A 115,343-nucleotide genomic window follows, 5' to 3' on the forward strand; every position below is an offset into this window, starting at 1 on the left:
CTTGATAATAGGATAGAGCTGGCCGATTCCATCCTCTATAACACAATTGTTTACTATATACCAAAATTTAATTTATCGCATTAGCGAGAAACTGTAAAAATGCAAATGGCCCCCTCATAATAGTCGATTACCGCCACAAGCCTAGTCCAATAATACTGTAATTTAGCCGCTAAATATTATCAAATTGTCATTTTTTAAGTTACAGCTATTTTGCCCATGTACAGCATTTAAGTCGACTTTGAGTAAGTCGACTTAAATACGAGATGTATTTACTTTAAATAACGATTCCCTCGATCAAAAGGACTACAGCAATGTGAATTATGCCAGGCTTAGGCGTCTACGCGAGCCAATACTTCCGCTTGCAAACGGTTCAATCTGGCTTTGGCATCGTCATTCGACTCGCCGCATACTGCGAAATAGCATTTGATCTTCGGCTCTGTCCCGGATGGGCGCAGGCAGAACCATGAGCCATCCTCAAGCATGAATTTCAGTACATTTTCCTTAGGCAGACCGTCCAGACCGAGCGAATAGTCGAGCATTTCCTTCACTGGGGTGCCAGCGATTTGCTGCGGAGGATTGCTGCGGAAAGCATCCATAAGTGCGCTGATCTTGGCAACCCCGTCTTTCCCTTTCAATGTGCGTGATGCCAATGCTTCACGATAATATCCGAACTTGGCATACAGCTCCTCTAGCACATCGATCAATGTCTTGCCTTGCTGCTTATAATAAGCGGCCGCTTCACAGATCAAGGTCGAGGCAACCACCGCATCCTTATCGCGCGCATAATTGCCAGCCAAATATCCGTAGCTTTCCTCATAGCCGAACAGGTAAGTAAATTCGCCGGTCTCATCGAACTGATTCATTTTCTCACCGATATATTTAAATCCAGTCAGCGTATTGAACACGGTCGCGCCATAGTGACGGGCAATCGTCGCGCCCATCTCACTGGTGACGATCGTCTTCACCACTGCCCCATTATCCGGGAAGTTGCCTGCTTCCTTCATTTGGCTTAACACATAATGGACAAGAATCGCACCGGATTGGTTCCCGGTCAGAATCTCATATTCTCCGCTCGCCGAACGAACGACCGCACCCATCCGGTCCGCATCCGGGTCCGTGCCGATCAGAATGTCCGCTCCCACTTGCTTGCCAAGCTCAATCGCCATCGCGAACGCTTCGCGTTCCTCCGGATTCGGAGATTTAACGGTGCTGAAATTACCATCCGGCAATTCCTGCTCCTTCACGATATGAACCTGGGTGAAGCCCAGTTTGTCCAGCGCACGACGCACCGGAAGGTTCCCTGTCCCATGCAGCGGAGTATAGACCACGACCAGATCCTTGGCAGCCCCGGAAGTCATAAGCTCACGATTCACACTCGTTGCCGCAACCGTCTCGGCAAAGGCTTCATCCTCCGCTTCCCCAAGCCAGATGAGTAGTCCCTGCTGCTCTGCTTCTTCACGGCTAAGACGCTTGATCTCACCAAAAGAGGTTACTTCACGAATATTGGCAATCACCTGCTCGGCCTCATGCGGCACCAATTGCCCACCGAAGGCGTTATATACTTTATATCCGTTATATTCCGGCGGATTATGGCTCGCAGTAACCACAATCCCGCCAGTTGCCGCTTCCTCACGCACCGTGTAAGATAGCTGCGGCGTCGGACGAAGTGAAGGGAACAGCTTGGCTGCGATTCCATTGCCGGCAAGTACCAGAGCAGCCTCCAGAGCAAACTCAGGTGAGAAATGGCGACAGTCATGGGCAATGACCACAGAAGGACGGCCTTCTTGCCCCCCATGCGCCTGCAAAATATATTGAGCAAACCCCTGAGTAGCACGAGCGACCGTGTAACGATTCATCCGGTTACTACCCGCTCCGATGACCCCGCGTAATCCACCCGTCCCAAACTCCAGATCACGATAGAAGCGATCCTCCAATTCTGCCGGATTACTCTCAAGCTGCCGCAGCTCCTGCTTCGTAGCCTCATCGATGGCAGGGTCCTGGAGCCAGCTGTCCAGTTTTTGTCTCACATTCAAGCTAAGTTCAGCCATGATCACAAACTCCTCCTATACAATTCTAAGTCCATTCACCAAATCTAATGGATAGACAGGTCTCTCTACAGTAAAAAATCACACATTACAAACTGCTGCTTAAGATAAAGCGAACATAATAACGCCTTCAGCTACGACCTTGTCGTCAACCTTGGCTACGGCCTTCCCCTTACCGATCGAGCCCTTCAAGCGAATAATCTCCACCTCAAGGCGCAGCGTATCGCCAGGCACCACCTGACCACGAAAGCGGAATTCATCCAGTCCGGCCAGGAATCCGATCTTCCCGCGATTGCTCTCCAAGTGTAAAATAGCCACAGCCCCTACCTGAGCCAGTGCCTCAGTAATTAGCACGCCCGGCATAACCGGATATTCCGGGAAATGACCTGTAAAAAACGGTTCATTGACGGTCACATTCTTGATCCCGACAGCCCGTTTACCCTCCTCTAATTCTATGATCCGATCCACCAGCAGGAACGGCGGACGATGCGGAATAATCTCCTGAATTTGTTTAACATCCATCATATGTATTCTCCTTTCCAGATTTAAATTACTCGTATTTAGTATAAAAACAGCTAAACTCGATCACACTTTAATTATCCTTAAGCGTCTGCAGAAGCGAAAGGTTAAGATAAGGGGCTAATCTCATGTGGCGATAGCTGCATCAGATATAGCCCTTTCTCATTTTACTTATACCAAGCATATCGTACTTAACAGTTAACCTTTAGCTCTTAACTCTTAGTCCCCCATCATTATACATTCTCCTTATACAAAAAGAAAACTCCCGTCTCCGGGAGCTATCTCACTCAAAATATGGAAATTAAATGGTCTGCTAAGGAGCAAAGACCAAATCGAAGACATGACGCCAGGTGCTCCAGTCAAGTACATCGTGGATATCCTGCTTGCCAAGCACTACATATCCGGCGATTGCCCCGCCGATCAATGCAGCCGCCAGGAACAACAGAATCAACACGATCCGAAGCAGAACGCCCCACCATGGACGTTTCTTAACAACTTCCGGGTTATTCTTTTCTGCCATGAAGCTCTCCACCTACCCGCGTAAGTTATTAGCCAAATTCATCATGGTATCGCTCGAGGTCAAGGCACGGGCTGATAACTGATAAGCTCTTTGAACCTGCATCAATTCCGCCATTTCATTGGTCAAATTCACATTGGAGCCTTCCACGGCTCCCTGACGAATCCGGGCCTGCTGGTTCATCGGAAGTCCGAAAGTATCCGCCAGCACATCGTCCTCCTGAGCTCCAGGAGCCAACACGAATAAATTCCCGTCCCGCTTCTGAAGCGCATCCGCGCGCAGCGGCGTATATAGTTGAATCTGACCTGCATCTACAGCAGCGCCAGAGGCGGCGACCGCCGTAATATGTCCCTGCTCATCAATCTGCAGCTTGGAGTGGGCTGGAACGACAATCCGTTCCCCTTCTGTATTCAACAGATAATGGCCATCATTCGTAACAAGCCAAGCAGATTCCGCATCATTAGGGTCAGGCTGAACCATGAAGTTGCCCGCCCGGGTATAGGCCTTGGTATTCCCTGCCGTCATGACCGAGAACAGGGCGTTCCCCTCAATCGCCAAATCTGTCGGACGATCCGTCAGCTTGATAGGACCTTGTTCAAAATTAACCGCAGCCCCCACCATTGCCGAACCGAATCCGAGATTGAAGCCACTAGGCGAGACACGTCCGGGCAGCTTCATCCCTTGCGCCTGCTGTTGAACCCGGGTCAACGTATCTTCAAACACCGCTTCCTTGCGTTTATATCCAACCGTGTTGATATTGGCCATATTGTCAGCGAGCAGATCGAGACGCTGCTGAATGCCGCTCATGGATACCATGGCGCTGATCATGGAGTTGTTCATGTAGCACCTCCTATATTTAAGCCATTCACCATATACTAATAAAGGTTAATCAAATTGTCCACTTTTGATCACATACCAGAGTCTTATACCTTGCCAACCTCGTTCACTGCTTTGTCCAGAGTCTTGTCGTAGAATTGTACGATCTTCTGGTTAGATTCATAGGCCCGCTGTGCGGCCATCAGATCTACCATCGCTTGCGCGGGGTCCACATTGGATACCTCAAGACAGCCTTGGCGCACCTCTGCTCCCTCGCGATTCGTCAGTTGGCGGATATTAGCGTCCGCTCCAGATACTTCACGATATACGCCATTGCCATCCCGAACCAACTCCTGAGGACGATCCGCAACCGAGATGCCCAGATTGGCTACTACCTCGCGAGTACCTACTTCATTATAATAGTAGAGTCTCCCCACGCTGTCGCTCTGCAGAGCATCGAGGGATACCCCTGCGGGCAATACAACCGGATTGTGATTCATATCGAGCACCCGATATCCTTGAGAGGTTAACAACGCTCCGTCGGCATCCACCTTGAAGCTTCCGTCTCTTGTATAGCGAAGCTGATCATTATTGTCCATCACAGTGAAGAAGGCTTCCGGGCGGTAAAATACTTCACCATTATCATCCACATACCTACCTGATGCATCAAATGGAATCAATTCGCCTGTATTCGGATGGTTCAGGCCAATATTGGACAGAAGCGCGAAGTCCGACTTCTTGCCTGTCTCTTTCAAATCCCCTTGAACAAAGGAAGGCAGACTTTCCTCAGCGAATACCCCGGTAGCTAGCTTCCCGATCCTGCGACTGTTCCCGGACTGCTTGTCTCCAATAATCGAAACTAACATTTCCGGAAAAGTATGCGAGACCGAGCTTACCTGCTTGTACCCCGGAGTATTGATATTCGAAATATTCTGGGTAACCGTATCATGACGCCGCTGCTCGGTTATCATGCCCGATGCAGCCGTATATAATCCTCTTAACATGGACACGCCTCCAAATTCAAACTTTGCTGCTCCGGCTGTAGAGCACTCTTACGCCTTACGCCAGATCAACACCGATATTCACACATAATGAATATATCGGTCGATTAGAATCTTTTCTTAATGGCCTTGTCCAAATTATCGAGCATAATCCCCGTACCTTTAACTACGCAATGCATCGGATCTTCAGCAATCAATACGGGCACATGAAGCTCCTCGGCCAATAGCTCGTCCAATCCGTGCAGCAATGCGCCGCCGCCCGTCAGAATTACGCCGCGGTCGATAATATCCGCTGACAGCTCAGGTGGAGTACGTTCAAGCACCGATTTGGCCCCAGCTACGATCGTAGCGACCGAATCGAACAGCGCTTCCTGAATTTCCTTCGAAGTGACCGTGACCGTTAACGGCAATCCAGATACCATGTCTCTGCCGCGAATGTCCATCTCGGCGATGCGACCGGAAGGATGCACCGTCCCTACGCCAATCTTGATATCCTCTGCCGTACGCTCACCGATCAGGAGCTTGTACTTTCCTTTAATATATTTAATAATGGCGGAATCAAACTTGTCGCCGGCAATCTTGATAGACGAGGACGTAACGATATCCCCCATCGAGAGTACCGCTACATCCGTCGTCCCGCCGCCGATATCGACAACCATGTTACCGCTCGGTTCGAATATGTCCATACCTGCTCCGATCGCTGCGGCCTTCGGTTCCTGTTCCATGAACACTTCCTTGGCGCCGCTTCGCTCAGCAGCTTCACGAATCGATTTCTGCTCCACCGAAGTAATATTCGTCGGAGCGCAGATCAAAATCCGGGGATGGCTGTACCAGCTCTTGCCCCCCACACGATCGATGAAATACTTCATCATCGTCTCTGTAACTTCAAAGTCAGCAATTACGCCATCACGCAGAGGCCTGATCGCAACGATATTTCCTGGCGTACGTCCAACCATTCGTCTTGCGTCCTCACCTACGGCAAGTACACGCTTGGCGTCGTTATCAATGGCTACTACAGACGGTTCGTCAAGAACCACTCCTTTTCCTTTGACATGAATCAGTACATTCGCTGTACCCAAATCAATACCAATATCCTTGCTCATCATTACGATGCTCCCCCAAAGCGTTTTTTGTTGACATTTAAAGGGACGGTCTATATGCAACGAGACACCGTTCTCTAATGTCGGCGAACAATTTGTACAGTATAGACTGCCCAGGCTGGGAAGTCAGTTAGTCACAGCAATAAAATACAAGATCCGACAGAAATGACAGTGTATCCCCCTGCCGTGATCCTGTAGAGACCAACCTGACCCCCTGGCTCAGGGCAATCTGATATGCAAAACATGGCAAATTCGTCCCCATATTTCCTGGTGCAGTCAATCGACAGAACGGTGCCTAATTCCGTGAAAATTCGGGTCCAATGGATAAAAATCCACATTGTTATACCATATTTAAAAATACCATACTTTGGGGGAGGTGTTCAATGATAATCCTAAAGTCCCATTGCAATCGCCGCGGAATGCCTGTAAATCAACGTGCTGAGCCAATTACCTCCCGTTTGTTCTGACCTTTTTTCTTATACTTGATCTTAGTCGCCTCGCCTCCACGGAGATGTCTGATCGACTTATGGTATTCGAGAATGTGCTTCACCTGATCTGCTAAATCCGGATTGATCTCCGGCAGACGCTCAGTTAAATCCTTGTGCACCGTGCTTTTCGATACGCCGAATTCTTTCGCTATGGTCCGTACCGTATGCCGAGTTTCCACGATGCAGCGACCAATTTTAATCGTCCGTTCTTTGATGTAATCGTGCACGCTCCCGCCTCCCTACTCGAGATAGTTTGGTACATTATATGAGGGGCGTGCCCATATATTCTTTGTTTCCAAGCCTGACAAGCCTAAGCGAGACCAAATATTTTAAATAAGCCTGTAAAATAAACAAAAAAAAGGACCCCATCCCATCCACTCGATTATGGATTTGGGGTCTCTTCGTCTGAACTTGGGCCATTCTCCGTATCACTGAACTACCGAGCGAAATTATACGGACAAGCCACTATTCAAATATTCAGGACTCTCGAATTATTATTCGTCCTTAGGCAGGACATGCGCCGGATTCACCGGCTCGTCATTCTCATACACTGCGAAATGAACATGGTTGCCGAGATCCTTCTCCAACTCATTACGTCCAGATACGCCGAGCACATCGCCTTGCTTCACTTCAGCGTTCATCTCTACCTTCACATCGGACAGGCTCTCATACACCGTCTTCAAGTTGTTAGCATGTGTAATCTCTACGACATACCCGACTAACGGAGCTTCCTCAGCCCGCGTAACCTTACCGCTCATCGCTGCTTTGACTTCAAATGGCTGATCATCCTTGCGCGCCAGGTCAATCCCGGTATTCGCTCTGAACGTATCATTGTACTGAACGAGCGCCGCTTGGTGTTCCTCAGCACTTCCATCCTTATCATAGAACGGCTTGACGACGGAAACATCGGCTACATTAGCAACAGGCCACGCGAAATCTTCAGCGGAAGCGACGGTCTCAGCAGCTTGTTCATCCTGCTTCCCATCTGTTTTCCCCGCTGTTCCCTGACTGTCTTCAATAGATTGCGAGACACTGGCAGGGGCGTCCTTCGGCTTTTGGCTGGCATCCTGATAGACCCACACTAACGTTAGTATAATTGCCACTGCCGCCATGTAAATTGCTGGGAATACCCATCTTTTAGATAAAACTCTCTTCCACGTGGATACCGGTGCTACCGGCTCTCCCATTGTAATTTTAGGAGATTCCTCATGGTTCTTCTTTTTGTTATTTTGTTCACTCATTGCCTCATCACCTCAATAATCATTGTTACCGAGGCAAATGCTTTTATACTTGGCTATACTAATTTTTTTTGTAAAATAAGAGCCTTGCCAGATTTAGCTCTCAATTAGCTTTCAATCTACTGCTCTTCTACGGTCGCTGTGGCTCTCTCCGGCGGGCTTTGTAGCGCTCTATGGAACTCTTTATAGTTCTCTATGGCACTCTGCAACTCTCTATAGAAACTCTGTAGCGTTCTATAAAGCTCTTGTAACTCTCTGTAGCACTCTGTAGCTTCCCTTTATAGCCCTCTACAGCCCTAGCTCATCTCTCATAGCCTCACGCTTGCAAAAAAAGTATAGTATATAGGAAGCAACCTTTGTATTTGATCGTGTTATTGTACGATCTGGTAACGCGAGCGGCCATCTACTAGAAAAGCCTGCGATTATGCAGGAATTTTCTCAACTCCAGCCTGATTCCAACCAAAAGGGAGAAAAAGCCTGCACATTTGCAGGAATTCCCTAGGAACAGGTGGTTTTGTTCGCAAAAGCCTGCAGTTTTGCAGGCTTTTAGTTTTCGGTAATTTCCACAGTTAGTTTGCGGCGGCATTTCACAGGTAGTTTTGCTTTATTAGTTTGTGTAGCTAGGTTCACAGTCTGTCTGCGCGATATTTGTCTATTTCGCGGCTGTGTGTCCACGGTTAACTTATGTGTTTATTTACTTAGTCTGTTTAGTGACGTCTGTTGGGCGATACCCAGGTCAGTGAGAACTTGCTGTGACTTATCATTTCTTTTGCTGCCCCAAAATATCGGAAATTTGACCGAATGATATTCCAGTATAGTAGTGTCTGAGAATTTGCGTCGTCGTGTAGCCCCGCTTGGCCATTCCGTTGGCGCCCCATTGGCTCATTCCTACCCCGTGCCCAGAGCCGTAAGTCGTGATCTTCACCTTCGAACCATCCAGCTCTATCGTGAATTGGCTGGAGCGCAGATCCAGCTTCTCGCGGACTTCGCGGCCGCTATAGGTGTTATCGCCGATGCGAATATCCTTCACCCGGCCTCCCGCTGTCACAGACAGCACTTTGAATAGCTTCGCCGCTGGCGTCCCCGTGCTTGCAGCTTGCTCGGAACTTCCCAGCGTACTGTTACCTGCGGCAGTTTCCGTGCCTAATCCGTTCCCAGAACTCGCCCTCTTGCCCGCACCAGTTTCCTTATCTGGACTTATCCCCTTACCAGTCCCCGTCCCTTTGCCGCTTCCATCATTTGCGCCGATTGCCGGGAGCGCCGGGGCCTGCTGTCCCAATTTCGCGAACACCTCCTTCAGGCTTATCTGCTCCGTAACTATATTCTTAGGATTAAGCCCCAGCTCCCAAGGGCTGGAGACGCTGCGAAGATAAGGTACCGCACTCGACCAGTAATCCTCTGAATTCTCGGTGTAGCCGCCGCTGGAGGAGAAGAAGGAAGCCGTGATCGGCTGACCTTGATAGGTCATTATAATGCCGCGCGTCTGATCTACAGCCTGTTGCAGCCTCTTAAGCTGCTTGCCTCTTCCGCTGGTCTTCCATTCTTCCAGGGCACTGCTAGACACATAGGCCTGATGTGAGACGGTATCGTTCACATCAGCCACGCCACCGGGGACTCCGCTAGTGTCCCCGGCGGCCAGGCGGCGGGCGATAAAGGTACGTGCCGCTATCGCCTGCGCCTTGAGGGCCGCGAGCTCGAAGTCAGCCGGCATTTCGGCGGCCAGCACGCCGGTGACGTATTCCTCGAGCGGCAGCGTCTCCACCTCGCCCGTGTGCGTCAAGTACACGCGCACGGGCAACTGTTCGGGATCGGCCGCAGCCTGGCGGCCCGATCCCTCTGCCCGGCCGCCGGCCTGGCCCGCGGCCGGCGAATGCACCGCCGCCGCAGTGCGGGCGGCGTCCTGCGCCTGCGGCGCCCCGTGCTGTACGAGCAGCACGGGCAGCAGCACCGCTAGCGCGCCTACGGCTGCGAGCGCGGCCAGGGGGCCGAACCTTCCTCCCCGGCCCCCCTTCATTTTCCCCGCCGAATTCCACCGCAACTTCGGGCGCCTCTCCACTTTCCCCCTCGGGGAGTCAGAGATAGACGGGTTCAAGCTCCTTCCTTTATATAGATCTTGGTGATCCTCTCTATTCCATGATTCTTCTTGACCACCTCTGGCTTCTTCTTTATTAGCCGGATTAGGCTGCTCTCCTCCGCTTGATGTCCTGAATCTCAAGGTGCTCCATCCTTCATTCTTCAAATCTACGACCTCCATCCGCGTTCTCGCCAGCCGCCCGCAATAACGATGAGCGCTAAACGGCATACATCCTGCTTGTAAATCCGACTTCCTATCAACCTTGCGATCACTTATCCTCTCTACTACTTTTTATGCAAAAAGTAGGCGGCACATACCATAAATCTATGGAATTCATCTTCGAACCGAAGATTCACCCAACTCTCTGAGGTTCATTTCCCGATAATAGGACAGGGGTCTAAGGAAACTACAGAACGCTATTCCTACGAAAATAGGCCCTCTCGAAATCTAACGAAACTCCAGATCGTTATTGGAAACAAATGCAGTCCTTAGAGGATGAATTTAGCCGAATAGCGATATCCCGTTTCGTTGCAATTTCCAAAGGGCCTTTCGGGTGCAAATAGCGATACCATGTTTCGTTAGAGCAGCAGGAGACAGCATAAACAGGACCGGCGTCTCTCCTACCCAAACACACCAAAAAGAGCCGTCCAGTTCCCGCATTTATCCGGGATCAGACGACTCTATGACAACAAACATTACATTTCCTTCGCACGGTAATCGAAGGGATCGATCTGCTTCAGCAGGCTCATTTCGCGTTCGGTCGGCAGTGGTGTGTAGCGAATCTCATCATAACGCAGCGGGAAGCCCGTGTTCGCGGCCACTTCTTCCAGCGAAGAGGTCGGATGGATGGAGTCCAGATACAGGCTGCCATTCTTAAATTCGAATACACACAGATTCGTAACGATCTTCCACAGATTGCCTCTTGTCGTCACGAAATCCACCTTCTCCACAAAAGTACGCTTATCATGCTTCGTACGCCAGATAATCGCCCGCTTCGCCGTAGGGATCAACACCGCGCTGCCTGCCCCGCCGGGCAGACGCACCTTCGGCTTATGATAATCGCCGATAACTGAGGCATTGACGTTACCGGTAACGTCGAACTGCACCCCGCCGAGAAAAGCGACATCCAGCCCGCCGCGCATAGACAGATCGAATACATGCTCCAGCGGGAAATAAGCCTCGCCGCTCGCCAGCAGCTCGGCACCTGCCGAAGAGTAGGACGGCTTCTTGATCGAAGCCGGATTAACGCCGCCGGGAATGTTCAGATGAACGAGGTTCGGGGCATGCATATGTCGGGCCAGCATCATCGCCACCATCGGCATTTGCGACGATACGCCATGGAACACGCGATCTTCATCCCTCAATAGCCTTGCCATGGCACACACCATAATATCGCATACCCTTGGTTCAGCGCCTTTGCTCATGAGATTCATATTCATCTTAGTCCACCTGCCTTAAAACCTCTATCCTTCAGCTCATATTCCTGCAAATAGATGTCCATCTCCTCGGCTTTGAGCTTCTTGAACCGCTCGATCGCCTTCCAATCGGCATCATAGGCCTTCTCCACCGAGCAAGGCGCCGCGCCTCTCGGGGCGTGCACCACGGCGCTGACCAGGAAGCCAGGAATATCGACCAGATCGGGACGCATCCTGATTTTGCTGCGAGGCACGATCTTCTCCGTCGTTACAATGACCTTACGTGCTGCGCGACTCATTAGCGCATCCTCAAATTTCGGCCCATAGATGACCGCATTGCCCTGTTCATCCGCCTCTTGCACATGAACGACGGCAACATCCGGAACAATTGCCTTAACGACCGTTATAGGCTCACCACTGAACGGGTCCTGAATGACGCGAAAATAATCCGCCACCTGTAACAGATCCCCAGCCTTAAGCCCGGCGACTGGCATGAATGGCGCTCCCGCTGCCGCCGCCCGCAAGGCGCAGATCACCGTATAACAGGCATGCTCATTCCCGATTACTCTGCCGCCTTCTACTGCCTTGCGATAATGCATCGCCAGACCGAATTCCGTCTCATAGCTGACGAATCCAGCATCGACAGATTCCACACAACCGACCGCGCACAGAAGGTCGATATCATGCGCCCCCGCCGTCTTTACGATGCGGAGGTTCTTCCGTCTCTGACGGGCCAATTCCCGTACCATCGCCATCGGTGCGCGATGCAGTACATTACCGCCGAAGGAAATGCGGTCGCCGTCCCGGACTAACCCTGCCGCTTCTTCCAAACTCATTATTTTCGAACTCATCCGCTTCTCCCTCCTGGCTACTTCGCTGCATTACATGCAATATGAACGGCATCCCACACCCCCGCAAAAGGCGGAGCATAACAGAGATCGACCATACCCAGCTCGCGTGTCGTCATCCCGGCGTGAATAGCGACCGCAAAGATGTCAATCCGCAGCACGACTCCCTTCTCGCCGATGCCTTGAGCCCCCAGCAGAACCTGGGTTCGCTTATCATAAATCAGCTTGAAGCGAATCGGTGTCGGATCTGGATAATATCTCGGGTGATCTCCAGAGGTAACGAACACGGTACTGTAATCGATGCCCAATCTACGCGCATCCGCTTCCGACATCCCTGTCCGGCCCAGCTCCAGCCCCAGCACCTTGATCGCAGCGCTGCCCAACGTGCCGATAAATTTCTCATGCTTGCCGAGCATATTGCTACCCGCGAGCCGTCCGCATTTATTCGCCGTCGTCCCGAGCGGGATGAAGGTATTCTCCTCCATCACCCGGCTATATACTTCAGCACAGTCGCCTGCGGAATAGATATCCTCGACACTAGTACGCATCTCGCGGTCGATAATGACAGCCCCGTTGCGGGCCAGCGCAACGCCTGAGCCCTGCAGGAAGCCGGTATTCGGCCTGACGCCGATCGCCAGAATGACGAGATCCGCCGCATAGAGGGCCTTATCTGTCTGCACGCCTTGTACTTTTCCGTCGCCCGTAATCGCCTCGACCTTCTCACCAAGATTCAACCGAACGCCATGCTGGAGCAGCTCCTCAGTTGCTATATCCGTGATTTCCTGGTCAAAAGTCTTCAAAATGCGCTCCCCAAGCTCGATCACTCGTACCCGTTTGCCAAGCTCGACCATCGCCTCCGCTACCTCGATCCCGATATAACCAGCGCCGACGATGACTACATCCTGAACATCTGGCCTGGCCACGATCTGCTGCATGGCGATGCCATCCTCCAGCGTCTTCAGCATCAGAACCCCGTCCAGCTCCTTACCTGGCAGATTCGGCACGAGCGGCCGGGTCCCCGTAGCAATCATCAGCTTATCGTAGGATTCCATGAATACCCGATTGCGTTCGAGGTCCTTGACCATAATCTGCTTGCTGCCCGAAATCACCTTGAGCACCTCATGCCGCATATTCGTCCTAATCCCCGCCTCCTCAAATTTCTCACGCGGACGGGCGATCATTTTGGTATAATCATCATTTACACCTGACACATAGTACGGTAAACCGCAGGCTCCATAGGATAAAAAACTACCCTTCTCATACACAACGACTTCCACACTCTGATCCATTCGCTTAAGCTTTGAAGCCGCGGACATGCCTGCCGCTACTCCCCCGACGACAACTATCTTCATGATGACTTCCCCTCTTTCTGCTTGGAGAGGATCTCCGCTTCTGCTTGCTGAAGCGCCTCCTCAACCGTCAACTCTGCCTGAAAGGCCCTACTTATTTTATCGTATAATACGCCTAATACTTCACCAGCATTGTCCAGCGCTGGAAGAGGCTGCGCGCAGTTCTCTATCATATTAAGATGAGCGGAATACCAATCACATCTTGTTGAGTCTATATCATAGGTGGAGCGTCTCTGTCACTTCGGCTCCCCTCCTTCTTTATGGCTGTTCAGACAAATCGATGATCGGCTCGTTATCGACAATCCCGACGACCAATGCGTCGATCGGAGCGTTCTTCGTTAACGCATGCTGATTGCCCTCCCCAAAAGACACGATCACCTGCTGCCCTATACCAGCGCCCATGACATCAGCTGCGACGATAACCTCTTGGTTATCCGTATATTGAGGACGAATAAGCAGTAATTTATAGCCCTGGAGCGTATCATATTTACGGGAAGATACCACATTGCCTACGACTCTACCAATAATCATCCCTTTGTCCTCACTTTACTATTTAATAATCTCCAGCATATCCCCTGTCTTCAGCCCAAAGGCATTACCGTCATCGGTATCAATATGCATGTCCAGCGCAAAATCATCTCTAACGCGGATCATCACCTCATCCATAAGTCCGCCCCTTTGCCCTTCGATCTTCACTTGCACCTTCTGTCCGTTCTGAACACCGAAGGCTGCTGCATCATCAGGGGTCATATGAATATGGCGCTCGGCTATAATACATCCCTGTTCAATAACGACAGTCCCCTTGGGACCGATAAGTGTAATACCCGGTGTGCCAGGGTGTACGCCGGATTGTCTGACCGGAGGATCGACACCGAGCCTCCGGGCATCGCTAGGCGCTACTTCCACCTGCGTATCCTTGCGCAACGGCCCGAGAATGCGAACCTTCTCGATTCGTCCCTTCGGACCGACCAATGTGACTTGCTCATTAGCTGCAAACTGTCCAGGTTGGGAAATATCCTTGAATATAGTCAGCTCATAGCCCGGCCCGAACAGGATATCCAGATGCTCGCGATTCACATGCACATGTCTGGCTGATACGCCGACCGGCACATGCCTGCCCGGCTCCGCGATGGGAGCCAAGCCGGCCTTGTCAAGTTCCTCCATGACAAGCTTCGTAATCGTCTCTGTCAGTCCAACCGTAATCGATTGTGTCATAGGATCACCACTTCTTAGTTCATGCTAGGGAGAAGCTTCACAACATCTCCATGCGGTCTCGGGATAACATGTACGGCGATGAGTTCGCCAATTCTCTGCGCGGCTTCAGATCCAACCTCTACCGCCGCCTTGACTGCACCCACCTCGCCTTTTACCATCACGCTGACCAAGCCGGAGCCGATCTTCTCTGTGCCTATAATTTCAACATTCGCTGCCTTCAGCATCGCGTCAGCCGCCTCAATCGCTGCCGTTAAGCCTCTGGTCTCAATAACACCTAATGATTCGTTCATGGGGGATGCGCCTCCTCAATTTATAGAAAGATCATAGAATCGATATAGTAGTTGTAGCTGTAAAAAGTACATTTAAATTCTCATATTACAAAGAAGCTCTTCGCGGAAATGCATAATGTACATTTAAATCCACCATCTTCTGCTATATGAGCGAAACTCGCTAATTTGCCTGCAGATTCTGCAATTAAAAATGTGGTAGAGTCATTAATCGCATCTTTAGCTGTATTTGATGCAGCTAGAAACTATTTCAACATAGGCAACAGCTTCGCCACATCGCTATGTGGTCTTGGGATGACATGAGCCGCTACGAGCTCACCGATTCGTTGCGCGGCTTCGGAGCCTACCTCTGCTGCAGCCTTCACTGCACCTACATCGCCGCGTACAACTACAGTGACAAGACCGGAGCCGATCTTCTCTGTGCCTACAATTTCAACATTCGCTGCCTTCAACATCGCATCGGCCGCCTCAATCGCTGCCGTTAAGCCTCTGGTTTCGATAATCGCAATAGATTCGTTCATGGATAATTCCTCCTATTTTTAATTAACTTATTTGCGTTTCTTTGTATTTTTGCGAGGGCTGGAAGTCTTCGTCCCCTCCGTAGCATCCTCGGGCTCTACCTCCTGCTGTGCTTCCTTCTGTTGTACCGCAACCTCTTGCGTCACTGTCTCTTGCGCTTTCGGCTCGTGCACTTTCGTTCTTTGTGCCTTCGGCTCAGGCCCTCTCGCCGTCTGCTCTACCGCATCTCGCGCAACTGTCTCTTGAATCAGCGCCTCCGGAACCTCCACGGCCTCCGCTTCTTCTGCCTCACGCGTCGGGACTATGAACTTCATGATCTCGACATGTGGCTTAGGGATTACCAGACTCATCTTCAGCGGGTTACTCGGCTTCCTAGCGCATACCTCTCTGGCTGCTTCAACGGCCGCCGTCACATTGGCAATGCTGCCTGCCACGATCAAGCTGACGAGCCTTCCCCCCAGATACTTCTCGGCACCTAGCAGCTGAACATGAGACGTCTTGCACATTTCATCAACCAGCTCCAACGCCGTCGTGAAATGCTGCGCCTCTACAACGCCAATCGCCTCATAGCTCTCCATCTTCATTCTCCATTCTGTCAACCGGAATTATGGGGCGGATTCCTTCGTAAGGATTGTTAATCGCATGTACAGCGATGATCTGTCCCGTGTGTCCCGCTTCTTCCTCTCCAATCTCCAGGGCAGCCTGTACCGAAGCGACAGAGCCTTTGACCAGGACCGTGACATAGCCCGCACCCGATGGCTCGAATCCGATCACTTCAACGTAAGCGCATTTGACCATCATATCCGCAGCGCGGATCGCGGCGGTCATCCCGATCGTCTCGATCATTCCTAGAGCTTCTCTCATCTTCTCCCCCCTGCTGACAACCACGCTTATTTACGCTTCACCTTTCCCAGCGGAAGCAAGGCATGTAATTCACTGGAGCTTGAAGGGATACAGCGGATCATCACTTCATTAGGACTTACATACTCACAGGCCGCTTCATGCGCCACCTCAAGCGCGATCTGTACATCGCTGATGGGTCCGCTGAATTTCACCTGTACCATCACGGGGATGACGGCATTCTTCTCATCAGGCGGATTGTTGCAATCCATCCCGTGTATCGTAATATTCGCCGCCTTGCACGCCCTGTCCATCGCGGCAAGCGCTACACTGTAGCCCTGAACCTCCAGGAAACCTAGTGCAGAACGATCCATCTCCCATCACCTCCTGATTACCCGCAATTTATACGATTCGAAATGCGCCTTCCGCGAGGACGCAGCGTCTCTGTCTTGTAAATGTTCTTGCCGAGGTCAGCCCTTCGCCTGTCGGCCCGGCAATGGTCATCGTCGTATGTCCCTCACCCTCGAAGCCAACGCCAGCCAACGAGGATGCATTCTTCACAAAAATCGTCGTCCCGATCGCTCGGGCAAAGCGCGTCAAATGCTCCACATTGCGGGAATGCATCAATGCCGTATGGCGATTGCCATGCTCCGCCTTGACCGCCAGCTCGATCGCCTCGTCCAGATTCCGTACCCGAACGATCGGCAGTACTGGCATCATTTGCTCCAATTGGACAAAAGGATGATCGAAGTCCACTTCACAAATGAGCAGTTCTACCTCCTTGCCCGGATTCACACCGAGCTTATCCAAGAAAGTCATCGCATCCTTGCCGATCCAGTCCTTCACCGTGTGGAATACCCGCTTCGTATCGAGCGAGCACCCACGGGCTACCTGCTGCTCATTCGCTTCCAAGGCGAAGCTCATCACTTGATCTAGCTCCTGTTGATCAAGACGGTATGCGCCATGATTCATCATGTGATAAATCAGGTCATCCGCTACAGAATCAACGACGAACACTTCCTTCTCCGCGATACAGAGAATATTGTTATCGAAGGACGCCCCCTTGATAATCTCCTTGGCCGCATGCTCAATATCCGCCGTCTCATCGACAATGACGGGAGGATTGCCCGCGCCCGCGCCGATCGCCTTCTTGCCCGAGCTAAGCAGCGCCTTGACCAGCCCGGGGCCACCCGTGCCGACCAGTAGCTTCGTCTCCGGAGCCGCAACGATCTGTTCCAGCGTCTCCTTCGTCGGCTCTTTCACCATCGTGACCAGATTCTCTGGGCCACCAGCAGCAAGAATTGCCTGATTAATCATTTGTACAGCGAAGGCGCTGCATTTCTTCGAGGACGGATGAACATTGAAGACCACCGCATTGCCCGAGGCGATCATTCCGATCGAGTTATTGATGATCGTCTCTACCGGATTCGTCACAGGGGTCACAGCTCCAATGACGCCAAAAGGCCCTTGTTCCACAATCGTCAGACCGTCATCTCCCGAAAATGCTAGCGTTTTCAAATCTTCGGTCCCCGGAGTCTTGGCAGCTGTCAACTCCAGCTTGGCTAGCTTATCTGCCAGCTTGCCCAGCTTAGTCTCAGCGACGATCATCTGCGCCAATTCCTGCTTGTTCGCTAGCGTCGCTTGACGAATCGCTGAAATAATCGCCTCACGCGCCTCCAGCTTATAGTTCTGCACAAACACCGCCTGTGCCTGATAAGCCGCCTTCACCGCATCCTCAGCCCGATCAAACACTCCATGGTCTCCGCCAGCAGAAGCTGCTACTACCGGTTGTGCTGACCCAGCCTGCGGAACCGCCATCGAAGCCGCTGAGGCCGCAGAGACTGATGCTGTGTCCGACAGCTTCTTCTCGATATTGGTCATGACGCTGCTAATAATTTTCTGAACATCTGCTTCTGTCAAATTCATCGATGCTTCCCCCCTCTAATCATTAACTTCCGGTCCTGCTACTTTACTTAATGATCTAATGGAAGTCTTCTCATGACTTCCTCCGTTACCTTGGCTACGATCGTCTGAATCAATTCCTGCTTATCTGCTTCTACAACCCCCTGCCGAGGTGCTTGCGGGGCAGCCTTCCCTTGGGAACCTGTACGACAGCTCAGAGTTCCTCCCGTCTTGATCCCCATCTTCTCCCGGATCTTGATCAGCTCGGTTAGCTGGTCACAGGTCAGCTCCTGCACTTGATCGGTAATCTTCTTCGTGAGGATGACAGTCATCGCATAATGCTCCAATGATTCCATGCGGAAGTAAGCCTCCGTAATATCCCTGCCCCAGGTTAGCGCACCGTGGTTGGCCAGTAATACCGCATTATAGTCCTTGCAGTAAGGAGCGATAGAATCCGGAACCTCCTGAGTGCTTGGTGTAGCATAGGGAGCAACTGGCACATTACCGAGCAGAATGACTCCTTCTGGTGAATACGCCTGGTCCAGACCGATCCCGGCGATTGCAAAAGCGGTTGCCGCCTGCGGATGCGCATGTACTACAGCGTTTACATTTGGATTTTCCTTATAGACTCTCAAATGCATTTTGATTTCCGAGGAAGGCTTCAGCTTACCGGCCAGCACCTTGCCGCTGAGATCCACCTTCACCAGCATATCCGGTGTCATATAGCCTTTACTGACCCCCGTAGGCGTAGCCCAAATTGCATTCGTCCCGGTCTTCACGGATATATTTCCATCATTCGCCGCTACAAAGCCTTTCGCATAAACCCGTCTGCCTATTTCACAGATCATCTTCTTCGCTTCAAAATCACTTAAATATTTCTGATTATCCAGCATGTAGTCACCTCCTGAATTCTCTGGCTAGCTAAAATCACAACTTCATACATCGATTTTCCTACTTTATACACTGTTTGTCAATTATTTATTTCTGTTTATGTGTTATTTTGTTGGTTTAATAAGTTGTATTTCAAGAACTACAGGGGATAAAATGCGAATAAAAGCTAAAAATCGTCCAAATCCATATCCTATCAAACAACAAAACCCACAATTATAGTAAATTCCGTCCTCAAATATGCTATAATAACTACAAACCAAACTAAATAGGGAAGTGTGATCACTTTATGTTACCAATTGCCCGTAAGGCCAAAATAAAAGAGTTGATTATAGAAAAGAAAAACGTCACTGTTGCCGAGCTGACTGCGATGTTTAATGTTACGGAGGAATCGATCCGCCGTGATCTTAAACAATTGGAGGACGAGGGAATCCTGATTCGTATTTACGGAGGGGCGTATATATCAGACGGCGTGCAGAATGACGTGAATGTCAATCTGCGAGAGCATATCCATGTGGAGGGCAAGAAGCGGATCGCCAGCAAATGTGTGGAATTCATCAAGAACGGGGACTCCATATTCCTGGATGCCTCCACAACATCCTTGTATATTGCCAACATGATCGGAAACAAACGGATTACTGTAGTGACCAATTCGATGAAAATCGTGAATACGTTAGTGGATAGCCCCAGCGTTCATCTTGTAATCATCGGCGGCGTTGTCTCGAACAGCTCCATGTCCGCGCTCGGCCGCAATGCTGAGCAGAATATGAACAGCTATTATTTCGACCTCGCGTTCATCTCCTGCCGTACGATCAGCATGCAGCATGGAATCACCGATTCCAATGAGCAGCAGGCCGAGGTAAGAAGACTCGCCGTGGAACGCGCCAATACAGTGTATCTGGTCGCAGATCATACCAAGTTCGACCGAACTTCCTTCGCAAGTATATGCGGCTTTGAGCATATCCACAGCATCATAGTGGACAAGCCGCTCAGCCAGGAATGGCATGAGTTCCTCGAAGCCCACAATGTAGCGTTAACCGAGTGCGACGAATAGTCTGCGAGCCACTGTTTCACCACTGGTCTTCCGTAGCTCTAACGAAACTCCATATCGCAGGAATTTTCTAAGAACAGGTGGTTTCGCGCCAAATAACCTGCAGTTTTGCAGTTTTCGAGTCGGACTGAGTTCGGATAGAGGTTGGACGAACCATCCTCATCTTAAAAAAGAGCAGCCCAAAGCGCCAAAAGCGAATGGGTTGCTCTTCTTCTGATTCGTACTACTTTCCGGCCTTGAACATCTGCGGCAGACTCTCCTCAAACGGCGCGTAGGCAATACCATTCTCGGTGATAATGGCCGTGATCAGGCTATGATCCGTTACGTCGAAGCAAGGGTTGTACGTCTGCACCCCTTCCGGCGCTTGTGGCTTGGCGTAGAATTTCGTAGTAATCTCTTCCGCTGGCCTCAGCTCGATATGAATATCGTCGCCGTGCTTGCAGTTCAAGTCAACCGTAGATAGCGGCGCGCAGACATAGAACGGAACTCCATAGTGCTTGGCCAAGATGGCCACGCCCGATGTACCGATCTTATTCGCCGTATCCCCATTCTCTGCCACGCGGTCGCAGCCGACGAGCACCGCTTGAATCTTGCCTTCCTTCATCACGATGGAAGCCATATTGTCGCAGATCAGCGTGACATCGACCCCGGCCTCTTTCAGCTCCCATGCCGTAAGCCTGGCCCCTTGAAGCAGCGGGCGCGTCTCATCGGCATACACCTTGAAGTTATAACCGCGCTCCTGACCCAAGTACATCGGTGCAAGCGCAGTCCCGTACTTGGCCGTGGCTATCGTTCCAGCATTGCAGTGCGTCAACAAGCCCATGCCCGGCTTCAGCAGGGATAATGCGTATTCGCCGATATTTTTGCAAATTTGCTCATCCTCGGAACGGATCAACTCCGACTCTTCAAGCAGGGCAGCCTTCACTTCAGCTACCGATTTGCCCGCTTCCCGCTTGAACCGCGTCTCCATCCGATCCAGCGCCCAGAACAGATTGACGGCCGTCGGTCTGGAGGAAGCCAAATATTCCTTCACCTTGAGGAAATCCGCATACAGATCATCATAGGCCTCCGCCTTGGATTGCTTCGTGCCCAGATAGGCGCCATATCCCGCTGCAATCCCGATGGCAGGGGCCCCGCGAACACGCAGATGATAGATGGCCTCCCATATATCCTTCATCTCCTGCAGCTCGAGGAACACCTTCTCATTCGGAAGCAAGGTCTGATCCAGAATAATCAGCGTACTATTAGCATCGTCCAAGGTTACAGATTGAATGACAGATGATAGAATATCCTGTTGATTAGGCATGCTGTTGCACCCCCTCTTTTAGAATTTCCAGGTATTTGGCCCCTGTCGCCAACTGCTCCCTTTCCATGATGAACCGCTTGCCTACAATCAGACAGAACTTCTCGGCCTCGGCCCGCTTGACCTCATCCGCGATAGACGTCACATCCTTCACATGAGCCAGCCCCAGAGTTCTGCGAATCAGCTCAAGTCCCGCCACAGCCGCGGTATCCTTAAGCACATTGCTTAGATAGAAGGATTTGAAGCCTGGGTAATGAGCCACCCGATCCGTCGCCTTCTCATCCCACAGCTTGTTCCATTTCTCCTGGAATAAATCGATGATCGACTGGATCGTGCTCAGCAACCACGCGATATGCTTCTCCTTAGCCGCCCCTGCCCCCATCGTCATTTCCGCGTTAATATAGGCGAAGATCAGGTTAGCAATCACATTGCCGATATCATAGCCCGCTGGACCATAGAAGGCGAATTCAGGGTCGAAGATCTTGGTCGAATCCCCCTTGACGAAGATCGATCCGGTATGAAGATCCCCATGAATTAACGACTGTGCATGGGTCATAAACTCAAATTTCAGCTTAGCTGTCTCCAACAGCAAGGCCTCATCATCCCATAGATGCTCCTGAGCGAACACCCGGGTCGGCCCGAACACATCATTGCGTGGACAATCATAGAACGGCTCTGTGTAGACGAGGTCCTCCGTAATCTCACAGAGGTCCTGATTGATGAAACGTTTGACGAGATCCTTCTTCTCCTTGTGATTCATGACCACATCCGAGGTGAGCAGTAAAGTGCTAGCCAGGAAGGTCGTCATATGATCGGCAAAAAGAGGGAATTGCTTATGCTCCATAAGCGCTTCTCTCATAATGATATGATCGGACAAGTCCTCCATCACACAGCAATTCATGACACTGTCGAACTTGTAAATTTGCGGAACAGAACCGGGTGCGAGCTCATACTGAATCGCCAGGATCTCACTCTCAATCCGGTTACGGTCGGTGGAAACCTCAATATCGCTCGATATTCTGGCCACGGGGCCAGCCTGCTTCACAATAATCGACTTGCCCGACTTCGGATCCTGTACCCGGAATACGAAGTTCAGATTCCCGTCGCCAATCTCCGTACATACCAAATCCGCATCCGGATCGAACATATCCAGTTGTGTTGCGGCATAAGTAATTGCATCTGATTCCTTCATCGTGAAATAAGTGCTGAAATCTCTCATTTTCCCCCAAGCCTCCTGTAAAAAATGAATAGCCATACTGCGAGAAACGATCGTTATCCTTGTGAGTTGAATGAAGTTATCCTTTTATCCCTTGTTCTTGTAATAGGTCAGAGCCAGCGCCAGCGCGAGAACGGTCCCTTTGACAATGTCCATCGCATAATACGGAACAGACATCATGACCAGGCCATTCTGCAGGACACCGATCAGGATAGCGCCGACAAAAGTACCGATCGCGTTCGGTTTGCCCGAACCGAGGACCGACAGGCCGATAAAGGCCGCGGCTACGGCATCCATCAGATAGGGCGCGCCTGCGTTCACTTCAGCCGTCATCACCCGTGAGGCGAGAATGATCCCGCCGATCGCTGCGAACAGAGCGGACAGAAGATAAGCGGCCACGCGATATTTATTTACGGCGATCCCTGACAGCTTGGCAGCCTCTGGATTGCCGCCGATCACATACATGTAGCGTCCATGCTTCGTATAATTCAGAAAAATATGAACAATAGCCACTACGACGACCATAATGATGATGATCCACGGAACTTGTCCCAGCTTGGCGAAGAGCGGGCTAATTGTGCCTGTCGCGAAGCTGCCGTCCGGCATAACCATGTTCTCGGATACCGTCGCGCCTTTGGTATAAGTGAGGGCAATCCCCTGAACGATGAACATCATGGCGAGGGTCATTAGCATATCCGGAATTCTAAGCTTAACGATGGCAAAAGAATTCAGCATCCCAACGATCAAGCTGACGGCAATCGCTACAATGATACCCAGGACGATATTCTGGCCGTACCAGACGAACATCGAAATGACAACGGCATTTGCCAGAGAGGCCACCGAGCCGACCGACAGGTCAAAGCCGTCCACTGACAGAGAGATCGTAATTCCGATGGCGATGATCGTTACGATGGAAATCGACCTCAGAATATTGATAATATTAGAGCCTTGCAGGAAGCCATCTGACATGATTCCGAAGAATGCGATCAGGATCACAATAGTAATCAGGGTTCCGTACTTGTACAGGACATCAAAGAAATCAAATTTACGAGCGGTTTGTGTCGAGTTCCCTTTGCTCATGCTACTTGCCTCCAGTCGAGTAGAACAGAATCTCTTCTTCGTTCGTTTTGCTAGTTTCCAGCTCTTTGACAACCTGTCCGTCATAGAGCACGTACATGCGATCTGTAATCCCCAGTAGCTCCGACATTTCGCAGGATGCGTAGATCACACATTTGCCCTTCGCCGCAAGCCCGGAGATCAGTTCGAAGATGTCACGCTTTGCGCCGACGTCAACCCCCTTGGTCGGTTCATCGAAAATATAAACCTCAGCATCGCCGACCAGCCATTTGCCGATAGCGATTTTTTGCTGATTACCGCCCGAGAGATTTTTAACCTTTACCTGCTCATTCGGTGTCTTGACCCCCAGACTGGCGATCATCTGTCTCGAAATCTCCCTCTCCTTCTTAGAGTTAAGGAAGGTACGCAGGCTGGTGAATTTGCCCAAGCTGACTGCGGTTAAATTAACGGTTACGGATTCAGAGACGAGAATACCTTCCTTGCGCCGTTCCTCTGGTACCAGGGCAATCCCTGCCTTCACCGCCGCATGCGGGGTTTTATAGGTCAGCCTTTTCCCGTTCAGAGTCAACACTCCCGTCCTCACCTTGCTTAGACCGAACAACGCCTTGCACAGCTCCGTCTTCCCCGCGCCCACCAGTCCGCCGATGCCAACAACTTCGCCCTTGCGTACGTACATATTCACGTCATGCACGCTCGTTCCGTCACCGAAGTCTTTGACCTCGAAGCATTTCTCACCCAGTGTAATATTGTGCTCCGGGAACTGCTGATCCATCTTCTTGCCGAGCATATATTCAACCACCTGGTTCTGAGCCAGGTTCCCTATCTTCTCTTTAATGACGAACTCGCCGTCGCGCATGATCGTAATATCATCACAAATTTCAAACAGCTCAGGCAGACGGTGAGAAATGAAGATCACACCTACATTCGCTTGCTTCAAATCTCTGACTATTCGAAACAGCTCTTCGGTCTCGGCATGACTTAGCGGAGCTGTAGGTTCATCAAGAATCAAATATTTGCATTCCTTGGAGATCGCTCGGGCAATAAGCACCATCTGCTTCTCGGCCAAGCTCAACTCACTGGCAAGCTTCTTGGTGGAGACAGGAACATGGAGTCTGGCCAGTACTTCCTTCGATTTACGATGAATCTCCTTCCAGTTCACAAACTGCTTGCCGCCCATATCATTTACGGTCTCATCCAGCATGATATTCTCGCCGACGGTCAGATAAGGGATTAAGGCTGTATCGACCTCCTGATACACGATCTGAATGCCAAGATCCTTGGCATCCTTCGGAGAACGGATATTGACCGGTTTGCCATCTATGAAGATTTCACCTGTATAGTGGTTGTAAGCGCCGGATAGAACCTTCATCAATGTCGATTTTCCAGCTCCATTAGCGCCGATCAGCGCATGGCTTACGCCCGATTCTGTAACAAAGTCAACTTCCTTTAACGCCTTAACTCCAGGGAACTCGATCGAGATTTTTTTCATTTCGATTCTGGATCTTTTCATATCGCTCATTCTTGCCACCCTCTAGCCTATGTCGTTGTAAGGAAGCGCCCTCTGTAGGGAGAGCGCTTACAATCGGGGTATTCATTAACTCTACTTCTTATAAGCGTCCTTAAGCGCTTTCATCCAGTCTGTTGAGAAGGCATCCGTTTCGCCCCAGCCCGGAACAATCTTCGACAGATTCACCATATTGACCGGCTCCGTGGACTCTTTAAGCTTCTCTTGGGTAATCAGACTTGCTTCCATATCATAGGTTTGCGGCGTTTCCTCACCAGCAATTTTGTTAAGCAGAATGCGAACATTCACAGCGCCAATCATTTTAGGGTCAACTGCAGCGGTAGACACCCATGGGCTTTCATCCATTTGCAGCAGCTGAAGGTCACTGTTCGATACGTCGATACCATAGATTTGAATTTCATCGCGTCCAGCTTCCTTAATAGCTCGGGTGGCACCGATCGCGAAGGCATCCCATGCTGCGAAGACGGCATCAATCTCGCCCTTCTTATGTTTCGTCAGCATCGCCGAGACCGCATTTTGTGTCTGTACGGAAGTATCCCCAGCCGCTACACCGAAGCGCTCCACTTCAACGATGCCAGGATATTTCTTTAAGTATTCTTGATATACATTGTTGCGTCTTACCATTGGAGGGAAGCCATCTACCCACAGATAAATGATCTTGGCGTCCTCGCCCTTCTCCTTGATCAGGTTATCGAAAGTCAACCGAGCGAGTGCTTCATCATCCTGCGATGTTAAGGTAACCCCCGGAATATTCTTCAAGTCAGGATTCGAGTCAAAGGTAACGACAGGAATGCCCTTATCAACGATCGTCTTCACTTCGTCAACTGTAGCTGTATCATCACCATGTGAAATAATAATTCCGTCATATTTTTTGTCTACAGCTTGCAAGATCGCATCATGGAACTTTGCTGTATCACCGTTAGCTGTGAAAGTATCAACCGTAATCCCCATCGATTCGCCTTCCTGCTTGGCACCGGCCAGGAACTGTGCAGTATGATCATCCCCACCGATTTTACGGACAACCATTAATTTGATGTTATCCTTGTTCTTAATGGAATCTGGCAATCCTTCGACAACCTTCTTCTCACCCGAATTCGTAGAGGAATTAGAGGAAGCAGAACCTTCAGCCCCTTTGTTATCCCCTCCGCCAGTCGAGCAGCCTGTAGCCACCAAAACCACGGCCAGCAAACTAATGATAAGCGTTTTCATGAATTTGTATTTCACCTTTCCAGCCCCCTTGCTTTGATATAGATTCATTTGTTGTTTGTAATCAAATACTATCATGTTCTTACTGACATTGCAATCAATATTTATTGTTTTGTGTTGTATTTATTCTTGTTTTATTCATTGTTTATATTGTTTTGTGAACAAACATAATATAATTCCATATATTTCTACAATTCTATTTACCATACCGTGGAGACTCAGGGATTCATCCCAAATGATGCCTCAGCATCCATGCTCTTATTATGTAAAATCTCATCACAATCCAATGAAAAAGCAAAAAAAGAGGCCATCCCTTATTTCATCGATAGATCCACAGATCTACAGATGAAGTAAGAGATGACGCCTCTTCCTGCGCAATTCTTATATAATCATGCGATTAAGCCCATGTAGGCTGGATTTTCAAAGACGGTAATTCAGTCTGTACAGCCTGAGCCGCCTTATCAGCTTTATCAGACTCGACAGCCGCTTCCTCCTGACTGATGCGCCAAATATCAGCGCCAAGCCCGGCCAGCTTCTCCGCCAAGTTTACGTACCCACGGTCAATATGATGCGTACCGCTCACTTCCGTCGTGCCTTCTGCTACGAGACCCGCGATAATAAGAGCGGCACCCGCACGCAGGTCGGTCGCGCATACCTTCGCACCGCTGAGCTTCGCTCCACCGGATACAATGGCACTGCGTCCCTCCACTTTGATCTCCGCATTCATCAGGCGGAACTGATCGACATGCATAAATCGATTCTCAAATACGGTCTCTGTCACCACACTCGTGCCTTCAGACGCGAGCAACAGAGCCATCATTTGTGACTGCATATCTGTCGGAAAGCCTGGATAAGGCAAGGTCTTCACATCGACCGCCTTCAGCGGCCCATCGGCAATAACACGAACCCCATTCTCCTCGGCTTCTACACGAACTCCCATTTCCTCCAGCTTGGATATAATCGGTCCTAAGTGATCCGCAATGGCGCCTTCAATGAAGACGTTCCCGCCAGTAATCGCCGCCGCAACCATGAACGTTCCAGCCTCAACCCGGTCAGGAATCACGGTATGCTCAACCCCATGCAGCTTCTCTACGCCTTCAATACGGATGACACCAGTACCAGCGCCGCGAACGACTGCACCCATGCTATTTAAATAATTGGCCAGATCCACAATTTCCGGTTCCTTGGCCGCATTCTCAATTACGGTCGTACCCTCTGCCAGCGTCGCCGCCATCATAATATTCTCTGTAGCGCCTACACTTGCCACGTCCAGATAGATCTTCGCACCACGCAGCCGGCCCCCCGACTTCGCCTCGATAAAACCTTGTCCCAAATTAATCTCTGCACCCATCGCTTCAAAGCCCTTCAAATGCTGATCAATGGGTCTAGTTCCAATTGCACAGCCTCCTGGCAATGAAATCCGTGCATATCCTGTCCGGGATAACAATGGTCCCATTACGAGAAAAGACGCCCGCATTTTTCGTACCAAATCGTACGGTGCTTCACAAGAAGCGATAGTGCGCGCATCGACCGTAATGACTTCACGCTCGTATGTAACGCTCGCTCCTAACGATTCCAATACTTTATTAATCGTCATCACATCGTCTAGAGGTGGGGCATCACGAATGATGCTCTCGCCTTCCTCTCCCAACAAAGACGCTGCGATGATCGGCAGCACTGAATTTTTTGCTCCGCTCACTTTTACGTTCCCGGCCAAGACATTGCCACCGCGGACGATAAATTTACTCATCTCGGTTCCCTCCGCGTGTTCATTTTCACTATTTTCCCCGACATAAAAAATAGTATCCCGCTTAATTTCCCTAAATTTCATCATATCAAATTCAATTTAAAGCGTACAAGCTTGATTTGTGTCAATAAAAATTATCATATCAAGAATTTTCTTAGCATTCAAACCGACTAAAGGAGCATTCTTATCCCCATTGTTGACACAAAATTTTGATGTTATTCGACATTTTTCATGTCCCATCATATTCTAACATACTTGGGGCCTGTTTGGCTCCTCGTTAAAACATATATCGCAGCATCTGCGTATATCCCCAATAATCCAGAACAAAAGCAGCAACAAAACGTCCCAATACTACAGCAAGCAGTAAAAGGAGTAACTTCCCTTGCGGTCCCTTCGGATTACGGATAACGAGGTCCAGCTTGAGGTTCTGCAGCGCCCACCATGAGATAGCGATACAGGCTAGCGATACAATGATCCCTGTAAGGCCGCTGATCCCGACCGACGCTGATACGGACTCGACTGGATGCACATCATTTTCCCCCTGTCACGTTATTATATTTATGCTGTAGGCCCTTAATCGGTTAATAAGTAACTGAAGAAAGGGGCTGCTCACAGGTAAAGCCCGGCAAAATGAAATTATAGACCTCCTATATCATACTTGGCAACGAGACAATAATCCAGTATTACTTTTCGTTGTAAAGGTTTCCAGTAGAATCTATTTTGTAACCTTTGCGTTAAGTTTATGCAGTTTTGCAACCGCCCTTTTCATCAGGAAAAATACTATAATGAACTGGAGAGGGACAGCCCATAACGGGAATCATGGAAAGGATGGATTCTACTATGAAAATAGAAGTCATTGCTTACACCTTGGCAGACGCCCTGGCCGCAGCTGCAAACGGAGCGGATCGCCTGGAGGTAATTACCGCCCCTGCAGAAGGAGGCCTAACCCCAAGCATCGGTCTCGTTCAATCGATTCAGGAGCAGGTCGATATCGACATCCGCGTGATGATACGCCCGCATAGCCGCAGCTTCGTCTACTCGGAAGAGGATATCGCCGTCATGGAGCGCGATATTAGCGCCTTCCGCACGCTCGGAGTATCCGGCATTGTGCTCGGTGCCTTAACCCCACAGGGAAGCGTAGACACTGCTCTGCTCGACAGATTGCTCGCTGTCTCTGGCAGCCTGCCGATTACCTTCCACCGCGCCATCGATGAAGCGGCTGATCTGGAGCAAGCTTTGCGAACGCTTGGCCACTATCCGCAGATAACCCATACCCTGACCTCCGGCGGTCTTCCATCGGTGCTTGATGCGGCGGATATGATCCGGCGATTAGGACCCGTGGCCGAGGCACAAGGCATCACTCTGCTGCCCGGAGCTGGCTTACATATCGATGCTCTTGAAGCGTTTCTGCGCCACACAGGGGTCCACGAGTTCCACATCGGCTCCGGTGCCAGACAGGGTGGCAGTATCCTCAATCCAATCGACGTAGACAAGCTGACCGCTATACGCCGTATTGCCGATCAATTCCCGGCCTCGGAGGAATAGAGCTCATATGAGCCGCATAATCTGCGATTCTCACGGTTCTCAGGCTATGGAGCAAGCCGCTACAACGATAAATCATAGTTTTATTATTCTAACGAAACGTCAACACGCTATTTGCGAGAAAACACGGCCTTTTCGAATCTAACGAAACACCATAACGCTATTTGAGCTAAATCGAGGCTTTAATTGGCTGTTTGGGCAAAATAACGTTACCCCGTTTCGTTACAATTTTCAACTGCCCTTTTAGGCGCGAATAGCGTTACCACGTTTCGTTAGAGTTTCGTTTAGAGTAGCGCTCGAGTACCGCATGCCCTCATTAGGGCTGGCTGCACAGGTTGGGTTGTGCTGAAGTCCACATATATGACCGTGGAATTGTGTGGATGATTGTGAGTTTATGCAGTGTTCTATGTAAAGTTCGCAATTAGGCTATATGAACTAGTCGCCCAGTCTATTCGGCTATAATCCTGTTTCGCAGCCTAATTCTATCAGATGAGTTCTACAGACTTAGTTCGATAGTTCGCAATTGATTGCCTATGCTAGTCCTACTAGGAAAGGTAGTTAGCTATCTACACTAAAAAAGACCGGACATCAAGAATGATATCCGGTCTTAGATATAATTATTTGGAGCTGCTGGCGACGTTAATCCGCGTCACGGCTCTCTGCAAGGCAAGCTCAGCACGGCGCTGGTCGATCCGATCCTGGCTGCCGCGCGCCAATCGGCGTTCAGCACGCTCACGGGCTGCGATGGCCCGCTCCAGATCGATATCCTCAGGCATCTCTGCGCTTTCGGCAAGAATGATCGTCTTATTCCCTTGCACTTCAGCAAAGCCTCCGTGGACAGCGACAGCAATCGTCTTACCATTGATCTTGGCCTCGATCGGTGCAACTCGCAGCGGGGTCACGAACGGAATATGTCCGGGCAAAATACCAAGCTCCCCTTCAACTCCGCGGATGGTCAGACTGTTCACTTCTTCCGTGAACACAACATGCTCCGGTGTAACGATTTCCAGTGTAAAGGTACTCACTTTTCATCCCTCCTGTTCGTGGGACGTTCATTTCTGAAGCATCCGACGTAAGCGGTGCGATTTACAGCGTCTTCGCTTTCTCTACAGCCTCTTCAATCGTACCGACGAAGAGGAAGGCCGCTTCCGGAAGATCGTCATGCTTGCCTTCAAGGATCTCCTTAAAGCTGCGAACCGTATCAGCAACCGGAACATACTTCCCTTTCAGGCCTGTAAACTGTTCAGCTACGTTAAACGGCTGCGACAAGAAACGTTCTACCTTACGCGCCCGAGCTACGATCAGCTTGTCATCCTCGGACAATTCGTCCATACCGAGGATCGCGATAATATCCTGAAGCTCTTTGTAACGAGCGAGCAATTGCTTAACCCCTTGGGCTACATTGTAATGTTCTTCCCCTACTACTTCTGGGGAGAGCATACGTGAGCTGGATGCGAGCGGGTCCACAGCCGGGAAAATACCTTTTTCGGAAATTTTACGGTCCAGGTTGGTTGTCGCATCAAGGTGAGCAAATGTAGTGGCTGGAGCCGGGTCAGTGTAGTCATCCGCAGGAACGTAGATCGCTTGGATCGAAGTAACGGAACCTTTCTTCGTCGAAGTAATCCGTTCTTGCAATTGGCCCATTTCCGTAGCCAGCGTAGGCTGGTAACCTACCGCAGAAGGCATCCGTCCGAGCAAGGCGGATACTTCCGAACCCGCTTGTGTAAAGCGGAAGATATTATCGATGAAGAGAAGCACGTCGCGGCCCTCTTGATCGCGGAAATATTCAGCCATGGTCAGACCTGTCAGAGCAACGCGCAGACGTGCGCCTGGCGGCTCGTTCATTTGTCCGAATACCATCGCTGTCTTATTGATAACGCCGGACTCGGACATTTCCATGTACAAGTCATTACCTTCACGGGTACGTTCACCTACGCCCGCAAATACCGAAATACCGCCATGCTCTTGAGCGATATTGTGAATCAATTCCTGAATCGCAACCGTCTTACCTACACCCGCACCACCGAACAGGCCGATCTTACCGCCTTTGGCATAAGGAGCAAGCAAGTCGATTACTTTGATCCCTGTCTCCAGGATCTCGGATTGCGTCGACAAATCTTCAAACGCAGGAGGATCACGGTGAATCGGGTTTTTCAGTTCATCTTCAATTTGACCTTTATTGTCGATCGTTTCTCCAAGCACGTTGAATACCCGGCCCAGAGTAATCGAACCTACTGGTACGGAGATTGGAGCACCCAAATCGATCGCTTCAATTCCACGCACAAGGCCGTCCGTTGAAGACATGGCGATACAACGAACCAGATTGTCACCCAGGTGGCTGGATGTTTCAAGAATCAGGTCGCCTGACGCATTTTGTTCGCCTTGCTTCACAATTTTAATAGCGTTATAAATCTCCGGTAGCTGGCCGCGTTCGAATTCGATATCAACGACCGCACCCATTACGCTAACAACGCGTCCTTTGTTCATCCTTTTTGTTCCCTCCTAATAAGTTTTGCGGTACCCTGCGCAAGCTCTCCCCTACAAAAAACAGCACGCTTCACACAGGGACAACTACTTCCGCAAACTATCATCGTAACCGTAACAGGCCGTCTTCATGAACAAGACTATGATTAGCCTTGTGCATTGGCTCCGGCAACAATTTCCGTAATTTCCTGAGTGATCGCCGCTTGACGAGCGCGGTTATATGTCAGGGTAAGTTCATTAATCATCTTCGTAGCATTCTTCGTTGCGCTGCCCATCGCTGTCATCTTCGCGCCAAGCTCACTCGCTTTGCCTTCCAAAAGTGCAGCGAAGATAAGCGTCTCCGCATACTTCGGCAACAGCACACCCAACACGCGCTCTGGTGATGGCTCATATTCATAGGCTGTTGTCACTCCATCATGCTCTACACTTTCAAAAGGAAGCAGACGGTCGATCGTCGGCCTCTGAGTGATCGCGTTGATGAACTTGCTGTAGCACAGATAAACCTCATCATATTCCTCTAGTTCAAAGCCCTGAACTGCTGCATAGGCAAGAGATTTAATGTCAGCAAACCGCGGAGTATCAGACAGGTCCGTCACATCGAACACAACAGGATGTTGACGACGACCCAGATAATCACGGCCTTTACGGCCAACAACGAACAGCCCGTATTCTTCCTTGGAAGCATGCTTGCTCTTGAGGTAATCTGTCAACGCACGCAAGATATTGGCATTATAACCGCCAACAAGCCCGCCATCCGAAGTTATTACAATATAAGCAGTGCGCTTTACAGGACGAGTTACTAGCATTGGATGGGAGATTTCCTCTGAACCATCCGTACCGTTCGCAATACTGGACACAACTTCACGCAGCTTGTCAACATAAGGACGGGAGGATTGGGCTTTCTCCTGAGCTCTTCTCAGCTTGGCGGAAGCGACCATCTCCATGGCCTTCGTGATTTGCCGGGTATTCTGAACGCTCTTGATCTGGCGTTTTATTTCGCGCATCCCTTTTGCCATGATTTCACCACCTTACATAGTCACAAACCGGCAATCCGGCGAGAAGCCCGGGCCGGTTCATGAATCGATTATTTAACTATAAGAGGTTACCTTCAAAAATTCCGCTCTGGGAACACGCTTTATACGGAACCAGCAAAGCCTCTCTTGAACTTCTCGATAACTTCCTTCAGTTTCTCTTCATTATCAGCGGTCAAATCCTTCGTATCGCGGATCGATTGCAGCACTTCATCATGCTGGCTCTTCACGAAGCTAAGGAATTCAGATTCAAAGCGGCGTACATCGCCAAGATTGATATCATCCAGATAGCCCTTGACTGCTGTGTACAAGCTGATTACTTGTTCCTCAACCGCGAGCGGCTGGTGAACGCCTTGCTTCAGAATTTCCATCATACGCGAACCACGGGTCAACCGCGCTTGCGTCGATTTATCCAAATCGGAACCGAATTGGGAGAAGGCCTGAAGCTCACGGTATTGCGCCAAGTCCAGACGCAAGGTACCGGCTACCTTCTTCATCGCTTTGATCTGTGCGGAGCCACCTACCCGGGATACGGAAATACCGACGTTGATCGCCGGACGTTGACCGGAGTAGAACAGATCGGACTCCAGGAAGATCTGACCGTCCGTAATCGAGATTACGTTAGTCGGGATATATGCGGATACGTCAGATGCTTGCGTCTCGATAAATGGAAGCGCAGTGATCGATCCGCCGCCAAGCTCGTCGCTCAGCTTAGCTGCACGTTCCAGCAAACGGGAGTGCAGATAGAATACGTCACCTGGGAAGGCTTCACGGCCTGGTGGACGGCGAAGCAGCAAGGACAATTCGCGGTAAGCCGCAGCTTGCTTCGACAAGTCATCATAGATGATCAGGACATGTTCGCCCTTGTACATGAAATGCTCAGCCATAGCAACGCCCGCATAAGGAGCAATGTACAGCAGCGGTGATGGTTCCGAAGCGGAAGCCGTTACCACGATCGTGTAGTCAAGCGCTCCATAACGACGCAGGGTTTCTACTACGTTAACGACAGTAGATTGCTTCTGACCGATAGCAACGTAAATACATTTTACGCCACTGCCCTTCTGGTTAATGATCGCATCGATCGCCAGCGCAGTTTTACCAGTCTGACGGTCACCGATGATCAATTCCCGTTGACCGCGGCCAATCGGAACCATGGAGTCAATCGCTTTAATACCAGTCTGCATCGGTTCATGAACCGATTTCCGGTCGATAACGCCTGGTGCGTTATTCTCTACTGGACGGAATTCAGTCGTCTCAATCGGACCTTTACCATCTACGGGTTGTCCGAGCGGGTTCACGACACGTCCGAGCAGGGCATCGCCAACAGGAACCTGCATAATTTGTCCGGTACGTTTGACTTGATCCCCTTCGCGAATTTCGCTATATGGTCCCAAGATAACGACCCCGACATTGCTCTCCTCAAGGTTGAGTGCTAGACCAAATACGCCATTCTCAAATTCCAACAACTCATTGGACATGACGTTCTCAAGCCCATAAACGCGGGCAATACCGTCACCAACTTGAATAACTGTGCCGACTTCGGCAACTTCAATTTCCGATTTATACTGTTCGATCTGACTTTTAATCAGTGTACTGATCTCTTCAGGTCTGATACTCAAGACTTTCACCCCTATCTACAGTGCTTGTCTTCGAAAAGACTTTTCAAGCCGTTCCAGCTTGCCGGATAAACTGCCGTCATAAATCACATCGCCGACTCTGACTTTGATTCCTCCAAGCAGTCCCTTATCGATCTGGCTCTCTACGCGAATCTTCTTATTCAGCATAGCGCCGAATTCAGATTCAATAGCCCGCTGCTCCTCATCGCTAAGAGGATAGGCAGAATAGACGATCGCGTCGGCCAATCCAAGAGCTTCGCCGGTTATTTTGACATAGCTGTCCAAAATATCCGCTAAAATATCAGTTCTTTCACGTTCTACCAGCAATCTGGCCATAGAAACGACTGGCTTCGACAGCTTGCCTTCAAGCACACCTTCAAGTGCATTCCATTTCGCTTCTTTGGAAATATTTGGACTTAACAGGAATTTCTGAACGCTTTCATCATTATTTAGAGCAGAGACCAGCACTCGCAATTCTTGCTCGACTTCCATCGTCTGTCCATCTTGAATGGCAATTTCATACAGAGCCTTAGCGTATCTGCGCGCTACGACTAGTGCACGGCTCATGATTTTCTACCTACTTCTTGCAAGTATTGATTCACAAGCTTCTCTTGGTCCGTAGGACTGCTCTCAACTTCACGTTCGATCAGCTTGGAAGCGATATTTACAGAGAAAGAACCAATTTCGCCACGCAAAGCGTCCACCGCTTTGTTTCTTTCACTCTCAATATCACGAACGGCTTCATCCTTCAGACGTATCGCATCAGTTTTGGCTTGTTCCAGCAAATCGCGCGCTTGTTTGCTACTGCTCTGCTTAGATTGCTCAATGATCTCGAAAGCTTCTTGCCTTGCTTGCTTAAGAGCTTCCTTCTGCTCTTCAACGTAAGCAGTCGCTTGCTCTCTGGTTTGCCGAGCTTCTTCAAGTTGGCCTTGTACCAGTTCACGACGTTTCTCCATGACCGCGAACAGTTTACCGAAAGCGAATTTATGAAGCAGCCAATAAAGAATCCCGAACGAAAGCATGGTAATCACAATGTTTTCCCACAAGACATTCACCGATGTCACTCCTTCCATTAACAAAACTTACATTGCGTTTCATAAAATTTCCAACAAAAACGAAGGCGCGGATGGCATCGGCCCTCCCCGCCAAACCGTAGCTATTATTAAGAGAACATGATCAAGAATGCGATAACTGTTGCCGCAAGAGGCACAACTTCGACGATACCAACGCCGACAAACATTGTAGTTTGAAGCTTATTCGCAGCTTCTGGTTGACGAGCGATAGACTCCACTGTACTCTTAACGATCATACCGTTACCAAAAGCTGCCCCAAGTGCACCCAAACCTACTGCAATAGCTGCTGCGATAAAATTCATCTTTAAACTTCCTCCTCAATTTTTCAGTTAATTATTTTGTTTAAAATTATAATATACCTCTGATGGATTCACTGAAGTCAGTAGTTCCTCCAGAGTTTATTAATGTTCCTCTTCGTGAATCGTAGTCTGTCCAATGTAAACCATCGTCAATATCGTAAAGATATAGGCTTGCAGCCCACCGACGAAAATACTAAATCCTTGCCATGCTCCCAAGAATGGGATACCTAGATACTTCATCTTGATAATAACCGCAATGAGAACCTCGCCCGCGAAGATATTCGCGAACAACCGGATTGCTAGAGCGATCGGCTTGGAAAAGTTCTCAATGATATTAAGTGGCAAGAAAATCGGGAATGGTTCCAAATAGTGCTTGAGGTAATGCTTCCGATTGTATTTCAGACCTAAATAATTCATCAGAATGAACACAACGGCAGCAAGTCCGGCAGTTACAGAAATATCGGCTGTCGGCGATTTCCACCAGAGAATCTCAGCGTGTTCCCCGCCTGTCAGACCTTTGGTCGCTTCGATGACATGTCCGAAGATCATTTCAGGCTTATGAGCCTCTGTGATAAATCCCAGCGGCAGGCCAAGCAGGTTAGATACAAAAATAAAAAGTATCAGGGTCAAACCTAGTGAGAGATATTTCTTACCATGCTTCATATCCATCGTACTGCCAATGATGCTCTGGACGAATTCAACGATCCATTCCATGAAATTCTGAAATTTACCAGGATTCTCTACCGATAGGTTAGCGACAGATAGTCTGCACACAACAAAAACGATCACCATACTAACAAAGAGCATTAGTACAGCAGATAGGTCCAGGTGGAATCCTCCTAGCATAATTACGGGCGCTTCATGCATTTGTCTATTTCACCCCTTTCCCCAGATGCTGTTAAGACTTACTTCTAGCTCCGAGCACAAGGCCGACCGGAATCGTTAGCAGCTGCGGGATAAAGAACCCGATTACAGCACTTATTACCGATACCTGCTCCAGCTTGACTGCCACCATCGTAACAAGTAGAATCAAACAAACCCTGGTCAGGAAACCGAAGCTAAAGCGTTTCTTCTCTTGGCTGACTGCAAATTCAACCAAGCCATGCACTTTCATTGATAGATAGCGGGTATAGACCGTCCCACCAACAAGACCAAGGATCAAGCCAGAGATGATCGGCCTGAAATCCAGGAGAAAAGCCCAGCCAAGGAACAAAACGGATAACATCAGGAAGGTCATCCTAGTCACAACTGCGACAATTGAATTTAAGTTATCCATCCTGCTCCTCCATAAATTTATAAAATATGATTGATATGTTGGTAATTCCAAGCAAAAGACCGACGATCGATCCGATGGCAACCCAGTAATTTGGGCCATCAAATCGCTCAGCCAGCCATCTGGCGCCCAAGTAACCGATTACGATATAAACAGCAAGCATCGTACCTGCCCCGCTTATGTAAGCGGCATACATCCAAGGATTTGAATTTTTATCATGATTATCCATAATGTCAATTCCCAATTCATTTTACTGAATTTTTAGACTTTTTGTCAAACCAGATAACCTAATGCCATCACCAACAAGACGTAAAACCATACAGTATAACTGTATGCTATCTTACGCAAAAACACAATTATCTATTTTTTCCAGTTGTGAACTTTTTGTGAAACTCCTCAGGGCGCTCGCTAATTAGCCCGAAATGGTGACGAATCGCATTGACAATTCTCTTCGATGCTTGTCCGTCTCCATATGGATTAGTCGCTTTGCTCATCGAATTATAAAGTTCACTATCTGTCAGTAATGCTCTCGTACGCTCATAGACCATCTCCTCATCTGTGCCGACAAGCTCCAGAGTCCCCGCTTCGATGCCTTCCGGACGTTCCGTTGTATCGCGGAGCACAAGTACGGGAACGCCAAAAGACGGCGCTTCTTCCTGTAAACCGCCGGAATCCGTGAGGATCAAATGTGTATGTGGATAGAAATTATGCAAATCCACCACATCAAGAGGATCAATAAGTTTTATACGGGGATGGTTCCCTAAAGTTTCATATGCCGGTTCTCTTACCGCAGGACTCAAGTGTACAGGGTAGACAATCGCAATATCCTCAAATTCATCAGCAATCCGTTTTACAGCACGGAAAATGTTCATATGAGGCTGCCCCTGAGACTCGCGGCGATGAGCCGTCATCAGAATAAGCCGCTTACCTGCGGCCCATTCCAGCACAGAATTGCTATAATTCGGCTGTACTGTATATTGAAACACATCGGTAACCGTGTTGCCTGTGATATATATGCTTGACTCGGATTTATTCTCTTTTCTCAAATTACCTGCCGACCAGTCCGTTGGCGCAAAATGAAGATCGGCCAAAACCCCGGTTAACTGGCGATTCATCTCCTCTGGATAAGGCGATAATTTGTTCCAGGTACGAAGGCCAGCTTCCACATGCCCCACCTTAATTTGTTGCAGGAAAGCTGCATAGCTAGCGAGGAATGTCGTGAGTGTATCCCCATGAACCAGCACGATATCCGGCTTCGCTTCCTTCAATACTCCTTCCAGGCCCTGGAGCACTCGAATCGTAATCTCATTCAAGCTCTGATTCGGCTTCATTACATTCAGATCATAATCAGGAACAATTTTGAACACGTCCAGCACCTGATCAAGCATCTCACGATGCTGGGCAGTAACACAAACCACAGACTCAATGTCCTCAGGATGCTTGTTCAGTTCCAAAATAAGCGGAGCCATCTTGATGGCCTCCGGTCTGACTCCAAAAATCGTCATTACTTTTATTTTTGACATGTCCGTTTCCCTTTCTCATGATCACATCATGATCTACTTTGTTCCGTACAAGCGATCTCCCGCATCGCCAAGTCCAGGAATAATATACCCATGATCGTTCAGACACTCGTCCAATGCAGCTACGTAAATATCTACATCAGGATGGGCATCATGTACCGCCTTGACCCCTTCAGGTGCGGCGATCAGATTCATCATCTTGATCTGTGTGCAGCCGCGTTTCTTAAGCGCATCGATCGCAGCAATCGCGGAACCGCCAGTCGCCAGCATCGGATCGATTACGATCAGCTCGCGCTCCTGTACATCCGTAGGCAGCTTGATATAGTATTCTACAGGCATAAGCGTCTCTGGATCGCGGAAAAGACCCACATGTCCTACCTTAGCAGCAGGCAACAGCTTCAGCACGCCATCAAGCATACCAAGACCCGCACGCAGAATCGGAATCAAACCGAGCATACGTCCGGATATCACTTTGGATTCCGTCTCGGTTACAGGTGTCTGCACCTTGATCGTTTCCAGCGGAATCTCCCGTGTAATTTCATAGGCCATCAATGTAGCCACTTCGTCAACCAATTCACGAAAATCCTTCGTGTTCGTGTTCATGTCACGAATAAACGTCAATTTGTGTTGAATAAGGGGGTGATCACATACTACTAATTTTCCCATTATATCCCTCCGGTGGTTGTGTATAACAAAGAATCTCTTGCGGTGACATGCTTCTAAATTAGGATGCTCCACAAATCTTGTCTATTATATCACTTTCGCTGTCGGATTTTCACCCATACATATTCATGTTGCAAATATGTTCAAAAAAATGGCTATCCCCTATAGTCCCCTGAACCGTTTGCTTACATTCAATTTTCACAGCTCCTCTGTCAAATGTTACTCGCGGCAAAAAATATTTGCCGGTGTACCTGAAAGCAGGGGAAATTGTGTTAAAAAGAGGGCGGATGGGGGAGTTGGGAGGGGGCTAGGTGTACGCTAACGCGCCTAGCCCGGCCGGTCACATGCAGCTCACAAGACAGATCAGATACAACTCATATATAGCTCAAATGCCGGTCGAGCACCGAACTCGCGCCAGTCGAAGGAGTGGCAAAGTTTCCTGTTATTTTTCCTACGTTATCCCCGTCATTGCAGACTTAGGAGAACCGAAGCTGGGCGGCATGTCCCAACGATACTCTAACGAAACGTGGTAACGCTATTCGCGCCAAAATGAGCCGCGAAAAACTGTAACGAAACTGGGGAACCTTATTGAGGTAAAAAAGTAGCTAAAAGTCCAGATATTGCTCAAATAGCGATATGGTGTTTCGTTAGAATCGAACTAGCCCTGTTTTGGAGTAAATAGCGCTCTGTAGTTTCGTTTAGAAGTAGGAATGAGAGTCATCCCCTCTTACAAAAACAAGCCGGGAAGCATCGCTTCCCAGCTTGGCATTCTCAAGAAGACTACTTAATTAATAGGTAAGGCTTGAATATAATGGGTACTGTTCCGTCAAATTGGATACCCGGGTACGGCAACTGGCAAGAACCGCTTCGTCCTCCGGCGATTTCAAAGTGGTGGCGATAATCCGGCCGATCTCCTTCATCGCTTCCTCATCCATCCCTCTGGAGGTTGCCGCAGGTGTACCGATCCGGATGCCGCTGGTTACAAAAGGACTCGTCGGATCAAACGGAATCGCGTTCTTATTCACGGTAATTCCGATCGAATCAAGCACATGCTCCGCAACCTTACCTGTAATGTTCAAGTTGCGAGTATCGATCAGAATCAGATGGTTATCCGTACCGCCAGAGACCAGATTCAACCCCTCGGCGACCAATGTCTCAGCCAGGGCCTTCGCATTCTTAACCACATTCTCGGCATAAACCTTGAAGGAAGGCTGCAGCGCTTCACCCAGCGCAACTGCTTTGGAAGCAATGACGTGCATCAAAGGACCGCCCTGCGTACCTGGGAATACCGCTTTATCGATCGCAGCCGCCCAAGGCTTGCGGCACAGGATCAGACCACCGCGAGGCCCACGCAGCGTCTTGTGAGTCGTCGTCGTCACAAAATGGGCATGCGGCACTGGGCTAGGATGCAATCCAGCTGCAACGAGTCCGGCGATATGAGCCATGTCCACCATGAACAGGGCGCCTACATCGTTAGCGATCGCAGCGATTTTCTCGAAATCGATAATCCGCGGATAAGCACTCGCACCAGCTACAATCAGACGAGGGCGATGCTTGAAGGCCGCTTTGCGGACCTCATCGTAATCGATCAGGAAGCTATCCTCTTGCACGCCATAAGCGACGAAGTTATAGAGCAGACCAGAGGCATTGACAGGACTTCCGTGCGTCAAATGTCCGCCATGGGCCAGATTCATACCAAGTACGGTGTCGCCAGGGTTCAAGGCCGCGAGATAGACAGCCATGTTCGCCTGTGCGCCGGAATGGGGCTGCACATTGGCATGCTCAGCGCCGAATAGCTCCTTGGCACGGTCGCGGGCGATATCCTCAACGATATCGACATACTCGCAGCCGCCATAGTAACGCTTGCCTGGATAGCCTTCTGCGTATTTGTTTGTCAGAACGGAGCCCATCGCTTCCATGACCGCTTCACTGACGATATTCTCCGAAGCGATCAACTCGATATTGTTACGTTGGCGTTTCAGTTCCAGATTCATCGCTTCCAGCACAGCCGGGTCTTGCTTTCTCAATTGATCCATAAATAAATAGCCTCCTTATATTAAAAAAGAATGATTTAATCACATAGATGGGAATCCGTCTGCTCTGGCAGCTTATATACCGCCCGCTCGCCGCCGATCAGCTTAGGACGAGTCCAGGCTGCGGTAACGCGCGCCTCACCGACATAACGTCTGGTCGAACGGAAAGGAATCACGACACGGCGCAGATGCATACCGATTAAGGTCTCGCCGATATCAATCCCGCCATGGGCCTCAATACTCTCCGCCAGACAAGGAGCCTTCAGTTGCTTGTATGCATAGGCCGCCATCGATCCGCCAGCCTTGCGCACCGGGACCGCCGACACTTCCGTCAGCCGCAGACGCTCCAGAACGTCACGCTCTACTACAAGCGCCCGGTTCAAATGCTCACAGCATTGAAAAGCAACGTCAAAACCATACTTGCTGCGCACACGTTCAATTCCCGCGAATAGCTCGGCGGCAACATTCTCCGCCCCGGCAGTCCCGATCCGTTGCCCGGCAACTTCACTCGTACTGGCCCCGACCACGAGCAATTGACCCGGACCAAAATTGGCCGTTGCACAGAGCTCTTCTAAGATCTCTGCAACCTGTTGACTGACTTCTGCAATATGTTCCGTTTCCATAGTATGGCACCCCTTATCTGATTGAAGTTTCACAATCTCTTATTTTCCAAGCGCATGTCCTTATTATATACCTAAACCGGCAAAAATCGTGACGACAATCTTCGTGAGAAAGAACGGCGCCTGGACTTACGCAAAAACAGAAAACGAACCTCGAACATTCCTAAGGGTTACTAGCAAAAACGAAAAAAGAGCATGACGCTATAAAACACGTCGTGCTCTTTGCCCAGGCGACCGGCCGTATATTCCGATGCTCCAGTGTGGTTTGATCCACTATCGTCGCCAGTTACATCGGATCTTCGTTTACATGACTTTAGAATAAAGCATCCACCGGATAATTGCAACCAAATTGTCACATTATTTCCGCTTCGATCATCCGGCCTCTCCCGGTTCCTCCGAAGCAGCCTGCTCGAGCTTGCTCAGCAAGCGTTCCAATGCCGCCTTGATCTCCGCTGCCGTCGCATCGTATTCCACCCGAGAACCACCGAACGGATCAGAAATATCATAAGTCGGCATCCGTCTCATAAGCTCGGCAAGCCGCCGCTGCATCGCCTCATCCGGCTTCTTGCCCAACGCGCGATCCAGCTCAAGTTCAGCGGCAATCCTCTGCAGTTCACCCTGTGCCTCAAGTACGTCTGAATCACTCTCTGCGTACTCCTTCAGCGTATATATTTTATCGGCAGACTCAGGAAAATAATGTATCACATGGCTGCGATGACCACTGGTTAACGTAAGAATCAAATCGGCCCAATTCACCAGTTCCGCGCTGAGCGGGGTGGAGGTAATAGTATCTTCAATGCCCTGATCCCTAAGTACAGCTTCTGCGTGCATAGACATCGCCGCGCCTTGTGAAGCAGCTACTCCAGCAGAACGAACCTCAAGCTGCAGTCCCCGCTCCTCTGCCAGCTTACGAAGCATCCCTTCCGCCATAGGACTGCGGCAAGTATTTCCCGTGCAGACGAACAATATTCGCATCCTCTTTCACCTCCGTTAGCAGCTGGCTCCATAGATTATTTATCAAGGGTATAAGTTCAAGTCTCAAAAACTACCTCTATATAGAGTTCATTGTATCAAAAGATAAACATCAGACCAAACGCGAACAAAATCGATCCGCCCACCGCCTCGCCATAATCCCCCAGATTGCGGCTCACTCCGCGCCCCAGCACCAGTCCGAACAAGGACATCAGCCCACCGAACAATCCGAAGGCCAGCACGGTTAACAGCAGGTCGCTATGGAACATCCCTAACGAGACCCCAACAGAGAAGGAATCCACACTAACACTGAGAGAGAACAGGAATATGCCCGGCCAGGATCGATAATTGATAATATGATTCGCCTCGCTTCTGAGCGAGCTATATATCATATGTCCTCCGAGCAGCAGCAACAGTCCACCAGACACAAACCTAGTCAGATACCCCAACAATTCACCAACATAATGTCCCGTAAAAATCCCAAGCACCGGCATCAAAATATGAAAACAGGATACCGTCATCACAATTCGCAGTACATCCCGTCGCCTGACACCATTCACTCCAACCCCTATTCCCAGGGAAAAGGCGTCCATCCCCAGGGCAATCGCCATGAACAGGATCGTCATCCATTCTCCAAGCCGTTCCAGAGCTTCATTCACACAGGGTCACCATCCCATCGATGTGTGTGTCCAGAAAATCACTTGTACAACCATATGCGACAAGCCCTGAATTCATGACATACCTCAGCAAGCAGTCTTGGAAAAGCCATTGCTCTGCCGCTTAATCGTCGGCGAACAAATCAAGCTGCTGCGGAGGCAACTCTGTCGGCTTCATCCCGAGGATAGACATCATCTCTCTAGCATTCATAGCCGCGTCTCCGCCTGAATTATTATTGAAAATCATACAGATCTCCCGGGTACCCATCGCCTGAAGCTCGGTCAACTTGTCTCGCCACTCCAGCAACTCCTCTCTACTGTAACGATACAAATTTCGCACCTCACGCCAATTCTCAGCCCCACTCTGCGCCCAGCCTTCGGCATTGCGTCCATGCAGCCGGATGAAGGTCAGCTTCGGATCAGTAGGAACCAGCACCGTCGGTACTGTGCCGAGCCCAACCTGTGGCTCATCACATATCGTATGAATCCAGCCCTGTTCACGCATGAAGTTAAGCGTAGCCTCTCTATGCTCAGAGGAATACCAGCTCTGATGGCGAAATTCAAGCGCCAGCGGCAAGTCGCCCATCCAGCGGCGGATCGCACGCAATTGACGAACATGCTCCTGACAGCAGTCGAACCAGGGCGGAAATTGGAAGAGGATCGCCTTCAATCTTCCGGCTTCTACCACTGGACGGATCGAGTCCAGATAGGCTTGGAACATCTCCCCCGGGCTGTCATAACTCGTCCTTCCACGAGAATGGCCCGTCATCCCCTGAAAAGCCTTCAGAAAAAAAGTAAAATGATCCGGGGTCTCGGCCAGCCAGCGACGATATGTATCCGTATGAAGCACCGCATAGAAGGAGCTATCTACTTCCACGACAGGAAAATGACGGGCGTAGATCGCCAGCCTCCGGCTTGCCGGTGTCCCGGCCGGATATAAATCCTCCTGATCGCCCCAGCCGACCAGTCCGATGGTAATCATCACTCCCGCCCTCCTCTCTTACCGAAACACAGCTACTATATCAAGTAGAAAGCAGAATATAGAACAAAAGATATAGAGCCAACCCCCTCTATAGAGGAGGGTCAGACATAGATCACCTGATGACCGGCGGCTTTCAGGAGCCGGTTCATCACGGCGGAGCCGAGTCCGTCCTCGGGGCAGGACTCGGCCATAATGTAAGTGACGCCGCGATCATCGAAGCGGCGGAGCGCCGCGTACAGACGGTGCGCCGCCGTCTCCAGCGCAGCCAGGCTGCCGAGCGAGAGCACGAGGTCAGCGCGGTAAGCGGCGATGTGCTCGTCGAAGGCAAGCACGCCGGTGGTCTCACCGCGCTGGGCCGCCGCATCGAGCTCGGCCTGAATTCGGGCCGCCACCGCTTCCGGGGCGGGCCCGCTCACGATACGCATCGCACCCTGCGGTGCGTAATGCGTGTATTTCATCCCGGGCGCGCGCGGCGCCGGGATGTCTGCGCTGCCGCCGCCCGCCCGCTGCAGGGCGGCGTCCAGCCGCACGCTCGCCGCGAAGCGGGCGAGCTGCTCTGCCGTGATCCCGCCGGGGCGGAGCACGGTCACGGCCCCATCACGGCCGACCTCCACCACCGTTGACTCCAGGCCCACCCCCGTGGGCCCGCCGTCAACGATGCCATCGATACGGCCGTCCAGGTCCTCGCCGACGTGGCTCGCCAGCGTCGGGCTCGGCCGCCCGGACCGGTTGGCGCTAGGCGCCGCAACCGGGCAGCCCGCTGCAGCGATCAGCTGCAGCGCCACATCGTGGGCGGGCATGCGCACGCCCACCGTGGACAGGCCCGCCGTCACGCGCGGCGAGACGGCGCCTTCGGCCACGGGCAGCACCACGGTCAGCGGCCCGGGCCAGAACGCCTTCATCAGCCGCCTTGCCGTCTCATTCACCTCTGTCACCAATCCGTCCAATTGACCCATATCGGCAATATGGACGATCAGCGGATTGTCAGAGGGACGGCCCTTGGCGGCGAATACCGCTTCGACCGACGCTGTGTTACGCGCGTCAGCTCCCAGACCATAGACCGTCTCGGTCGGAAAAGCGACCACTCCGCCTGCGGCGAGCAGCCTCCCCGCCTCGCCGATCTGCTCCCTGGCATGCTGCAGTTCCAGCTCCTGTTCCTTTTTCCCGGATAAGTCCCCCTCCTCCGCATGTACCAGAGCGCTGACATCCCACCAGCGTGTATTTTTAGACTTGCCCTGATCTGATTGATTCATCTATTATCATCCCAAACTTTTTAATATAGCAGATATGCTCGTTAAGCTTCGTCCGCATTTTTTGCCTACCCTCTATTATAACCAAACCTACGGCTGAACTCACCCCTCCATCATGCTCATAGACACCACTCCCCTAGGCTAAACAGCAAAAACTGCCCGGATAAATCCGCGCAGTTCCCGCAGCCTCTATTCATTCACGGCCACTTGTAATTAGCCGTATCACTTAGAACCATCCCACGATCCCATTCCACAGCTTCACCAGCATATCCCATAAAAAGAAACGCACCTTCGTCTCCCCGCGATTTGCTTGCTGCGGCTCATCCGAAGCCGAAACCGAATCCGAATCCGAGGCCGAAACCGAAGCTGAAGCCTTCTGCACCTTCGGACTCTTTTCCCCCTTAGATGAATCTGCAGTCTCCTTCTTGGACTCTTCTGCCTTCCCCTTCTTTGCCAGGGCATCCCCGCTGCCAGCATCCACGAAGCATAGCGGTGGGAACAAGACACACCACCAATTCTTCCCTTTGCCTTCACCCAGCGTGATACGAAGCGCCTCATAATTGCCCGCCGGGTATACCTCGCCCCCATACATCTTCGTAGGAAAAGGAACGTTCCCCAGCTCCACCTGATAGCTATAATCCTTCCCGTTCTCAGATAGCGTCTGCTTGACCTGTGCGCCGATTTCTCCTAAACGCGACTGAATTATCTCCCTGGCCATTTCAAGGCTCTGAGGGTCCTCCAGCTCGCTGACCCATCCATTCATCTGCCCGACCACCGCATCACGGACCTTCCGTTTAATCGCCTGATCACCAACCCCATCCGAATTGGCCAATATCCGTAACCGGATCGACTCTTGCGGAATAAGCCCTTCCGCCGCAGCCGTATCCACCTTCTGCCCTTCCCAGGACATCAACAAAATCACAATACTAAAAAGAATAAGTGCAGCCGACCTTCCATTCCCCTTACTTCCACTCTTCAAACGCTTACTACTTCTATACTCGCCCTTCATAAACTTATATTCTTGGTTCCTATTTTCGGCATTCTTTCGATCCTTCCGATCCTTCCGGCTCTTCCAGCCCTTCCTACTCTCCCAATTCTGTCCCATACGACTCTCCCTTTCACATAGCCCTGATGTCTATCAGTATGGACATGCCTCGAGGAAGCTAAACCTATGAATCTATCAAAATATCAATATCACCCCACTCATTATTCGCTACCTAGCACCATAACGCATCTAAGTAAAATAGAAGCATTAGGCAGCTATCTATTGGGGGGAATGTGACCAATTAACGCTACTTAGCATTGTTACTACTTTTTGCGACTCTTCTGGACGTGGCGCAAATTGCGTGACCTTTTCCGTGAAAGTATCATTTTAACTCGCTGCTATCCTTCAGTCTCGTCAAAGCCTGCAATTATGCAGGAATTTTTCCAATATCCCGCCCCGCAATAGTAAATTCCTGCGAAAATGCAGGTATTTTCCTCGTACGAGCCTAATTCCAGCGAAAAAAGCAAAAAAGCCTGCACTTTTGCAGGCTTTCTCTCAAAATAGGTAGCTTCCGGCTATAATTCCTGCATTTTTGCAGGCTTTAAGGCTCGGAGCCGTATTAGACAAATCTATTGGCACAACCGTATCATTTACGCATTCATAATCTATCGGAAACGCAACAATCAGCGACCGACTATACCAAGCATCGGCATAAAGATGACCTAATGACAATCAACAGACACACGGACTATCGACATTACGATCACCCGTTCATCAATCATCAGACGCACCAACCATCGACTTTCCAATTACCTTTTCATCGATCACTAAACGCGCTGACTGTCGACATTACGATCATCCGTTCACCACGTCACCAAACGCAACAAGCATCGGCGTTCCAGATCGTACTATATCTGCATCATCATACGCATCATCACCGTACTCCACAGCATATTACTGTGACTTAACGGAGGTCTGCCGGGTTGCCGGGACTGTCTGCTCCTCCTCTGCCTCTTGTCCATGAAGACGGATGCTCATAGCCACGCCGATACTAGCCATATTGATGACCAGGGATGTACCGCCATAGCTGATGAATGGCAAGGTGATCCCGGTCAGCGGCATCAGGCCGATGAACATGCCGATATTCTCGAAGATCTGATAGAGGAACAGAGCGACGATCCCGACGATAATGAACGGCCCGCTTCGGTCCTTGCATTCCAGTGAAATCAGAATCAAACGATGAATGAGCACGAAGTAGAGCAGCAGCAGCACCGAGCTGCCCAGGAAGCCGAACTCCTCAGCAATGACGACGAAGATCGAATCGGAGTAAGTCAGCGGGACCCGCTCGGACTGCACAGTCGCCCCTTGCATATAGCCTTCTCCGGTCATACCGCCCGAAGCGATGGCAAGCTTGGCGTTCTTTGTATGATAGATGGCCTTATCGGTCGCTTTCTCCGGCACCAGCCAAGGGTCGATCCGCTCGATCCAGTGCTCCCGGCCGATATCCGCAAAAAATTTATGAACCTCATCATAATAAATCTTATAAGCGCTGATGCCCCCAATTACGGAAGCGGCGAAGATCGTCAGAGCGATCAGAGCATGGGAATATTTCATACCACCGATCCACAGCATTCCAGCCAGAATGACAAGATAGCTAAGCGCGTTACCAAGGTCATTCTGCGCCATTACAATCATGAATGGAACGAAGGTAATCAAGCAGATCGGTATAACATCTCTCCAAAAAGCGAGCTGCGGCTTGCGCTTACGATACAGCACATGAGCCAGGAATATAACAAGCAGCAGCTTGAAGAATTCCGCTGGCTGGAAGCTGAGCCCGCCCGGGAGCGTCATCCACCCCGTCGCGTTGTAATAGGTATTCCCGATGAACATAACGACGACGAGTAAAGCAACCCCGGCTAAATAAATGTATAAGGCATATTTCACAAGCACGCGGTAGTCTACCAAGGCCAACGCAAAAAAGACGACAAACCCAATAGCATAATAACTGGCCATCCGAAGATGGTACCCTTCATATTGCGTATTAATGGTAGCACTATACAGCACAGCAATACTGATGCCCATCAGAAGCAAGAGGATGAACACGATCGTATAATCTATTTTTTTGAATTTATTAAGCATGGACCCTGTCCCCCGTCCGCTGGATCAATCTTGTTGGACATTTCCGCAGCAATATATCTCTCTACTGCAGAAACCAATCTATCTTACCCATTGTAAAAAAAACTTCGTGCAAAGTCCATTCGCCGAGGACACCATATTCCTCCAAGCTGCACATTTCAATCCAGTAACGTAAAGAGCAGCAGATAAGTTACATTCAAGGTTCATTCAAAGCTGGATATTCCTCTTCGAAAATGCTGCCCTTCACCAGAAAAAAAAATCGGGGCCCGTCCGCCGGACACTCCACCTTCATCAAGCTCTGCCGATGACATGGCGGTCGATTCCGGCCAAATCCGGAATCGTCAATATTTCGCGCCAATGCCCGGCGGCGCGCAGCATATCGGCCACAGCCGCCGCTTGGCCCATGCCAAGCTCGAAGCCGATCAGCTTCGGCGGCTGGGGCAGCAGTGCGAGCTGCTGCATCATCACGCGATAGGGGTAGAGCCCGTCCGGCCCGCCGTCCAGCGCGCCGCGTGGCTCATAATCGCGTACCTCCGGCTGCAGCTCGGCAATCGTATCCGCCGGTATATACGGCGGATTGGACACCACGATGTCCAGCGGCTCGCCCGCGAATGGTTCAAGCAGGTTCCCCTGCTTGAACCTCACCGAGAGGCCGAGCCGCTGGACATTGTCCTGCGCCACCGCCAGCGCTTCCGGCGAGATATCACTCGCCGTCACGCGCCAGGCTGGGCGCAGATGGGCCAGCGCGGCAGCGATCGCGCCGCTGCCGGTACCGATGTCGGCGGCCTGCGGAGCGCCGCCCGGCCATAACAAATCGCCCAGTCTGGCGATTTGCTCCACCAGCAGCTCCGTCTCGGGACGGGGAATCAGCACCGCCGGCGTGACCTTGAAGGTCAAGCCGTAGAATTCCTGTTCCCCGATAATATACTGCGCTGGCTCACCGGCGGCCTTACGATTGACGGCCGCCTCCCATGCCTGTTTGCTCCCGGACGGGAACGGGTCGCGCAGAGCGAGCAGATACTTCGCCCCCTCCAGCCCTAATACATGGCGAAGCAGCAGCTCGGCGTTCGATTCCGGATCTTTTACCCCGGCCTCCGCCAAAAAAGAAGAAGCCTCTTTACGGGCTTCCAAAATTGTAAGCGCTCCAGATAGTTGATATCCGTTACGTTTCAAGGCATTATTCTCCTTTTTCCATAAGCTCGGCTTGCTCGGCAATGGTAAGGGCCGATACAATTTCATCGATCTCCCCATTCATCACTTGATCAAGCTTGTGCAGCGTTAAGCCGATCCGATGATCGGTTACCCGGCTCTGCGGGAAGTTATAAGTCCGAATCCGTTCACTGCGGTCCCCGGTTCCCACCTTGCTCTTACGCTCGCCAGCATATTTCGCTTCCTCTTCCTGGCGCATCATATCCATGATCCGCGTCCGAAGCACCTGCAATGCCTTATCTTTGTTAGAGTTCTGCGATTTGCCGTCCTGACAGGTCGCTACGATGCCCGTCGGGATATGAGTGACACGCACCGCTGATTTGGTCGTATTAACGGACTGTCCGCCAGCACCGCTGGAACAGAAAGTATCTACGCGGATATCCTTATCCAGAATCTCCACGTCTACTTCCTCAGCTTCCGGCATTACAGCTACCGTCGAAGTCGAAGTATGAATACGCCCGCCAGACTCCGTCGCCGGAATCCGCTGCACCCGATGTGCCCCGCTCTCGTATTTCATTCTGCTGTATGCCCCGCGGCCATTGATCATGAAGATGATCTCTTTGAAGCCACCCAGATCGCTCTCGTTCACATCCATGATCTCAACGCGCCAGCCTTGAGAATCGGCATACCGGGTATACATGCGATATAAATCAGCCGCGAACAGCGCAGCTTCATCACCACCGGCAGCGCCACGAATTTCCACGATTACGTTTTTATCATCATTAGGGTCCTTCGGCAGCAGCAAAATACGGATCTGTTCCTCCAGCTCTTGCATACGTGCGGAAAGCTCCTCGATTTCCATTTTGACCATGTCGCGCATCTCATCATCCAGTTTCTCCGCTTGCATCGCTTTGGCGGCATCAAGCTCCTCGATGACACGCTTATATTCGGTGTAAGCCTCATAAGCCGGCTGTAAATCCGATTGTTCCTTGGAATAATCACGAAGCTTCTTCGTATCATTAGCTACATCCGGATCACAGAGCAGCTCACTAAGCTTATCGTAACGATCAGCCAGGGATTGAAGTCGGTCCAACAAGGAAATTCACCTCTCTCAAATAGCAATATCCTTAAAAATTTAGCTATACAAACAAAATTCAGCCAATTTCAGCTGACATTTAATTATACCATAATTGACATGCCCTTGCATAGATAAGCTATGACTAAGGCTAAGCCCTCCTTAGCTTCCGTCAATATAGAATTCATACAAGCAAATAATATATAAAAAAAGCCGCAAACTCAACTGTAGAAGTCAAGAATCACGGCGACACAGCTATGAAGTTAATTTAAAAACCGTTCCGTGCCTGGAGGATGTCCCGGCTCTCCTACGGGTCTAAGTGCTACAATCTGGGCGATTAGCGTCTGCTCCAGCTGATGATTCCAGCTCCTGACGATTCCCGGCAGAAGACAGGCATCGACAATAACCCATATCGTCAATCCGATGAAGCTGATTAGAGCGATAAACCCAAATATCAGACCCGGTATATACAAATTAGTATCGTAAGTGAAAGAATCATCCATCCCTATCAGCACTAAGAATAGTATGTAGGAAATAAACATGACTATAAATAATACTAACTGAAGTATCCCGGAGACGGTTCTCTTTAAATACAAGCGATGTATGCCCAAATGCCCCATAAGCAGCATCAAGTAGGCAAATACGAGCGACTTCTCACGCTTGCGCATTTCTGAGCTAAGGACGATCAGTTCGTTCGTCGATAAATCCTGTTTACTGAACAGCATTAGATCGGATACCTCTCGGAGAGTCCTCTATTCGCTAGAATGTTGTCGATGATGCGGTTCTCCACGATAGCATTGTGTTCCTTCACCCAAGTATGTACGAGGAACGCATCCACGACCCACCAGATAAAGGTAGCGATCATACCGATCACGGTAAGCGACAGAATCAATTGTGCAACCGCCGAACCTGTCTTTCCGAAATAAAAGCGATGACCACCAAATAAACCAAGGAAATACCAGAGCACATAAGCGATAACCATGTTTTTCCCTTGATTCTTAACCTCAGATTCGAGCAGCAGAAGCTCCCTGGAATCGAGTTGGCTCTTTCTCGCTACTGCATAGTCCATACCCATAAAATCCCTCCTAAATGAAAATGTATGAAAAATCTTTCTAAGTATACTAAACAGTCGAGCCACTGCTCAACACAATTTCTGGATATTTGGGCCAATCTTCGAGAAAAATTTTGCGGGATAGAAATACCGGCTAAAAGCCACGAATCCGCCTGAATAGCGGCCTCCCGTTTCGTTACCATTTTCCGAGGCTACTTTTTGGTGCTGATAGCGCTACCAAGTTCTGTTAAAGAGTAAGTGTAAAGTGGGCTCTAAATACTGAAATGCAGACTTTTGCGTATGAAACCACCTGTTTATAGGAAATTCCCGTATAGTGTCAGGCTGTTGAGAAACATTGGCAAGCCCACCGGCGCTCTAACGAAACTCCAGATCGTTATTTCCGCAAAATCAGCACCATCTCAAATCTAACGAAACCCCAGATTGCTATTTGAGTAGAAATCCGTCATTTAGACCCCTTTTTGCCGCAATAGCGATACCGAGTTTCGTATAAATGTGAAATCGCCCCTTTTGACACAAATAGCGATCCCCAGTTTCGTTACAACTTCAGGGCAGCCACTGTTCTACGTTCCCAAGCATTACGTTGAGCAGCAACCTGCCGACGTACATACTTTTTCCCTAAAAAAAGAAGCCTGCCGGAGCCCCGACAGACCTCATTCATATCTACTTACGCCTTACACGTTAAAACGGAAATGCATGACGTCGCCGTCTTGCACGACATACTCCTTGCCTTCAAGGCGAAGCTGTCCACGTTCTTTCGCTACGTTCATGGAGCCGGCAGCGACGAGATCGTCATAGGACACTACCTCGGCACGGATGAATCCGCGTTCGAAGTCGGTGTGAATGACCCCGGCGGCCTGTGGAGCCTTCATGCCTTTACGGATCGTCCATGCCCGTACTTCCTGTACTCCGGCCGTGAAATACGTGTACAAGCCCAGCAAGCGGTAAGCCGCTTTAATCAGGCGGTTCAGCCCTGATTCCGCCAAGCCGAGCTCTTCAAGGAACATCGCCTTGTCTTCGCCCTCCAGCTCAGCAATCTCCGACTCGACCTTCGCGCTGATCGGCACCACCTCGGCCTTCTCAGCCGCTGCAAATTCGATCACCTGCTGCACGAACGGATTATTGTCCGTATCGGTAACTCCGTCCTCACTTACGTTCGCTGCATAGAGCACCGGCTTCAAGGTCAGCAAGTGCAGATCGCGGATGATCAGCTTCTCGTCATCCGTCAGCTCCACGCTGCGCGCCGGCATATCGTTATAGAGAGCTTCCTTAATACGTTCAAGCAGCGCTACTTCTTGCTCATATTGCTTGTTGCCGCCCTTCATATTCTTGCGGGCGCGATCGATCCGTTTATCAACGCTCTCCAGATCGGCCAGAATCAATTCCAGATTGATCGTCTGGATATCGCTGATCGGATTGATTTTACCGTCAACATGGGTAATATTCTCATCTTCAAAGCAGCGGACCACATGAACGATCGCATCCACTTCACGGATATGGGCCAGGAATTTATTGCCCAGCCCTTCGCCTTTACTTGCCCCGCGCACCAACCCGGCGATGTCGACAAATTCAAATGCGGTCGGTACCGTCTTGTTCGGAGTGACTAGCTCGGTCAGCTTATCCAGACGCTCGTCCGGCACCTCGACGACACCGACGTTCGGATCAATCGTACAAAACGGATAGTTCGCGGATTCTGCGCCCGCTTGGGTAATCGCGTTAAACAATGTGGATTTTCCGACATTCGGAAGGCCCACGATCCCTGCTTTTAAAGCCATATCTATGACAACTCCTCAGTATTTGATAACTTGATAACTTTATTCACCTTCAACCATAGTACATATCCGCAGCATATATTTCAAGAATATCGTTCATAGGATGAATTTGTAAATCTGCGGACGAGCCGATTTGTGCCGCGCAGCTCCTCGATATTAGCAACTCCGATCCCGAACATCACGGTGCGCAGCTCCAGTTCAATCCGTTCCAGCAATTCATCGAGCCGCCGCTCGGAGTTGACCGCAGGCTCCAGCACCGCACGGCCGAACCCGGCCAAGTTCGCCCCCAGTGCCAGCGCTTTGGCAGCATCAACCCCCGTGTTCAGCCCGCCACTACCGATGATCGCTGCGCCGGGAACCGCCTGCCGTACATCCACGATGCATTCGGCGGTCGGATTGCCCCAATCGGCGAACGCCTCCGCCACCTCACGGCGCACCTGGTCCTTGTTACGGAATTTCTCCACCTGGCTCCAGGATGTTCCGCCCGCTCCGGCCACATCGATAAATGCGGCGCCGGCTTCGCAGAGCTGATAAGCGGTCTCCCCATCGATTCCCCAGCCCACTTCCTTGACGCCCACCGGGATAGGCAGAGCTCGGCATAAGGCTTCGATCCGCGATAATAAACCGCTGAAGGCTGTATCCCCCTCGGGCTGGAATACCTCCTGCAGACTGTTCAGATGCAGCACGAGCATATCGGCGCCAGCGATTTCAACCGCGCGTAGGCACTCATCCGCTCCGAAGCCATAGTTCAGCTGAACCGCTCCAATATTAGCGATGATCGGAATCGTCGGAGCATAGCGCCGTATTGCAAAGGTCGGCGCCAGCTCCTGCCGCTCAACTGCCGCCCGTACCGAGCCTACGCCCATCGCCCAACCCCGCCGTTCCGCCGCTTCAGCTAGACGCTCATTAATTCTCCCGGCCAGCTCACTGCCTCCAGTCATGGAACTGATCAGCAACGGTGTGCGGAGCACTCGATCGAGAAAACTTGCGTCTAAGCGAATATCTGCAAAATTCAGTTCCGGCAGCGCTTTATGCCGGAAGGCATATTGCTCCAGTCCTGTGCTAATTCCTGTTCCGTTTACCTGCTCCTCCAAACAGAGCCGGATATGCTCTGTTTTGCGCTCGGATGTACCGCCCATTATCCATTCCTCCTATCTTCATATTCTCCTATTTTGCCCATTTATCTGTTGAACTGATGATCGCCTCGGATGAGACAGCCGAGTCCAATGTTCTTCCGCTCGCGATTTCCCCCCTCTTCACTATTCCATCTCATGCGCAATATATCCGGCGACCAAATGGCCTGATAACGTAACATAGGGCACTCCCCCTCCAGGATACGTGGAGCCGCCTACGTACCACAGTCCCTTCACATCCCGGCTGCGATTGCTCGGTCTGCGCAATATTTGCCGTATGCTGTGGGAGGCCAGTCCGTACATACCTCCGCGGTAAGCCGCGGTATCTCGGGCGAGCTGATCAGGGGCATAGGTACTGAGCACATGCTGCTGCTGAATCCCCTGTAAACCATACCCCCGCAAGGTAGATAACACATGCTCGGAATACCTCTCACGCTGCTCATTCCAGTCCCAGGCATTGGACAGGTAAGGCGCATAAGTCATGATGAACAGATTGCTGTGGCCCTCGGGAGCGGCCTCCTTCTCAGTGTAAGAGGAATTGCATATGTATACGGATGGCTTGGAAGGCGGCCTCCGCTGATTGAAGATTTCATTGAATTCTTGCTCATAGCGATCCGAGAAGAACACGGTGTGATGCAGCAAGCGATCATATAATGAGGGGACACCCGCCAATTGCACAAACGCAGATAATGAGGGCTCCATCGAGGCGATTCTGCGGTCGTTCAGTGAAGGTCTGAACTCTTCACTCAGCAGTTGCTGACTAGTGGACAGGAGATCGCCATTAATGACGATCAGCGGAGCCTCATAGTATCCCTCACTCGTCTCCAGTCCGGCGACCCGTCCGCCCTGAACCCGGATTTGCTGCGCCTCGATCCCCATTTTGATCTCGACTCCAAGCTCCTGCGCCAGCGTCTGCAGCGCTTCTACCAAAGCATAAGTCCCGCCGCGAATACTATAAGTACCATGATCGACTTCACTGCTATGCAGCATGCCATAGATCGAAGGCGCCAGGAAGGGAGAGGAGCCGACGCGCGCCGCGTATCTTCCGAACAAGGCTAGGGTATTCGGATGCGTGAAGAAATGGCGAAGCTCGCGATTCAAAGATCTTCTGAACAGCGGGACGACGCTCAGCAGCTCCATGACCATGCTGGCATTCCACTTCTCCCTATGTCCCAGCGGCAGCTGGTTCATCAGCCTTCTCTTGACGCTCTGGAACATCATCCGTGATTCCTGCAGAAAGGCCGGATAATGCAGCGCATCGACCGGACTATAAGTATCGATCTGATGCTGCATCTCCTCCACATCCCCGGTCATATCTACGACACTTCCGTCTGTAAATATACTACGAGAACGGGGCTCCAGCGGAATCAGAGATACGTAATCCTCCATTCTGCGCCCCACGCTGCGGAACACATTACGAAATACATAGGGGAGCTCGATCGTATTCGGGCCGCAATCGAACCGATACCCGTCGATGACAACTCGCTGTAATTTCCCTCCGATACGACCTTTACGCTCCAATATCGTCACCTGATACCCCCGGCCTGCCAATCCTATGGCACAAGCCAGTCCTCCGAAGCCTGATCCGACTACCAAGACCTTTCCCCTTGCCGGCATTCTATCTGCCTCCTCTTGTATCTCTACTTCACAAGCTATAGCAATGGTGACATTAATCTGGCTGCCGATTCCATGAAACGCACATATATTTTCTTATGCATGAAAGACTTCTTTTCAATCAGCTTGGTGGTTAACAAATCCCGTTCAAAATCCTTCACAATCTTCTCTACACTGTCACTCTGTACAAGCAAAGCGTTCACTTCAAAATTCAGGTGGAAGCTGCGCATATCCATATTGGCCGTACCTACCGTGGCTACTTCCCCATCGACAATCAGCAGCTTGGAGTGAAGGAAGCCCTTCTCATATTCAAAGATCTTCACGCCGACCTCAAGCAAGGATGGAAAATAGGAGTGAGAGGCCAGGAAGGGCAGCCATTTATCCGGCCGCGCCGGAAACAGGATGCGCACATCAATCCCCGACATCGCCGCTACTCGCAGAGCCGAGAGAATATCATCATCCGGAATAAAATACGGCGTGGCCAGCCAGACCGATTTCTTGGCGGTTGTGATCATGGAGAAGAATAGATTCTTGAGCGTCCGGCTCTCATTATCCGGGCCGCTCGGTATAATCTGAATCGCTCCGCCACAACCAGGAACCAGTTCCGGTGATAGATACTGCTGATCCATGATCCGCTCGCCATATACATAATGCCAATCCTGCAAGAAGATAATCTGCAGCGATCTTACCGCCTCCCCTTGGACCAGCATATGTGTATCGCGCCAAAAGCCATAGCTCTTATTGCGGCTCAAATACTCATCGCCGACATTCAGCCCGCCGATGAAGCCCGTGGTCCCGTCAATCACCACAATCTTGCGGTGATTCCGGTAATTGACCCGGCTCGATAAGGCGAGGAAGCGCATCGGTCCGAATACACCGACCTTGACCCCGGCAGCGCGAAGCTCATTGATAAATGACTTCGGCAGTCCGATACTACCGACAGCATCATACATGAAGCGGACCTCGACCCCCGCCTGCGCCCGCTCGATTAAAGTCTTCTGAATCTCCCGTCCTATAGCATCGGCACGATATATGTAATATTCCATATGGATATGATGCTTTGCCAGCTTCAATTCCCTGAGCAGCGTAGAGAATGTCTCCTCGCCATTGGTAAGTACCTTGGTGCGGGTAGCCATCGAGAAGGGCGTGCGGGCCAGACGCTGCGACAATTGCAGCAGCCGCTGCTGAGCGGGCGTGAACTTGGACAGATCCCGTGGAAGCATACTGCCGCTATGATCGATCCGCTCGTAGCTGATCCGATCCTGCTCTGCTTTTTTATCGAATTTACGTCTCTTGAAGTAGTTCTGACCAAGCAGGAAATACAGCACCAAACCGACGACAGGCAGCAGTGCCAACACCAGAATCCAGGCTAGCGTGCTGGAAGGATTACGGTTCTCCATGAAGATAGCGAGACTGATCGTAACGACGGTCAGCGTCTGAAAAATACTAACCAGCATCCCTCCAAATTTACCGAAAATACCAAATCCGAAAAAATAGAAGGCAAATAATATAATTGCGATCAATAAGATCTGTAATCCACGTCTCATCGCTGTACCTCTCTTCAAAAATACATGATTCTATTTTACATGAAGCTTGTCCTTCTTCCTACATGATTTATTGGAAGCCCTTTATTGCCGCTTGTTTAAACGCATAGCTGAGTAAATTTGTATCGGCCCCTATTTTATAATATAATCGAAAACGACTTACGGGTCATAATGAGAACTCACAAGTCACAACTGGGAGGAGGTTACCGATTGTCAAGCAAATCGGAAGACAAAAAGAAATTAATTTTAAGAACCGCCATGCAGCTATTTGCAGCAAAAGGTTCATCAGCCACATCGATGCAAGAAATTGCCGACGTTTGCGGGATGTCCAAGGGGAGTCTCTATTTGCATTTCAAATCCAAGGATGAGCTGGAGCTTAGCCTGTTCGATTACTGCTATCAATTGCTGCAGGCCGCCCTGCTCCAAGTGGATCAGGATAGAAATCTATCGCCGAAGGATAATCTTATACGCAAGCTGGAGGTTCTGTTCGAGTTGGTGCTTGAGCTGAGAGGATTTCTGCATATGCAATTCAAGGAGTGGGTTAAAAAGGGGACGCTCTTCCAAGAGCCTGAGATTATGAACAAGCATAACGCTGAACTTCTACATTATACCAAGAATACCCTGACCGCCGCCTATGGCGAGGAAATCATCCCCTATATGGGCGATCTTATCGTGCTCTCTCACGGGATGATCGGTACTTATGCCAAAATGCTGTTCTTCCCCCATATGACTACAAATACGCGGCAGATTGCCGTCTATGTTATAAGCTTGTTGGATTCGGTCGTGGACCATCTACTGCAGAAGCGCCCTGATCCTTTAATATCGGATGAGCTGATGAATGTCTATGGGAAATGCAGAAGCTGCCAAGCTGAGACGGAGAAGCATCCCCTGCTCGTGATCAAAGAGCTGAAGGATCTGCTGGAGAAGCAGATTGTAGATGAGGAGCAGCGGCAGCAAGCCTATGAGACCCTGCAGATTCTGGAGCAGGAATTGCTCGATTCCCGTCCCCGCCGGGCGATTCTTAAAGGCATGATCGCTAATCTGGAGGATTGGCCTGAGCTGGGAGATAAGCTCCGCGAGCTGGTGAGATTGCTTCAGCCTTATTACGCTTAGACCAAGATCAAGTATTAATTTATATAGGAAATAAGAGAGGAGCAGAACCCTGCTTATGAAAAGTATTATTAACTTCTCCATCCGCAATAAATTTGCGGTTTGGCTACTGACGATCATCGTTACATTTACGGGTCTGTACAGCGGGCTTACGATGAAACAAGAGACTATTCCTAATATCGATGTTCCATTCCTGAGTGTTACAGCCATTTATCCCGGAGCAGCCCCAGAGGGCGTCGTCCAGGATGTGGCCAAACCGCTAGAACAGAGACTCCGTAATGTGGATGGCGTCAAGACGATCACCTCCACTTCCATGGAGAATGCGGCCTCGCTCTTCATTGAATTTAAATATGGCGAGAATCTGGACAATGCCACCGCAGCGGTTCGCGAAGCGCTGAATGATGTCAAGCTGCCAGATGATGCCCAGAAACCGCAAATTACGAGATTCAGCATGAACTCTATGCCAGTCGTGTCACTCAGCTTATCCGATACAGCATCGGGAGATCTGGAGTCACTAACCCAAATTATTAGCAATGATATCGAGCCAGCCCTGGAGGATCTGGATGGCGTTGCCTCTGTGCAGGTCGCTGGACAATATATCAATGAAGTAAGCCTTAAGTTCCATCAGGCAAAAATGCAGCAGCTCGGCCTCAGTGAGGACACCGTTAAGGGGATCGTACAAGGCTCGGCTCTGCGGGTTCCGCTCGGCCTGTTCAATATGGAGCAGGCGCAAAAGGCCGTCGTCGTCGATGGCAACATTACGACGGTGGATGACCTGAAGAATCTGGCTATTCCGGTTATTCCGAGCGCAGCCTCCAGTGCTACAGGCGGAGCAGCAGCCGGGCAAGGCAGTATGCCTTCTGGCGCACCTGCAGGAGCAGACGCAGCGGACAATGCAGCAGCGGCTGGTCAGGATAGCACGGATACAGGAGCGAGCATGGGTACGTCTGCGATACCTCAAGGAGCTATGGGTGCTGCCCCGGTCGGTATCCCGACCGTGAAGCTCAGCGATATCGCTGACATTGAGATCATCGGTAAGGCAGAATCCATCTCACGCACGAACGGCAAGGAATCGATCGGTATTCAAATTATCAAGGATAACGATGCCAATACTGTTGATGTCGTGAAGCATGTAAAAGATAAAACCAAGGAATTAGAGGAGCAATTCGGACATATCGAAATTTCGGTCTTATTAGACCAGGCACAGCCGATCACGGACTCCGTAAATACAATGCTGTCCAAGGCGGTATTCGGAGCCTTATTCGCCGTCCTGATCATCCTGCTCTTCCTGCGGGATTTCCGCTCGACGATCATCTCCATCATCTCTATCCCGCTCTCGCTGCTGATTGCAGTTTTGCTGTTGAAGCAGATGGATATTACGCTCAATATGATGACGCTTGGGGCTATGACCGTCGCCATCGGACGGGTGGTCGATGACTCGATCGTCGTCATCGAGAATATATACCGCAGATTGTCGCTTACTGGCGAGACGCTCAAGGGCGGCAAGCTGATCGTTGCAGCTACACGGGAAATGTTCGTACCCATTATGTCTTCGACCATTGTAACGATCGCCGTCTTCCTACCATTGGCCTTCGTCAGCGGAATGGTTGGGCAATTATTCAAGCCGTTCGCCCTTACCATGGTATTCGCCCTGCTCGCCTCCTTGCTGGTAGCGATCACTCTGGTGCCAGCACTGGCCCATACGCTATTCCGCAAAGGCTTGAAGAAGACCCATGATCATGACAAGAATCCGCAGGGCTTGGCCCTATTTTATAAGAATATCCTGAACTGGTGTCTGTCCCATAAGTTGATTACCTTTGGCGCAGCCGTACTTCTGCTCGTGGGCAGCCTATTCCTGACTCCGCTGGTTGGCGTCAGCTTCCTACCGGAGCAGGAGGACAAGTATGTAATGCTGACTTATTCTCCAGCACCTGGGGATCTGCTTGAAGATGTTGAAGCCAAGATGCTGCAGGCGGAGAAATACGTCCTCGATCAGAACGACGTTGAGAAGATGCAATACTCGATTGGCGGAAGCAATCCGCTTGGCATGAGCTCGGTCAACTCGGCACTCTTCTACATCGGCTATGACAAGGACACGAAAAAATTCGATAAAGTGAAACAGGAATTGATCGAAGGCTTGCAAAAGGAAGTGCCTGAGGGCAGTTGGTCCGACATGAGCGAGATGATGATGGGCGGTATGGGCGGCAGCACCATCAGTGTCAATGTGTTCGGCGACAACCTGGAGCAAATCAAGCCGGTATCCGATCAAATTTTGAAGTGGGTGGAGGAAGATACGAAGCAATTTGAGAAAGGCAAGACCAGCCTCTCTGAGACCTATGATCAATACACCCTTGTGGCAGATCAGCAGAAGCTGAGTTCACTCGGGCTTACGGCAGGGCAAATTGCTATGAAGCTTAGCCCAGTTCGCGAACGTCCGGTTTTGACGGAAGTGGATATCAAGGGCAAGAACTACAATGTCTACATCGAGACAGATAGCAACACGTATTCCAGCGTAGCAGAGATCGAGAATGAGACGATTATGTCCCCGCTCGGCATCGAGGTGCCGATTAAAGAAGTGGCCAAGGTTGAGAAGGGAACCTCGCCGAACTCGATTATGCGTACAGACGGGAAGATGGTCGTTGAAGTGAGTGCGAACGTCCTGACTACAGACATCCAGAAGGCCTCCACTTCCCTGCAGGATAAAATCGACAAGATGGATAAACCCGACGGGGTAACCGTTAAATTCGGCGGTGTGACCGAACAGATCAATGACACCTTCGGCCAACTCGGCATAGCTATGCTGGCAGCGATCGCCATTGTATACTTCGTTCTGGTCGTTACCTTCGGCGGAGGCTTGGCACCGTTCACCATTCTGTTCTCCCTGCCGTTTATCGTCATCGGGGCGATCGTCGGCCTGCTCATCGGCGGTGAAACACTGAACGTATCTGCGTTAATGGGGGTACTGATGCTGATCGGTATTGTCGTCACGAATGCGATCGTGTTGATCGACCGTGTTATTCATAAAGAGCGCGAAGGCTTGTCTACCCGCGAGGCTCTGCTTGAAGCAGGGGCTACCCGACTGCGTCCGATTCTTATGACCGCTCTTGCTACGATCGGCGCTCTGCTGCCGCTCGTCTCCGGTCTGGAGAATAGCGCGGGCATCATTTCCCGCGGTCTCGGAATCACCGTTATCGGCGGCCTCATCAGCTCCACCCTGCTGACCCTCGTCATCGTACCAGTGGTCTATGAGTTCCTGATGAAATTCCGCCGGCGCGGCCCGGTAACGCATGATCTTGACTAGACTACATTCTTGCTAATAAGCCTCCAAAATAAAAAGTTGGACGGAGAAACGTCATGTTTCCCGTCCAACTTTTTTTGTTCTGTCGCTTTAGTTTAGAAAGAAAGCAGACTCTCCACTGACAAGCGGTCAAAAATGACCTTTAGAGCATGAAAACAACAACTACGCTCCTCCAACGGACACTTTTGACCATTAGAAGCACAAAATGCAATTTTTCGCGACAATTTCCCTTGTAATGGACATAATTGTCCGTTACAAAGGCTGGGTGCCACAGGATCAACGCTAACGGACAATTATGTCCGTGTCCGAGTGATCCGGCCAGAACATGGGGATGTTGACATTTTGGGGCACGCAAAAGGGGCCGTCTCCAAGTCGAAAGATCGACTTTTGAGACAGCCCCTATCCTATTCTCGTTTAACCAAGCTGAGCACGCCAGGTCCGAAGCTTATGCAAATCTTCGACGAGAAATTCGCTCATCATCTCAGCCAACCCGATATATAAAGGGCTGGTCGTAGCCGATGCCAGCATAGAAGCGAACCGCTCCGTCCATGGCAGCAGATGCGACTCCAGGAACCTGATCTGCAAATTCAGGCTCTCCAGTAGACTATCGGGCAGACCCAGCTTATCCTGCATCTCCTCCGACATGACAGCCATGAACTCCATCTCCAGGGCGATATGGTCATCCCTCTCCCCGTTCAGCTTATTAAACACGATGCCGCTCTCCATATAGATTCTTCTAATATCGGAAATACATTTGAAGGCATCGATTCCATCTTCTCTGGCTCTATATAAGCTCTCACAAGTAGGTACCTTGGCATCCGAGCCCATGAATAGACGCTCGTACTCCTCCGCCTCATCATAGCAGACCCGGCGAATCTCATGATCCGGTATACTCTCCAAGTAATTCTTCAATCTCCGTCCGCCACTACTCATCGGTACAGTGTTGCTCAATGCGACCCGTTTATGCCACTGCGCAATCAGAGACATGCGCGGCGGTCTGCCCAGAAAATCCACCAGCAACCGGTATCCCCAGCCTCTAAGCTTCAACCACTTGGCCTGCTCCCGCGATATGACAACCTGTTCGTTGAACAACATGGTCATTTCAGTCATCTCCCTGTTCTATTCTGCGAGATATATATACAAGTCTAAGCTCACTTATGCATCATCGCTTTTAAAAAAAGATGACTTCCTTAATTTTGTTGGAGATCATCTTTCTTCCATATACCGATACATGATTAAGGGGTATCATGTATCTATACTGACATTATATACTAATGAAAACGCTTCAATTGTGATTTTTATTACATCTTTGTTACAGTTCGGGAAATAGTCATTTCTACTCTCCCTGGACATCATTCTGCCTCATTTCGCGAGCAATAAACCTGGCCTGGTCATAATCCGCCCGATCATTCATGTTGAATTGCAGTACCTGCTTAGCTACACCAAGTCTCTGGGCAAGAGCAGCCCCATCTATATATTCGGCACGAAGACCGGCTGCCCATTCGGTCATTCTCAGTCTCCCGCTCACCAGGCTCGTACTGAGCTCCGGCAGCACAGATCTGCTATAGGCCGCTAATAAGGGCTGAACGCGTCCGTCTATTTTTACAATAATCGCCTGAGTTCGTTCGTCCTCCTGATTCAGAGCGTTCTTCTCGATCTGAGTTGCTCTCGCAACGATAGCTTCAAATACAGCTCGACGGACAAAGGGCATGTCACAAGCTACCACCAGATTCCAGGCAGTCGTTGAAGCCGATAACCCGGCGTGTAATCCAGCCAATGGACCCAGGCCCGGATAGAAGTCGGCCACTACCTTCCGGCCAAGATATTCATAGTCTCGCAGCTCGCCACCCGCGATCAATATCGATTGCGATAGCGGCTCCAGTTCCTCAATCAGCTGTTCAATAACCGGTTTGCCATCGAGGGGCAGCAGTGCCTTGTTCATCCCCATCCTGCTAGAACGCCCGCCAGCTATAATAATAGATGTTATCTGCAAAAGTTCGTTCACTCCTATGATAAATAATGTAAAATTAAAGAAATACTGGTTTGTATCCCTTTTCATCTGTGTGTAAAATTGGATCAGTAGAAACTTTTTAGAACGACCTCAAAATAGAAAGGAATGGCGCTTTTGCGGGAAAATCAACATCGCACGTCCTCTTTGCTCACTTTGGGACTGCTTAACTTCTTCATCTATGGGACAACCGTTATCTTTGCGGCTTTCTTTCAATTATATTTGCAGGATATAGGAATGAACAAACTGGAGATCGGTATTCTTCTGGCCACCGGCCCGCTCATCTCTCTGCTGGCTCACCCCTTCTGGAGACTTATGAGCGACCGATCCCATAATATCCGGCTCATCCTGCTCGTTATGCTCATAGGCTTACTAGCGATCGGACATTTATTATTTAGAGTGGATACCTTCCAAATGCTATATTTAGTCATCATGCTTGTGTTCTTCTTCCAGAGTCCCTTGCTCGCCCAGAGCAATACGATGACTCTAGGATATACGACAGATACGAAGCAAAGATATGAAACCTATCGCCTATGGGGCTCCCTGGGCTGGGCAACCGCGGCTCTGGCTGCGGGGATTATGATTGATGCGACCGGGAAGAATGGCTTCTCCCTGCTGTTCAGCATCATGCTCGTTCTGGCCATCGGCTCCGCTCTGATTCTTCCGTCCTCCCGCTTCACAGCGGACACGCCCTGGATCAGAGGCCGGGAATTCCGGCAGGTGCTGAAGAACAAATATTTTGTCATCTTCATCATTCTCGGCTTCTTCATCGCCATCCCTAATTCGATCAATGCCTTGTTCATGCCTCTATTCATCAGGGATCTGGGCGGCTCAAGATTATCGGTCGGGATCGCCGTGTTCCTGTCCACCCTGCTGGAGATGGTCGTCTTCGTCCTGCTGGATCGTTATCTCAAGAATAGAATAACCTATTTCGTCGGTTCCCTAACCATCGTCAGTATTCTGTTCGCTCTGCGCTGGGATCTTATGGCCGATGCGACCCATCCCATCCAGATCATTCTGATTCAGCTCTTGCACGCAATCACCTTCGGCGGCTTCTTCTATATTGGTAACCGCTTGATCGCCGTATTGCTGCCCCGCTCGCTCAGAACTGCTGGACAGGCAGTCTACAGCTTCACACTCAGCGGAGTTACGGGTATTATCGCCGGTCTGCTGGGCGGATTCACCTTCCAGGATTTCGGGCCAGTCATCATGTATCAAATGGGGATGCTGATGACCTTATTCGCAGCCATCGGCTTCGGTGCTCTATGGTATCATTTCCATAAGAACGGATATCCAACGATCACATCACAGCAGCAGCCCTGATCCCCTTATAATCACAAAAAAGAAAACATCCCCTCCGACCATAACGCCCCTTAGAGGGTAACGCTGGCCGGAGGTTTGTTTTCTTCTTGCAACTTTAGTTTAAACTATGAAATGCATACCATAGCAAGCTTTTTTTCTACAGTTAATTAATCTTCGATTGACAGCTGATTCTGCGGCTGATTCTTCGGCTGGTTGCCAAGCGTAGCCTTCAGCAGCAACGGAGTCACGATCGTCGTAAGAATCACCACGATGACCAGAACGGTGAAATATCGCTGCTCCAGCAGACCGCTCTCCAGCCCGATCGTAGCAATAATCAACGCAACCTCTCCGCGTGACACCATCCCTGACCCGATACCAAGCGCTGAGCGTCTGGAGTATCCGGTGAGTCTGGCACCTAAACCTGAGCCAATCAGCTTCGTTATCAGTGCGAGAATGAAGAATAATATTAATAGTCCAATCTGGGAGCCCAGACCTTCGAAGCTGACAGAGAAGCCTACGCTGACGAAGAAGATCGGAACGAAGATCGTATAAGCAATCGGCTGTAATTTATGCTCCACCTCATGCTTGTAATCCGTCTGCGATATCGCAAGCCCGGCAGCGAAAGCGCCGATAATTCCCGCTACGCCGAACTGCTCGGCTACATAGGCGAGGAAGAAGCAGAGGATCAGGCCTGCACTGATAATCGCCTCTGTCACACGCAGAGGAGCCAGTAGCTTCATGATCCATTTGGCGATTTTCCATATGAACAGAGCTACGATCGCGAAGAAAATGAACTTGTAGCTGATGACCAAGGCCAGATTTACTTCCTCACCACCGACGATACTCATGACAAAAGCGAGCAGGATCACGACCAGAATATCGTCAAGAATCGCAGCGCCAAGCAATGTCGTGCTCTCCTTACTCCTCATCAGCCCCAGATCCTTAAGGCTCTGAACCGAGATACTGACCGATGTGGCCGAGAGCAGCAAGCCGAGGAAGATCGCCTTGGAGGAGTCCATGCCGATGGCAATCCCCGTCAAATACCCGCCGAGCAGCGGCATGATGATCCCTCCGACCGCTACCGCCATCGATGACTTGAAGGAGCGCTTCAACTCATCGACATTCGTCTCCAGGCCCGCCATGAACATGAGCAGCAGTACCCCGATCTCACTCAATTCCTCGATCATATGTGAATTCTCAACCCATCCGAGCATCGCCGGGCCGATAATAATTCCGACCAGCAGCTTGCCCACCACCGCAGGCTGCCCCAATCTAGCCGTCAAATCACCTGCCAGTTTGGTAGCCAATAGAATGATAAGAATCGTCAAATAGAACATAAATTCCTCCCCTTAAGATGTTGTTTAATATATCGTCTCGTGGACCCTCGCTTTAGTGCATAGCTGCCCTAAAAAAGACAAAGAGGAGCCTGGTTTGACCAGGCTCCTCCGTAAACGAACAGCTATTCACTTACCACCATGATAAATGATACACTGCCTAAAAAGCAAATTTATTTTTTTGGTAATTGGAACGAGCTCTTCAAAGATACGATCAGATTGAACACAGGATGCCCCGGCGTGGAATACTTCGGATCGACATTGAAATACCCATGACGGAAAAATTGGAACTTGTCTTGCGGCTTCGCATCCTTCAATCCTGGCTCGACAAATCCATGCTTAATCGTAAGCGAATTCGGATTGATCATGTCGAGGAAAGACTTCTCTTCTACCGTCTCTTCCTCTTCAGCATCCTCATTCTCATCCAGAATCAACGGCTCGTACAGGCGGAATTCCGCTGGAACCGCCCTGCTGGCATCCACCCAGTGGATCGTCCCCTTCACTTTACGTCCCGTAAAGCCGCTTCCACTCTTCGTCTCTGGATCATACGTACAATGGATTTCGATCACATTGCCCTCAGCATCCTTGATGACATCATTGCATTTGATGAAATAAGCATGCTTCAAGCGAACCTCATTGCCCGGGAACAGACGGAAATATTTGCTCGGCGGATTCTCCATGAAGTCCTCACGCTCGATATAAATCTCCCGGGAGAACGGGATTTGGCGATGGCCCATTTCCTCATTCTCGCTATTGTTCTCTGCGTCCAGCAATTCGAACTCCCCTTCAGGATAGTTCGTAATGACGACCTTAAGCGGATCAAGTACCGCCATCGTGCGCGGCGCCTTTAGCTTAAGATCCTCACGGATGAAATGCTCTAGCATCTTCAGGTCAATTTTGCCATAGGCCTTGGAAATCCCCGTCTCGAACACAAAAGCTTTAATGGCCTCCGGCGTATATCCACGGCGGCGCAAACCCGAGATCGTCGGCATACGCGGATCGTCCCAACCGTCCACAACACCTTCATCGACCAGCAGCTTCAGCTTGCGCTTACTCGTCACAGTTTGCTCCAGATTGAGGCGTCCGAATTCGTATTGATGCGGAGTGCATGGCATCTCGGTCTCTTCGATCACCCAATCGTAGAATGGGCGTTGATCCTCGAATTCCAAGGAACAGAGGGAGTGGGTAACACCCTCGATCGCATCCTCCAGCGGATGGGCGAAGGCATACATCGGATAGATGCACCATTTGTCACCCGTATTATGATGTGTCGCATGCACGATCCGATAGATCACCGGGTCACGGAGATTGATATTTGGCGATGCCATATCGATCTTGGCCCGCAATACCTTCTCTCCATCCTTGAACTCACCATTGCGCATGCGCGTGAACAGATCCAGGTTCTCTTCGATGGAGCGGTCGCGGTAGGGGCTATTCTTCCCCGGTTCGGTCAACGTGCCGCGCAGCTCGCGAATTTCATCCGCGCTCAAATCATCGACGTAAGCTTTGCCTTTCTCGATCAGCATTACAGCGCGATTATACATTTCATCGAAATAATCCGAAGCAAAATGCAGCTCTTCCCAGTCGAAGCCGAGCCATTTAACATCCTCTTTAATAGAATTTACGTATTCGGTATCTTCCTTGGCCGGGTTGGTATCATCGAAGCGCAGATGCGTGCGGCCCCCGAATTCATCAGCCAGCGCGAAGTTAATCCAGATCGCCTTGGCATGTCCAATATGCAGGTAGCCGTTCGGCTCCGGCGGGAAGCGTGTAACTATAGTTGAGTGCTTACCTGTCTTCAAATCTTCAGCAATCACATTTTTAATAAAATTGGGAGGGGTGCTGTTCTTCTCCACGGCTATCACCTTTCATTCATTTAAGTCTCTACATCGTTCCCGATTTTTCTTCTTCTAAATATACCTATATCTAAGTTCAATAGCAAGGCAGGGCCGGGATTCCCCACATAACTCCCATCATATCATACAGTACATCAGAATATCGTCGACATACTGCTCATTCAGATAGAACTCCTGGATCAGCCGGCCCTGTTCTGTAAATCCGCAGCTGCGGTAGAACTCAATGGCTCCAGGATTGGTCGCCAGCACGCGCAAGGACAATTTCCGCACGCCCTGCCGGGCGGCCCAGACCTTCAAAGCTTCTATAAGCTGGCCCCCGATTCCCTGTCGCTGATAGTCCGGATGCACCGCGATATTAATATCCAATACATGGCGATGACAGGGTAATGTCGTTGGGTACTCGAAGCCGATATAACCACCGATCGTCCCGTTAATATCAGCCACTAGCTGATTACCCGGAGGACATTTCTGCAGGTATTGCTCCCGCGAATTCCAACGGATTGGCGCTGGTGTCGTGCTCATATTCCAGACGAGCGAGTCAATCTCCATCAGCGCACTTGCATCACGCATTTCTGACAATCTGATCTCTATAGAATCCGCCATACCTCTTTTGTTTCCTTTCCATTTCTGCAATTCATATTCTTTATTATACATCTGTCTAGGCCTAGACAGGAACCTGCCTGGCTAGCCTTGGCTGACCGCACTTCCGGATCGCGATTGAAGACCGCATGCACGATGAAAGAAGTAATCGATAAGATCGAATTTTACATCAAATTCCAGTTATTTCGTCTATCTGTATCTGCTTTCTTCTTTTTCACGTGGAACTTACCTTGAATTTTTTGAACCTTGTTCAAATAAATCCAGAAAAAAACGGCGAACAGCGCGGAATTCAGACCGTTCATCATAAAGCTCAGATTATATGAAATTATGCTATGGTCGCCGTACCTCCACCACCGTAGAGAAGAACACCGCACCGCCGCCCATATCGGCCAGCCGGTCGGGGGTCAACGCATTCGCTCTGCGCGGCTTACCCTCCTGCTCCCACCACAGGCCTTGGCTTACTACGGTTCCCGGCAGCATTTTATCAGTGACTGAAGCCTTTACCTCATAGCGGCCCCGATCATTCCAGACGATCACTTCATCGCCATCGGCAATGCCGCGCAGCTCCGCATCCTGCGGATGAATCTGCAGCAACGGCTGCTTCTCCATCTCCATATGCTTGCCAACATTGGCAAAGCTGGAATTCAGAAAATGATGATTCGGCGGAGAAATAAACATAAGCGGGTATGTATCCTGTTCTCCCGGACGTCGCTCTCCGTCATAGCCCTCCTGCACACGGATATAGGTCGGCAGCGGCGGAAGACCCGCCTCGGCCATCCTGGCCGAATAGAGCTCGATCTTGCCGGATGGCGTGGTCAGCCGTTCCAGATAATTCTGCTTGGGCGCCATATTGAGCTTCAGGAACCGCTTCTCCTGCAATCCTTCCAGCGTGATGCCCTCAAGATAAGGATTGTCTGCATAATTCAGCGCCTGGCGAATCATATCCTCTTCACTATCCTTGAAGACTTCCTCCTCGAAGCCCATCGCTGCAGCCAGAAGCTTGAACAGTTCCACATTGCTCTTGCTCTCCCCTTGGGCAGGAAGCACGGGCTCTTGAATCTGAACATAATGATGCCAGTAAGAAGTATATAAATCCGTATTCTCAAATGAGGAGGTCGCTGGCAAGACGATATCAGCGAACCGTGCCGTATCAGTCAAGAACAAATCATGCACGACGGTGAACAGATCCTCACGCGCCAACCCTTGCTCCACCTTGGCTGTATCCGGCGCGACAACCGCCGGGTTAGAGCAGTATACGAACAGAGCGCGCAGTTTCGGTGTTAGCGTCAGCAGCGCTTCGCCGATTTGATTCATGCTGATCGTCCTCGCCTCCGGGTTAGCTCGCAGGTCAGGACGCTCCAGGGCATCGCTATTCACTTTGCCGTAAGCGCCGTTCGATTTATAAGCGCCCCCTCCGGGGATGAGCCATTGCCCAGTCAGCGCGGGCAGGCAGGTAATCGTCCGCACCGTCATGCCGCCATTATCATGGTGCTGGAGCCCGTTGCCAATATGGATATAGGCCGGGGAAACCTCACCATACAGCTGCGCTAACGCGACAATATCTGCGGCGGGAACGCCTGTGATCGCCGCTACGCGCTCCGGCGTATACTGCCGCACATGCTCGCGAAGCTGCTCATGCCCTAGCGTGTAGCGCTGCATAAATGCCTCGTTCACCAGCCCCTGCTCGAACAGGACATGCATCATGCCCAGGGCCAGCGCACTGTCCGTTCCCGGATAGAGCGGAATGAACCAATCGGCCCGCTGCCCGGTACGATTGCAGTGCACATCAATCACGACGAGCTTGGCTCCTTGCTTTCTGGCTTTCTCGATCAGGGCGACCTGATGCATATTCGTGCTCACGATATTCCCGCCCCACACGATAATCAGCTTCGCCTGCAGAATATCCTCAGGGCTTGTTCCGCCCCCGAAGCCCATCGTATATTTCCATCCAGTATTACCGGCGGCATTGCATATTCCCTGCTCGAGCTGTGAGGAGCCGAGCCGATGGAAGAAGCGGCGATCCATCCCATCCACGCCGAGTATCCCCATATTTCCGTAGAAGCTATAGGGCAAAATTGACTCGGGACCATACTGCTCTATCAGTTCCTTATACCGCTGCGTGATTTCCGCGATGGCCTCTTCCCAGGTAATCCGCTCGAACTCCCCTTTGCCTTTGGGACCTGTACGGCGCATAGGATATAACACACGCTGCGGGTGATAAATGCGCTCCGTTATATTTCTAACTTTATTACAAATTGCTCCCTGGGTGATCGGATGGTCCGGATTTCCCGTTACCTTCACGATCCGCCCCTTCTCTTTGTGCAGCAGCAAACCGCAGGTATCTGGACAATCCAGCGGGCATACTGCAGGAAATACACCATTCTCTTCATGAACCATCATCTCTCATCCCTCCTAATTAGGTAATTGTATTTGATAAGAGGCAGAGATGTCTATAGACTGTAACAGCACGAATGACCCGTAGATGAAGCTCTTCCTTAGAAGCAGCTATCATGCACGGGTCATCCGGATTTAGAGATGAATATTTACGCTATGCTTTTGTATTCGTTCCGGCCGCCTTATCCACCGGAATCTCCTCCTTGGCGTCCTTCAGATAGACCGCCCAATAAGCTCCAGCCACGAACAATGCCCCGCCCGTCAGATTTCCAAGCCAGACCGGGATGAAGTTCTTGATATACTCTCCCCAAGTGAAATATCCCTCGAAGATCGCCGCCGGGATCAGGAACATATTCGCCACAACGTGCTGGAACCCAATCGCCACAAAGGCCATGGTCGGGAACCAGATCCCTAATATTTTGCCACTGAAATCGTTTGCTCCATAGGCCAACCAAACGGCCAGAGCTACTAGCCAGTTACAGCCGATACCGGATATGAACGCTTGCAGGAAGCTGTCATCCAGCTTATGTCCTGCCATATCCACCAGCTTATCCAGATATGCGCCGCTTGAGGTCAAGCCGACGATATGTCCGAAGAAGTAAGCCACGAACAATGCCCCAACAAAATTGGATATCGTGATCAGAATCAAATTTTTGAACATTTCACCTGTCGTAATTCTATTCTTGAATCGGGCTAGCGATACAGCCATCATATTGCCCGTCAACAGCTCTCCGCCTGCCAGCAGCACCAATACAAGACCGATCGGGAACACCGACGCGCCGATGAAGGTAGCGATGCTGCCCCATTCTTTCGGAGCGCTGGCGATGACACGAATATTCAGCAAGAAACCGAGAGCGATGAACGCTCCGCCCAGAAAACCGAGGATCAATACAGTCAGAAGCGGATTATGCGCCTTCTTCACCCCGGTCTCCACAGTCACTCTCGCAATCTGATCCGGTTTGTTATAAGCCATGGAACTCTCTCTCCTTATGATATGTTTTTTTATATTTGAAGTTTAGCTTATTCACTTCCATGATGATTTTCATTCGCCTTTCATTGTATCGTGGGTCACCGTCTGGTTATGTGATTATTATCACAAACAACCGTTTACATGGCTCCATAATCCCTACCACATTTTCCTTGAAAATATAAAAGAACCTCTCTTCACAATCCTTCCCTTGTGAATTTAGAGGTTCTTTTTATTTGTATTATTCCTTCCCATACTACTTATTCGCTGCACGCCGTCCGTATCTCCTCATACTTGGCTTGTCTGTCCTGCTTGCTCAGCTTTGGGCAACCGTAGCAATAACCATGCCCCGTCTGATAAGCCAGACAGCAGGTCGGCTTCATGCGCATCTGTTCACCGGGTTGATACGGATCATCCAACCAGATCTCCTTCATATCAAAAGGATTCCGCTTCAGGCCAAACCACCTACTGTCAATATCCTTCGTGAGGCAATTGTAGTCCGCCAGCAATTGTTCCCGAAGCTGCTCGTCATCCAGCAGGCCGCCCATATAGTTCACATAGTATTCAGCACCGAGGGGGATCTGTCCCCATAGTTGGGTCAAGGGAAGGTGCGTAACCGCAGCGATAGTAGACATAATAGGCTGCAGCGATTGATAGAATTGACCGATCAAATCCTGCCGCCATTCGCTGCTATCCTGCTTGGGCCAAGGCAGTTCCGCCGCCGATTTGAGCACGAATCGGAGCTGCGGATACCCATTGCCACAATCCATCTGAATCACTAGATTCGCAGGCATCAGATCGAGCCTCGTCTCCGTTATAGCGATCATATAGATCATCGCCGCACAGACGGTCCGCCAGCTCGACGCAAAATAAGTACCCGCGACATCCAGCTTGGTACCGTTCAGTTGACGCTGGTACTCACGCAGGAAATCCGCCGCCTGCTCTCGATCGGTGAATCGCTCCCCATCTATCGTATACACGGCGTCAGAGCTTGGCTCCGTTACGATCGCTAGATACTGTGCAAGCCATTCGTATTGAATGCCCATTCCTGCGTTCCCCCTATGTCTAAGCGCTCGCTCATCTACTTCATCCAAAAGCGGCGCATTACCTGGCTATTTGGTTAACAAGCTCAACCTTTCTTCCGCGGAGCACTTTACCTTCGGCTGCACGATACAGCTCATAAGGAAGGCATAGCGGTACACCGCTGCGTGGGTCCGTTACGATATCTGCTTCGATGCCGAACACTTCACGCAGCACTTCCGTGGTGACAACCTCTTCCGGGGTACCGAAGGAAATCGCCTTACCCTGCTTAATGGCGATCATATATTGAGCATAACGGGCTGCATGGTTCAGATCATGCACGACCATAATGATCGTTCGCCCCAGTTCATCATTCAATTGCTCCAGCAGCTGCATCACTTCAAGCTGATGCGCCATATCGAGGAAGGTCGTCGGTTCATCCAGGAATAGAATCTCCGTCTCTTGTGCCAAGGCCATAGCGATCCAGGCCCGCTGCCGTTGACCGCCGGATAATTGCTCCAACGCACGGTCGCAAAATTCTCCCATCTTTGTAGCTTCTATCGCACAATCGATGACGCGGCGATCCTCCGCCTTCATTCCGCCGAATCCCTTCTGATGCGGGAACCGTCCGTACGAGACGAGCTCACGTACAGTGAGCCCCTCCGGCGCAGTAGGGTTCTGTGGCAGAATGGCCAGCTGCTTAGCAACCTCGCGTGTCGATTGTTTGTGTATCGATTTTCCGTCAAGCAGCACCGTCCCTTTCTTAGGCTGCAAAATACGGGCCATCGTCTTCAAAATAGTAGATTTCCCCGAGCCGTTAGCTCCAACCAATGCTGTAATCTCCCCCGCAGGGATCGAAATATTTAAATCCTGGACGATCAAACGATCCTCATAAGCTATATCCAAATGAGAGGTCTTCAATGACATATCTGCCGCACTCCCCTTCTAAATGCACAACTATAAACTGATCACATAATATCTTAAAGATACTGATAATCATTATCACTTGTCAATATTTATTTATGAGCGCCAGGGAGGATCTATTCTATGAATACTCTGTAAGTGGTCTGATCCCGTCCGGGAAGAAGGCTGGGGAACTGGCGATGGCATGTGCTCTAACGAAACGGGGAAACGTTATTTGGTCAAAAAGTAGCTTATACCCCGGATATAGCACAAATAGCGATATGGAGTTTCATTAGAAGGAGGAAGGGATGTGATTCGTCGCAGAAATGATAGAAGGTTGTCCTTCCCTCACACCAGCAAAGCCTGCGATTATGCAGGAATTTTGCCAATATTGCGCCTAGTCAGGGAAATTCCTGCGAAAATGCAGTTTTTCCCCTTGAAAAAACCTGATTCCAAAGAAAATAGAGAGAAAGCCTGCATATTTGCAGGAATTTCCTCAAAACGGACAGGTTCACGGGTAAAAGCCTGCATATTTGCAGTTTTGGAGCCGGGGCACAGGATGGGGGCGTACGGGCCACGGACATTATTATGCGCGTGTGGGGAGTTTGCATATGTTCTTACCTTCCGATCCACAAAAAAAGGCGCCGACATCGGCACCCTTTCTCAATACGATCAAATATCTATCCATCAATAAGCTCTCCCCATACTTCCTAATATAAGAAGGATGAGCTATATCACTTTCATATGAAGTACGCCATTAAGGATTAGCTGTTACTGGAATGGCGCCATAGTATTCCTCCAGCGTGATTCCCTGCTCCGCAATCTCGCTAGCAATCTCTACGCCGACATAGCGGATATGCCACGGCTCGTATTTGTAACCGGTAATACTATCCTTGCCTTCTGGATAACGGATAATGAAGCCATATTCTGCGGCATGCTTGGCCAGCCACTCCGCTTCCTTCGTGTCACCGAAGCAATCCTCTGCGGCGCATTTACCATCACTGCCTGACACATCGATCGCCAGGCCGGTCTCATGCTCGCTATGTCCAGGCACAGCACTGTAGGTCTTGGCCTTCTCTTCGCCATCCCGCTTAACATAACGATTGAATAGTGAAGTCTGTGTCTTGTGAGAGCGGTAGGCCGATACCCCGGCCAGATAAATTCCATCTTCCTCCGCGCCGGCGAACAGCTCCTCCAGAGCCTTCGCAGCTTCACTGCGCATCATCCGCTTCTCAATCTTCTCCTTGAAAGTAAAACGCACATTCGGATATACGAGATCCGCAGGATTATATTCATCCGGCAGAGCGAACTCCTTGTTCACCAGCACAGCTACGCTGTTCACATCCGAAGCAGCCGCCATATCAGGGCCATTTCCCGCATTCGCCGAATTTCCCGACGCTTCTCCATCAGTAGAGCCATTCTCGCCTGCACCTTGATTATCCGATCCCTGCTGCTCCTGGCTCTCCCCATTATTCTTAACATGATCTCCATTAACAGCGGCGGCACCGTTCTGATCTGCTCCTTGATTCGCCGTTGCCGGATTATTACCGGATGCTGCCTTGGGCGTATCTCCGCATGCTGTCACTAGCGCCATAGCGAGTAATAACGCGGACACCGTAGTCAGCGTCTTGATTCTAGTCGTCATCTTCTAGTCCCCCTGATACATATTTAAGCAGTTCATGAATGGAATGAACCTGATCTTTGAATGATTCAAAATCTTAGCTTTTCTATTGTACCAGAGTTGAAGGTAAATTTCCCACTTGCACCTTAAAACCTGCCAGATCTAAAAATAGAATATAAAAGCCAAGCTACCATTAAAGTGGCAACTACAAAGCCGATATCGATCACCGGGATATTCCAGAGCAAGATCGGCCTGTTCGTTAACGATGAGCCGACAATTACGCCGACCATAATAATACTGAAGGAGAGCAGCACAATGCTAAAAGAGAGGCGGTTCCCGATCTGATTGAACTTCCGCATCAATTCCTCCATCTCCGGGATATCCATCTCCGTCTTGATCTTGCCCTTGCTGATGATAGAAGAGAGCCGCTGCATTTGCCGCGGCAGATCGGTCAAGGATTCGCCGAGCTCTACCGCTTCACCTATCAGCTTCTTCCCGAGTCTGCGAGCATCCAGCTTCTCGCGCAACAGCTTTTTGCCGAAGGGCTCGGCCAGATCGAGGATGCTAATATCCGGGTCCATCCCCTGTACCACGCCCTCCACCGTCAACAAGGACTTGCCGAGCAGCAGTAAATCCGGCGGCAGAATGACGCCATGGCGCTGAGCCGCAACGAACATATCATTAATGGCAGTGCCGATGCTGATCTGAGAGAAAGGAATATCATAATAAGTCTCCCGTAGACGCTCCAGATCCAGGCGCAAGCCGTTCATATCCTCGACCTCATTCAGCAGCCCCATCCGCAGAATCGCCCGTACCATCCCCTCCGTATTGCGGCGCATCAGGGCGATAATCAGCGAGGATAGGTGCTCCTTCAGCTCTGAGCTAAGCCGACCGACCATTCCGAAGTCGAGAAAGGCAAGCCGCCCATCCGGGATGACCATCAAATTGCCAGGATGCGGATCGGCGTGGAAATAGCCGCTGATAAAAATCTGATGCAGCATGGCATCGACCAAGGTAGCGGCGAGCTCCTTCACATCCAGACCTTTCGCCTCGATCTCTGCTACTTTATTCAGGTGAATCCCTTCCACATAGTTCATCGTCAGCACCTTAGAGGTGGTGCAATCCCAATGAACCTGCGGAATATATATTTTTTTGTTGCCGGTAAACTGCTTGCTGATTCGCTCCATATTCCGGCCTTCAAACGTGTAATCGAGCTCCGCCTTGATCGATCTTGAGAATTCCTCCACCATCTGTGGAATTTGATAATGCCCCACCCAGACCCAGCGCTTCTTCGCGATCGCCGTCAAATTCTTCAGAATATCCAGGTCCCGCTCGATGACCGGAAAAATACCGGGGCGTTGAATCTTGATCGCTACCCTCTCTCCGCTCACCAGTCGTCCTTGATGGACTTGACCGATGGAAGCGGCAGCCAGAGGCTCTTCATCAAATTCGGCCAGCAGTTCCTCCACCGGCATATGGAATTCTTTCTCCATAATAGCCCTGGCTTCTCTGCCCGAGAAAGAAGTGACCTGATCCTGGAGCTTGACCAGTTCTGAAATAATAGACTCCGGCAGCAGATCAGATCTGGTGCTGGCCAGTTGCCCAAGCTTCACAAAGGTAGGCCCCAGTTCCTCTAATACGAGCCGAATGCGCTCGGCAAGCGTATGACTCTCTGGTTCACTCTTCGTGATCCAGCGCAGCGGAACGGAGAATAGCCGGGTAAGCCCTATCTCCTCCGCAATATAACCAAAGCCATGGCGCCCCAGCGCCATGGCTATTTCCCGGTAACGTCCGGCATGCCGTACAGTAGCTCGCATAGCTTAGGATGGATCGGACTCGGATGCGGACTCCGCCGACCTGTTCTCTAATTCTGCTACCCGGCGTTTGAGTTCCTCTACCTCTTTTACCGTTGCCAGACCCATTCCCTGCATGACCGTCCTTACCTGCTCATTTACCAATTCCTTGAACCGCTCCTGTTCCTCGGCTCCCTTATCGATCAGACGTTCCACGAACTGCTTCGACTCCGAAGGGGCAAGCTCTCCACGCCGAACCAGCTCATCCACGATACTCTCCACCTTCTCCTTGCTGACAATCGTAAGTCCCCAGCCCAATGAAATAGCCTTCTTCAACAGATCACTCATCGTTTACACCCTTTCCAGACTAGAATTTGATCCAACGGCAATCCGTAATACTACTTCTATTATATATTTATCCTTCATTTCCGGCAGTGTCTAATTCGGCACCAAAACCATGCGGGAGTACAGAATTCCCCTCAACACTATAGAACTTTGCTAATTCAACGATCATGCTGCCCATTCGTTCTTCCGCGGGCCAGACGACCCGCTGAATCCCAGCCTCAAGGAGCCCTTGCGCAGTTATTCTTCCTACCGACAACGCTACGACCGGACCATGCAGTGCCTTCAGCAGAGCCTGACGTCGTCCCTGCTTGTCCGCATATTCCAGTAAGAAGCGTACCTGCGGGCCGCTAGTGAACGCGACTGCGTCAACCTGACCGCCGAGGATATCCTGCAGCAATTGCTCAAGCGCTTCCTCTGGAGGAGCGATATGTCGATACGGCAGAATCTCTCTGCAACTGGCCCCCTGAGCCTCCAGCCATGAGATCAGCCGCGGAGCCGGGTCACCATGCAGCTGCACTACTACGGAGGTATCTCGCAACGGATGGCTCTCCAACCCGCGAATCAGTCCTTCCACACTCCCATCATCATCGCGGACTAGCGGTGTCAGCTTCCTCCGCTTCAGGGCATTGACCGTCTTATAGCCCCGGGCTGCGATTGAGGTGTTCTTGAGAATCTCCCACCACGCTTCTGCAACTCCCATATCCTCCGCCATGTCGAACAGAGCATCCAGCCCCATGCCTGTCGTGAAGACAGACCACTCCGGCGGGTTCTGAATCCAGGACACAATCCCATCGCGCAGATCGATATCATCGAGCAATACCGTACCCTGGGCAGGCCTATAGAGTGGAATACCTCCCAGATTCTCTACCAGCTTACCTAACTCCTGCGCCCGGCGCGGGCCAGTTAGGGCAATTCTCCGGCCTTCAAGCCTTTTTGCCATACCTCTCATCCCCCCACTCCTGGTCATCGTAATGATAACTGAGCTATTTTTTGACCCATTTCCATATTCATACAGGGTATAGCTACAGATTATACGATACGACAACAGGAAGTAAATCCTTAAATTGGATGAGCAGGGCATGAATTTCATCCTGGCTTCAGCCTTCGCTTCTTGCGTGGCCACAGGGCGACGAATAGCAACAGGGGAATTGCAATCTCGAATACGATGGCGAACAGCATCAGTTCCTCATTGAAATTGATCTGTTGGACCGGATTCCTGAAGAACCATATTCCGCATACATAACTTAGTGCCCCCAGCGGAGCCACCATCAAGCGACCAGACAATCCAGGAATAATGATCTGCAGCAGATTAGCCATCAGATAAATATTGAAGCCCAGCTTGCCGAATACAGTCGGTAGCCATAGCGCTACTAGTAGCAGATCGAATCGGTCCATGAAGTCCGTGATCTGGATCTGACGGACAAGCTCATAAGTCGGATACATCAGCTTCATTGACAAGGGGATACCAACGACCAGTTGAACCATAAGCATAAACACAATCAGATATAAGCCGCTGATCAGCAGGCCTGCGTACCCTCCCTTGCTCTTATAGTGCTTCCCCGACAAAATAAGCGGAAACACGATCAGTTCCCCCACACTGGAGAAAATAATCCAGAACCCATGAAAGATACCTGTCCAATCGAAGGAAAAGAACGGCTGAAGATTGCGAATCTCCGCATCCCGCCAGGTCGTCACAACGATCATTATCAGAATCAGGAACCAGATCGGTGTATAGATCTCCGCGATACCGACCAAGGATCGGATTCCTCCCTGAGCGATGAACACTACGGTGGCTGCAATAATCAGCCCGATCACAACGATAGGTGTCTTATTTAATAGTGAGGAGCTGGTAAAGTCCACACAAGCCCGCATCTCTCCTGCCGAAACCAACAGAAGAAAACCCATATATAAAATCGCTATGCTTCTTCCCATGACAGGATATCTTTCAATCATAGCGGATACGACGTTTCTGCCGGAGAATCTTTTGATAATCCTGGAGATCACCCATATCATGAAAAGAGTGACCAGTACGCTCAGAATATAAGATATATACCCGTGCTGCCGGGCCGTCTCCGATAATTTAGAGGAAATATCCAGGTAGTTGACCGAGAAAAGATAGAGAACCGATAACAAAGCGACCTGCCTCGTAGTTATTGTCTTCAAACTTCGTGCCCCCCTGCTTGTGGATCGGATCATTCATCGAAATGGAACCAGCGGACGAAGCACCTCCTGGAGCCATAATGTCGGGTAGAAAATAGGGCCGCTTGTCGTATACCCCAGAATCAGCAGCGAGATGCCCATCAGCGAATAGGTTATCCAGCGATTGACCTTGGGCTTTTGCCGCATTAACGGCCAATCTCTCCGCAGACTGTATATAATTAGCAGAAGCATCAGGGTTAACGATTCAATCATGGTTACTTTTCTCCCCTTTAACAGAGAGTGAGTTCATCAACTGGCTCGTGCCTTCCAGATGAATCGTCGAATCTAGCGAGACCTTCACGGAAGGGTATACCTCATGCCATCTGTCTTTGACCTTATCCCATTCCTGCGGGTACCGGTTTTTGATCACTTGACCGAAGCCGAAGATATCAGATTGATATTCGCGTTGCAGCTTCTCGATGACCCGACCCAGATTCTCGTTGATATAATTGCCGCATTGCTCCTCCAGCCCGTCAAGATTCTCACCCTCGATATCCTCATACGTAGTATTCTCCAGAATAGATCCCTTGGCCTGAAAATGAATCTTGATCGCCAATTGCGAATCCTGCACACTTGGGGTCCATCGTATCTTGGTCTCATTCAGATTGATCGTAATAAGCTCATCCTTGTCGCCGCGAGGAAGAATAATCTTCGGGTTCAGCGACTCGCCCATCCCCATTACGGCGAGCATCCCTTCATCTCTTTCGAGGATGCCGACGAGCTTATCACCCCTGAATACACCAAGCCCATCAACAGCTATCAAACTCTTGGATTTGTCAGGTACATCCTTGCTGCTATCTTTAATACTCATCACTGGCAGCGCAAGATCGACGCCCTCATTCAACAGCTTATTGACCATCCGCTTCACATTCACCGGGTGGCGCATCGTATTCTTGGCAAGCTCCCGCGCCATCTCCGCCGGAAATTGCTCTATAGGCGCTTCTGCGGACAGGATATCGAAGGCTTTTCCTCGGGAGAGCACAACATACGCACTTAACCGATTCTGGGGAAAGCGGCCGAGAATATCTAATTGGCTGCCAATACCGCTACGAGCAAAATCCTCTCCGAGGATCATGAGCCGCCGATGAGAGAAATTTAAAATCCGCGACAGGCCCGCCTGAATCTCCCTGTTAGCGAGATACATGGTCCGGGCCTGCTTCGAGATTAGGAGATAATTCTGATTGCCAGAGGTACCTCCCCCGCCCCCTACGCTTCCGGTACCTCCAAGCTGGCTGGGGAGAGCAATCTGTATAGTCGTAATAAACTGGTCATTCACTTTGTCGAAGGAGGAGCCTATTACAAAGGCGACATCATTGATCTCAACCCTATCCCAGCATCCGCAGAGCAGCGCTAATGATAGCAAGCTGGCACATAGAAATACTGGCTTAGGCTTAAACTTGGGCTTGGCCTTGGGCCTGCATCCAGATCCAGATCTGGATCGTACTGAGCACGCAGTCCTGACTACAGCCATACTGAATCTGCTCTTTCTACCAGCCTTCATGCTCATCGGCCCTCCCTCTCAGCTTCGGCGCCCCGATCCTGTTGCGATTCGTCTCTGAGGAAGAATTAGGCCGCTGGGACATCTTCCACATCGGCACCCGGACGAAGATATCCTTGAAGTCTCGCAGACGATACGGGGACACCCCTAGCAGATAAGGAACCCCGAAGGACTTCAATTGGGTCAAATGAACTAGGATCCAGACGGTACCGACGACGATCCCGAACAGACCGAATAGCGCCGCCAGAATCATAATCAGGAAGCGCAGCATCCTGACCGTCGTCGCCAGGTTGAACCGAGGCAGCGTGAACGAGGCGATACCGGTCATGGACACCACGATTACGATCGGGGCGGAGACGATCCCCGCCTGAACCGCAGCCTGTCCGATAACCAGCGCACCGAGGATACTCACGGCCTGACCGATCGTCTTCGGCAGCCGAATTCCCGCTTCCTGAAGGGCCTCGAAGGATACTTCCATAATTAACGCCTCAATGATCGCCGGGAACGGGATCGCCTCGCGGGCCGTGGCGATACTCAGAATCAAAGAGGAAGGGAGCATATCCTGATGATAGGTCGTCACGGCGATATACAAGCCGGGCAGCATAAGCGCCACCAGCAAGAAGAAAAGACGTATCCAGCGGATGAAGTTCGTGACGAAGTAGCGCTCGTAATAATCTTCACTGGATTGAAGCAGCTGCCATAATGTCACCGGAGCTACCAGCACGAACGGAGTACCATCGACGAAGATCGCTACCTTCCCCTCCAGAAGCTGAGCCGCAATCGTATCTGGACGCTCGGAATACTGCATTTGCGGAAAAGGAGAGTACGGATTATCCTCAATCCATTCCTCTACATAGCCCGATTCCAGAATTCCGTCCATATCGATCTGCTTCAGCCGATCCAGCACACTATCCACCAGATCCTGCTTGGCCAGCCCATCGATGTATGACACGACTACATCCGTCTTCGTTATTTTGCCGACGATCAGCGGTTTCATCTTCAGTTTCTCTGTCTTAAGCTTGAAGCGGAGTAATGCCGTATTAATCCGCAGCGACTCGGTGAACCCCTCTCGGGGCCCACGGATCACTGTCTCGGTAGAAGGCTCCTGTACACTCCGCCTGGATCCGCCCTTCACATCGAAGGTAAGCACTTCATCAGAATCATCCATGAAAATAACGACATGGGCCGTCAATATAGCTTCGATCACGCCAGGCCAATCGGATGCGGTACTCGTCTGAGTAAGCGAGATCCGGGTAAAGGGCAGTTCGCTAAGCCGTTCTACCGGCTTCTCCGCCTTGACTAGTCCTTCGATCAGCGGCGAGATAATATTCTGATCGACCAAATCCACATTGATGATTCCTTCAACATATACAATCAGACCGCGCCGTGATTCGGTGAACTGAATATCCCGATACACCAGGTCAGAGCTGTCCTGAAATATATCTTTCAGAGCTTCCACATTCTGTGCAAGCTTACGACTAAGCTTCTCTTTCATCTGGAAACTCCCCCCTGCTAAGGAAATCTGTATAGAAGTATGATGTTCCAAATGGGGATTAATATGTATTTAGCTGCTGGAAATGAGCGAAAAAAAACCGCCAGAGCCCGTCTGACGGTAAAGGATTGAGAATAGCTAATAACTGCTGAAATACACTTATTTTTTGAATACGAACCCGCTACCGGAAAATAACTGCGAAAATACAACTACTTCCTGACCAAAGCCCCATTTGTACCCTATTCCACTGGGAATAGTTGCAGAAAATCAGTTATATCTCCGTGGAGAGCAAAAATCACCAATATAGCTGCATATTTGCACTTATAAGCTGGCTGACCCGCTCTATTGGAAGTGGTAGGCTGACGGTCGATGGACCCTCGTTATAGCTTCTGAACCTTGAACCGCTTGACCAGCCCATCCAAATAAAGGGCCATACGTGATAAATCATTCGATGACGCCGCGACCTCCTGAATAGAGGCCAGCTGTTGTTCAGACGCTGCAGAAATCGTCCGCGCATTATCGAGATTACCTTCGGAGATCGATGCGATTCCGTTGATGGATTCGGTAACTCTGTCTGCGCCGTTCTGAAGCTCCTGGGCAGCGCCGGACACTTCTTCCATCTTGGCAGTGGCATTGCGAACAGCCTTACGGATTCGCGAGAAGGAGCGGCCTGAAGTATCGACGGCGATGATACCTTCATCGACCCCCAGCTTCGCATTCTCCATCGATCGCTGTGCCAACTGGACCTCGCTCTGAATATTCCCGATCAAATCTTCAATTTGATGCGCCGATTGCTCCGATTCCTCGGCCAGCTTGCGTACCTCGGAAGCGACGACAGCGAAGCCCCGTCCTTCTTCCCCCGCTCTGGCGGCCTCAATCGAAGCATTAAGCGCCAGCAGACTGGTCTGTTTGGCAATTCCGGTAATCGCGCCTACGATACCGCCTATATTTTCCGAGTGGGCTCCTAAGGTCTGAATAACATGGCCTAGCTCATCGACGGTATGCTGAATATGCTCAATCTTCTCAACGACGCTCAACACAGAAGCATTGCCTTCCTCTGCGGTCGCATTCGTCTTCTCCATCGTCTCCGTGACCTCGCGGATATGCTCCGTGATCGACCTAATCTGGCTTGACATATTCTCCATCTCTTGAACGCCAATCTCCACCCCTTGCTTCTGCCGTTCACTGCCGACAGCCATTTCCTGGATCGCTACGGTGACATCCTCGATCGCCTTCGTCGTCTGCTCCGCTCCAGAAGCGAGCTGCTCTGCCGAACGCGCTACATCGCCTGTAGTGTCACGCACGCTTGTAATCGTCTCGCTAAGATTATCGATCAGATCCTGAAAATGATTAGACAGATCGCCGATTTCATCCTTTCTATGGGTACTGGCCAGCCGTTTCGTTAAATCTCCCAAGCTTACCGTTTGTGTCATTTCAACCAGACGGCTCAGCGGAGAAGCTATGGAATGAATGGTAAACCATGTAGCAGCCAACGCAACAACCAATGAAATTCCCAAAGTGACTAGCCCACTCCCTATGCTGGCATGATTCAATATCATGCTAAGAACACTCGGTACGACAGCAACAACAATCATTGAGAGCAACAAGGTAATACGTATGCGTTTCTTCATAGATCATGGTCCTTTCCCAATATGATTACTTAAAGAGATAGTTCAAAAAGTCTAATTTTGCTCCTGATGTGAATCAGGATGCTATTCGGCAGCGAATCTTGAATTCAGCCGGGCCTAAGCAAATGCTTATGAGGTTATGCCCTAGCTTCACCCAACCTTCTCGGAGCTGAAAACCGGCCTTTTTGAACGCGCACTTAGATTAGTATTCGACATATTCCATCATTCTCCTCTCTAGGCCTTAAAGCCTAGCTCCCGGCACGACACCACCATCCATCCGCAAAACATGTAAATAGGCAAACTATGTAAAAAAGACAAGCACCGCACGGTTGGCCGGTACCTGTCTAATCATACGAAAATGCACGCTATTGCTATTAGTCAGCCAGACGATAGCCTACACCTCTCACCGTAGCTATATAGATAGAGTCTACCGCCCGGTCGCCAAGCTTCTTGCGCAGACTCTTAATATGAACATCGACAATGTTGCTGCCGCCGAGGAAGGTCGTGTCCCAGACTTCGGATAGCAGCTCCTCACGGGACATCACCGCCCCTTCATTCTCCAGCAGCTTCACGAACAGCTCATATTCCGTCTTGGTCAGCTCAATCTGCGTGCCATTACGGTATACAGCCATCTTATTGCGATCGATCCACAGGTCCTTGAATACCGCTGGCGAATGGCCCATCACTAAACTTAAGGAAGAACTGCGTTCACCTTGATTGCGGATAATACGCTGAGCGTGGTAGAGTATCTCTCCCGGTCTGGCCGGCCATACCAGCAGCTCATGATTCATTAAGCTCTGATCCAGGCCTGCGAGCACAGATTCATTGACAAGCAGAAGGCTCGGAACATCCCCCGTCTTCTCCATCAATGATTGAATCGCAGCCGCATCCTCGATCTGGCGATAGAAGGTACAGTCAAAAATAAGCAAATCCGCCGCTTGCGCATTACGTATCCCTTGCTCCAAGTGGTGGAATACGAGGACGTCGAAGCAGCCCTCCGACAGCGCCCGCAGCAACTCGTAAATTTCACTTGGATAAGGGCTGACGATAATGACCCGCTGCGTCACCGGGCACACGACCGGAACCCCGGCCAATTCCTCCAGTCCCATTTCAGAATCCTGCGTAGGGCGTCTTAAAGGAGGAGCCGTTGCCACGAAGGCACGCTCCGCCATGTTCATTTCTTCGACTGACATGCTGGGCACACCCCCCCGAATACGACGTGAGCATGATGGACATCATATCCGGTTTCTTTGGCAACAGCATCGCTCCAGTCCTCGGGCACACACGTCATAACCTCATCCACACGACCGCACACCTCGCACAGTATATGCTGATGATCATCCAGCTTGGCATCATATCGGCTGGCCGCCTCGCCCAGCTTCAGCTCGCGGATCAATTCTTTCTCGGTCAAGTACCGCAGTGAATTGTACACTGTGCCATATGCAAAATTATAACCCTGCTCTACAAGCCGGTTCATGACCTCGGCGGCGGTCGGATGGTCGTTCGCTTTGCGGACAACGTCATACACTGCTTGGCGCTGCGTCGTTAAATTTAGTGATTTCATATATATGGTCATCCTTTATTATGAATAATTTTAGAATTAGTATAAGTCTTATTCTATTATCCGTCAATGATACCTCCAGCGAACCTGGTGTTTCATCTGCAAAATATTGGAGAGAATTGTACAAGGGATTAAAATTTCAATTGAAGGAGGACCCCGTTCATGAACAACACATCCCATTCCGGATCATTGCCCAAGTTCCCCGAATCGATGTGGAGCCATACCTCTTCCCGGCCTTCGTTTTCAACCCTAAATGAGGATATACAGTGTGATGTGGCCGTTATCGGAGGCGGCATCACCGGGATTTTGACCGCCTATGTATTGCTTGAGGCAGGGCGGAAAGTCGCAATTATCGACGCTGGCCAAATACTGCAAAGCACGACGAGCTTCACAACGGCCAAGATTACCTCACAGCACGGCTTGATATACAGCAAGCTGCTAAGCCACTTCGGGAAAGAAGCAGCACGTCTCTATTATGAGGCCAACGAAGAAGCAATCCGCTTCATTGCCGATACAATCCTGAAGCATAACATCGAGTGCCAGTTCCAACGGGAGGATGCTTATTTGTATGCGGACTCCGAGGAGCAGCTTGAACAATTGAAACAAGAATGGGAGGCTTACCGTCAGCTGGATCTGCCAGGCGAATGGGTTGATGATCTGCTCATACAGGTAGAATCAAAGGGCGCTATTGTCCTGCGCAATCAAGCCCGGTTCCATCCGCTTCAATATTTGACCGCTCTCACAAGCTCCATTGTTGAGAAAGGCGGACGTTTCTACGAGCATACTACCCTTGAAGACTACGCCGAAGAACAGGACGACGGAAATCTGATTCTTAAGACCGCAGACGGGCATAAAATTACTTGCCAGCATGCAGTCTCAGCCTCTCACTTTCCTTTCTTTGACGGGGGCGGCCTATACTTCACACGGCTCCATGCCGAACGCTCCTATGCGATCGCCATCAAACCGCAGAAGCCCTATCCCGGCGGCATGTACATCAATTGCGGCGAACCGAAGCGTTCTATAAGATCCGCTATGCTGGACGGGAGCGAGGTCCTTATCGTCGGGGGTGAATCCCATAGGACGGGGAAAAATGACTGTACGATCGAGCGTTATGAGAAGCTGGAGCAATTCGCCAGGGAGACCTACGGAATAGAACAAATTCCATACCGTTGGTCAACGCAGGATTTAATCACGATCGATGAGGTGCCCTATATCGGCCAGGTGACCTCCAGACATCCTAGAATTTATGTAGCTACAGGCTTCGCCAAATGGGGAATGACAACCTCTGCAGTGTCGGCCGTATTAATAGCCGATTTGATTACTGGACAAGAGAATCGCTATACAGAGCTATTCACCCCCTCCAGATTCAAGATTAATCCGAGTCTCAAGAATCTAACGGTTCAGAATGCGGAAGTAGCCAAGGAATTGATCAGCGGCAAAATAGAGGCCGTTCATTTGAAGGTCGAGGATTTGAGGACAGATCAAGGGTCCGTCGTCAAGTATCGCGGCAAGAGGGCCGGCGCCTATAAAGATTCCACCGGCGTCGTCCATCTAGTGGACACCACCTGCAGTCATATGGGCTGCGAGTTGAACTGGAATGAAGCCGAGCGGTCTTGGGACTGCCCCTGCCATGGATCCAGATTCAATTATCAGGGTGCCGTGATCGAAGGACCGGCCACAGAGGATTTGACCCGGTTGAATCCACATTATGGTGCAGAGAAGTAAGTTATGACGGATCGTTACGTTGAATTAGCCGTATTCCTTGCTAAAACATGAGGAATACGGCTAATTCTGCATTATGGTATGAAATTAGGCGTCACTATCTTGCATTAATCAGTACTGCATGTTACTATATACACGTACTAATCATTATTCAGTACCAAACTAACACAACTACTAGAAAATGAGGCGATGATTTTTGGATATTAATGTTCAATTCAAAAAGGGCGCCCTCGAACTCTGTATATTGGTACTTATTCACGAACGCGACCGATACGGATACGAGTTGGCTCAATCTGTCTCAGAATACATCGAGGTCGCTGAAGGAGCGCTGTACCCCCTACTGAGAAGACTTGTGAATGAAGGGCACTGCACAACGTATTTACAGGAATCAACAGAAGGACCGCCCCGTAAATATTATCAATTGACCTCAGAAGGTGAATCCCATATGAAGAAGTTAATCATGGAATGGAAGCATTTCGTAAAGAACGTATCAGCCTTGATAGAGAAAGGAAGCCAGTCATGAACAAAAATGAATTTCTCTCGACCTTGAGTGCGAATTTATCCATACTGCCGCCAGAAGAACGCGATGAGCTGATGAATGATTATGAGACCCATTTTGCTTTCGGCTTGCAAAACGGAAAAACGGAAACGGAAATCGTTCAAGAGCTCGGTGATCCTCAGGAGCTTGCTCGAGAGGCCATCGGCGAGCGGCGTTTTCCGCAGGGCCCGGTTTACTGGTTCGCATCCAACCCTAACCAGGAGCAACCACAGCAACCTGCTCCCGCTGTTCCTGCGGCAAGCCCTCGCAGCATATTTGCCACAGTGATGGTATGCATCGGACTTTTCTTTGTAGATATCGTTGCCATTTCATTCCTTGCCACTCTCTGTTGCTTCGGCTTAAGCTTCATCCTGGTCGCCGCTTCAGGTATTTTAAGCCCAGTTTTAGTGTTGCTTGATTATATGATGCATGGGGCTTTCTTCCCCGCCAAAGGCTTCGCCTCGATCGCCTTCCTCGGGGTGGGTATCCTGTTCGCAATGCTCTCCTCCTACGTTATCAAGGGATTGCTAGTGATCAGCCGCAAATTCTTCGATTGGAACATGAGCGCAATTAAAGGAGGTAATACGAAATGAGAAACGGTAAACGCTGGTCTTTTCTGGCCATAGCTCTAATCCTTATCGGCGTTGCTGGTATGGCATATCAACATTTTGAGTTTGAGGATGACCTGCCGTCCTATAGTCAGAAGCTGACTTTTAACGAACTAAATTCCTTAACTATAGATAGCAGCTACGATGTAGATGTGAAGTTCATCAAGAGTACAGAGGGTACGGATTATATTGAAGTGAACGGCAATATGCAGGAGGACACGATCGACAAGCTGAAGAATGCCGATACATCGGCTAAGGATTTCACACTGGATCTCACCCGGAAAAATAAATGGAGCTTCATCAATATTTCCTTCCAGTCTAGCAAACAACGTATAACCGTGGCACTTAAAGATCCAGCTAAGCTGGACCGTTTCACCACCAAGCTAGGAGCTAACAATGGCTCCTTATCCGACATACGGGCTGGCAGTATCGACATCGCTGGTACATCTGGAAATCTGAAGGCAAACGGGGTTACCACCGATCAATTCAATGTCAACTTCACCTCAGGCAATATTAAAATCACTGACGTTAAAGGCGACACGGAAATCAAGCTCACCTCCGGCGATATCAAGATTACAAACCTGGACGGGGCGGCTACACTTCAGGCAACCTCGGGGAATATCAAAACGGAGAAAATAACGGGCACGGCCAATGTTTCCCTGAAATCAGGGGATATCAAATTTAATGATTTTACCGGAGACGGTGTCTTTAAGAGTACTTCAGGCAATATCACTCTGGACAATCAGCGTTCAGACTCACTGGATATCAGCATCACATCCGGCAATGTTACCCTTTCTTCCGATCCCGGCTTCAAGGGAGTGTATGACTTACGCACCACCTCAGGAAATGTGCGGGCTCCCGAATCTCCAGATCAGACGCAGGACGTGATCAAGATCAGAGCGACCTCCGGCAACATCAAGATCAAGAACTAATATTGGAAAAGGCTTCAGGTTCTTCCTGAAGTCTTTTTTTATTGATCCGGGAACCTTAATAATACCTGCGATTCTTCTTAAAAATAATTATAAATTACCTCTTGCTTTTCTCGTTAATAGGAGTAAAATTACTCTTGTGTTTACCAAGGGAAACTTTTTTGTACATAGGAAAAGGGAGGGACGACCATGGAAAAAGAAAAGTTCTTGCACAAAACACAAAACGGCTTAAGTCTGGCTGAAATTAATAACACTGTACCTATCCCCGAGAATGCAAGCTTCTGGCGGAAGCTACTGGCATATACCGGTCCCGGCGCGTTAGTCGCCGTTGGATATATGGACCCCGGCAACTGGGTTACCTCGATTACTGGCGGCGCTCAATATGGTTACCTGCTCTTGACTGTCATTCTGATCTCCAATCTGATCGCTATGCTGCTGCAGAGTATGTCCGCGAAGCTAGGGATTGTGACTGGCATGGACCTGGCTCAAGCGACGCGCCTCAGATCAGGCAAGAAGCTCGGCTTCGTGCTATGGATTATCACCGAATTGGCTATTATGGCGACAGATATCGCCGAGGTCATCGGCAGTGCTGTTGCACTCAATTTATTATTTAATATTCCGCTGCTGCTCGGTGTCATTATCACTGTACTCGACGTGTTCCTGCTGCTGATTCTGGCACGCTTCGGCTTTAGAAAAATCGAGGCCATCGTGGCCACCCTAATCGCCACAATCCTAGTTATTTTCTTATATGAAGTCATTATCTCGCAACCGGATGTCGCTCATATGTTCGGCGGATTTATTCCTAAACCAGAGATCGTCACCGATAAGGGAGCCTTGTTCATCGCTCTCGGGATCGTCGGAGCTACGGTCATGCCGCATAATCTGTATTTGCACTCTTCCATCGTTCAGGCGCGTCAATATGACCGTAATAACCGGAAGGCCCTTAAGGAAGCTGTCAAATTTGCTACGATTGACTCGAACATCCAGCTGTCGATCGCTTTCGTCATCAACTGCCTGCTGCTCATTCTCGGCGCTTCCCTGTTCTTCGGCTATGGCGGAGAATTGGACACCTTGGGACAGCTCTACCGGGCATTGAATGATAATGCGATCGTCGGAGCTATTGCCAGCCCGGTGCTTAGTGTCCTGTTCGCGGTGGCCCTGCTCGCTTCCGGGCAGAACTCGACCATTACAGGTACACTGACCGGACAGATCGTCATGGAAGGCTTCATCCGCATGCGGATGCCTCTGTGGGCAAGAAGAATGATCACTCGTGTTCTGGCCATTATTCCGGTTATTGTATGTATTATCCTGTTCGGGGACACCGAATCGGTCGTAGAGCATCTGTTGATCTATACTCAAGTATTCCTGAGTGTCGCTCTGCCTTTCTCGATTATTCCACTTACGCTCTTCACCAGTGATGAGAAATTGATGGGCGAGTTCAAGAACCGGAAATGGGTCGTTATTCTAGCCTGGATCATCGCTGCGGTTCTCACCGTGCTGAATATATGGCTGATTATCACTACTTTCCAATAATTCGGATAGACACGCTGTTGATGTCGCATAGAAGCTCAAGCAAGAATCAGTTGCTTGGGCTTTTTCGTGCTCTAGTGGGAGCCGTAACTTTATACTAGAGTAAAACGTTATTATAAAGGCTGTCTAAGGCTGTAGCGAACGGATTTAAGGGAAATTTGGTTGAATATCCCTATTTATGGGTATAAAATCATTTAAGTATGATCATTTAAAAATTGGAATCTATAATAGAGATGGAGTTGAACCTTATGTCAGGAACAGAGACGATGAGTCCCTTGGCAAAAAAGTGGTTGATCGGTTTAATGCTCCTCGTAGCTGTTGCCTCATGTGCCATAGTTCTTATATATAACAACTATTTCTTCCTGGGCAATCCGGATCATCCCGACAATGATGATGTGAAATACATCCAGACCTCGCGTCTATTATTAAATGAAGGCGTACTCGCCTATAATACGAAGGACAAGCCCTCCGCTTTTATTATGCCGGGGCTGCCGTTGATTCTGTCTGGACTGATGGCGGTGTTCGGGCAGGACCAGGGCGGTGTGATCGCCTTTCGTATTTTTCAATGCCTTCAGCAGGTATTATCGGTCTATTTAATTTTCTGGATCGGCAGGCGGACATTCAACGTGCGCACCGGCTTGATTGCGGCGACGATCAGCGCCTTCTATTTGCCGGATTATTTCTCTTCCGGCGTCATCCTAACCGAGACGACCTTCCGCACCCTGCTGCTGCTGCTCGTCTGCGTGACTATTCTGGCGATGGAGCAGAATCGGACACGCTGGTATGTGCTGATCGGTATACTCACCGCCGCCGCGGCCTATTTCAAGCCGCATGCCACGCTCTATCCGGCTGTTTTTCTGATCATTTGGTGGAGGAATAAGCTGCCTTGGCGCCTGATACTGAAATATACCGGACTGATGGTCGGCGTATACATCGTGCTGCTAACGCCATGGTGGATAAGGAACTGGCTCACCTTCCATGAGTTTATTCTGTTCACCAATTCTGCTGGCAGCCCGTTCCTGCTGGGCACAAGAGTCTACTGGAAGCTTCCACCCGCTGGCTTCTTCGAAACCCATCCGGAATATTCGCCGGATACTTTATTCCAAGGGGCCGACCGGAATGCTATCCGCAGAGGACTGGACGTCATCGCCTACGGCTTCACCCATGAGCCGCTAAAATATATCTATTGGTACACGCTGGGAAGATGGGTTGAGCTCTATTTCCATCCCTTCTATTCCCGGCCCATCTGGCCGATTAGTCGGCCTGTAATGAATGTTCTGCAAATCGCTCTGATGCTCTGGAATATGGCTGGCATCACCTTCGCGCTGATCAAACGCCGGTACCGCCGCCTGCTCCCGCTTCTGCTTGCGCTATGTTATTTTACGGTGATCTATATCCCGTTCATTGCCTTCAACCGCTACGGCTACCCTAATATGGCGCTGCTGATTCTGTTCGGAGCTTGCCTGATCGATCAGGCCATCACCTCCTATACCCACCGCACGCGGAGTGATTTGGAGAAGAGGAGGTTAACAACGTCATGAGAACACTTGTAATTATCCCTGCTTATAATGAGGAGGGCAGCATTGCCTCGGTGATTGAGGATATCCACCGCAACGCTCCTTCGGTCGATATTATCGTCATTAATGACGGCTCTAGCGACCACACGGAGGAGATCGCCACGCAGGCGGGCGCTCGCGTGCTGACGATGCCCTATAATGTCGGGATCGGCGGTGGGATGCAAACCGGCTACATATACGCCCAGAGGATGGGCTACGATATTGCCGTGCAGATGGATGCCGACGGACAACACCCGGCTGCAGAGCTGCCGAAGCTGATCGAGCTGGCCGGGAAATATGACCTGGTCATCGGCTCCAGATATGTAGAAGCGACGGATTACCGGTCACCTGTGCTTCGTCGTACCGGCATTCTGTTCTTCTCTGCGCTCGTCTCCCTGGTGACCCGCCAGCGCTTTACCGATACGACGAGCGGATTCAGAGCGGCGGGCCGCAAGGTGATCGATCTCTATGCCGACTATTATCCTATCGATTATCCAGAGGTGGAGTCGATCGTCTACCTGAAGCGCAAAGGTTGCAGCATCACTGAGGTGCGGGCGGAAATGCATGAGCGTAAGGCGGGCCGCTCCTCCATCACACCGCTCAAATCCGTATATTATATGATCAAGGTTACGCTGGCCGTGCTCATGAGCGCGCTGCGTTTCAATCGGACGGCGGTGAGTAAATAGATGTCGATCTATGTGCTGTCGGTAGTGATCGCCGCCCTGTTCCTGCTCTCTATTCTTGAGCTGGTCAGAAGGCAGAAGCTGAAGGAGCAGTATTCCCTACTCTGGATTCTATTCAGCTTAATCCTGCTGATCATTTCATTTAATGTCAGTCTGGTCGAACGGATTGCAGAATGGCTCGGTGTCAAATATGCGCCTGCCGTTCTATTCCTGTTCGGCCTCTTATTCTGTTTCGCTATTATACTTCACCTTACAATCGTCATTACGAGACTTAGTTCACAGGTGCTGCGCCTGACGCAGGAAGTGACGATTATGAAGGAACGGGAGGATCTCCATGGACAAAATGATTAGTTATCTGCTGCTGCTGGGCAATATCGTACTACTGGTGACCGGACAAGTACTATTCAAGATCGGACTCGGCCGATCCGGCGGCCTGCATTGGGGCAAGATTATTACTTCCCCGATGATTATCGGCGGTGTTGCCCTATACGGTATCGCAACTCTGCTCTGGTTCGCCGTGCTGACCCGGCTCCCGTTAAGCGTGGCCTACCCCATGCAAGCCTTCGCCTATGTTCTTGCTATGATCCCGGCCTATTATTTATTCAAAGAGACGATAACACCGCTGAAGCTGGCTGGCGTCATCGTGATTCTGATCGGCGTCTATATGCTGGCCAAATCTTAATCCTCAGATTTACCGAATACCTCAAAAACAAGGGCAGAACGAATCTAACGAAACTCCCTATCGCTAGCGCTAAATCCGGGCTTTCAGTTGCTATTTGCGCTAAATAGCGATATCCTGTTTCGTTAGAATTCCCCCCATATTTCCACGTTTACCTGCTATCATTCATATTTCTCCCTTCTCAATGCGATGGATTCCGATATAATAGATGATAATTTTAATACCAAAAGAGGGATAAATATGAAGCGCTGGCTGGCAAGTTCACTTAAGCACAAACTATCGTTCATGCTCGTCTGCTCGCTGCTGATTCCACTGCTGCTGCTCGGTGTCGTCTCATATCGGCTAGCCTCGTCCGTCACAGAGGAGAAAGCAAAGGAATCGGGAACCAACACCCTGCGCCAAATCCGTACCAATTTGGAGTTCATCGTGCTGGATGCAGAGAATATGTCGGTCTTTCTGATCGGGCATAGCGATACGCAGAAATATCTTACTCGCAAAGACAATGACGCCAATGAATACTTAAGCATGATCGGCTTCCTTACTAACTTGGCCTTCTCCAAAAAATACATATCCGACATTACGATCCAACCGAACGGTACAAGACCTGCCCTATCTACCTTTTTCAATTACACCGTTACCCGCTCCGGAGCGCCAGATCCAATAGAGTTAAGTCCCGACTATTATACAGAGTATTCCAAATACTGGACCTCCCTGTATGAGAATGAGACGATTAACGGCCCGAAGCGAGTGATCTCATTGATGCGGCCGATTCGCGATATTAATAACTTCCGGACACTCGGGAATCTGACGATCAGCCTCAATGAAGAGGTCATTTCCACTTATCTGAAGACATCAGGACTGGTCAGCAATGGATACGTCCTTCTACTCGATGCCGACGGAGTTATTATTTCGGGCGGCGAGCCGAAGTGGCTCAAGCATAAAGTCACCGAGCTGTTCCCTGGCTTAACCATCCCGCGTGATGGCGTACATGTAAGCGGTTACGGCGAGGGTGAGGATAAAAAGACGATCCTGTTCGATCAGATCCCCAATGTGCACTGGACATTAATGGGGGTAATTCCCTACAGCGAATACAGTGCGCAGAACCGTTTTGTGTTGTCGCTGACGGCTATAGCGTTAACCATCTCGACGCTTCTACTAGTCGGACTGGTGCTCTATCTAGTGCATCGTGTCACAAGGCCACTCTCCCGCCTGTCCGCTGTACTCAAGAGCGCCAATCCCGATGGAGAAATGCCCCGCTTCCCGGTCACCACGACGGATGAGGTCGGGCAGCTTATGCATACCTATAATAAATTCAGCAATCGAATCACTCATTTGACGGAGCAGGTCAGAGAGAATGAAGCCCGGAAAAAAGAGGCAGATATGCGGGCGCTGCAGGCGCAGATTAATCCTCATTTCTTATACAACACGCTCTCTTCCGTCCATTGGATGGCACTGATGAATAAGGATGAACGAATTGCAGAGATGGTCGGCTCACTGAGCGACTTCCTCAGATTTAGCCTGAACAATGGCGAAGAGTTCTGCGCCATATCGCAGGAAATCGCCCATGCCCGGCACTATGCGCAAATCCAGTCGATCCGCTTCCCCGATCAATTCGCGATCCATTTCATGATTCATCCTGACTTGGATCAGCAAATGATGCTGAAGCTGCTGCTGCAGCCCCTTATCGAGAACGCGCTAATCCATGGCATTCAGAAGAAACAGGAGCCAGGATTGATCCATGTTATCGCGGATTATATAGATGATCGTATACGGTTCACCGTCGAAGATACGGGGGTGGGCATGGAGCGGGAAGGTTTAAGAGCATTGCAGCGGCAGCTTGATTCTGCGCTATATGGGGATGATGCCTCGGGCAGCTATGGACTCCGCAATGTTCAGCGCAGGCTGGTCCTGCATTATGGATTAGATTCTCGTCTTACCATTGACAGCATACCGGGGCAAGGCACCAAAGCGACATTTACTATACCGGTCAGGGAGGCATCGCAATGATTCGATTATTAATCGTGGATGATGAAGTCATTATACGCAATGGACTAAGCTCGGTCATAGATTGGGAGGGACTAGGCTTTACGCTGCTCGCCCCAGCCGCATCTGCCGAGGAAGCTCTGGAGCGCTTGATAGAGGAGAAGCCTCATGTCATCTTGACTGATATCCGCATGGCCGGCCAGAGCGGGCTTGATCTGGCCCGCGAGGCGCATTTATTCAACCCGCAGATCGAGACGGTTATCCTGACTGGGTATGATGATTTCAAATATGCACAGCAAGCGATCCGCTTCGGGGTCAGCGATTATTTGCTGAAGACGAGCCGGCCAGAGGAAATCATCAAAACGATGATGAAGGCGAAGCAGCGTATATTGCAGCACCGTGAAGAAGAACGTCAGGATCATACCCATCGGGTGATCTACCGTAATCGGCTACTGGAACGCCTGCTAACCGAGTCGGCGCGGGAGGATTCCCTGCCCCCTGAGTGGGCGGAGCATTTACCGCAGATTCAGCTGTCCCCTGTGGGCGGCGAATCGCTGCAGGTAGTGATTATTAAGACCAGTGGCTGGGGGACTCAGCCGCAAATCCGCAGCCTGCTGCTCTTTGCCGTAGACAACTGCCTGAATAACCTGCTGGAATGCGAGACGCTTCTGCGCAAGGATGACATCGCTCTGGTACTGAGGAATGCCTCGGCTACGGCAGGCCAAAGGCTACTGAAGCATGCATCCGCACAAATCCGCCAGGCTCTGAAATGTGAGCTATTCGCTGCGATCGGCACCGAGGTCAAGCATATCAAGGATTTGCATAAATCCTATTGTCAGGCATTATATGCAGCTTCGTTCCAGGGCTTGACCGAGACGACGGATAGCGTCGCCTATGAGCAGATCAAGGATCGCAGCGGCGGACGAACCGTCTGCTCCCTCGAAGAGGAGGCCGAACTGGCCAGTCTATTGCAGAACGGAAGTCCCATTGAACTGAAGGCCTGGGCGACGAACATCATCGGCAGACAGCTCCACGACCCGGAACTGACCCCGGATTCCCTGCGGGCCTTCGTGATCTCCATCATCGTATCAGGCCATCGCTGGCTCGAGCGGGTAATGCGCGCCATCGGCAAGGGCGATCTCTCCCCGCTACTGTGCGGCAAGGATCTGCCTGAATCCTTCAGCCTGTTCAACGAACCGGCTGAGACCCTGTTCTCGCAATTGATCACGCTACGCGATGCCTACCATAAATCGGCCGCGGATGGCCCCTCCTCCTATATTCAGCAGGCGGTAGCTTACATCCAGGCGCATCTCGCTTGCAATATCTCGCTGCAGCAGGTAGCTGGAGCAGTGCATCTGCATCCTCACCACTTCAGCGAAGTATTCAAGCGGGAAATGGGCATCAATTATTTGGAGTTCGTCACCCGGGAACGGATGCGCAGAGCCGAGGAACTGCTAACCCAATCCCCGGCCAAAATCAGCGAAATCGCCAAGAGCGTAGGCTACGAGGATATCAAATACTTCGGCCAGCTATTCAAAAAACATACGGGCAAGACCCCCTCCGAATTCCGCAACAAGCCTTGAACTACCGATTTCCATTAGGCCGCAAAAGTCCGGGGGGGCAGACCCGAGAAGGTTGGATGAAGCAGGGGGCGAGGAGCGGAGCGTACGTTATGAGTACGTGAGCACCGGAGAGCCCTGCTGAGTTCAAGATTCGAGGTCGACTTACTCCCTGAGTTACCTAGGGATCAAAGGCGGATTTTTTAAACTCCTAATTTAAATAAAGGTTTAAAAAGTCCGGGTTTCAGACCCGAGAAGGTTGGAGGAAGCAGGGGGCGAGGAGCGGAACGTACGTTGTGAGTACGTGAGCACCGGAGAGCCCTGCTGAGTTCAAGATTCGATGTCGACTTACTCCCTGAGTTACCTAGGGATCAAAGGCGGACTTTTTAAACTCCTAATTTAAATAAAGGTTTAAAAAGTCCGGTTTTCAGACCCGAGAAGGTTGGATGAAGCAGGGGGCGAGGAGCGGAACGTACGTTGTGAGTACGTGAGCACCGGAGAGCCCTGCTGAGTTCAAGATTCGATGTCGACTTACTCCCTGAGTTACCTCGGGATCAAAAGCGGACTTTTTAAACTTCCTCTAAAATCTGAAGATTATCCCCTATGGTGCTGGATAATGCCCCCTTCTCCCCCACAGAGGATGCTCTTATACTGAACCTGAACATATAAAGGAGGGGAAGTCATGAAGAAAGTATGGTTACTCGCATTCATGTTCGTACTTACAATTTCACTAGTCGGATGCTCGGCTGGTAGCAATCAAGCTGCTAATTCCGACAAGACACCGGCTACCACTAGCAACGGGGACTCTGGCAAGAAGAGCGAAGAGAAGGTGAAGCTATCCCTATGGCATAACTTCACAGGCAATGACCTTCGCGCCACGATGATGCGGGACCAGATCGATAAGTTCCAGCAGGAACACCCGAATATCGAGCTGGACATCCAAGCCATCCCGCCGGATGGATACAAAACAAGATTGAAGACCGTGGCAGCAGCCAACGAAATGCCCGATGTATTCATGATGTGGCCCGGAGCCATGACCAAAGAGTTCCATGATGGCAACTTGATTCAACCGATCAATGCCTTGCTTGACAGCAAGCCGGAATGGAGAGATGGCTACATGCCAGGCTCCTTCGATTCCTTCACGATCGATGGCAATATCTATAGCGCCACACTCGGATTGACACCGACATCCATTCTTTTCTATAACAAAGCGATTCTTGATCAATACAAGCTGGAGGTTCCGAAAACCTGGGATGATCTGCTTAATGCGGTAAAAGTCATCAAAGAAGGTGGCCTGACGCCCATCGCCCTCGGCAACAAAGCGGCCTGGCTCGCCCAGTCCAGTATCATCAGCTCATTAGCTGATCGCGTAACCGGGACAGATTGGTTCTTGAAGGCGGCAGCACAGGACGGAGCCAAGTTTACCGATCCCGAATTCGTGCAAGCGCTGACATATCTGCAGGATCTATGGAAGGCTGGCGCTTTCCAGGAAGGCTTCAACAGCATCGACAATACGCAGATGGAAGTGATGTTCGCCCAAGGGCAAGCAGCGATGATGATCGACGGCGGATGGGCGCTCTCCAACCTGGCTGCCAACGCGACTCCTGAGCAATTGGAGGATATGGGCGCGACCGTGCTGCCTTCCATCCCTGGCGGCAAAGGGAATCCGAATTCCCTCGCTGGCGCACTTGGATCGGCCTTCGGACTCAGCAGCAAAGTGGAGGGCAACCGTCTGCAAGCTGCCTATGACCTCATCTATGCCTTATCCGGACCCGAGGTGCAGAAGATGACCCTCGATAGCAGTAACCTCGTCAGCTACAAGGCTGAACTCGACGAGAGCAAAGTATCGCCGATATTCAGCGAAGTCTACAAGCTAGTTAACAGCGTCGAGCGGACTCCGGTATATGACGGCGTAATGACCTCCGCCGGTTCGGATGCAGTGAATAACGGCCTGCAGGAGCTGCTCATGGGCGGAGATCCACAGAAGATCGCGCAGAAGATTCAGGACGCGCAGGCAACTTCCTTGCAATAGTTGAACAGAACATATTTTGGGTAAAAAGAATTCCTTAGTTCAATTCGGAAAGCGCCGTCATAGCGCTTTCCGAAATTGTTTAGGAGGATGGATTATGACAGCAAAGGCCCGTATTCGGGGAGTTATTATAGTCGGTCTTTTGCCGGCCTTATTAGTATTCACGTTCTTCGTAATCGTTCCGATCCTCTGGTCAGCCTGGTACGGCTTCTACGATTGGAAAGGCATCGGAGCGATGAAATTCATCGGCTTTGGCAACTATCTGGAGATTATTAAAGACCCTGTCTTCGCCACATCCCTACGGAATAACTTGATCGTCGTGGCTGCGTCGGTATTCGGACAGGTTCCAATCGCCCTGGCGCTGTCTCTGGTACTAAGACAGAGCACATTATTCCAACGGATCATCCGCTCGGTAGTATTCCTGCCCATGGTGCTGTCCTCCGTCGTCATCGGGATCATTTGGGGCTATATCTACCACCCGCAGATCGGTATCCTCAACTCCCTGCTGGAGTGGATCGGACTAGGTTCATGGAAGCAGGCCTGGCTGTCGAACCCGGACATCTCGATGTATATGCTGGCCATTCCGATCATTTGGAACTTTATCGGTCCGTACATGATTATGTACATCGCCGCCCTGCAGAACATTCCATCCGAGATCGAGGATGCCTCCGCGATAGATGGAGCCAAGCCGATGCGGATGCTATTCTCGATCCGGCTGCCGATGATCTGGGATACGATCAAAGTTACCGTCGTGCTATGTATCTCAGGCAGCCTGAAGACCTTCGACCTGATCTATGTCATGACCGGCGGGGGTCCGGCCCATTCGACGGAATTGCTCGCATCCTATATGTATAACAATACGTTCAGCATCTACCGCTTCGGCTACGGCAGTGCTATCTCTACTTCCATCATTATCATCAGCACCGTCTTGATCGCTGGCAGCCAGCTGCTGATGAGAAGAAATACCCGATAAGGAGGTCTGAGCCGATGATGCAAACCCCGGTCGAACTCAAGAAACCATTGGCGAAGCGCCGGATGTTCCCTAAGGTTAAAATATCACGCGCACTACTGAACATCCTGCTATCTATATACGGCTTTGTCACGCTCTATCCGCTGATCTGGCTATTTCTTAGCGCGTTCAAATCGAACCCGGAATTCTATGAATTTCCCTTCGGCCTGCCTAAGGAATGGCATTGGGAGAACTTCGCCGATGCCTGGAACGTAGCCCGGATGGGAGTCTCCTTCAAGAACTCCTTCATCGTCACCATTGCCGCGCTGATTCTCACTCTGGTCTTCGGGGCGATGGCTGCCTTTGTACTCTCGCGCTTCCGCTTCCGCGGCAGAGCAGCTGCAATGGCATTGTTCCTGCTCGGGATGCTGATCCCGATCCATAGTACGCTAGTTCCTTTATTCATTATGTTGAAAAAGATTCGTCTGCTCGATACTTATGGGGCGCTTATTTTCCCCTATACCGCCTTCGAGCTGTCACTGGCGATCTTCGTCACCATCGCCTATATGTCCTCCATCCCGAAGGAGATGGAAGAGGCCGCATTAATCGACGGCACCGGCTACTGGGGCTTCTTCTTCCGAGTCATGCTGCCGCTGTCCGCCCCGGCCTTGTCCACGGTAGGCATTCTGGCGTTCCTGCGCTTCTGGAACGACTTCGCCTTCGCGCTGGTCTTCATCAGCAAGCCGGCGCTGCAGACGCTGCCGCTCAGCCTGTCCATGTTCGCCACCGGCTACATGACAGACTATCGCCTTACCTTCGCCGCTCTTTCGTTAGCCGTCATCCCGACGATTGTCGTCTACCTGGTCTTCCAGGAGCAGGTGATGAAGGGCATGGTGGCCGGTGCGGTCAAAGGCTAAGCTAGGCGAGTGAGAGGTCAGCTCGAACGAAACACAAAAAATGCCTGCAATTTTGCAGTTTTCAGGCTGCTGAAAAGGTACTAGCCACTCTTCCGGAGCGCTAACGAAACACCATATCGTTATTTTCGCGAAATCAGCACCCTACAAAACCTAACGAAACACCATAACGCTATTTGCCCAAAAATCCACCATTTAGCCGCTAACTTGCCTCAATAACGATACACAGTTTCGTTAGATTTCTAAATCGCTCCTTTTGACGCCAATAGCGATACCCTGTTTCGTTACAACTCAAAGAGGGCAGCAGCCTAAGACAGCGTCAACCTGTACATTCGCTCTAATCAAACAAGGGCAGCCCATCGGTCGAATAACATCAACCTTTGAACTGCCCTTACTTCACTTAGCTAACTTCCTGCCCCAGGCCGCCGCCGGTAAATTGGCTGTTATACAGGTCGGCATAGAATCCGCCCTCGGCCAATAACTCGGTATGCGTTCCCTTCTCGATCACGGTCCCGTGGTTCATAACGAGGATCAGATCGGCATCCTTGATCGTGGAGAGACGGTGGGCAATCACGAAGCTCGTTCTGCCCTTCATCAGCACGTTCATCGCCTTCTGGATATAGACCTCGGTCCGCGTATCGACACTGCTCGTCGCCTCATCCAGAATCAGAATAGCCGGATCAGCCAGAATAGCGCGGGCGATCGTCAGCAGCTGCTTCTGTCCTTGCGAGATATTCGAGGCTTCCTCATTCAGGATCGTATCATAGCCACCCGGCAGCGTGCGGATGAAATGATCGGCGTGGGCTGTCTTAGCGGCCTGAATAATCTCCTCTTCAGTCGCTCCTTCACGTCCATAAGCGATATTATCACGGATCGTTCCGTTAAATAACCAGGTATCCTGCAGCACCATACCGAACAGGCTGCGCAGATCTCCGCGCTTCATATCGGTGATATTCACACCGTCGACCGTAATTCTGCCTTCCGTCACCTCATAGAAACGCATCAGCAGATTGATCAACGTCGTCTTGCCTGCCCCGGTTGGACCGACGATGGCGATCGTCTGACCTTTGGATACATTAATATTCATTTCTTCAATCAATATATTATTCGGATCATAGCCGAACTTCACATGTTCGAAGGCCACATTCCCCTTCGCTTCCGGCAAGGCCACCGAATGATCAGATTCAGCAACCTCCTCTTCCTCATCGAGGATTTCGAAGACCCGCTCGGCAGAAGCCACCGTAGATTGAATGATGTTGGCGATATTGGCGGTCTGTGCAACCGGCTGCGTGAACTGACGGGCATATTGGATAAATGCCTGCACATCCCCGATGGCGATTCTTCCCTTCGTAACCAGAATCCCGCCGACTACGGATACGAGCACATAGCCGATATTTCCGATGAAGCTCATAATCGGCATGATGACGCCAGAGATGAACTGAGCCTTCCAGCCCGCTTGATACAACCGTTCATTGACCTCATTGAATTCATCCAGCGATCGTTGCTCCCGGCCAAATGCCTTGACGACATTATGACCGGTATACATTTCCTCGACATGGCCGTTCAACTCGCCCAATTCCTTCTGCTGCCGCAGGAACTGCTTCTGCGATTTCTTGGCTATCGAGGTGATCGCCACGATGCTAAGCGGCAGGGTCAGTATCGCAATCAGCGTCATCAGCGGACTGATCGAGAGCATCATCACGATGACTCCGATAATCGTCAGCACCGAAGTGATCAATTGCGTCAAGCTCTGCTGCAGCGTGGAGCTGATATTATCTACGTCATTCGTCACACGGCTCAATATTTCACCATGCGTACGGGCATCAAAATACTTCAAAGGCAGGCGGCTCAGCTTGTCATTGACCTCTCTGCGCAGATCATAGACCGTCTTCTGGGCAACCCCAGCCATCAAATACTGCTGAATATAACCAAATGCGGCACTTAATAAATAGAGTCCGATTAGAATAAGGATGATTTGTCCTACATATTGAAAATCAATGGATGCGCCCGGCACACCCTTCATCTTGGCCATAATGCCTTCGAACAGCTTGGTTGTCGCATGTCCCATGACCTTCGGGCTCAGCACACTGAACACTGTGCTCAGGATCGCCATGAGCAGGACAGCCAGGAGCTGCGTTTTATGGGGAGCCAGGTAGTAGATCAATCTTCTCAGCGTCCCTTTGAAATCCTTCGCCTTCTCTACCGGACGTCCCATGGCTCCATGTCCGGCTCCAGGGCCCCTATGACCGCCGCCGCCCATTCTCTCTTTCGATTGTTGTCGGCTCATGCGATCTCCTCCTCTGAGAGCTGCGAATATACGATTTCACGATACACTTCACAGGTCTCCATTAGTTCATGGTGCGTACCGACGCCAGCAATCTGACTCTCATTCAATACGATAATCCGATCTGCATTCAGAACCGTGCTGACCCGCTGTGCGACGATCAAAACCGTCGCTTCCTTGGTCTCATCCTTCAAGGCTGCACGCAGCTTGGCATCTGTCTTGAAATCAAGCGCTGAGAAGCTGTCGTCAAAAATATAGATCTCTGCATCCCGCACCAAGGCCCGGGCAATGGAGAGACGCTGCTTCTGACCCCCGGACACATTCGTCCCGCCTTGGGCAATGGGTGAATCATAGCCCTGTTCCATCTCGGCTATAAATCCGGCAGCCTGGGCAATCTCTGCGGCATGCCGCACTTCCTCATCCGTTGCATCCTCCTTGCCATAACGGATGTTATCGGCAATCGTGCCTGTGAACAACACGGCCTTCTGCGGTACATAACCGATCTTCCGGCGCAATTCCTGCTGTGAGATATCGCGGACATCGACCCCATCGATAAGTATTCGGCCGCTCTCCACATCATAGAATCTCGGGATCAGGTTAATCATCGTTGACTTGCCGGACCCGGTACCACCGATAATAGCCGTCGTCTCGCCCGGATTGGCAATGAATGAAATATTCTGTACCGCTGGCTGCTCCGCCCCCGGATAGCTGAAGGTCACGTCCTGGAATTCAATCTGTCCTCTCAAACTGCTGCTCTTCGCATTAGGCTTAACCGGATCTTCGATTACAGGCTCCATATCCAACACTTCGTTAATCCGTATCGCCGAGGCGGACGCACGTGGAATCAGGACGAACATCATCGACACCATGACGAGCGAGAACATAATCTGCATCGCATATTGCAGGAAGGCCATCAAGTCGCCGACCTCCATATGCCTGGCATCGATCCGAAGCCCACCGAACCAGATGATGGCGACGGAGGATAGATTCATAACCAGCATGACCACTGGCATCAGATAGGCCATCAGCTTATTAACCTTGATCATCGTATCCGTCAAGTCACGGTTGGCCTCATCGAAGCGCTGCTTCTCATGCTCCGTCCGGTTGAAGGAACGGATAACCCGAATCCCCGTCAATCCTTCCCGCATCACCAGATTCAATCTGTCGATCTTCTTCTGAATCGATTTGAAGAGCGGAATTCCTTTTCGGACAATCCCGAAAATAATAGCCGCCAGAACCGGAATAATAACTACCAGAACTAGCGTTAATGTCGCATCCTTAGACACCGCCATAATGACGCCGCCGATGCACATCATCGGTGCCATCATCATCATCCGCAGCATCATGATCAACACCTGCTGAATTTGCGTAATATCATTCGTAGTACGGGTAATCATCGATGCGGTGCCCACTTTATCGAACTCCTCAAGCGAGAAATTCGATACATGCTGGAATACCTTGCCCCGCATCAGCTTGCCAAAGCCCATCGCCGCCTTGGACGAGAAATAGCTGCCGCCAATCGCACATATCATTCCACCGATGGCGACGAGCAGCATATAGCCGCCGACCTTCCAGATATAGGCCGTATCCCCATATACAACGCCGGTATTCACGATATCTGACATCAGCGTCGGCAGGTACAATTCGGCAAGCGACTGAAAGAACACTAGCATCATTGCTGCGATGACCAACCATTTGTATGGTTTCAAGTGTCGAAAAAGTTTCATCATTCCTTGATCATCTCCACTTATCTAAAAATCAATAGTCTTGCTATGACCGGGCTTGCTGCTGATCTAGATATTCGAATACCTGCTCCAGCAAATCGGCCAGCTGACCGCTTTTCTCTTCTCCTAAATAATCGATCAACCCATTAAACCGCCGGGTGTAGGCTTCCTGTGCCTTACGAGTGATCGCTTCTCCTTGTTCAGTAAGCTTAATACGAACCGCTCTGCGGTCCTGCTCATCCGTATAGCGGGTCACCAGTCCCCTCTTCTCCAGACTGCGCACAAGCGGCGTAACCGTCGGGGAGGTCACCTCCATCATATTGCTGATCGCCGAGATCGTAACACCCCGACTATCTTCGCAGCTCACTCTACGGATGATGAACAGCACCTTGATTTCGCTGGACTTCATCCCCTCCAATGCGGGTTTATAGCACCCGACCCTGCGGAAGCGATTGAACACCTCCATCAGGCGCTGGGCTTTCGGCGTATCACTCACAGTACTCACACCTCCTTCAAATTGTTTATATTGTTTAATATTTAGGTATGCTTACTATTTGCATGCCTAATTATATGAGCCTCATATTCCAATGTCAAGCGGACACAAATAAGGACCGTTCCAACGATACCGGAACGGCCCTTATCACCACTATTTAACGATCCATACTATCTTACCAAAGGTCGGAACGGATCGATATCCGAAGAATTCTGCAACGCATCCAGACTCTTGAATTCATAACCTTGCCGCTTGGCCTCATCGATGATGGAGCCCAGTGCAGCCGCATTATCCTTGGAAATGGAATGCAGCAGAATAACCGCACCTGGATGAAGCTGGGACACTACATTTTTATAGGCATAGGCTTCGCCTCGCTGGCTGTTGACATCCCAGTCTTTATAGGCAAGCGACCAGAAGACATTCCTATACCCCATACTGTTCGTCACCGCCAAGGTCCGCTCACTGAATATTCCACGCGGAGGGCGTAGATACTTCATATCGGATTTACCAGTAATACGCGCCGCTTCATCGTTGACCCGATCCAGTTCCTGCTTGATCTCTCCATCGGAAATCGTCGTCATATCCGGATGGCTCCAGGAATGATTGCCCACCAGATGCCCTTCGGCAACCATACGCTTCAATAGCTCTGGCTGGCTTTTTACATAATGACCGGTTACGAAGAAGGCCGCCGGCACCTGTTTGGCCTTAAGCGTGTCCAGGATTGCAGAGGTGTATCCATTCTCATACCCGTTATCGAACGTCAGGAATAGCTCCTTGCGGGAAGTATCTCCAAGGAAAATAGCGTTATGCTTCTCAATAATATCCTTGAAGCCCTCTTCATTAATAGAAGGAAGCTGCCCGCCTACGCTCTTCTTGAACCCGAAATGAAATGCCTTATCAGCGAAGGCGTTAGCAGCGGCACCATCATCCCCCCACGGTACGGAACCGAAGAGACAACTGGACAGGATCGCCACCATCAGGGCAAATTTCATGGTTCGCTCTCTCCCTCATCATAAAGTTGTTCGAACTCCCCATTAATTTCTGCCTTTTGCCGCTACAATATTCACCATGTTTATTTCTGCTTGTTCGCCGCTGTTTGCTGCGCTAATTTACTATGCCTGTGTCCGTATAAATTGTAGACAATCAGACCGAGCACCATCCAGATAAGAAAGGCTGCCCAGGTAATTCCAGGTAGACTAATCAACAAGTAACCACAGCTTAGGATAGCGATCAGTGGGATGACCGGAACGAGCGGCACCTTGAAGGAACGTTGCAATTCTGGATGAGTCTTCCGCAGGATGATAATCCCGAGCGAAACGGAGATAAAAGCAAATAAAGTACCGATACTAACCAAATCAGCCAGTCGGTTCAATGGAATCAGCCCAGCGAATAGAGCGACGATCACTCCCGTTGACCAGATGCTGGTCGAAGGAGCATCTGTCTTCGGATTCAGACGCGATAACCGCTCCGGAAGCAGCCCGTCCCGCCCGATGGCAAACAACAGCCGAGATTGGCCGAATAGCAGCACGAACAGAACGGTTGTAATGCCGACGATCGCTCCCAGGGAGATGAACCCGGCTACCCAATTCTGATGAATAACTTGCAGCGCGAAGGCTACCGGATTTTTCACATTGAGTTGCCCATAAGGAACAATCCCGGTTAATACCGCCGTCACGATGATATAGAGCAACGAGCAAATAACTAGCGACCAGATGATCCCCAGGGGTAAGTCTTTTTGCGGATTCTTCACTTCCTCTGCAGCAGTAGCCACGACATCAAACCCGATGTAAGAAAGGAAAGCTGTCGCTGCTCCTGTAATGACACCACTGAAGCCGTAGGGCATGAAGGGGCTCCAATTGGACGGCTTCACATAGAATGCGCCCACAACTACGAATAGAAGGATGACTGCGATCTTGATGATCACCATAATTGAATTGAGACGTGCCGACTCCTTGCCCCCTCTGGATACGATAAAGGTAAGAAGCAGGACGATAAGGACCGCTGGCAAATCGATATAAGTCCCGTCTGAGGGATGGAAGGCACTGCTTAGTGCGTGGGGAATCTCCCAACCAAATCCCGATAATAAGCCTTGAAAATAACCCGACCAACCGCTCGCCACCATCGACGCAGCAAAGCCATATTCGAGGATCAGATCCCAGCCTAGAATCCAGGCGATCAGTTCGCCAAATGTCGCATAGCTGTAGGTATAAGCGCTGCCTGATACCGGTACCATCGAGGCGAATTCTGCGTAGCATAGCGCACAGAATGCACATACAATTCCGGCCAGTACGAAGGAGAGAATTAAGCCTGGACCTGCATGGTTAGCCGCGGCCACGCCAGTTAATACGAAGATTCCTGTACCGACCACACAGCCCACGCCAAGCATCGCCAGGTCGAACACGCCTAGTTCTTTTTTTAATTGTCCCTGACTTGCAGCTTGCTGCTCCTCAATCATTGAGGGTATAGACTTTCTTCTGAAGTAATTCATGCTCGCGTCTCTCCCAAGTAATTTTTTTCAACAGGACTATAATTTTAGCAGACTTTTCGGTCCTCGATAGAAAAAAACAGCTCAATTATTGTGTCCAAATTTGAAAAATTTTCAGAAGAGGTGAATATTTTCATAAATATTTCCTGATCAGCACCCGAGAAGAGATGCAACATTGTATAGCGAATAAATGCTAATATACACTTATTTTCCAGAATATGGACTGAAAATGGAAAATAACTGCGTAAATACAACTATTCCCCGCCAAAAGCGCTGTTTGTGGAGAAATTCGTCTGAATAGTTGTATAAACGCAGTTATATCTCAAGCGGAGAGCAGATCACTCTGATACATTTGCATATTTGCACTTATTTACTGAAACAGGCTTATGCTGCCGCTGGTACTGAGGCCAGCACATTATAAGTGGCGCCTCACAGGGCCACTTATTGAACCAGCACCCTCTTGGCAAAACGTATCCACTCGCGGGCCGAGAAGGATAAATACCGATCCTCACGCCAGACGATACCGAGATGCCACGGGATGACCGGCTGGGTTAACCCGATAATCCGCACCCGTCTCTGATCGATCTCCCGACAGATCGTCTCGGGAAGCAGCGTAATTCCTAGTCCGACCGCCACCATCTCACTGATGAGATCCCATTGCGAGCTCTCGTAGATCACATGCGGCTGGAAGCCGACCTTGGCACATTCAGCGATAATCCGGTCATGGAGCGTGAAGTCCTCGCGGAACAATACGAAGGAATCCTCGGCGAGTTCCTTTAGATTCACTTCCTCGCGACCTGCCAGCACATGAGAAGGATGCACGACGAGATTCAGCTTCTCTTCCACGAATGGAAATACCGTGAGTCCCTCCTGAGTCGCAGGCAATACAACGACCCCAACATCAAGCGAGCCATTAGCGACGTCGTACTCCACTTTCTTCGCCCCATCCTCAAACAGCTGGATCGTAATCTCAGGATAGCGTTCGTGGAATTGACCGATCACCTTCGGGAAGAAATTCGCGCCTACCATAGGTGGCAAGCCGATACGGATATGCCCGCGCTTCAGGTTACGCAGATCGTCCAGCTCCGCTGTCAAGTTCTGAAAGGAGGCTACAATCTGCTGGGCCTGACTGACGATAATCTGTCCTGCGTCGGTCAGCTCGATTCTTTTTCCATTCCGGTTGAATAGGACGACCCCCAGTTCCTCTTCCAACGACTTGATCGTCTTACTGATCGTAGGCTGGGTGATAAAGAGCGCATCCGCCGCCTTCGTAAAACTCTGATGCCTTGCTACTTCAACCAAATACTGCATCTGCCTTATATCCAACGTGAATCTTCTCCTTTGTCCCAACTATAGCTAAATGGAATGACAATCATTCTTTATATTCATTTTACTCATGAAAGTAATTGATGTAATATTTTCATTAACGATTACAAGAGATACATCGAGAAAGGAAAGACAAGTCATGGGTAAGATAAAAAATTTAAGTATCATCGTTTTGCAGGTAGCTGTTCTATTTTTTATCTCCCTGGCGATGAATTTTATAGCAAAATGGCTGCATCTGCCGATCCCCGGCACGATTCTAGGGATTATCGTTCTGTTCATCCTGCTGAAGACGAATGTCATCAAGCTGAGCTGGATCGAACAAGGTGCAAACTGGCTATTGGCCGAACTACTGCTATTCTTCATTCCCGCAGCCGTGGGCGTGATGAACTATATGTCTCTTCTGGAGCATGACGGCGTACGGATTCTGTTGGTCGTTATCTCCAGCACTGTGGTTGTCATGGCAAGCTCCGGTCTCGTCGCAACGAGAATATCTAAACGAAAGGAGCACAGAGTACAATGATGTTAGGAATTCTGTGGCTTATCATTACTTTGGCCATTTATGGCTTATCTAAACGACTATACCGGGCTCGTCCGAGAGTGTATTTCTCACCGCTTCTGGTGACGCCTCTTACATTGATTATAGGCTTGATGTTAACGAATGTCTCCTTTGAGACCTATAACGAAGGTGGAAAATGGCTCAACACCATGCTGCAGCCAGCGACGGTTGCCTTTGCGATCCCGCTGTATAAGCATTACGAGGTGCTGAAGAAGCACGCGGTCGAAATTTTTGCTAGTGTACTGACGGGTTCCATCGTTGCCATCATCTCTTCTGCTTTATTTGCGAAATGGCTGCATCTGGATAACCAATTAATCAGCAGTCTTGTACCTCGTTCTGTAACGACTCCAATCGCGATGAGCGTGTCGCAAGTGATTGGCGGCGTACCGAATATTACCGCTGTGTTCGTTATTATTACGGGTCTGTTAGGCTCGATGATCGGTCCACTAGTCGTCAGAGCGCTTCGTATCGACGGTGAAGTTGCCCGCGGCGTATTGCTCGGGACTAGCGCGCATGGTACTGGTACCTCCAAGGCGTTCGAGCTCAGCTCACTGACCGGGACGATCTCCAGTATTTCGATGATTCTGGCTGCGCTGTTCACATTAACCGTAGCTCCGTTATTTTTGCTAATGTTTCATTAATTTAGGTTCCTCCCAAGTTTTATATAGATCTCTCTTTATTGACCTTTCCGGATGGTAAGGTCTTTTTTCGTATATGCACCTTTAAGGGTGACATTTGATAACCTGTAAATATAGGCGGTTGATGAGAAGCTTCGGCCCGAAATGCAGCCAATTTATGATAATCTCGACCAACGGTGGGCCAGCAATTTAAACCCTTCGCTGATGATCTGCTTGTGAAATCGCATACATGGTTAATTATTCCTAAAAATTTTAAGATACCCTCAAGTTGATCTAATTTAGTCATATACTTCATCTAAATAAAGCTTTGTTTGTTATATAGTTTAACTATTACAATAGATCTTAGATAAAAATCGTGGAATTGTACAAAAGAAAGGTGGAATTGTTAATGGCTATCATGCAGGAGAGAACCGGACCGGGATTGGAAGCGGCAAAACAATATGTGAACGAAGTGTATGAAACCGTGAAAAAACGCAATCCGGGAGAAAGTGAGTTTCACCAAGCCGTCAAAGAAATTCTCGACTCCCTTGTGCCTATTTTCGCAAAGCATGAGAAATACCGCAGCAATGCGATCCTGGAGAGAATCGTGGAACCAGAACGTCTGATTACCTTCCGTGTACCCTGGGTTGATGATCAAGGCAAGGTTCAAGTTAACCGCGGCTTCCGCGTTCAATTCAACAGCGCGATCGGCCCTTACAAAGGCGGACTTCGCTTCCACCCTTCCGTTAATGCCAGCATCATCAAATTCCTGGGCTTCGAGCAGATCTTCAAGAACTCCTTGACTGGCCAGCCTATCGGCGGCGGTAAAGGTGGCTCCGACTTTGATCCAAAGGGCAAATCCGACAATGAAGTAATGAGATTTACGCAGAGCTTCATGACCGAGCTATCCAGATATATCGGCCCGGACACGGACGTTCCGGCAGGGGATATCGGGGTTGGTGCCAGAGAGATTGGCTATATGTTCGGACAATACAAGCGCCTTCGCGGTGGTAACGAAGCGGGCGTATTGACTGGTAAGGGCTTAACTTATGGAGGCAGCCTGACTCGTACCGAAGCTACCGGTTACGGCCTCGTCTACTTTACAGCGGAAATGCTGAAGTCCAAGGGCGAGAGCTTCGAAGGCAAGACTGTCGTCGTATCCGGCTCGGGTAACGTAGCGATCTATGCGATCGAGAGAGCAACCCAATTTGGCGCCAAGGTCGTAGCCTGCAGCGACTCCAACGGATATATCTACGATGAGAACGGCATTGATCTGGAAACAGTAAAACGTCTCAAAGAGGTAGAAAGAAAGCGGATCATGGAGTATGTCGAGGTTCATCCTTCCGCAAAATATGTAGAGGGCTGCCAAAATATTTGGAACATCCCTTGTGATATCGCGCTTCCTTGCGCAACACAGAATGAAATCGATGAAGCCGCTGCTCTCAAACTCGTGGCTAACGGTGTGAAGTATGTAGCTGAAGGAGCTAATATGCCTTCCACCCTGGAAGCGATTGAAGTCTACCTGAACAATGATGTCTATTTCGGGCCTGCGAAAGCCGCCAATGCAGGTGGTGTAGCCGTCTCCGCCCTGGAAATGGCACAGAACAGTGCGAGACTCGCTTGGACCTTTGAAGAGGTGGATGCCAAGCTGCAGAATATTATGAAGAATATTTATGAGAATAGCGTGAATGCCGCCAAAGAATACGGCCATGAGGGCAATCTGGTCGTAGGCTCTAACATCGCTGGCTTCCTGAAGGTCGCCGATACGATGATCGCGCATGGCGTAGTTTAAGAGGTTAATCAAAAGGATAAAGGACCGTCAGAGAAAATTGATATGCTCCCATCATAGTAGACAGTAGAAAAAAACAAAAACTTCTACTTCTATAATGATGGGAGTTTTTCTAATGTCCAAAAAGAGTCCAATTTCTTTTGAGATCAAGTTACATGTCGTAGAACGTTGTCTTCAGAATGAAACTAACCCAACTCATGAAGCGAAACGGCTTGGGGTAGATAGGCACACCGTCACAGAATGGGTTAGAAAATATAAAGCAGATGGTTTTGAGGGATTAAAGAAGTCTAGAGGGTGGAAAGCCTATTCAAAGGATCTGAGGCTTACTGCAATCATGGATGTCCTATCCGGTAATCATTCCATACGGGAGGCGACGAAGAAATATCATATTTCGAGTAAAAGTGTTTTGACGAGATGGATTTCCAAGTATACTAGTGGGGAAGAAATGAAACCTACTCGTAAAGGAAAAGGACTATCTCATATGAATAAAGGACGTAAAACCACTCTCCAAGAACGTATTGAAATTGCTCAATATACGATCGCTAATGATTTCGATTATCAGAAGTCGATTGAGAAATACAAAGTTTCTTATCAACAGGTGTATGCATGGGTTCGTAAATATCAATCTGGCGGTGAGGATGCGCTTCATGATCATCGGGGACGTAATAAGCCTGTAGAAGAGCTAAATGATCATGAACGGCTCAAGCTTCGGATCAAAGAACTAGAGGCGCGAAATGAGTACCTGGAAATGGAGAACGCCCTTGCAAAAAAGTTGGCAGAGATC

General features: G+C 50.3%; 106 protein-coding genes and 1 riboswitch (1 of these 107 running past the window's edge). Of the genes, 24 read left to right on the forward strand and 82 right to left on the reverse strand.

What is annotated here, in order from left to right:
* Positions 1-329 precede the first annotated feature (329 nt).
* From BFJ94_RS17315 to BFJ94_RS17415, 21 genes are all read right to left on the reverse strand, one after another.
* Positions 330-2,048 carry a phospho-sugar mutase gene (locus BFJ94_RS17315; protein WP_120463777.1) on the reverse strand — a complete coding sequence of 573 codons (1,719 nt, stop codon included), beginning with the start codon at positions 2,046-2,048 and terminating at the stop codon, positions 330-332.
* Between the two features lie 99 nt (positions 2,049-2,147).
* Positions 2,148-2,570, reverse strand: a complete 423-nt coding sequence (gene fabZ, locus BFJ94_RS17320; protein ID WP_120463778.1) for a 3-hydroxyacyl-ACP dehydratase FabZ — start codon at positions 2,568-2,570, stop codon at positions 2,148-2,150.
* Between the two features lie 307 nt (positions 2,571-2,877).
* On the reverse strand, positions 2,878-3,084 hold the full coding sequence (locus BFJ94_RS17325; protein WP_120463779.1) for a DNA-directed RNA polymerase subunit beta: 207 nt from the start codon (positions 3,082-3,084) through the stop codon (positions 2,878-2,880).
* Between the two features lie 12 nt (positions 3,085-3,096).
* A complete protein-coding gene (locus BFJ94_RS17330) occupies positions 3,097-3,921 on the reverse strand; it encodes a flagellar hook-basal body protein (protein WP_120463780.1) in 825 nt (274 codons plus the stop codon).
* 83 nt (positions 3,922-4,004) lie between these two features.
* The gene (locus tag BFJ94_RS17335; RefSeq protein WP_120463781.1) at positions 4,005-4,901 is read right to left on the reverse strand and encodes a flagellar hook-basal body protein; all 897 of its coding nucleotides are present in this window, start codon (positions 4,899-4,901) and stop codon (positions 4,005-4,007) included.
* Positions 4,902-5,005: 104 nt separating this feature from the next.
* The gene (locus tag BFJ94_RS17340; protein WP_120463782.1) at positions 5,006-6,004 is read right to left on the reverse strand and encodes a rod shape-determining protein; all 999 of its coding nucleotides are present in this window, start codon (positions 6,002-6,004) and stop codon (positions 5,006-5,008) included.
* A gap of 424 nt (positions 6,005-6,428) precedes the next feature.
* Positions 6,429-6,713 (reverse strand): sporulation transcriptional regulator SpoIIID, encoded by a 285-nt coding sequence (spoIIID, locus tag BFJ94_RS17345; RefSeq protein ID WP_120463783.1) that lies wholly within the window; start codon positions 6,711-6,713, stop codon positions 6,429-6,431.
* 267 nt (positions 6,714-6,980) lie between these two features.
* Positions 6,981-7,727: a M23 family metallopeptidase gene (locus BFJ94_RS17350; RefSeq protein ID WP_120463784.1), complete on the reverse strand. Its 747-nt coding sequence runs from the start codon at positions 7,725-7,727 to the stop codon at positions 6,981-6,983.
* A 757-nt stretch (positions 7,728-8,484) separates the two neighbouring features.
* Positions 8,485-10,026 carry a SpoIID/LytB domain-containing protein gene (locus BFJ94_RS17355; RefSeq protein WP_229716933.1) on the reverse strand — a complete coding sequence of 514 codons (1,542 nt, stop codon included), beginning with the start codon at positions 10,024-10,026 and terminating at the stop codon, positions 8,485-8,487.
* Positions 10,027-10,493: 467 nt separating this feature from the next.
* Complete coding sequence (locus tag BFJ94_RS17360; RefSeq protein WP_229716932.1) at positions 10,494-11,237, reverse strand: CoA-transferase subunit beta; 744 nt, start codon at positions 11,235-11,237, stop codon at positions 10,494-10,496.
* Positions 11,234-12,064 carry a CoA transferase subunit A gene (locus tag BFJ94_RS17365; protein WP_120463785.1) on the reverse strand — a complete coding sequence of 277 codons (831 nt, stop codon included), beginning with the start codon at positions 12,062-12,064 and terminating at the stop codon, positions 11,234-11,236. The genes BFJ94_RS17360 and BFJ94_RS17365 overlap by 4 nt, the downstream gene beginning before the upstream one ends.
* A gap of 17 nt (positions 12,065-12,081) precedes the next feature.
* Positions 12,082-13,413, reverse strand: coding sequence for a CoA-disulfide reductase (locus tag BFJ94_RS17370; RefSeq protein WP_120463786.1), 1,332 nt, complete (start codon positions 13,411-13,413; stop codon positions 12,082-12,084).
* A 255-nt stretch (positions 13,414-13,668) separates the two neighbouring features.
* Entirely contained in the window at positions 13,669-13,941 is a 273-nt protein-coding gene (locus BFJ94_RS17375) for a EutN/CcmL family microcompartment protein (protein ID WP_120463787.1), read from the reverse strand.
* A gap of 18 nt (positions 13,942-13,959) precedes the next feature.
* Positions 13,960-14,574, reverse strand: coding sequence for a phosphate propanoyltransferase (gene pduL / locus BFJ94_RS17380; RefSeq protein ID WP_120465284.1), 615 nt, complete (start codon positions 14,572-14,574; stop codon positions 13,960-13,962).
* Positions 14,575-14,639: 65 nt separating this feature from the next.
* Positions 14,640-14,915: a BMC domain-containing protein gene (locus tag BFJ94_RS17385; protein ID WP_120463788.1), complete on the reverse strand. Its 276-nt coding sequence runs from the start codon at positions 14,913-14,915 to the stop codon at positions 14,640-14,642.
* 242 nt (positions 14,916-15,157) lie between these two features.
* Complete coding sequence (locus BFJ94_RS17390) at positions 15,158-15,433, reverse strand: BMC domain-containing protein (protein ID WP_120463789.1); 276 nt, start codon at positions 15,431-15,433, stop codon at positions 15,158-15,160.
* Between the two features lie 27 nt (positions 15,434-15,460).
* Positions 15,461-16,009 carry a BMC domain-containing protein gene (locus tag BFJ94_RS17395; protein WP_162944317.1) on the reverse strand — a complete coding sequence of 183 codons (549 nt, stop codon included), beginning with the start codon at positions 16,007-16,009 and terminating at the stop codon, positions 15,461-15,463.
* Positions 15,996-16,295 (reverse strand): BMC domain-containing protein, encoded by a 300-nt coding sequence (locus BFJ94_RS17400; RefSeq protein ID WP_120463791.1) that lies wholly within the window; start codon positions 16,293-16,295, stop codon positions 15,996-15,998. The genes BFJ94_RS17395 and BFJ94_RS17400 overlap by 14 nt, the downstream gene beginning before the upstream one ends.
* A gap of 26 nt (positions 16,296-16,321) precedes the next feature.
* Positions 16,322-16,645, reverse strand: coding sequence for a BMC domain-containing protein (locus BFJ94_RS17405; RefSeq protein ID WP_120463792.1), 324 nt, complete (start codon positions 16,643-16,645; stop codon positions 16,322-16,324).
* A 28-nt stretch (positions 16,646-16,673) separates the two neighbouring features.
* Positions 16,674-18,197, reverse strand: coding sequence for an aldehyde dehydrogenase family protein (locus BFJ94_RS17410; RefSeq protein ID WP_120463793.1), 1,524 nt, complete (start codon positions 18,195-18,197; stop codon positions 16,674-16,676).
* Between the two features lie 47 nt (positions 18,198-18,244).
* Positions 18,245-19,066, reverse strand: a complete 822-nt coding sequence (locus tag BFJ94_RS17415; protein ID WP_120463794.1) for a class II aldolase/adducin family protein — start codon at positions 19,064-19,066, stop codon at positions 18,245-18,247.
* 284 nt (positions 19,067-19,350) lie between these two features.
* Here BFJ94_RS17415 and BFJ94_RS17420 point away from each other — a divergent pair, with 284 nt between their 5' ends.
* Positions 19,351-20,115, forward strand: a complete 765-nt coding sequence (locus tag BFJ94_RS17420) for a DeoR/GlpR family DNA-binding transcription regulator (RefSeq protein ID WP_120463795.1) — start codon at positions 19,351-19,353, stop codon at positions 20,113-20,115.
* Positions 20,116-20,335: 220 nt separating this feature from the next.
* Here BFJ94_RS17420 and mtnA read toward each other — a convergent pair whose 3' ends face one another.
* The 7 genes from mtnA to BFJ94_RS17455 form a co-directional block, all read right to left on the reverse strand.
* On the reverse strand, positions 20,336-21,418 hold the full coding sequence (gene mtnA, locus BFJ94_RS17425; protein ID WP_120463796.1) for an S-methyl-5-thioribose-1-phosphate isomerase: 1,083 nt from the start codon (positions 21,416-21,418) through the stop codon (positions 20,336-20,338).
* Positions 21,411-22,634 (reverse strand): S-methyl-5-thioribose kinase, encoded by a 1,224-nt coding sequence (gene mtnK, locus BFJ94_RS17430; protein ID WP_120463797.1) that lies wholly within the window; start codon positions 22,632-22,634, stop codon positions 21,411-21,413. Before mtnK ends, mtnA begins: the two co-directional genes overlap by 8 nt.
* An 84-nt stretch (positions 22,635-22,718) precedes the next feature.
* The gene (locus tag BFJ94_RS17435) at positions 22,719-23,711 is read right to left on the reverse strand and encodes an ABC transporter permease (protein WP_120463798.1); all 993 of its coding nucleotides are present in this window, start codon (positions 23,709-23,711) and stop codon (positions 22,719-22,721) included.
* A 1-nt stretch (position 23,712) separates the two neighbouring features.
* Positions 23,713-25,227 (reverse strand): sugar ABC transporter ATP-binding protein, encoded by a 1,515-nt coding sequence (locus BFJ94_RS17440; protein ID WP_438803683.1) that lies wholly within the window; start codon positions 25,225-25,227, stop codon positions 23,713-23,715.
* Between the two features lie 81 nt (positions 25,228-25,308).
* A complete protein-coding gene (locus tag BFJ94_RS17445; RefSeq protein WP_438803682.1) occupies positions 25,309-26,457 on the reverse strand; it encodes a sugar ABC transporter substrate-binding protein in 1,149 nt (382 codons plus the stop codon).
* Between the two features lie 379 nt (positions 26,458-26,836).
* Positions 26,837-28,189, reverse strand: a complete 1,353-nt coding sequence (gene murA, locus BFJ94_RS17450) for a UDP-N-acetylglucosamine 1-carboxyvinyltransferase (protein WP_120463799.1) — start codon at positions 28,187-28,189, stop codon at positions 26,837-26,839.
* Between the two features lie 274 nt (positions 28,190-28,463).
* Positions 28,464-28,715 (reverse strand): DUF1146 family protein, encoded by a 252-nt coding sequence (locus tag BFJ94_RS17455; RefSeq protein ID WP_120463800.1) that lies wholly within the window; start codon positions 28,713-28,715, stop codon positions 28,464-28,466.
* Between the two features lie 311 nt (positions 28,716-29,026).
* On the opposite strand from BFJ94_RS17455, the gene BFJ94_RS17460 reads away from it, so the two are divergent.
* Complete coding sequence (locus BFJ94_RS17460) at positions 29,027-29,731, forward strand: copper homeostasis protein CutC (protein WP_120463801.1); 705 nt, start codon at positions 29,027-29,029, stop codon at positions 29,729-29,731.
* A 614-nt stretch (positions 29,732-30,345) separates the two neighbouring features.
* Here the strand turns inward: BFJ94_RS17460 and BFJ94_RS17465 are convergent.
* The 28 genes from BFJ94_RS17465 to cls all read right to left on the reverse strand — a co-directional run bounded on the left by BFJ94_RS17465 (position 30,346) and on the right by cls (position 58,680).
* A complete protein-coding gene (locus BFJ94_RS17465) occupies positions 30,346-30,753 on the reverse strand; it encodes a F0F1 ATP synthase subunit epsilon (RefSeq protein ID WP_120463802.1) in 408 nt (135 codons plus the stop codon).
* Positions 30,754-30,814: 61 nt separating this feature from the next.
* Entirely contained in the window at positions 30,815-32,215 is a 1,401-nt protein-coding gene (gene atpD, locus BFJ94_RS17470) for a F0F1 ATP synthase subunit beta (protein ID WP_120463803.1), read from the reverse strand.
* Positions 32,216-32,358: 143 nt separating this feature from the next.
* Positions 32,359-33,228, reverse strand: a complete 870-nt coding sequence (gene atpG / locus BFJ94_RS17475; protein WP_120463804.1) for an ATP synthase F1 subunit gamma — start codon at positions 33,226-33,228, stop codon at positions 32,359-32,361.
* A gap of 119 nt (positions 33,229-33,347) precedes the next feature.
* Positions 33,348-34,862: a F0F1 ATP synthase subunit alpha gene (atpA, locus tag BFJ94_RS17480; protein WP_120463805.1), complete on the reverse strand. Its 1,515-nt coding sequence runs from the start codon at positions 34,860-34,862 to the stop codon at positions 33,348-33,350.
* 15 nt (positions 34,863-34,877) lie between these two features.
* Positions 34,878-35,426 carry a F0F1 ATP synthase subunit delta gene (locus BFJ94_RS17485; RefSeq protein ID WP_120463806.1) on the reverse strand — a complete coding sequence of 183 codons (549 nt, stop codon included), beginning with the start codon at positions 35,424-35,426 and terminating at the stop codon, positions 34,878-34,880.
* On the reverse strand, positions 35,423-35,914 hold the full coding sequence (gene atpF, locus BFJ94_RS17490) for a F0F1 ATP synthase subunit B (protein WP_120463807.1): 492 nt from the start codon (positions 35,912-35,914) through the stop codon (positions 35,423-35,425). Before atpF ends, BFJ94_RS17485 begins: the two co-directional genes overlap by 4 nt.
* 107 nt (positions 35,915-36,021) lie before the next feature.
* Positions 36,022-36,234, reverse strand: a complete 213-nt coding sequence (gene atpE / locus BFJ94_RS17495) for a F0F1 ATP synthase subunit C (protein ID WP_120463808.1) — start codon at positions 36,232-36,234, stop codon at positions 36,022-36,024.
* Positions 36,235-36,333: 99 nt separating this feature from the next.
* Positions 36,334-37,098, reverse strand: coding sequence for a F0F1 ATP synthase subunit A (atpB, locus tag BFJ94_RS17500; protein ID WP_120463809.1), 765 nt, complete (start codon positions 37,096-37,098; stop codon positions 36,334-36,336).
* Between the two features lie 31 nt (positions 37,099-37,129).
* A complete protein-coding gene (locus BFJ94_RS17505) occupies positions 37,130-37,507 on the reverse strand; it encodes an ATP synthase subunit I (RefSeq protein WP_120463810.1) in 378 nt (125 codons plus the stop codon).
* A complete protein-coding gene (locus BFJ94_RS17510) occupies positions 37,500-37,733 on the reverse strand; it encodes an AtpZ/AtpI family protein (RefSeq protein ID WP_120463811.1) in 234 nt (77 codons plus the stop codon). The genes BFJ94_RS17505 and BFJ94_RS17510 overlap by 8 nt, the downstream gene beginning before the upstream one ends.
* Positions 37,734-37,860: 127 nt before the next feature.
* Complete coding sequence (gene wecB, locus BFJ94_RS17515) at positions 37,861-39,027, reverse strand: non-hydrolyzing UDP-N-acetylglucosamine 2-epimerase (RefSeq protein ID WP_120463812.1); 1,167 nt, start codon at positions 39,025-39,027, stop codon at positions 37,861-37,863.
* A gap of 33 nt (positions 39,028-39,060) precedes the next feature.
* On the reverse strand, positions 39,061-39,690 hold the full coding sequence (gene upp / locus BFJ94_RS17520; protein WP_120463813.1) for a uracil phosphoribosyltransferase: 630 nt from the start codon (positions 39,688-39,690) through the stop codon (positions 39,061-39,063).
* Positions 39,691-40,475: 785 nt separating this feature from the next.
* On the reverse strand, positions 40,476-41,723 hold the full coding sequence (glyA, locus tag BFJ94_RS17525; protein ID WP_120463814.1) for a serine hydroxymethyltransferase: 1,248 nt from the start codon (positions 41,721-41,723) through the stop codon (positions 40,476-40,478).
* Between the two features lie 35 nt (positions 41,724-41,758).
* Complete coding sequence (locus BFJ94_RS17530) at positions 41,759-42,343, reverse strand: TIGR01440 family protein (protein ID WP_120463815.1); 585 nt, start codon at positions 42,341-42,343, stop codon at positions 41,759-41,761.
* A gap of 214 nt (positions 42,344-42,557) precedes the next feature.
* A riboswitch (ZMP/ZTP riboswitch) is annotated at positions 42,558-42,640 on the reverse strand.
* A 72-nt stretch (positions 42,641-42,712) separates the two neighbouring features.
* Positions 42,713-43,315: a low molecular weight protein arginine phosphatase gene (locus BFJ94_RS17535; RefSeq protein ID WP_120463816.1), complete on the reverse strand. Its 603-nt coding sequence runs from the start codon at positions 43,313-43,315 to the stop codon at positions 42,713-42,715.
* A 95-nt stretch (positions 43,316-43,410) separates the two neighbouring features.
* Positions 43,411-43,971, reverse strand: coding sequence for a manganese efflux pump MntP (locus BFJ94_RS17540; protein ID WP_438803681.1), 561 nt, complete (start codon positions 43,969-43,971; stop codon positions 43,411-43,413).
* 121 nt (positions 43,972-44,092) lie between these two features.
* Complete coding sequence (locus tag BFJ94_RS17545; protein WP_120463817.1) at positions 44,093-44,950, reverse strand: DUF72 domain-containing protein; 858 nt, start codon at positions 44,948-44,950, stop codon at positions 44,093-44,095.
* Positions 44,951-45,051: 101 nt separating this feature from the next.
* Entirely contained in the window at positions 45,052-46,203 is a 1,152-nt protein-coding gene (locus tag BFJ94_RS17550) for an L-threonylcarbamoyladenylate synthase (protein WP_120463818.1), read from the reverse strand.
* A 223-nt stretch (positions 46,204-46,426) separates the two neighbouring features.
* On the reverse strand, positions 46,427-47,209 hold the full coding sequence (gene spoIIR, locus BFJ94_RS17555; protein ID WP_120463819.1) for a stage II sporulation protein R: 783 nt from the start codon (positions 47,207-47,209) through the stop codon (positions 46,427-46,429).
* A 930-nt stretch (positions 47,210-48,139) separates the two neighbouring features.
* On the reverse strand, positions 48,140-49,324 hold the full coding sequence (locus tag BFJ94_RS17560; protein WP_120463820.1) for an FtsW/RodA/SpoVE family cell cycle protein: 1,185 nt from the start codon (positions 49,322-49,324) through the stop codon (positions 48,140-48,142).
* A 288-nt stretch (positions 49,325-49,612) separates the two neighbouring features.
* Entirely contained in the window at positions 49,613-50,572 is a 960-nt protein-coding gene (prmC, locus tag BFJ94_RS17565; protein WP_439116395.1) for a peptide chain release factor N(5)-glutamine methyltransferase, read from the reverse strand.
* On the reverse strand, positions 50,499-51,566 hold the full coding sequence (prfA, locus tag BFJ94_RS17570; protein ID WP_120463822.1) for a peptide chain release factor 1: 1,068 nt from the start codon (positions 51,564-51,566) through the stop codon (positions 50,499-50,501). Before prfA ends, prmC begins: the two co-directional genes overlap by 74 nt.
* Positions 51,567-51,808: 242 nt before the next feature.
* Positions 51,809-52,270 carry an NINE protein gene (locus BFJ94_RS17575; protein WP_120463823.1) on the reverse strand — a complete coding sequence of 154 codons (462 nt, stop codon included), beginning with the start codon at positions 52,268-52,270 and terminating at the stop codon, positions 51,809-51,811.
* Positions 52,270-52,614 carry a TM2 domain-containing protein gene (locus BFJ94_RS17580; RefSeq protein WP_120465288.1) on the reverse strand — a complete coding sequence of 115 codons (345 nt, stop codon included), beginning with the start codon at positions 52,612-52,614 and terminating at the stop codon, positions 52,270-52,272. Before BFJ94_RS17580 ends, BFJ94_RS17575 begins: the two co-directional genes overlap by 1 nt.
* 674 nt (positions 52,615-53,288) lie before the next feature.
* Positions 53,289-54,389, reverse strand: a complete 1,101-nt coding sequence (ychF, locus tag BFJ94_RS17585) for a redox-regulated ATPase YchF (protein ID WP_120463824.1) — start codon at positions 54,387-54,389, stop codon at positions 53,289-53,291.
* An 80-nt stretch (positions 54,390-54,469) separates the two neighbouring features.
* Positions 54,470-55,525, reverse strand: coding sequence for a type 2 isopentenyl-diphosphate Delta-isomerase (gene fni, locus BFJ94_RS17590; RefSeq protein ID WP_120463825.1), 1,056 nt, complete (start codon positions 55,523-55,525; stop codon positions 54,470-54,472).
* A gap of 120 nt (positions 55,526-55,645) precedes the next feature.
* Positions 55,646-57,136 carry a phytoene desaturase family protein gene (locus tag BFJ94_RS17595; RefSeq protein ID WP_120463826.1) on the reverse strand — a complete coding sequence of 497 codons (1,491 nt, stop codon included), beginning with the start codon at positions 57,134-57,136 and terminating at the stop codon, positions 55,646-55,648.
* A gap of 35 nt (positions 57,137-57,171) precedes the next feature.
* The gene (cls, locus tag BFJ94_RS17600) at positions 57,172-58,680 is read right to left on the reverse strand and encodes a cardiolipin synthase (RefSeq protein ID WP_120463827.1); all 1,509 of its coding nucleotides are present in this window, start codon (positions 58,678-58,680) and stop codon (positions 57,172-57,174) included.
* Between the two features lie 207 nt (positions 58,681-58,887).
* Here cls and BFJ94_RS17605 point away from each other — a divergent pair, with 207 nt between their 5' ends.
* Together BFJ94_RS17605 and BFJ94_RS17610 are read left to right on the forward strand one after the other, a co-directional pair.
* A complete protein-coding gene (locus BFJ94_RS17605) occupies positions 58,888-59,790 on the forward strand; it encodes a TetR/AcrR family transcriptional regulator (protein ID WP_162944318.1) in 903 nt (300 codons plus the stop codon).
* Positions 59,791-59,845: 55 nt separating this feature from the next.
* Entirely contained in the window at positions 59,846-63,088 is a 3,243-nt protein-coding gene (locus BFJ94_RS17610; RefSeq protein WP_120463829.1) for an efflux RND transporter permease subunit, read from the forward strand.
* A 411-nt stretch (positions 63,089-63,499) separates the two neighbouring features.
* Here the strand turns inward: BFJ94_RS17610 and BFJ94_RS17615 are convergent, their stop codons facing one another.
* Both BFJ94_RS17615 and mobA read right to left on the reverse strand, forming a co-directional pair.
* Positions 63,500-64,186 carry a TorD/DmsD family molecular chaperone gene (locus tag BFJ94_RS17615; protein ID WP_120463830.1) on the reverse strand — a complete coding sequence of 229 codons (687 nt, stop codon included), beginning with the start codon at positions 64,184-64,186 and terminating at the stop codon, positions 63,500-63,502.
* Positions 64,187-64,421: 235 nt separating this feature from the next.
* Positions 64,422-65,078, reverse strand: coding sequence for a molybdenum cofactor guanylyltransferase (mobA, locus tag BFJ94_RS17620; protein WP_162944319.1), 657 nt, complete (start codon positions 65,076-65,078; stop codon positions 64,422-64,424).
* Positions 65,079-65,201: 123 nt separating this feature from the next.
* Between mobA and BFJ94_RS17625 the strand changes: the two genes are divergently transcribed.
* Positions 65,202-66,416, forward strand: coding sequence for an MFS transporter (locus BFJ94_RS17625; protein ID WP_120463832.1), 1,215 nt, complete (start codon positions 65,202-65,204; stop codon positions 66,414-66,416).
* A 146-nt stretch (positions 66,417-66,562) separates the two neighbouring features.
* Here BFJ94_RS17625 and BFJ94_RS17630 read toward each other — a convergent pair whose 3' ends face one another.
* From BFJ94_RS17630 to BFJ94_RS17660, 7 genes are all read right to left on the reverse strand, one after another.
* Positions 66,563-67,732 carry a cation:proton antiporter gene (locus tag BFJ94_RS17630; protein ID WP_120463833.1) on the reverse strand — a complete coding sequence of 390 codons (1,170 nt, stop codon included), beginning with the start codon at positions 67,730-67,732 and terminating at the stop codon, positions 66,563-66,565.
* Between the two features lie 170 nt (positions 67,733-67,902).
* Positions 67,903-69,585, reverse strand: coding sequence for a glutamine--tRNA ligase/YqeY domain fusion protein (locus tag BFJ94_RS17635; RefSeq protein ID WP_120463834.1), 1,683 nt, complete (start codon positions 69,583-69,585; stop codon positions 67,903-67,905).
* A gap of 117 nt (positions 69,586-69,702) precedes the next feature.
* On the reverse strand, positions 69,703-70,188 hold the full coding sequence (locus tag BFJ94_RS17640) for a GNAT family N-acetyltransferase (protein ID WP_120463835.1): 486 nt from the start codon (positions 70,186-70,188) through the stop codon (positions 69,703-69,705).
* Between the two features lie 327 nt (positions 70,189-70,515).
* Complete coding sequence (locus tag BFJ94_RS17645; RefSeq protein ID WP_120465289.1) at positions 70,516-72,582, reverse strand: molybdopterin-containing oxidoreductase family protein; 2,067 nt, start codon at positions 72,580-72,582, stop codon at positions 70,516-70,518.
* A gap of 151 nt (positions 72,583-72,733) precedes the next feature.
* The gene (locus tag BFJ94_RS17650; RefSeq protein ID WP_120463836.1) at positions 72,734-73,552 is read right to left on the reverse strand and encodes a formate/nitrite transporter family protein; all 819 of its coding nucleotides are present in this window, start codon (positions 73,550-73,552) and stop codon (positions 72,734-72,736) included.
* A 254-nt stretch (positions 73,553-73,806) separates the two neighbouring features.
* On the reverse strand, positions 73,807-74,592 hold the full coding sequence (locus BFJ94_RS17655; RefSeq protein ID WP_120463837.1) for a (2Fe-2S)-binding protein: 786 nt from the start codon (positions 74,590-74,592) through the stop codon (positions 73,807-73,809).
* A gap of 58 nt (positions 74,593-74,650) precedes the next feature.
* Complete coding sequence (locus BFJ94_RS17660; RefSeq protein ID WP_120463838.1) at positions 74,651-75,493, reverse strand: ABC transporter ATP-binding protein; 843 nt, start codon at positions 75,491-75,493, stop codon at positions 74,651-74,653.
* A 286-nt stretch (positions 75,494-75,779) separates the two neighbouring features.
* Here BFJ94_RS17660 and BFJ94_RS17665 point away from each other — a divergent pair, with 286 nt between their 5' ends.
* The gene (locus BFJ94_RS17665; protein WP_120463839.1) at positions 75,780-76,163 is read left to right on the forward strand and encodes a hypothetical protein; all 384 of its coding nucleotides are present in this window, start codon (positions 75,780-75,782) and stop codon (positions 76,161-76,163) included.
* Positions 76,164-76,226: 63 nt separating this feature from the next.
* Here BFJ94_RS17665 and BFJ94_RS17670 read toward each other — a convergent pair whose 3' ends face one another.
* The 11 genes from BFJ94_RS17670 to BFJ94_RS17720 all read right to left on the reverse strand — a co-directional run bounded on the left by BFJ94_RS17670 (position 76,227) and on the right by BFJ94_RS17720 (position 87,609).
* Complete coding sequence (locus BFJ94_RS17670) at positions 76,227-77,114, reverse strand: M15 family metallopeptidase (RefSeq protein ID WP_120463840.1); 888 nt, start codon at positions 77,112-77,114, stop codon at positions 76,227-76,229.
* Positions 77,115-77,236: 122 nt separating this feature from the next.
* Complete coding sequence (locus tag BFJ94_RS17675; RefSeq protein ID WP_120463841.1) at positions 77,237-78,907, reverse strand: ABC1 kinase family protein; 1,671 nt, start codon at positions 78,905-78,907, stop codon at positions 77,237-77,239.
* Positions 78,908-78,910: 3 nt separating this feature from the next.
* On the reverse strand, positions 78,911-79,231 hold the full coding sequence (locus BFJ94_RS17680; protein ID WP_120463842.1) for a phasin family protein: 321 nt from the start codon (positions 79,229-79,231) through the stop codon (positions 78,911-78,913).
* A gap of 67 nt (positions 79,232-79,298) precedes the next feature.
* Positions 79,299-80,168, reverse strand: coding sequence for a uroporphyrinogen-III synthase (locus tag BFJ94_RS17685; protein ID WP_120463843.1), 870 nt, complete (start codon positions 80,166-80,168; stop codon positions 79,299-79,301).
* Between the two features lie 146 nt (positions 80,169-80,314).
* Complete coding sequence (locus tag BFJ94_RS17690; RefSeq protein WP_162944320.1) at positions 80,315-81,391, reverse strand: GerAB/ArcD/ProY family transporter; 1,077 nt, start codon at positions 81,389-81,391, stop codon at positions 80,315-80,317.
* Between the two features lie 33 nt (positions 81,392-81,424).
* Positions 81,425-81,640, reverse strand: a complete 216-nt coding sequence (locus BFJ94_RS17695; RefSeq protein WP_120463845.1) for a hypothetical protein — start codon at positions 81,638-81,640, stop codon at positions 81,425-81,427.
* A complete protein-coding gene (locus BFJ94_RS17700) occupies positions 81,633-82,928 on the reverse strand; it encodes a Ger(x)C family spore germination protein (protein ID WP_162944321.1) in 1,296 nt (431 codons plus the stop codon). The genes BFJ94_RS17695 and BFJ94_RS17700 overlap by 8 nt, the downstream gene beginning before the upstream one ends.
* Positions 82,915-84,420 (reverse strand): spore germination protein, encoded by a 1,506-nt coding sequence (locus BFJ94_RS17705; protein WP_120463847.1) that lies wholly within the window; start codon positions 84,418-84,420, stop codon positions 82,915-82,917. Before BFJ94_RS17705 ends, BFJ94_RS17700 begins: the two co-directional genes overlap by 14 nt.
* A gap of 377 nt (positions 84,421-84,797) precedes the next feature.
* On the reverse strand, positions 84,798-86,048 hold the full coding sequence (locus tag BFJ94_RS17710) for a methyl-accepting chemotaxis protein (RefSeq protein ID WP_120463848.1): 1,251 nt from the start codon (positions 86,046-86,048) through the stop codon (positions 84,798-84,800).
* Positions 86,049-86,419: 371 nt separating this feature from the next.
* Positions 86,420-87,238, reverse strand: a complete 819-nt coding sequence (locus tag BFJ94_RS17715; RefSeq protein WP_240431917.1) for a winged helix-turn-helix transcriptional regulator — start codon at positions 87,236-87,238, stop codon at positions 86,420-86,422.
* Positions 87,220-87,609, reverse strand: a complete 390-nt coding sequence (locus BFJ94_RS17720) for a Fur family transcriptional regulator (protein WP_120463849.1) — start codon at positions 87,607-87,609, stop codon at positions 87,220-87,222. Before BFJ94_RS17720 ends, BFJ94_RS17715 begins: the two co-directional genes overlap by 19 nt.
* Positions 87,610-87,768: 159 nt before the next feature.
* On the opposite strand from BFJ94_RS17720, the gene BFJ94_RS17725 reads away from it, so the two are divergent.
* The 14 genes from BFJ94_RS17725 to BFJ94_RS17790 all read left to right on the forward strand — a co-directional run bounded on the left by BFJ94_RS17725 (position 87,769) and on the right by BFJ94_RS17790 (position 103,288).
* On the forward strand, positions 87,769-89,331 hold the full coding sequence (locus tag BFJ94_RS17725) for an FAD-dependent oxidoreductase (RefSeq protein WP_120463850.1): 1,563 nt from the start codon (positions 87,769-87,771) through the stop codon (positions 89,329-89,331).
* Between the two features lie 193 nt (positions 89,332-89,524).
* A complete protein-coding gene (locus BFJ94_RS17730) occupies positions 89,525-89,851 on the forward strand; it encodes a PadR family transcriptional regulator (RefSeq protein WP_120463851.1) in 327 nt (108 codons plus the stop codon).
* Positions 89,848-90,459: an HAAS signaling domain-containing protein gene (locus BFJ94_RS17735; RefSeq protein ID WP_120463852.1), complete on the forward strand. Its 612-nt coding sequence runs from the start codon at positions 89,848-89,850 to the stop codon at positions 90,457-90,459. Before BFJ94_RS17730 ends, BFJ94_RS17735 begins: the two co-directional genes overlap by 4 nt.
* Positions 90,456-91,406, forward strand: coding sequence for a DUF4097 family beta strand repeat-containing protein (locus BFJ94_RS17740; protein ID WP_120463853.1), 951 nt, complete (start codon positions 90,456-90,458; stop codon positions 91,404-91,406). The genes BFJ94_RS17735 and BFJ94_RS17740 overlap by 4 nt, the downstream gene beginning before the upstream one ends.
* 186 nt (positions 91,407-91,592) lie before the next feature.
* A complete protein-coding gene (locus BFJ94_RS17745) occupies positions 91,593-92,936 on the forward strand; it encodes an Nramp family divalent metal transporter (protein WP_120463854.1) in 1,344 nt (447 codons plus the stop codon).
* A 245-nt stretch (positions 92,937-93,181) separates the two neighbouring features.
* Positions 93,182-94,474, forward strand: coding sequence for an ArnT family glycosyltransferase (locus BFJ94_RS17750; RefSeq protein ID WP_120463855.1), 1,293 nt, complete (start codon positions 93,182-93,184; stop codon positions 94,472-94,474).
* The gene (locus BFJ94_RS17755; RefSeq protein WP_120463856.1) at positions 94,471-95,175 is read left to right on the forward strand and encodes a glycosyltransferase family 2 protein; all 705 of its coding nucleotides are present in this window, start codon (positions 94,471-94,473) and stop codon (positions 95,173-95,175) included. Before BFJ94_RS17750 ends, BFJ94_RS17755 begins: the two co-directional genes overlap by 4 nt.
* Positions 95,176-95,523: a DUF2304 domain-containing protein gene (locus tag BFJ94_RS17760; protein WP_120463857.1), complete on the forward strand. Its 348-nt coding sequence runs from the start codon at positions 95,176-95,178 to the stop codon at positions 95,521-95,523.
* Positions 95,507-95,854, forward strand: coding sequence for an EamA family transporter (locus BFJ94_RS17765; protein WP_120463858.1), 348 nt, complete (start codon positions 95,507-95,509; stop codon positions 95,852-95,854). The genes BFJ94_RS17760 and BFJ94_RS17765 overlap by 17 nt, the downstream gene beginning before the upstream one ends.
* A gap of 237 nt (positions 95,855-96,091) precedes the next feature.
* On the forward strand, positions 96,092-97,858 hold the full coding sequence (locus tag BFJ94_RS17770) for a sensor histidine kinase (protein WP_120463859.1): 1,767 nt from the start codon (positions 96,092-96,094) through the stop codon (positions 97,856-97,858).
* Positions 97,855-99,417, forward strand: a complete 1,563-nt coding sequence (locus tag BFJ94_RS17775) for a helix-turn-helix domain-containing protein (protein WP_229716925.1) — start codon at positions 97,855-97,857, stop codon at positions 99,415-99,417. The genes BFJ94_RS17770 and BFJ94_RS17775 overlap by 4 nt, the downstream gene beginning before the upstream one ends.
* A 658-nt stretch (positions 99,418-100,075) precedes the next feature.
* On the forward strand, positions 100,076-101,425 hold the full coding sequence (locus tag BFJ94_RS17780; protein WP_120463860.1) for an extracellular solute-binding protein: 1,350 nt from the start codon (positions 100,076-100,078) through the stop codon (positions 101,423-101,425).
* A gap of 94 nt (positions 101,426-101,519) precedes the next feature.
* A complete protein-coding gene (locus tag BFJ94_RS17785) occupies positions 101,520-102,395 on the forward strand; it encodes a carbohydrate ABC transporter permease (RefSeq protein WP_120463861.1) in 876 nt (291 codons plus the stop codon).
* 62 nt (positions 102,396-102,457) lie between these two features.
* The gene (locus BFJ94_RS17790; protein ID WP_229717236.1) at positions 102,458-103,288 is read left to right on the forward strand and encodes a carbohydrate ABC transporter permease; all 831 of its coding nucleotides are present in this window, start codon (positions 102,458-102,460) and stop codon (positions 103,286-103,288) included.
* 397 nt (positions 103,289-103,685) lie between these two features.
* Here the strand turns inward: BFJ94_RS17790 and BFJ94_RS17795 are convergent, their stop codons facing one another.
* The 6 genes from BFJ94_RS17795 to cidR form a co-directional block, all read right to left on the reverse strand.
* A complete protein-coding gene (locus BFJ94_RS17795) occupies positions 103,686-105,572 on the reverse strand; it encodes an ABC transporter ATP-binding protein (RefSeq protein WP_120463862.1) in 1,887 nt (628 codons plus the stop codon).
* Positions 105,569-107,299 (reverse strand): ABC transporter ATP-binding protein, encoded by a 1,731-nt coding sequence (locus tag BFJ94_RS17800; protein ID WP_120463863.1) that lies wholly within the window; start codon positions 107,297-107,299, stop codon positions 105,569-105,571. The genes BFJ94_RS17795 and BFJ94_RS17800 overlap by 4 nt, the downstream gene beginning before the upstream one ends.
* A gap of 40 nt (positions 107,300-107,339) precedes the next feature.
* Complete coding sequence (locus BFJ94_RS17805) at positions 107,340-107,789, reverse strand: MarR family winged helix-turn-helix transcriptional regulator (protein WP_229717235.1); 450 nt, start codon at positions 107,787-107,789, stop codon at positions 107,340-107,342.
* Between the two features lie 167 nt (positions 107,790-107,956).
* Complete coding sequence (gene pdaA / locus BFJ94_RS17810) at positions 107,957-108,778, reverse strand: delta-lactam-biosynthetic de-N-acetylase (protein WP_120463864.1); 822 nt, start codon at positions 108,776-108,778, stop codon at positions 107,957-107,959.
* 80 nt (positions 108,779-108,858) lie between these two features.
* The gene (bcaP, locus tag BFJ94_RS17815; RefSeq protein ID WP_120463865.1) at positions 108,859-110,274 is read right to left on the reverse strand and encodes a branched-chain amino acid transporter BcaP; all 1,416 of its coding nucleotides are present in this window, start codon (positions 110,272-110,274) and stop codon (positions 108,859-108,861) included.
* A gap of 438 nt (positions 110,275-110,712) precedes the next feature.
* A complete protein-coding gene (cidR, locus tag BFJ94_RS17820) occupies positions 110,713-111,597 on the reverse strand; it encodes a cidABC operon transcriptional activator CidR (protein ID WP_188831530.1) in 885 nt (294 codons plus the stop codon).
* A gap of 139 nt (positions 111,598-111,736) precedes the next feature.
* On the opposite strand from cidR, the gene BFJ94_RS17825 reads away from it, so the two are divergent.
* From BFJ94_RS17825 to BFJ94_RS17840, 4 genes are all read left to right on the forward strand, one after another.
* Positions 111,737-112,117 (forward strand): CidA/LrgA family protein, encoded by a 381-nt coding sequence (locus BFJ94_RS17825; RefSeq protein ID WP_120463866.1) that lies wholly within the window; start codon positions 111,737-111,739, stop codon positions 112,115-112,117.
* Entirely contained in the window at positions 112,117-112,794 is a 678-nt protein-coding gene (locus BFJ94_RS17830) for a CidB/LrgB family autolysis modulator (protein ID WP_120465295.1), read from the forward strand. Before BFJ94_RS17825 ends, BFJ94_RS17830 begins: the two co-directional genes overlap by 1 nt.
* Before the next feature lie 385 nt (positions 112,795-113,179).
* Complete coding sequence (gene gdhA / locus BFJ94_RS17835) at positions 113,180-114,562, forward strand: NADP-specific glutamate dehydrogenase (protein ID WP_120463867.1); 1,383 nt, start codon at positions 113,180-113,182, stop codon at positions 114,560-114,562.
* Positions 114,563-114,674: 112 nt separating this feature from the next.
* On the forward strand, positions 114,675-115,343 hold the 5' portion of the coding sequence (locus BFJ94_RS17840; protein ID WP_162944263.1) for a helix-turn-helix domain-containing protein. The gene runs 21 nt beyond the window's last position; the window shows 669 of its 690 coding nt (coding positions 1-669); the start codon lies at positions 114,675-114,677; its stop codon lies beyond the right edge, outside the window.

Origin of the sequence: Paenibacillus aceti (assembly GCF_003614185.1) — a bacterium.
GTDB classification, from domain to species: domain Bacteria; phylum Bacillota; class Bacilli; order Paenibacillales; family Paenibacillaceae; genus Fontibacillus; species Fontibacillus aceti.

Excerpts from the sequence above, each read along its gene's own strand:
- fni (WP_120463825.1), bottom strand. The coding sequence starts at position 55,525 with ATGGGCGGTACATCCGAGCGCAAAACAGAGCATATCCGGCTCTGTTTG.
- glyA (WP_120463814.1), bottom strand. The coding sequence starts at position 41,723 with ATGGATCAATTGAGAAAGCAAGACCCGGCTGTGCTGGAAGCGATGAAT.
- BFJ94_RS17695 (WP_120463845.1), bottom strand. The coding sequence starts at position 81,640 with ATGATTGAATCGTTAACCCTGATGCTTCTGCTAATTATATACAGTCTG.
- BFJ94_RS17510 (WP_120463811.1), bottom strand. The coding sequence starts at position 37,733 with ATGGATAATCATGATAAAAATTCAAATCCTTGGATGTATGCCGCTTAC.
- BFJ94_RS17685 (WP_120463843.1), bottom strand. The coding sequence starts at position 80,168 with ATGGCAAAAAGGCTTGAAGGCCGGAGAATTGCCCTAACTGGCCCGCGC.
- BFJ94_RS17755 (WP_120463856.1), top strand. The coding sequence starts at position 94,471 with ATGAGAACACTTGTAATTATCCCTGCTTATAATGAGGAGGGCAGCATT.
- BFJ94_RS17725 (WP_120463850.1), top strand. The coding sequence starts at position 87,769 with ATGAACAACACATCCCATTCCGGATCATTGCCCAAGTTCCCCGAATCG.
- BFJ94_RS17795 (WP_120463862.1), bottom strand. The coding sequence starts at position 105,572 with ATGAGCCGACAACAATCGAAAGAGAGAATGGGCGGCGGCGGTCATAGG.
- BFJ94_RS17315 (WP_120463777.1), bottom strand. The coding sequence starts at position 2,048 with ATGGCTGAACTTAGCTTGAATGTGAGACAAAAACTGGACAGCTGGCTC.
- BFJ94_RS17405 (WP_120463792.1), bottom strand. The coding sequence starts at position 16,645 with ATGGATCGTTCTGCACTAGGTTTCCTGGAGGTTCAGGGCTACAGTGTA.
- atpD (WP_120463803.1), bottom strand. The coding sequence starts at position 32,215 with ATGAACAAAGGACGCGTTGTTAGCGTAATGGGTGCGGTCGTTGATATC.
- BFJ94_RS17575 (WP_120463823.1), bottom strand. The coding sequence starts at position 52,270 with ATGCTGTTCAGTAAACAGGATTTATCGACGAACGAACTGATCGTCCTT.
- BFJ94_RS17775 (WP_229716925.1), top strand. The coding sequence starts at position 97,855 with ATGATTCGATTATTAATCGTGGATGATGAAGTCATTATACGCAATGGA.
- mtnK (WP_120463797.1), bottom strand. The coding sequence starts at position 22,634 with ATGAGAGATTTCAGCACTTATTTCACGATGAAGGAATCAGATGCAATT.
- BFJ94_RS17790 (WP_229717236.1), top strand. The coding sequence starts at position 102,458 with ATGTTCCCTAAGGTTAAAATATCACGCGCACTACTGAACATCCTGCTA.
- BFJ94_RS17550 (WP_120463818.1), bottom strand. The coding sequence starts at position 46,203 with ATGAATCAATCAGATCAGGGCAAGTCTAAAAATACACGCTGGTGGGAT.
- BFJ94_RS17530 (WP_120463815.1), bottom strand. The coding sequence starts at position 42,343 with ATGGAAACGGAACATATTGCAGAAGTCAGTCAACAGGTTGCAGAGATC.
- BFJ94_RS17355 (WP_229716933.1), bottom strand. The coding sequence starts at position 10,026 with ATGCCGTTTAGCGCTCATCGTTATTGCGGGCGGCTGGCGAGAACGCGG.
- BFJ94_RS17655 (WP_120463837.1), bottom strand. The coding sequence starts at position 74,592 with ATGGGCATTCAATACGAATGGCTTGCACAGTATCTAGCGATCGTAACG.
- prmC (WP_439116395.1), bottom strand. The coding sequence starts at position 50,572 with ATGGGGAGATCGATGAAATTGTATCGGCCCTTACCATTGCCGAGCAAG.
- BFJ94_RS17680 (WP_120463842.1), bottom strand. The coding sequence starts at position 79,231 with ATGAGTGATCTGTTGAAGAAGGCTATTTCATTGGGCTGGGGACTTACG.
- BFJ94_RS17595 (WP_120463826.1), bottom strand. The coding sequence starts at position 57,136 with ATGCCGGCAAGGGGAAAGGTCTTGGTAGTCGGATCAGGCTTCGGAGGA.
- BFJ94_RS17645 (WP_120465289.1), bottom strand. The coding sequence starts at position 72,582 with ATGGTTCATGAAGAGAATGGTGTATTTCCTGCAGTATGCCCGCTGGAT.
- BFJ94_RS17395 (WP_162944317.1), bottom strand. The coding sequence starts at position 16,009 with ATGGAGAGCTATGAGGCGATTGGCGTTGTAGAGGCGCAGCATTTCACG.
- BFJ94_RS17370 (WP_120463786.1), bottom strand. The coding sequence starts at position 13,413 with ATGAAGATAGTTGTCGTCGGGGGAGTAGCGGCAGGCATGTCCGCGGCT.
- BFJ94_RS17385 (WP_120463788.1), bottom strand. The coding sequence starts at position 14,915 with ATGAACGAATCATTAGGTGTTATTGAGACCAGAGGCTTAACGGCAGCG.
- BFJ94_RS17365 (WP_120463785.1), bottom strand. The coding sequence starts at position 12,064 with ATGAGTTCGAAAATAATGAGTTTGGAAGAAGCGGCAGGGTTAGTCCGG.
- BFJ94_RS17325 (WP_120463779.1), bottom strand. The coding sequence starts at position 3,084 with ATGGCAGAAAAGAATAACCCGGAAGTTGTTAAGAAACGTCCATGGTGG.
- BFJ94_RS17765 (WP_120463858.1), top strand. The coding sequence starts at position 95,507 with ATGGACAAAATGATTAGTTATCTGCTGCTGCTGGGCAATATCGTACTA.
- BFJ94_RS17660 (WP_120463838.1), bottom strand. The coding sequence starts at position 75,493 with ATGTCATTGAAGACCTCTCATTTGGATATAGCTTATGAGGATCGTTTG.
- pduL (WP_120465284.1), bottom strand. The coding sequence starts at position 14,574 with ATGGAGGAACTTGACAAGGCCGGCTTGGCTCCCATCGCGGAGCCGGGC.
- BFJ94_RS17610 (WP_120463829.1), top strand. The coding sequence starts at position 59,846 with ATGAAAAGTATTATTAACTTCTCCATCCGCAATAAATTTGCGGTTTGG.
- BFJ94_RS17720 (WP_120463849.1), bottom strand. The coding sequence starts at position 87,609 with ATGAAATCACTAAATTTAACGACGCAGCGCCAAGCAGTGTATGACGTT.
- BFJ94_RS17545 (WP_120463817.1), bottom strand. The coding sequence starts at position 44,950 with ATGATTACCATCGGACTGGTCGGCTGGGGCGATCAGGAGGATTTATAT.
- BFJ94_RS17535 (WP_120463816.1), bottom strand. The coding sequence starts at position 43,315 with ATGCGAATATTGTTCGTCTGCACGGGAAATACTTGCCGCAGTCCTATG.
- BFJ94_RS17670 (WP_120463840.1), bottom strand. The coding sequence starts at position 77,114 with ATGACGACTAGAATCAAGACGCTGACTACGGTGTCCGCGTTATTACTC.
- BFJ94_RS17780 (WP_120463860.1), top strand. The coding sequence starts at position 100,076 with ATGAAGAAAGTATGGTTACTCGCATTCATGTTCGTACTTACAATTTCA.
- BFJ94_RS17340 (WP_120463782.1), bottom strand. The coding sequence starts at position 6,004 with ATGATGAGCAAGGATATTGGTATTGATTTGGGTACAGCGAATGTACTG.
- BFJ94_RS17415 (WP_120463794.1), bottom strand. The coding sequence starts at position 19,066 with ATGCTGGATAATCAGAAATATTTAAGTGATTTTGAAGCGAAGAAGATG.
- BFJ94_RS17335 (WP_120463781.1), bottom strand. The coding sequence starts at position 4,901 with ATGTTAAGAGGATTATATACGGCTGCATCGGGCATGATAACCGAGCAG.
- spoIIR (WP_120463819.1), bottom strand. The coding sequence starts at position 47,209 with ATGAAGGGCGAGTATAGAAGTAGTAAGCGTTTGAAGAGTGGAAGTAAG.
- cls (WP_120463827.1), bottom strand. The coding sequence starts at position 58,680 with ATGAGACGTGGATTACAGATCTTATTGATCGCAATTATATTATTTGCC.
- BFJ94_RS17410 (WP_120463793.1), bottom strand. The coding sequence starts at position 18,197 with ATGAATTTGACAGAAGCAGATGTTCAGAAAATTATTAGCAGCGTCATG.
- BFJ94_RS17760 (WP_120463857.1), top strand. The coding sequence starts at position 95,176 with ATGTCGATCTATGTGCTGTCGGTAGTGATCGCCGCCCTGTTCCTGCTC.
- BFJ94_RS17560 (WP_120463820.1), bottom strand. The coding sequence starts at position 49,324 with ATGCTTAATAAATTCAAAAAAATAGATTATACGATCGTGTTCATCCTC.
- bcaP (WP_120463865.1), bottom strand. The coding sequence starts at position 110,274 with ATGAATTACTTCAGAAGAAAGTCTATACCCTCAATGATTGAGGAGCAG.
- BFJ94_RS17330 (WP_120463780.1), bottom strand. The coding sequence starts at position 3,921 with ATGAACAACTCCATGATCAGCGCCATGGTATCCATGAGCGGCATTCAG.
- BFJ94_RS17485 (WP_120463806.1), bottom strand. The coding sequence starts at position 35,426 with ATGAGCCGTGCACTAGTCGTAGCGCGCAGATACGCTAAGGCTCTGTAT.
- BFJ94_RS17770 (WP_120463859.1), top strand. The coding sequence starts at position 96,092 with ATGAAGCGCTGGCTGGCAAGTTCACTTAAGCACAAACTATCGTTCATG.
- BFJ94_RS17440 (WP_438803683.1), bottom strand. The coding sequence starts at position 25,227 with ATGAGCGATATGAAAAGATCCAGAATCGAAATGAAAAAAATCTCGATC.
- atpB (WP_120463809.1), bottom strand. The coding sequence starts at position 37,098 with ATGCATGAAGCGCCCGTAATTATGCTAGGAGGATTCCACCTGGACCTA.
- BFJ94_RS17785 (WP_120463861.1), top strand. The coding sequence starts at position 101,520 with ATGACAGCAAAGGCCCGTATTCGGGGAGTTATTATAGTCGGTCTTTTG.
- BFJ94_RS17505 (WP_120463810.1), bottom strand. The coding sequence starts at position 37,507 with ATGGATAACTTAAATTCAATTGTCGCAGTTGTGACTAGGATGACCTTC.
- BFJ94_RS17375 (WP_120463787.1), bottom strand. The coding sequence starts at position 13,941 with ATGATTATTGGTAGAGTCGTAGGCAATGTGGTATCTTCCCGTAAATAT.
- pdaA (WP_120463864.1), bottom strand. The coding sequence starts at position 108,778 with ATGAAATTTGCCCTGATGGTGGCGATCCTGTCCAGTTGTCTCTTCGGT.
- ychF (WP_120463824.1), bottom strand. The coding sequence starts at position 54,389 with ATGGCTTTAAAAGCAGGGATCGTGGGCCTTCCGAATGTCGGAAAATCC.
- BFJ94_RS17710 (WP_120463848.1), bottom strand. The coding sequence starts at position 86,048 with ATGAAGAAACGCATACGTATTACCTTGTTGCTCTCAATGATTGTTGTT.
- BFJ94_RS17675 (WP_120463841.1), bottom strand. The coding sequence starts at position 78,907 with ATGCGAGCTACTGTACGGCATGCCGGACGTTACCGGGAAATAGCCATG.
- BFJ94_RS17700 (WP_162944321.1), bottom strand. The coding sequence starts at position 82,928 with ATGAAGGCTGGTAGAAAGAGCAGATTCAGTATGGCTGTAGTCAGGACT.
- BFJ94_RS17735 (WP_120463852.1), top strand. The coding sequence starts at position 89,848 with ATGAACAAAAATGAATTTCTCTCGACCTTGAGTGCGAATTTATCCATA.
- atpG (WP_120463804.1), bottom strand. The coding sequence starts at position 33,228 with ATGGCAAAAGGGATGCGCGAAATAAAACGCCAGATCAAGAGCGTTCAG.
- BFJ94_RS17800 (WP_120463863.1), bottom strand. The coding sequence starts at position 107,299 with ATGATGAAACTTTTTCGACACTTGAAACCATACAAATGGTTGGTCATC.
- BFJ94_RS17740 (WP_120463853.1), top strand. The coding sequence starts at position 90,456 with ATGAGAAACGGTAAACGCTGGTCTTTTCTGGCCATAGCTCTAATCCTT.
- BFJ94_RS17360 (WP_229716932.1), bottom strand. The coding sequence starts at position 11,237 with ATGAATATGAATCTCATGAGCAAAGGCGCTGAACCAAGGGTATGCGAT.
- BFJ94_RS17625 (WP_120463832.1), top strand. The coding sequence starts at position 65,202 with ATGGCGCTTTTGCGGGAAAATCAACATCGCACGTCCTCTTTGCTCACT.
- BFJ94_RS17435 (WP_120463798.1), bottom strand. The coding sequence starts at position 23,711 with ATGAGCAAAGGGAACTCGACACAAACCGCTCGTAAATTTGATTTCTTT.
- gdhA (WP_120463867.1), top strand. The coding sequence starts at position 113,180 with ATGGCTATCATGCAGGAGAGAACCGGACCGGGATTGGAAGCGGCAAAA.
- fabZ (WP_120463778.1), bottom strand. The coding sequence starts at position 2,570 with ATGATGGATGTTAAACAAATTCAGGAGATTATTCCGCATCGTCCGCCG.
- BFJ94_RS17350 (WP_120463784.1), bottom strand. The coding sequence starts at position 7,727 with ATGAGTGAACAAAATAACAAAAAGAAGAACCATGAGGAATCTCCTAAA.
- upp (WP_120463813.1), bottom strand. The coding sequence starts at position 39,690 with ATGGGAAAATTAGTAGTATGTGATCACCCCCTTATTCAACACAAATTG.
- BFJ94_RS17750 (WP_120463855.1), top strand. The coding sequence starts at position 93,182 with ATGTCAGGAACAGAGACGATGAGTCCCTTGGCAAAAAAGTGGTTGATC.
- BFJ94_RS17830 (WP_120465295.1), top strand. The coding sequence starts at position 112,117 with ATGTTAGGAATTCTGTGGCTTATCATTACTTTGGCCATTTATGGCTTA.
- BFJ94_RS17460 (WP_120463801.1), top strand. The coding sequence starts at position 29,027 with ATGAAAATAGAAGTCATTGCTTACACCTTGGCAGACGCCCTGGCCGCA.
- BFJ94_RS17705 (WP_120463847.1), bottom strand. The coding sequence starts at position 84,420 with ATGAAAGAGAAGCTTAGTCGTAAGCTTGCACAGAATGTGGAAGCTCTG.
- murA (WP_120463799.1), bottom strand. The coding sequence starts at position 28,189 with ATGAGTAAATTTATCGTCCGCGGTGGCAATGTCTTGGCCGGGAACGTA.
- BFJ94_RS17400 (WP_120463791.1), bottom strand. The coding sequence starts at position 16,295 with ATGAGAGAAGCTCTAGGAATGATCGAGACGATCGGGATGACCGCCGCG.
- BFJ94_RS17715 (WP_240431917.1), bottom strand. The coding sequence starts at position 87,238 with ATGTCAGTCGAAGAAATGAACATGGCGGAGCGTGCCTTCGTGGCAACG.
- BFJ94_RS17745 (WP_120463854.1), top strand. The coding sequence starts at position 91,593 with ATGGAAAAAGAAAAGTTCTTGCACAAAACACAAAACGGCTTAAGTCTG.
- BFJ94_RS17825 (WP_120463866.1), top strand. The coding sequence starts at position 111,737 with ATGGGTAAGATAAAAAATTTAAGTATCATCGTTTTGCAGGTAGCTGTT.
- BFJ94_RS17630 (WP_120463833.1), bottom strand. The coding sequence starts at position 67,732 with ATGTTCTATTTGACGATTCTTATCATTCTATTGGCTACCAAACTGGCA.
- BFJ94_RS17580 (WP_120465288.1), bottom strand. The coding sequence starts at position 52,614 with ATGGACTATGCAGTAGCGAGAAAGAGCCAACTCGATTCCAGGGAGCTT.
- wecB (WP_120463812.1), bottom strand. The coding sequence starts at position 39,027 with ATGTCAAAAATAAAAGTAATGACGATTTTTGGAGTCAGACCGGAGGCC.
- BFJ94_RS17650 (WP_120463836.1), bottom strand. The coding sequence starts at position 73,552 with ATGGCTTATAACAAACCGGATCAGATTGCGAGAGTGACTGTGGAGACC.
- mtnA (WP_120463796.1), bottom strand. The coding sequence starts at position 21,418 with ATGCCTAATCAACAGGATATTCTATCATCTGTCATTCAATCTGTAACC.
- BFJ94_RS17615 (WP_120463830.1), bottom strand. The coding sequence starts at position 64,186 with ATGACCATGTTGTTCAACGAACAGGTTGTCATATCGCGGGAGCAGGCC.
- BFJ94_RS17420 (WP_120463795.1), top strand. The coding sequence starts at position 19,351 with ATGTTACCAATTGCCCGTAAGGCCAAAATAAAAGAGTTGATTATAGAA.
- atpE (WP_120463808.1), bottom strand. The coding sequence starts at position 36,234 with ATGAATTTTATCGCAGCAGCTATTGCAGTAGGTTTGGGTGCACTTGGG.
- BFJ94_RS17640 (WP_120463835.1), bottom strand. The coding sequence starts at position 70,188 with ATGGCGGATTCTATAGAGATCAGATTGTCAGAAATGCGTGATGCAAGT.
- BFJ94_RS17390 (WP_120463789.1), bottom strand. The coding sequence starts at position 15,433 with ATGAACGAATCTATTGCGATTATCGAAACCAGAGGCTTAACGGCAGCG.